Source organism: Massilia sp. Bi118, assembly GCF_918697865.1.
Taxonomy (GTDB): Bacteria; Pseudomonadota; Gammaproteobacteria; order Burkholderiales; family Burkholderiaceae_D; genus Telluria.
This window is the reverse complement of the sequence record NZ_CAKKMV010000013.1, coordinates 1-113,792: the sequence shown is the minus strand read 5'-3', so window position 1 is coordinate 113,792 and position 113,792 is coordinate 1. Positions and strand designations below refer to the sequence as shown.

Sequence of the window (113,792 nt, the reverse complement as noted above, 5' to 3'; positions counted from 1 at the left end):
GTGGTTCATGGACCCGATCTTCAAGCGCCGCTATCCGGAGCTGGCTCTCACCCACCACGGCGCCGACGCGCCGGAGGTCCATGAGGGCGACTTCGACATCATCGCCCAGCCGCTCGATTTCCTGGGCGTGAACTACTACCGCCGCGAGGTCATGAGCGCCGAAGTCCCGCCGCGCAAACCGGAAGGCGGCCAGGGCTTTACCGACATGGGCTGGGAGATCTACCCGCAAGGCCTGACCGAGCTGCTGCTGCAGCTGAAGGCCGAGTACGGGCTGCCGCCCATCTACATCACCGAAAACGGCATGGCATCGAGCGACCATGTCGAGGCCGGCGAAGTGCAGGACCCGGTGCGCCTGGAGTACATCCGCAGCCACCTGACGGCCCTGAAGGCGGCGATGGACCAGGGCGTGGACGTGCGCGGCTACTTCCTCTGGAGCCTGCTCGACAACTTCGAGTGGAACTCGGGCTACACCAAGCGCTTCGGCATCGTCTACGTGGATTACGCGACCCAGGCCCGCATCCCCAAGGCCAGCGCGCTGTGGTACCGCGACTTCCTCGCTGGCCAGCGTCGTTCGCGGCACGCCGCCTGAACACCATGGAACGCGACGACTACCCTGACGGCCCGCGCCTGCTGGCCGACATCGGCGGCACCAACGCCCGCTTCGCCCTGGAGCGGGCGCCCGGCCACATCACCGACGGCGCGACCCTGGCCTGCGACGGCCACCCGCGCTTCATCGATGCGGTGCGCGCCTACCTGCGCCGGCATCGCCGCGTACGCGTCAGACACGCGGTGGTGGCGATCGCCAATCCGGTCGAGGGCGACTTCATCCGGATGACGAACCACCACTGGCAGTTCTCGATCGAGGAGGCGCGCGAAGACCTCGGCCTGGACACGCTGCTGGTGGTGAACGATTTCGCGGCGCTGGCGATGGCGGTGCCGGACCTGGCGGCCGCCGACCTGGTGCAGGTGGGCGGCGGCGCGACGCGTGCCGGCGCCGTGATCGGCGTGCTGGGCGCCGGCACGGGTCTGGGCGTGGCCGGCCTGGTGCCGGCCTGCCACGATCCGGTTGGCTGGACGGTGCTGCAGAGCGAAGGCGGCCATGTCGCTTTTTCGCCGGCCGACGAGCGCGAGCAGCGTATCCTGTCCTTCTGCTGGCAGCGCTATCCGCATCTCTCGGCCGAGCGCCTGATCTCCGGACCGGGCCTCAGCCTGATCCACGAAGCCCTCGGGTGCCGGCGCGGGGCGGCGCAGCAGGCCGTGAATCCTGCGCTGGTGGTCGAACGCGGCCTGGCCGGCGACCCGCTGTGCCGCGAGACCCTGGAGGTCTTCTGCGGCATGCTGGGCACCATGGCCGCCAACCTCGCGGTCACTCTGAGCGCGCGCGGCGGCATCTACATCGGCGGCGGCGTGGTGCCCCGCCTGGGCGCCTGGTTCGCGGACTCGCCCTTCCGTGCCCGTTTCGAGCACAAGGGCCGCTTCTCCAGCTTCACGGCGCAGATCCCCTGCTTCGTAATCCATGCGCCCACGCCTGCCTTGTCGGGCGCGGCCACCATGCTGGCCAAACAGCTAGGGGCGCGTCCCGCCCGCATGGAAGGAGGCCACCATGCCTACGCGTGAACCGGCAGGCGCGCGCCGCTCGCCCCTGCTGTGGGTCCCGACCGGCTACTTCACGATGGCGCTCGGCTACACCATGCTGTGCAGCGTCACCGCCATCATGTTCAAGAATCTGGGCATGGACAACGGCCGCGCCGCGGCCTACTCGAGCATGCTGATCCTGGCCTACACGATCAAGCCGCTGTTCGCGCCCATCGTCGAGATGTACCGGACCAAGAAGTTCTTCGTGCTGTGCGCGCAGCTGCTGATCGGCCTGGGCTTCGCCGGCGCCGGCCTGGCCATGGGCCTGCCCGACTACATGACAGTCCTGCTGCCCTTGTTCTGGCTGATGTCCTTCATCGGCGCCACCCAGGACATCGCCAGCGACGGCGTCTACGTGACCTCGCTCGACAGCCGTGCGCAATCGCTGTACTGCGGGGTGCAGAGTCTTTCATGGAACATCGGCCCCATCGTCGCTTCCGGCTTCCTGGTCTACCTGAGCGGGCGGCTTCACGCGGACGTGTTCCACCACGACCCGCGCGTGTTCGGCCAGGCCTGGATGGACGCCTGGCGCGTGATCTTCTTCATCGTGGCCGGCATCACCCTGGCGATGGCGCTGTGGCATACGCGCTTCATGCCCGAGGGCGCGCGCGCCGCGCACACGCCAGCCGACATGCAAGGCGCATGGCGCATCCTGCGCGATTCATTCGTCACCTTCTTCCGGAAGCCGGGCGTGTGGAAGATGGTGGCCTTCGCCTTCCTGTTCCGGCTCAGCATCGGCTTCCTCGAAAAGATCGGGCCCTTCTTCATGGTCGATGCGGCGGCGCGCGGCGGGCTCGGGCTGTCGAACGAGCAGTTGGGCATCGTCTACGGCACCTATGGGCTGGCGGCGGTGCTGGTGGGCTCCCTGCTGGGTGGCTGGTTCGTCGCGCGCCGCGGCTTGAAGCGCACGCTGTTCCTGCTGTGCTGCGCGGTGAACATCCCGAACGTGACCTTCCTGGCGATGAGCATGGTCCTGCCTTCCAGCCTGCTGGCCATCACGGCCGGCGTCGTGATCGAGAAGTTCTTCTTCGGCTTCGGCTCGGTGGGCTTCATGATCTACCTGATGCAGCAGCTGGCCCCCGGCCCCTACGCCACCACCCATTACGCCTTCGGCACCGGCCTGATGGGCCTGTGCGGCATGGTGACGGGCGTGCTGAGCGGCCACCTTCAGGAGATGATGGGCTATGTTTCCTATTTCGTGTTCGTGATGGTGGCGACCATCCCTTCTTTCCTGGCCTGCTGGTTCGCGCCCTTCCACCTCGACGACGGTTTCAACGGCAAGCAGGACGAGCTCAGATCGGATCCGTCGCCAGCTTCGAGCGCCGCACCGGCGCCTTGAGTCCGTAGCGCTGCGCCGACTGCCGCACCAGCTGCTCGAACCAGGGCGGCGCGTCCGGCGCGATCACGATGCTGCGCAGCAGGCGCGTGGCATCGATGGGAATCACGATTCCGGAGTGAACACCCTCCGGAATCGGACCGTGTCCGGTACGGTCGATGATCACGCGGACTTCCTTCTCGTACTCGTAGGCCTTGGTCTTGTAGGCGAAGATGCGCGCGTAGTCGGGCGAAACGTCCAGCTTGGGATCGCTCCAGTGCTTGACGTATTCGACCCGCGCGATCGTGATGTCGTGATCCGTCTCCACGCCTTTCAGGGTGCCGGCCAGCTGGCCCACGGTGGTCGTCAGCGCCACCGCGCACTCCGACTTGCCGTACAGCGCCCACATGGCGGCGCTGTCGTCCTGGCTGCGATGCCAGCAATTGATGAAAACGGACTCGCGCATGCGCCGCTTGAACTGTTCGTAGGTGTAGTCGATCTCACCCTTGGCATAGGCGTCGCTGATCTGTTGCCGCAGCGAGGGCGTGAACGCGCCTTCGAACTTGTCACTGAAGTGGTCGGCTCGGCAGAAGAACAGGGTCGAATTTTCGAAGAAATCGAAGAGCTTGGCTGCGTCCAGGTAGCGCCACAGAACGGTGTCCTGCCTCAACTGCTCGTTGATTTTTGGCTCAATGAAATTTCTTGCTTCGAGCTTGTCCATTTGTGCGATTGTAGTGCCGATGTCCCCGCCTCCGCATGCCGGGTGGCCCCCATGCGTGCGCTTGTAGGACCATGCCTTAAGAAGGGATAGGGATTGATGGCGCCACCCGCCGTATAGATGCCGTAATGCAGGTGCGGCGGCGTGGTCGCGGCGTTGCCGGTGTTGCCGACATAGCCGACGATCTTGCCGGCATCGATGCGCATGCCGGCGTGCACGTCGCCGTAGCTGTCGAGATGGGCGTAGTAGTGGCGCTGCCCGCCCGGACCCAGCACCCACACCACCTGGCCGCCCAGCCGGTTGGTGCCGACGCGCATCACGATGCCTTCGGTGGCCGCCAGCACCGGCGTGCCGCGTCTGGCGAAGATGTCGATGCCTTCGTGCTTGCGGCCCCCGCTGCGCGCCCCGCCCCAGGTGTCGGCCAGGAGCGAGGGCGTGACGCCGGCAACCGGCACCGGCAGCGCGAGCGGGGCCGGCATCGCGCCCAGCCGGATCGCGTAGACGAGGTTTTCCACCCACGGCCGCAGCAGGCCTTCGAGGGCAATCAGGGCGACGGCAAGCGCCAGGCAACGCAGCAAGGTTCGCATGCGCCGCAGATGGGGACATCTGTGCCAGAATCAAAGCATGGAAACCGTCGCCACCATCGGCCATTCGAACCGCAGCATCGAGGAATTCATTGCTCTGCTGAAGCAGAACGGGATCGCCTGCGTGCTCGATATCCGCACCGTGCCCAAGTCGCGCCACAATCCGCAGTTCGGCCAGGACCAGTTGCCCGCTTCGCTGAAGGCGGCCGGCATCGAGTACCGCTACCTGGCCGGCCTGGGCGGCCTGCGGCGTCCGCGCCCGGACTCGCCCAACGCCGGCTGGCGCAATACCTCTTTCCGCGGCTACGCCGACTACATGCAGACCGAGGAATTCGCGCAGAACGTCGACACCGTCGTCGAGCTGGCGGAGCACACCCGCTGCGCCCTGATGTGCGCCGAAGCCGTGCCCTGGCGCTGCCACCGCTCGCTGGTGGCGGACGCCCTGCTGGTGCGCGGCATCCCGGTCGAGGAAATCATCGGCCCGCAAAAGCCGAAGCCGCACAAGCTCACCAACTTCGCGCAGGTCGACGGCACCCGCATCACCTACCCGTCCGACACCCAGCGCCAGCAGGAGATGCAGGGCAGCCTGGGGTTTTGACGCTTGGAGCGCGCTCTCAGTCGGGCATGGCCTGCAGGTTGGCGCGCACCCGGGCCAGCAGGTCCAGCAGCGCGCCCTGCTCCTGTGCCGTGAAGCCCTGCAGGGCCGCTTCCTTCAGCCTGCCGTCATTGCTGTGCAGGGCGGCGTGCACGGCCCGTCCCTGTTCCGACAGGTACAGGTGCGCGCTGCGGCGGTCGGCCTCGTCGGCCCGGGCTTCGAGCAGGCCACGCTCGCGCAGGGCGCGGATCTGGCGCGCCACCTGCGCCTTGTCGCGGCCGGAGTGCGCCACCAGTTCGCTCTGCGTGGCGCCCGGATGGCGGGCGAAGAAGCCCAGCGCCTTGACTTCCATGTGGGCCAGGTCGTTGGGGCCGTCGCGCAGGCTGCGGTGCTGGGCCGAACGGTAGAGATGCATGATGGCATGCATGGTCTCGAGCACGTCGTCGACGGGCTTTTGGTTGACTTGATCAACTTGTTTCGGCATAATGGGTGATATTATCAACTAGTTTGGAGCAATGATGACGCACGAAGTACAAGCTGCCGCCGGCAGCGCCCCGCTGGTCCAGCGCGTCCGCCACGAACTCAAGCTGCGCGACCTCGAAGTGACTGCCGTCGACAGCCTCTCCCCCGGTTTCGTCGCCATCACCTTCAAGGGCGAGGCGCTGGCCGACTTCACTTCCCTCGGCTTCGACGACCACGTCAAGCTGATGTTCGGCGAGCCCGGCGAAGGACAGGCGCGGCGCGACTATACCCCACGGCGCTTCAGCCGGGAAGCGCGCGAGCTGGTGATCGAGTTTGCGCTGCATGGCACAGGCGCGGCGTCCGACTGGGCGCGCGCGGCGAAACCTGGCGACCGACTGCTGGTCGGCGGTCCGCGTGGATCGATGATCGTCCCTTTGGAACTGGGCTGGCATCTGCTGGTGGGCGATGACACTGCCTTGCCGGCGATTTCGCGCAGGCTGGAAGAGCTGCCGGCGGGGAGCCGGGCTTTCGTGCTGGTGCTGGCCGGCGAAGCGGACCGCCGCAGGTTTGCGGGGGCTGCGCAGGCGGAGCTGCGGTGGATGTCGTCCAATGACGAGTTATTGGCCGCGCTGCGGGCTTTGTCCTTGCCCGCAGCCGAAACAGGTTTCGCCTGGGGCGGCGGCGAGGCTGGCCTGATGGCGCAGGTGCGGCAGGTGCTGCTTGAAAAGGGGGTGCCGAAGCAGCATATGCGGGTATCGGCTTACTGGAAGCGGGGGGTCGCCGACCATCACGAGGATTTGTAAACGTCATTCTCGCGAAAGCGGGAACGACGGCTTGTAAGCAGCCCATCCCGATCCAGCTCGAAACGATCAAAATCCCGCGCCAAGAACAGCTCGCCTCCATACACCTCCCGCGCTTCCTCTTCGACCTCGCGAATCGACGGCGAACCCTCCCCGTCCTGGTAACGCGGACTGAAATGCGTCAGCACCAGGTTCGGCACCCCGGCCGCCGCCGCAGCCGATGCCGTCATGCGCGCGGAGCTGTGCTGCGGCCCCGGTCCCACTTTCTGCAGCACGGCCTCCGTGTAGGTCGCCTCGTGGATCAGCACTTCGGCGTCGCGCGCTTCCTCGATCAGCAGATCCGGGCGGTCGTTGTCGCCGCCGACGATCAGCTTCCTCGGCTTGCGCCCCGGGAGCAGCCAGTCCTGCGGCCGCAGCACGCGGCCGTCGGCCAGCACAACTTCGCGGCCGTGCTGCAATGCGCCCCAGGCTTCGCCGCGCGCCACGCCGCCCGCCTCCAGCCTGGCCGTATCGAGCTTGCGTTCCACCTGGCGCTCCGTAAAGCTGTAGGCCCAGCAAGGCATGCGGTGCGACAGCGCGGTCGCGCGCACGACCAGGTCCGGCAGCACCTCCACTCCCTCGAGCTCCGTTACGTTGACGAACTCGATGGGAAAAGGCAGACCCAGCTCCGTGGTCGCCATCACACCCTCGATGAAAGGCCGCAGCGGCGCCGGTCCGACCAGAGTCAGGGACGCAGTGCGGTTCATCATGCCGGCGCTGGCCAGCAGGCCGGGCAAGCCGTAGCAGTGGTCGCCGTGCATATGGGTGATGAAGATGGCGGCCAGGTCGTTCAGCGACCAGGGCGTGCGCAGGATGCGGTGCTGGGTGCCCTCGCCGCAATCGACCAGCGACCAGTGGCGCGCCGCACGCGAGGCGCCCAGCGAGCGCAGCGCCAGCGCCAGCGCCGTCACGTTGCGGGACCTGCTCGGGGTGCCGGATGAGGTGCCGAGGAACTGGAATTCCATGCTGGTGGTTCTCCTGCGCAGAAGTGGCGACGGCCTCATTATCCCGCATGCGCGGCCCGCGCCGGTTCCGGTTCGCGCCTTCGACGGCCGGTTTCGCGCCCTTCCAGCCCGGCTTCGTCGCATCCCGTCTTGCCGCCGGACGCGCGGCTGGGCACAATGCCCGCATGACAAGCCTCATCGATACCATGCCGCCGCGCCCGGCCCTGCCGCAGCGCCTGCACCGCTTCCTCAGGGACCTGCGCCTGGCCGCCTTCTACAGCGCGCTGACCGGGGTCCTGATCACGCTGGTCGAAGGCAACCCGCAGATCCTGTCCAGCCAGATGATCTACTCGACCTGCATCGGCAGCATCGCCGCCGTCATCGTCGACGGCGCCCGGCTGGCGTTATGGGACGATCCCTCGCGCCGCCGCCACATGTGGCCGCCCTTCATCGCCATCATCGTGCTGGCGGCGCCGGTGGCGCATTACTGCGGCATCGTGCTGGGTGCCCTGCTGCAGGGCGACACGCCGCCCAGCCTGGCCAACTACCCGAACCCGCGCCAGATCAGCATGATCCTGTTCTCGATGCTGTGCATCGCCGCCTTCTCGCTGGTGATCGTCAGCCGCGAGCGGCTCGAGCGCATCAAGCTGGAGCGCGGCGAAGCCCTGCTGCGCGCCGAAGCCGTCGAACGCCAGGCGCTGCAGGCCCAGCTGCGCCTGCTGCAGGCCCAGATCGAGCCGCACATGCTGTTCAATACCCTCGCCAACCTGCAGGGCCTGATCGCCATCGACCCGCAGCAGGCCAGCCGCATGCTGGACCAGTTGATTCAATACCTGCGCGCCACCCTGAGCGTCTCGCGCATGGAAACCACCACGCTGGACCACGAATTCGCCGCTCTGGAGGCGTATCTCGGCCTGATGGCGGTGCGCATGGGTGCGCGCCTGTCGTATCGCTGCAGCCTGCCGGAGGCCTTGCGCGGCGCACGCCTGCCGACCATGCTGCTGCAGCCGCTGGTCGAAAACGCCATCGTCCACGGGCTCGAGCCGAAGATCGACGGCGGCATGGTCAGGATCGAAGCCGCGCAACATGACGACAAGCTCGAAATCACGGTCTGCGACACCGGGCTCGGCCTGACAGGCGCCGGCGCGCGCGAGGGCGGCGGCGTCGGCCTGTCCACCACCCGCGAACGCCTGCAAGTGCTGTACGGCGAGCGTGCCGGCATCGACCTGCAGCCCTCCCCGCCGCAAGGCACCCTGGCCCGGCTCACCCTTCCCCTGGAGTTCGCATGAACGCTTCCCGCCCCATCCGCGCCTTGATCGCCGAGGACGAACCCATCCTCGCCGCCATCCTCGCCCAGTCGCTGCAGCGCCTGTGGCCCGGGCTCGAGATCGCCGCCACCGCGCCGAACGGCCTGGCCGCGGTCGAGCAGGCGCTGGCCCTGCGCCCCGAGGTCCTCTTCCTCGACATCAAGATGCCCGGCCAGAGCGGGCTGGAAGCGGCCGAGGAGCTGGCCGAGCGCTGGGACGGACCGCAGCCTTTTCCGGAAATCGTGTTCGTGACCGCCTACGACGACTATGCGCTGAAGGCCTTCGAGCAGGCCGCCGCCGACTACGTGCTGAAGCCGGTCAGCGACGAACGCCTGCGCCGCACCGTAGAGCGCCTGCAGCTGCGCCTCGATGTGCGCCAGGATGGCGGCGGGCTGGCCCGACTGGTCGAGCAGATGCGCGCCCTGCTGCCGCAGGCATCCGCGCCGGAACGCCTGAGCACGATCCGCGCGGCCGTCGGCAATGTGGTACGCGTGATCCCGGTGCAGGACGTGGTCTATTTCCAGGCGCTCGACAAATACGTCAACGTCGCCACCGCCGACAGCGACGCCCTGATCCGCCTGCCGCTGAAGGAACTGATGGCCCAGCTGGACCCGCTCCAGTTCTGCCAGGTCAGCCGCAGCAGCATCGTCAACATGCGGCAGGTGGCCAGCGCCAGCCGCGACGAGACCGGCAAGCTGAGCCTGGCGCTGCGCGGGCGTAGCGACCGGCTGAAGGTCAGCCCGCTGTTTGCGCATTTGTTCAAGCAGATGTAAAAATACTTAATACAAAGGCTATTGGTTTTGTTATCATTCCGCGCTTCACCCGCAATACTCTCGGTCGCGCATGAAGCTCCTCGTCAAAATCAATCTGGGCCTGGTCGCCGTCTTCGGCGTCGGCTTTCTCGCCACCGGCTTCTTCACCCGCCAGGTCCTGCAAAAGAACGCGGAAGAAGAAGTCATCGGCAGCGCGCGGCTGATGATGGAATCGGCGATGGCGGCGCGCAGCTATACCACCGGCGAGATCAAGCCCCTGCTCACGCCGCAGCTGCTGAAGACCTTCCTGCCCCAGACCGTACCTTCCTACGCGGCTACCCAGAGCTTCGCAGCCCTGCACAAGTCGAATCCCGACTACTCGTACAAGGAAGCGACCCTGAACCCGACCAACCCGCGCGACCGCGTGGTGGACTGGGAAGCGGACGTGGTGCAGCGCCTGCGCGACCATCCTGACACCAAGGAATTCATCGGCCAGCGCAACAGCGAATCCGGCCCCTCGCTCTACCTGGCGCGCCCGATCCGCATCAACGACGCGCAGTGCCTGAGCTGCCACAGCACACCGGCCGCAGCGCCGGCCAGCATGGTGGCCCTGTACGGCTCGAACAATGGCTTCGGCTGGAAGCTGGGCGAAGTGATCGGCAGCCAGATCGTCTCGGTGCCGCTGGACGTGGCGATGCGCAAGGCCGACCGCACGGTGAACATGATCATGACCGGCTTCGCCCTGTCCTTCGGCGCCCTGCTGCTGTTCGTGAACGCGGTGATGTACTGGCTAGTGCTGCGGCCGATGCGGCGCATCGCCCGCATCGCGGACGCGGTGAGCGAAGGCCGCCTTGACGTCGAACCCTTCCCGAAAGGCGGCAGCGACGAGCTGGCGGTGCTCAGTACCGCCTTCACGCGCATGCGCCGCAGCATGGAAAAAGCCCTCGCCCTTCTGGATTGAACACTGCTGGATTGAACCATGGCCTACGACGTCTTCCTCAGCCACTCCCATGTCGACAAGAGCCACGCCGACGCGATCTGCCACTGCCTCGAACGCGCCGGTGTGCGCTGCTGGGTGGCGCCGCGCGACATCCGGCCCAGCGAGGACTGGGCCGAAGCGATCATCAACGGCATGGACCAGTGCCGCATCCTGCTGCTGATCTTCTCGTCCAGCTCCAACAACTCGCCGCAGGTGCGCCGCGAAGTCGAGCGGGCGGTGAACAAGGGCCTGACCATCTTGCCCTTCCGCATCGAAGCGGTGGCGCCGTCCAAGAGCCTCGAATACTTCATCAGCACCCAGCACTGGCTGGACGCCTTCGGCCGCGACCTCGACGCCAGCCTGGCGGAGCTCAGGCATTCCGTGACCGCCGTGCTGGGCGCGCCCACGCGCGATGAGGCGGCGCCGGCGCCGTCCGCCCCCATCGTGGTGCCGGCCGCTGCCGCCCCGATCCACATCGCCGCGCGTTCGCTGCAGCCGGCCGAGCAGGAACCGGTGGCCCTCGAACTGGCCCGCATCCTCGGCCCGATCGCGCGCCAGCTGGTCAAGCGCGCGGCCCTGCCCGGCCGCAACCGCCAGGACGTGATCGCCGCGGTGGCGCTGGAGATCGACGACGCGGCCGAGCGCAAGCAGTTCCTGACCCGCTGCAGCGCTCAGTCCAATTAAGAACCTCACCCGCAGTCCATCCATGTCCGACACCGCCATCCGCTGCCGCAGCGCCGGCCGCATCCGCAATTTCTTCCGCAAACGCGTCCTGCTGGCCGGCTGGCAGGCGCACGAGCTGCCGGCCGCGCCGTCCCAGGACGCCAGCCAGGCGCTGCTCGGGCGCCTGATCGGACCGGGCCTGCTGCAGCGCCTGACCGGCGCCCTGATCGAGTCCGACACGCTGGCGCAGCGCATCGGCGGCTGCGCACGCGACGCCTACACCGTGCTGTACGGCTGCGCGGCGCTGGCGGTGCTGCTGGCGGCATGGGGTGTCGCTACCGAATCCGAAACCCTGCGCCTGCTAGTATCGGTGGCGGAACTGGGCACGCTGGTGGTGCTTTTCCTCACCTTCCGCAACGCCCACCGCGTCAACTGGCACGAGCACTGGCTGGGCCTGCGCTTTCATGCGGAATTCCTGCGCTGCCTGCCGGTGCTGGTGGCGCTCGACCAGGAACGCGCGCCGCTCTGGCTGCACGGCCGCGCCCAGCAGGCGCTCGATGCGGAGGATAAAGCCCTGCCGCCCCACCTGGCGGCCCTGTCCGGCCACCAGCACGCCAGCGTCGACGCGCGCGCCGCCGCGCACGAGCGCGAACGGCACCAGGTCCGCGCCGCCCTGCTGGCGCAGCTGGACCGCGTCTGCCGCGACGACGAGTGGACCTACACCACGACCGCGCTGGAATATGCGCGCCAGCTCGCGCGCCAGCAGCTGCGCTACCACTGCCGCCGCGCGCAGGAGGAGCAGGCGATCGTGCACCGCGTCCACAGGATTTCGCTGACCGGCTTCGCGGCCACCATCGCGGCGGTGATGGGCCATCTGGTGTGGCATGCGCCGGCGCTGACCATGATCTCGACCGGCGTGCCGGCCTTCGCCGCCTCGCTGCAGGGCTTCACGGCGCAGGAAGAATCGGAGCGCCTGAGCACGTCCTACGGCGCGATGGCGCACCGCCTGGACGCCTGGCTGAACATGCCGCTCGAGCGCGACGCCGGCATCGCCGAGGTGCAGGAACACCTCGCCGGCCTGATGGAACTGCTGATGTCCGAAGTCCATGAATGGCACCGCCTGTTCGGCGAAAAAGGCATGTACCACCTGGGCTGAACATGGCATCCCTGACACCATCGCCGCTCGTGATCGCGGTCAGCGGCCACCGCGCGCTGCACGCGGACGACTGCGCGCGGCTGCGCGCGCAGCTCTCAAGCGCGCTGGCCGAACTCGCGCAGGCGGCGCCGCTGGATTGCCTGTCGCCGCTGGCGGCCGGCGCCGACCAGCTGTTCGCGGAGCAGGTGCTGGACTTGCAGGCGCGGCTCGGCGCCGGACGCGTGCGGCTGCTGGCCCCGCTGCCGATGCCGGAAGCGGCGTATATCGCGAGCCAGGAACAGCCCGGGTCCACAAGCTTCCGGGACAGCTACCTCGCGCTGAGCGGCCGCGCGCAGGCGGTGTTCGAGCTGCCCGCGGATGGCGGCGCGCTCGAGGGCGCCGCCCCCTATGTGCGGCTCGGGGACTACCTCGCCGCGCAGGCGGACCTGCTGGTGGCCGTGTGGGACGGCGACACGAACGCCGGCAGGCAGCCCGGCGGCACCTTCGATGTGCTGATGCGTTACCTGGCGGCGCCCGGACGGACCGTGCTGCATCTGCCGGCACGCCGCGCGGACAGCCTGGTTGCCGCTGCGCGGGCCATGCCGGCCATGCTGGCGCTCGATGCCGCTGGCCGTCTGCAACGCGACGAGGATCCGGGCGCCCTGGCCCGCTGGTTGTCCCGGCCTGCGGCTAGTTGAAGCGCCCGTTACGGCCGCCAAGACTGTAGCGGCCCGCGCCAAGCAGCGCCACCGCCAGCGCACCCGCCAGGTACATGCCCTGCAGCTCGAGCGCCCAGCCGCCCTGCTCGTTCAGGGTGAAGAACTGCTTCGTGTGCACCAGCAGCAGGGCCACGATCATGTTGATCGCCACCACCAGCGCCGCGGGCCGCGTGAACAGGCCGGCCAGGATCAGGAGCGGCGCGACGACTTCGCCGATGTAGACCCCATAGCCGAAAATGCCCGGCAGGCCGGCCTTTTCCAGCATGCCGGTGATGAAGCCGATGCCGCCCGCGAGTTTCGAAAAGCCGTGGAACAGCAGCATGATGGCGAGGACGGCACGCAGCAGCAGCTTGCCGTAGTCCTCCGCCGCTTGCAGGATCGCCTGGGTTTCTTGGGTCGTTTGCATGACAACTCCTTGTGCTTGTTCGGGTTGATCGTCCGGATGGGTGCGTGGCCGTCGACGTTCTCGCGGTAGCTGAACGGTACACCCAGATTCTCGAGGACGGCACGCGGCTGCTGGATGGGCGCTGCATGGGATCGAAGGGCGCCGGTGGCGCCGGCGGATCGATAAGCGGCTTTATCTGAACATATCGCCGTAAGCCCGCGCCCTGGCTTCGGCGACGATATGGTCGACGAAGACCCTCAGCTTGGCGGGCAGGAGCTTGCGGCTCGAATAATAGATCGATAGCGGACGCGTTTCGGCATACCAGGCCGGCAGCACGCGCACGATCTCTCCGCTCCGCAGCAGGGGCAGCGCATGCGGCAGCGGCAGCATGGCGATACCCAGCCCGCAGGCCACGCCCCTGGCGAGCGCCTCGGGATCGTCCATCACGGCCACCGGCTTCGCGTTCGCGATGACCTCGCCGCCCTCCCCGTTCTTGAGTATCCACGGCACCAGCCGTCCGTCCGCGAGCGAACGCCGCAGCAGTCCGCGATGGCGCGCCAGGTCCGCCGGCTCGGCCGGCGCGCCATGCCTGGCCAGGTAGGCGGGCGCCGCGGCCAGCACGATCCTCACCTGCGCCAGCTCGCGCGCCACCAGCCCCTCGGTCAGCTCGATGCCGCCGCCGATGGCGACGTCGTAGCCTTCGGCGATCAGGTCCACCTGGCGGTTATCGAAATGCAGATCCGGCACGATGTCCGGATAGCGCTCCATGAAGCTTTCCAGCATCGGCACGAAATAGGTCCTGCCCACGGCCGGCGCCATCGCCACCTTCAGCGTACCGGCCGGCTTGCCAGCGCCCTGCTGCAATTCCGCCAGCGCGTCGCCGATCTCGATCCACGGCGTGCGCACCTGGCGGTACAGGCGCTCGCCCTCGGCCGTCAGGCTCAGGCTGCGCGTGCTGCGCTGGAACAGCCGCACGCCCAGGCCGGCTTCCAGCCGCGCGACGCTCTTGCTGACGGCGGGCGGCGTGATCCCCAGTCGTCGGGCGGCGGCCGAAAAGCTGCCCTCGTCGGCCGCGGCGACGAAAGCATCGAGGTGGGTGCTGAGCTCGTTCTGCATGCGCTCATTTTAAACCAATGGTTATAGCTGTAGTTGCCGACTGATGACTACCGCAACAATCTGCCGCGACAGATACTTCCCTTACCGATTCTTGGCCAACGAAAGGGAATACACCATGAACACCACTACCACTCTCAAGGGCAAAGTCGCCTTCATCAACGGCGGTTCGCGCGGCATCGGCGCCGCCACCGCGCGCCGCCTGGCGAGCGAAGGCGCGACCGTTGCCATCGGCTACGGCGCCTCGGCCATCGCCGCCGAAGCGCTGGTCGCGGAAATCGAAGCGCGCGGCGGCAAGGCCATCGCCCTCAAGGCCGATGCATCGGACGCGGCGGCGCTGACCCGCGCCATCGACAGCGTGGCCGGGCGTTTCGGCCGCCTCGACATCCTGGTCAACAGCGCCGGCGTGCTGCTGATGGGTCCCGTCGACCAGTTCTCGCTCGAGGACTTCGACAAGACCGTGGCCGTGAACGTGCGCGGCGTGTTCGTCGCAGCGCAGGCGGCAGCCGCGCACATGACTGAAGGCGGCCGCATCATCAACATCGGCAGCACCAATGCCCAACGCATGCCCTTTGCCGGCGGCGCCGTGTACGCGATGAGCAAATCGGCGCTGACCGGCCTGGTGAAGGGCCTGGCGCGCGACCTGGGCGGCCGCGGCATTACCGTCAACAACGTCAGCCCGGGGCCGGTGGACACCGACATGAATCCGGCGCAGGGGGATTTTGCTGCGTCCCTGCATGGCTTGATGGCGCTGCCGCGGCATGGCAAGGCCGAGGAAGTGGCGGGGATGGTGGCTTACCTGGCGAGTGCGGAAGCGGCTTTTGTGACCGGGGCCGACCTGCTGATCGACGGGGGCTTCGCGGCCTGATGGCAGGCGGCCCTGCTCGGCGAGCTCACGAATGCGGCGTGCAAGACTAGGCCGAGCCACGTAGCGTGCGGGTCCGCCTACTCATCTGGGCCTTGCGAAATACTTCGCCGGCGTCGCACCGAAGGTAGCCTTGAACATGGCGACGAAACTGCTCGGATTTTCGTAACCGACGGCAGAGGCGACCAGGCCGACGGGCTCGCCGTTGGCCAGGCGTTCGAGCGCAAGCAGCAGCCGCAGATTGCGGCGCCACGCGCCGAAGCCGACCCCGGCTTCCGCGGCGAACAGCCGGTCCAGTGTACGGTCGCTGGCGCCGACCCGGCGTGCGATGTCCTGCAAGGACAGCAGGTGGCCGGGATCGCCGCGTGCGATCGATGCCGCTTTCATGGCCCTGGCGTCGCGCGGTTCCGGCAAATAGAAGCTGTCCTCTTTCAGGAGGGTCAACTGGTCCAGCAAGACGCGCGCAAGGCGCTCCGCATGGCTGTGCCGTGCGTAATCCCAGGGCGCACAAACCACTGCCAGTATCAGTTCCCGGACCAGCGCCGAGACGTGCAACACCGTGCAACTGCGCCATGGCGGCATGGCGTCGACGTCTTCACGCACGTACACGGTCCGCAGCGAGACCGGCCGCGAATGCGAAAAGCTGTGCGGAATGCCTGGCGGGATCCACAATGCGCGCTGAGGTGGCAATACCCAGCAGCCGTGCGCCGAGCTGACCGTCATCGCACCGCGCACCGCATACATGATCTGTCCAAACCTCTCATGCACATGGACCGCTTCCGAACCTGGCGGATATTCGTGTGACAGGCCAATCACCGGCGCCGTGGCGGCTTCCAGCCTTTTCGGTTCCGACATCGGCATCCCCTGAAATCGCCAGTGTATCCCGACCCGGCCAATCAGGCGCCGGTGGTCTGGAAGTTGGCGGTATTTCGCTAATGAATGTCGAAAAAGCCTTATTCGGCTTCTGCGGATGGCGGCAATAATCGCCTTATCCAACAAGAACATGAATGCCATGGAATCTTCACGTATACAGATGGTCACGATCCTCGGCTCGACGGGATCGGTAGGAACGAGCACACTGCGGGTATTGCGCGAGCATACTGGGCGGTTCAAGGTTTTTGCGTTGACCGGCAACGCAAACATGGAGCGCATGATCGCCCAATGCGCCGAGTTCAGGCCGCGCTTTGCCGCAATGGCGGATAGCCGGGCTGCCGGTGAGGTGCGCGCCGCGCTGGCCGCGATGGGACTGGACACGGCTGTATGTGCCGGCAATGCTGTGATCGCGGAACTGGCGGCATGCGGGGAAGCCGATTTCGTCGTCGCCGGCATCGCCGGCGCCAGCGGCCTGCTGCCGACGGTCGCCGCTCTCAGGGCCGGCAAGCGGATCCTGCTCGCGAATAAGGAATCGCTGGTGATGTGCGGACAGCTGTTCATGGACGAGGCGCGCGCGCACCGCAGCAGGGTCATCCCGATCGACAGCGAACTGAGCGCGATCTTCCAGTGTGTGTCGCCCAGGCTGCAACGGGCGATGGGCCGCAGCGCATGGGACAGGCATGGCTTGACCGGCATCGTCCTGACCGGCTCCGGCGGTCCGCTCAGGACGATGCCACTGGCGGAGCTCGCGCAGGTCACGCCGGCGCAGGCTTGCGCCCATCCGGTATGGCCGATGGGACGAAAGATATCCGTGGACTCGGCCACCATGATGAACAAGGGGCTCGAGTATATCGAGGCGCGCTGGCTGTTCGATGCGCCTGCCGGCCGTATCGAGGTCATGATCCATCCTCAGGCCGTCGTGCATTCGATGGTCAGATTCGTCGATGGCAGCGTCATCTCGCAGATGGGCCTGCCCGACATGTGTTCGCCGATCGCATTCGGGCTCGCCTATCCGGAGCGAATCTCCGCCGGCGTGCCGCCACTGGACTTCGATGGACTGCGTCTGAGTTTTGCGCGGCCCGACCTCGTGCGCTATCCCTGCCTCGGCCTTGCGATCGACGCCTGCGCGACGGGACAGGCCGCAACGACCGCCCTCAATGGCGCCAACGAGACCGCGGTTGCCGCCTTCCTGCGCTCCGCGATCCGCTTCACATCGATCGCCGACGTCAACCGCCAGGTGCTGGACGAGCTCGCAGTGGGCGAGCCTCGCAGCTTCGATGACGTCATCGAAATCGACCTGCATGCGCAAAGGCTCGCATCGCGTGCGATTGCCCGCCTGACGGCATGAGCGATTCCAGCTATCGTATCAGCGCCCAGCCGCGCCGCCTTGGCGGTGGATGGAAGCTGGTCTTGTACGAGCAAGGCGCGGAGATCGGCGGCGCGGCGTTTACGGCGCCGCCGGTATCAACAGCCGAAGCGGGCGCGTGGTGGGAAGGCCTCGGCGAACGACAGCGCCAGGCCTTCATCTCGCGCTACGGTCCCGACCCGCGCATTCCCTACCGGATGCATCTGGAAATCCGCGCCTACCTCGCCGGCATCCAGTCGGCCGGGCTATGGCTGAACAGCGAGCGGGACCGCTCCTACGACATCCTGCCGCTGCCGGAGGCGGATGGAGAAGGCTGGCTGCTCCTGCTGCTCGAAGATGGGGCGGAGATCGACTGCCTTCGCTTTTGCAGCCAGCCAGGCGACCCTTCGGAGATCGACGCCTGGTGGACCGCACTGACGGCAGCGGAGCAGCTGCATTGGCTTGCGATCGCAGGCACGAAAGACCGCGCCGACGCGCACGCCATGTGCATGCTGACCAAAGCCTTCGCCAATGCGGGCGAAGCAGGCGCGGAATGGATCGAAAGGCGGACCTGAGGAAGGGAGCCGCCAGCGGTGCATTGGCTATCCATTGCCCGCTTGCTGCGCAGGGCTGCTCAGAAAAGCCATGATCGCGCCGCCCACGGCCGTTTCGATCTCCTTCGCGCCGAATGCGGCCGGCTTGTCGAGCACCGCGGCATGCACCAGCGCTTCGGTCATGCGCATCACCATCCACGCAGCGAGTTCGAGATTGGCTTGTGCGACTTCGCGCCTGTACTTGGTCAGCAAGGCCAGGACATGGCGATGCACGTCCTTTCCTACCAGTTCGCTGCTTTCCACAAAAAACGGCAGTTCCTTTTCGAGCACGCGATGCAGCGCCGGATCGAGTTCATGCGCGGCGACGGCTGCGCGCACGAATCTCGCAACCGCCGACGCCAGGCCGCCCGTGTCGGATTCAGCCAGCAGCGAACCGAGCGCGCCACTCATGTCCTGTGCATGGCGGGTCTGCAAGGCCACCAGCAATGCTTCCTTGCTCGGAAAGTACTGATAGAGCGAACCGATGCTGATGCCTGCGCGCTGCGCCACCGCATTGGTATTCAGGCCGGCATAGCCGCGCTCGACCAGAATGCGAGCACTGGCGTCCAGAATCGCGTCGACCATCGCGATTGCACGCTTCTGTACAGGGCGCTTGCGGGGCTTGAGGGTGCTGGATTCGTTCATGGGGAAAAGCGAGTTTTCGATGCGAGTAATAGCTCGCATTATACCTTCATCCGCTTGCAGCCAGAGCGCTACGGCGGAAGTGACGCAGACATCGCTTTGTCTTCCGACTGATTCCAACCAAGGATTTTTCATGAAGCACATTCTCATCATCGGCGCCGGGTTCGCCGGCTTGTGGAGCGCAATCGCAGCCGCCCGCCGCCTGCAGGAAACCGGGACCCGGGCGCAGATCACCGTCCTCAACCGCGATGCCTACCACGGCATCCGGGTCCGGTACTACGAGGAGGACCTCGGCAATACGCGCGTTCCGCTGCGCCAGGTATTGGACCCGGTGGGCGTGAAACTCGTCGTCGGCGAGGTAACCGGCATCGACCCCGGCAAGCGGCGGGTCGACGCCCTGGTAGAGGGGAGTCCGCGGGCGCTGTTCTACGACAAACTGGTGATTGCCAGCGGCAGCGCGCTCGCCTTGCCGGCCATTCCAGGACTCGCCGAACACGCATTCGACATCGACACCCACGCCTCCGCGATGCGCCTGCAAGCCCATGTCCGGCAGCTCGCCCATGCCGTGCGGCGGCCCGGCTGGCTGACGGCGGTGGTGGTGGGCGCCGGCGCCACCGGCGTCGAACTCGCCTGTGAACTGCCGGCCCGTCTGCGCGCGGCGGCGCAAGCCAGCGGCATTCCCGACGCCGAGGCGGAGGTGCGGGTGATCCTGGCCGATCGCGAAGCCACCGCATGCGCGCAGCTGGGAGGCGCGCGCCCTGTCATCGAGCGCGCTTGCGCGGAACTGGGCGTCGAGCTGCTTTCCAGCGTCGCAGTCAAAGCGATCTCGCCGGATGGCGTCACTTTCGACAATGGCAGCATCCTGCCTTCTTCCACGGTGGTCTGGTGTGCGGGCATGCGCGCCAGCCCTTTGAACGGCCAGGTATCGGCCAAGCTGGATGCCTCCTGGCGCCTGTATGTGGACGCGTGCCTGAAAGTGAAAGGATTCGACGATGTATTCGCGGCCGGCGACGCCGCCCACATGCTCATCGATGGCAAGATGCCGTCGGTGATGTCTTGCCAGCATGCCCGTCCGATGGGGCGCTTCGCGGGCCAGAACGTCGTCAACGACCTGATCGGCCCGCCGCTCGAACCCCTGCATATCGACTGGTACACGAACATCATCGACCTCGGTCCTTGGGGCGCCGTCTACGCCGAAGGCTGGGATCGCGCGGTGCGCTCCGAAGGCGAGATCGCAAAGCAAACAAAGACCGTCATCAATCGCGAAAGGATTTATCCGCCGCTGACGGGCGATAAAGCGGCGATTCTCGCGGCATCCGTTTTGCATATCCAGCGTCCGCCTTCGATTGGCCGCTGAGTTTCCCAGCCGGGGGAATCGTCACGTGCCCTTGGTGCAGTTCGGTGCCGGCCCGCATGCCGTGTTTATCGAGCAGCCGGTACATCGTGGTACGCGATACCCCCAGTTCACGGGCGGCGCGGCTGACGTTCTGGCCGTTGCGGTCCAGGCAATCGCGCAGCGCGCTGCGCTTTATGCCAGGGCATGGTTTGCGGCGTGATGAGGACAGCGAACTCGTTCTACAGCCAATTCGCCAATACAGCTGGCATTGAAACTATTCGACCCGTCCTTCCGGGTCTGGGTCATGTGAGTCGTGGATTTACTAACAATCGGATCGGCCTGGGTACAGCAAACGCGACAAGAAATCCGGAAAAGCGTGTTGGTCGCTATACTGCGAAGCTATGCAAATCCGCACGCGTCTGCTGCTTCTGTCTCTCTCCATTCTGGTTCCAGCCTGGCTGGCCGCTGTTTATTCCGTACATTTCATTTACTCGGAAGAGAAGCTGGACTACAACCGAAGCATGCTCGAATCGGCTCGATCACTTGCTTTACTGGTCGACAATGAGGTGCAGACGAAAGAAGCCGTATTACTCGCGTTGTCGAAGTCCCCAGCGCTCCGTAAGGGCGACCTGGAAACCTTCAGGAACTATGCGCGCGAGGTCGTACCGGAATCCGCGAAAGCCATCGTGCTGACATCGCTCGAAGGACAACAGCTGGTCAATACACGGGCAACGCCAGGCCGCCAACTGCCGGCGGTAAATCGCGACCTGCTGGCGCTGACACGCGCTACCCCTGGGCAGACAGTGGTGTCGAACCTGTTTGTTGGCGGCATCGCCAAACGCAAGGATGTCGCGGTCGACGTCCCGGTGTTCATCAAGGGCGAACTTCGCTATCGCCTGGCCATGGCTGTCGAGGCAGCCTCGTTCGAAAAATTGTTGCAGGCGCGGCGGAGCACAAGCTGGCTGATGACAGTCGTCGACAGGAACGGCATTGTCGTCGCGCGCAGTGTCGACTCGACGAATTTCGCAGGACGCCGCGCGACGGACAGCCTGTTTCGTCGTGTCGCCGCGCATGAGGAATCCGGTGCCCAGGAGGGTATAACGCTTGAGGGCATTCCTGTTACGACATTCCTGCATCGCGCACCAAAATCATCCTGGACCGTTTCCATTTCGGTGCCGACCGAAGAAATCCAGGAGCCGGCCAGGCGCGCGGCACTCGTGTTGACCGGAATGATCGTTGCCCTGCTAGGGATAGGCATCGCCGTGGCGAATTCCTATGGCAGGAAGACGGCCGGTACGATCGAGTCGCTTCGTTCAGCGGCCGAGCGTCTCGGCAGCGGGCAGCGCATCCAGGTGCCTGCCACCGGATTGAAAGAGGTCGATGTCGTGGGCGCAGCGCTCACCGAAGCCAGTGGGCAGGTACAGCGGCATCAGTCCGAGCTGGAACGGCGCGTAAGGGAGGCTGTCGCGGCTACCGAGCGAAGCCAGCGCTCGTTATTGCAGACCCAGAAGCTGGAAGCGCTGGGACGCCTTACAGGCGGCATCGCACACGACTTCAATAACATCTTGCAAACCCTTACCTCGGCACTCCAGCTGATTAACAGGAGCACCGATCTCTCGACCATCAAAAGACTGAGCGAAACCAGTCAGCGGGCAGTAGGTAAAGCCACTGCGCTTACCGCCCAGCTGAGGGCATTTGGCCGGGTACAGGATGTCCGGCTCGAGACTGTCAGCGTGCCGTACGTGCTGGCGACAGTGATGCCATTACTGAAGAACGCTCTTCCAGCAAACGTTGTTCTCAAATCGGATAGCTCAGAAGACGGATTACCGGTCACGATCGACCTTCTTCAGTTTGAGCTTGCCCTGCTTAATATCGTCATCAATGCAAGGGATGCCATGCCATCCGGCGGCGAAATTCGCTTGTCGGTCACTAGCGCCTTATTGGACTTACCGCCGTCAGGATTGAAACCCGGACCTTACATCGCCATCAAGATCAGCGACAACGGCAGCGGCATGTCGCCTGATGTGCTCAGCCATGCAATCGACCCCTTCTTTACGACCAAGGGCCTTGAAACGGGAAGCGGTCTCGGTCTTGCGCAAGCTTACGGATTTGCGACGCAGGCTGGCGGAACTCTTTTGCTGGACAGCGAGCTCGGCAAAGGGACACGTGTACTGATTTATCTCCCGGCAGCGCAAGATGCCTTTACGACGACCGGCGAACCGGTGGCCCCCGCAGAAATCAGCCATGGGTCGGGCACGGTCTTATTTGTCGAAGACGACCAGCTGATACGGGCGGCGGTCGCGCCGGGATTGGCGGAAGCGGGCTTTCGTGTCGTGGAAGCCGCGGACGCCGACGAGGCGCTGCGAACGGTCGCGTCCGGCCTGCAATTCGACGTGCTGTTTTCGGACGTAGTCATGCCCGGGCAAATCAACGGCGTGGAATTGGCGAGACTGATCCGGGCGCGTATCCCCCACATGCCGGTCGTACTCGCCAGCGGCCATACCGAGCTCAGGATCGATCTGCCCAAGGTGCGGCTGGTAGGCAAGCCCTACGACATCGACGAGGTGACCAGGTTCCTGAACGAAGAGATCGCCCAGGCCCGTAGCCTTAGTTGAGGAAAGCGCGGCCAACCTGCTTCAAAAGGTCACACACTCCCATCGGTGCAGTCGAAAGAGCGTATTGGCTGCCAGGCGCTGAACGCGAAGGAAACAGCAAGACCACGCAAGTGCCGATGAAGGGGCAAGTATAAAAGCCAATAATGGAACTCACAGGGTGCCAAGCAAGGGCTTGGCGATCGCTATTGAACCAGTGCGATGTTTCACAAGTTCGAGCGGAGTCCTGATAAAAACCACGGTGGACACGAATGCCGCGGTCGAAAGGATTGTTCCCGACGCCGCTCGAGGTTAAAGTCCAGGGTTCGATGCGCGGTATCAAACCGTTGGCGCCTCGCTTTGCGCTTACCGGGACCGCCCCAGTCCTTGAAGTATCGTGTCGATATCCCCAACCTGCACCGGTTTCGTAAGATGACAATCGAAACCCGCTTCCTTCGACTGGCTACGGTCGTCATCGGCGCCCCAACCGGTGAGGGCAATCAGGCGGGTATTTTTCAGCTCAGGAATCTGGCGGATGGCGCGCGCCGTCTCGAAACCATTCATGCGCGGCATGCCAATGTCGAGGAAGACCAGCTGTGGCGTGAAGCTCCGGAGTAGCTCCAAGGCGTCAACGCCGTCGTGCGCCATCCGCACCACATGCCCGTTGAGCTCGAGGAGCATCGCCAGCGTACTGGCTGCGTCGACGTTATCGTCGACGACGAGAATATCTATGCCTGCGGGCGTTGCCGGCGCCGCATCGACAGCGCCATCGGCGACAGGCGCCAGCGTTTCAGGTTCCAGCGGCAATAGCGGCAGGCGCAGGGTGAAGATACTGCCTGCGCCAGCGCCTTCGCTGGCCGCGGTAACGCTGCCGCCATGCATCTCGATCAGACGCCGCACCAGCGATAGTCCAATCCCGAGGCCGCCCTGGGACCGGTCCAGGTTCCGTCCCACCTGGCTGAACATGTCAAACACGCTCTCCAGAGCGTCAGCGGGTATGCCGACGCCATTGTCGCTCACCGAGACAAGCGCAGTGTCATCTTCGCGTCGCATGGCAAGCGAAATCGTGCCGCCTGGCGGCGTATATTTGGCCGCATTGTTGAGCAGGTTCGCCACGACCTGCGCTAGGCGCGTCGTGTCCACCTCCGCCAGGAGGGCTTCCCCAGGCAGATCGACCTGCAAGCGGTGCCTGCCGCTATCGATGATCGGCAGGCTGGTTTCCACTGCGCCTGACAGCACCTCTCTCAAATCCACTTGCGTTTTCTTGAGTTCCAGCTTGCCGCCGCTGATCCGCGCGACGTCGAGCAAGTCGTCGATCAGGTGCACCATATAGCCGACCTGGCGCTCCATCACGCCCCGCACCTTCGCTACCGCAGCCCTGTCGTCGCTGCCAAGCCGCATCACACTCAGGCCATTGCGTATCGGCGCCAGCGGATTGCGCAGCTCATGGGCAAGCGTGGCAAGGAACTCGGTCTTGCGGCGGTCTGCCTCCGAAAGATCGGCAGCCAGCTTCCGAAGCTGTTCGTCTGCCTGCTTGCGCGACGTGATATCCGAGAACAGCAGCGCCACGCGCAGGCTTCCAGGCTCGCCCACGCGAGTTGCATACACGTCGAACCAGCGCCCCATTGCCGCTGCCTCGCTTTCGAAGCGGGTCGCCACGCCCGTCAGGGCGACGTCGCCGTAGGTGTCGATCCAGAAACGGTCGAGTCCCGGCACGAGTTCGAGCGCCGTCTTGCCAACCGCATTGGACAAACCCGTGTTTCGCTCGAACATCGGGTTCATTTCAACGAAGCGGTAATCGGCCGGCGCCCCCGCGTCGTCAAGCAGCATTTCGACGATGCAGAAGCCCTGGTCCATCGAGTCGAACAGGGTCCTGTAGCGCTCCTCGCTGGCGCGCAGTTCGGCGGCGGCATGCTTGCTCTCCGTCGTATCGAGAACAATGGCGACGGCGCCATGGAATTCACCAGCCGGGCCCCGCAGCGCATTCAGGCTGCTGGTTGCCGGCATGATCGAGCCGTCCTGGCGCAGGTAATGCTTGTCGAGACTGGCCTCGATGCCGTCGACCATCAGCCTGCCCACGGTGTCCAGCGTCTTTTGCAGCGAATCGGGCGCGGTGACGTCGGCTACGCTCTTGCCCAACAGCTGTTCCGGCGTGTACCCCAGCATATCGCCGTACTTGCGATTGGCGAAGGTAATGCGCCCGCTGGTGTCCATCTCGACCACACCGGTTGCGGCCTGATTCACGATCTTCTGGAAGCGCTCCCGGCTATCATAGAGTTCGATCTCGGCCAGCTTGCGTTCCGTTTGATCGACACCATGCACCAGCAGGCCGGAAATCCTGCCGTCGGCATCGCGCAGGGCCATATAGACCAGGTCGACAAAGCGCCCTTCGAGCGGCATGCCCGGGCTGTGCTGCAACATGACCTTCAGGTCGCTGCCGTGGAAAGTCTCGCCGGTCCGGTACACATGATCGAGAAGTTCAAAATAACCCTGGCCTGCCACTTCCGGTACCGCGTCGCGGATCGACTGGCCGACCACATCCCGGTTGCCGACCAGCTGGAGATAGCGCTCGTTCACGAGCTCGATGACATGATCCGGACCGCCGAGGACGCACATGAATGCCGGCGCCTGCCGGAAGATGTCGTTCATGCGCTGGTTGCCGGCCTGGACTTCACGAAGCAGGCGTTCGCGTTCGGCTGCCACCGTGACCTCGTTGGTGATATCGCGCGATATCGCCAGGACGCTGCCGTTGACGCTGCCCGGAACGGCAGAGACCACGACATCCCACCATTTGGGCGCGCCTTTGGCAGTCGGACAACTTGCGCGAAAACTGCTCGTGCCGCCAGTCCGGACGGCGGCCAGGGCGCGGTCGATGTCGGCGTGGCTCTCGACAGGCCAGAACGATTTCCAGGGCAAGCCAGCGACCTTTGCAAAGTCGTCGACCTCCATGACGCACTGGCCGTTCTTGTTCATCGACACGAGGCGCCCGTCGGCGCTCAGCAGCTTCACACAGTCCAGGCTTAGCTCAAGAAGCTGCCAGCCGGGTGGCTGGGGCGCTTGGCAGGATGGCGTTTCCTGTTCAGGCAACATAGTTACTCAATTTCGTTAAATATTTTCGCGGAAGAGCGATAGAAGCCGTAAACATATGACGATTTTACCGCAAGCCAGGTATCGTTAGTCCGAAACCTGGAAGAGCTGTCTCCTTTCCGGCCAGGCGCAGTGCCCGGGCCGGTGCGGCGGCTGGCCCTACCGCCCTCCCGCCTGGGTGTTATACAGCGACATCGTGCGAGCGTAACAATACACAGCTATACTCCACGATTGCTTTTCTCTATGGCAAGATGACTATCCGTTCCCGCCTCGTGCTGCTCGTTCTTTCCGTGCTGCTGCCGGCCCTGATCGCGGGCGGCATCGCGGTCGCGTTCGTGTTCGACGAAGAACGCGACGCCCAGGAACGCGCCTTGTCGGAAGCGGCGCGCGTGCTGTCCCAGCTCGTCGACAGCGAACTGGCGAATAGCGAAACCTTCCTGCATGCGCTGTCGGCGTCCCCAGACCTCCTTGCAGGAAACCTGGAGCGTTTTTATTCCCAGGCCAAGGTCCTCTCGAACAATGGCAAGAACACGATCATCCTGAGCGGGCTCGACGGCATGCAGGTGATGAATACGCGCCTGCCATGGGGCGCGTCTCCACGCACGATCAACCCGCGCCTGCTGGCGCTGCGCCGCGCCGGCGATGCCGACGGTGCGATCGTCTCGGATCTGTTTTTTTCCCCACTCGGCCAGCGCTACGATTTCGCGGTCCAGGTCCCGGTGCGAATCGATGGCGAGCTCCGCTATTACATGTCGCGCGGTATGGAAGCCGCGGAGATTCAGGGCTTGATCAGCCGGCAGGGTTTTCCGGAGAACTGGATCGCCTCGGTGGTCGACCGCGATGGCCTGGTTATCGCTCGCAGCAGGAATTTCAAGGAAAACGTCGGCAAGAGCGCAAGCGGTGCGCTTCTCAAGGCGATTCGGGCTGGTGTCACGAGCGGCATCAACGACGGCAAGACGCTCGACGGCATGCGCGTCAAGGCGTTCTACCACCGCGCGCCAAAATCGCAATGGTCGGTCATCCTGAGCGTGCCTTCAGCCGAGCTGGAAGCTCCCGCAAGGCGCGTGTCGCTGCTGTTGACGGTGCTGATCGCTTTAATTCTCGTCAGTGCACTCATCCTCACACGCCGCTACCTCAGGCGCATCCTGGCGCCCGTATGGCGCTTGCGGGACGATGCCCAGCGTCTGGGACGCGGTGATCCCGTCGCCGGTTTTTCGTCCGGCCTCGCGGAGCTCGACACCGTGAGTGCGACCCTGGTCCAGGCCAGCGCGCAACTGCGCGGTGCCCAGGCCGACATGGAACGCCGGGTCGCGGAAGCGATCGAGGCCACCGAACGTGCGCAGCGAGCCCTGTTGAGGTCACAGAAGCTGGAAGCACTGGGACGCCTGACCGGCGGTGTGGCGCACGACTTCAACAACGTCCTCCAGACCCTCACCGCCGCATTGCAGCTGGTTGGCCTGGAGGCGAATCCGGAAAAGCTCCCGAGCCGGCTTGCCGTCTGCAAGCGGGCAATCGACCGTGCCACGGCGCTGGTGGCGCGGCTGCGGGCCTTTGGACAGACCCAGGATGCGTATTTCGAGGATACGCCCCTCGCGGAGGCGATCGCGGCTGTCCTGCCCATGCTCGAGAACGGATTGCCGGCGGACGTACGCCTTGAAACGGAGATTGCGCCTGCGCTCGGGCGTGTCCGGATCGACCTGACCCAGTTCGAGCTCGCCCTGCTGAACCTGGTGATGAATGCCCGCGACGCGCTGGCGGACAAGGGCACGATCATGCTGCGCGTCTTCCTGCAGGCCGACAGTGCGCAAGTCGCTTCCCTGCCCGCCGGGACCTACGTGCGCATCGACGTCGTCGATACCGGCGTCGGCATGACGCCGGAGGTCATGGCCAAAGCAACCGACCCCTTCTTCACGACCAAGGCCCAGGACAAAGGCACCGGGCTGGGGCTGCCGCAGGCCTATGGCTTTGCGATCCAGTCGCGCGGAACCTTGTTCCTGGCAAGCGAGCCGGGACAAGGAACGACGGTCAGCCTGCTGCTGCCGCAGCTCGCGCACCAAGCCGTCGACGTAGTGCCGGGGCCTGCCGCGAGCGTAGCCCCGACCGGCGCCCCACCTCAGCTGCGAGCCACTGTCCTGTTCGTCGAGGACGACCCCCTCGTGCGCGAGAGCGTCGTGCCGATCCTGGAACGCCATGGAGCGACCGTCCTGAGTGCGGAAAACGCGCAGGAGGCACTGCGCCTGCTGGAAGACGGAACCGACATCGACATCCTGTTCTCGGATGTCGTCATGCCTGGCGAGATGAATGGCGTCGCGTTGGCGCAGCTGGTCCGGCAACGCTATCCGGCGATCGCCATCGTCTTGGCAACCGGCTATTTCAACGAAACAATCGATCTGCCGGGGGTCAAGGTGCTGACCAAGCCTTACCTCACGAACGACGCCTTGAAAGCCCTGGCGGGCGCGTGTGCGTGAGCGCTAGCGATTGCGGGCTGAACGCTGCGCATGTACGTCATCATGCCGTCCCCACGAGAGCCGCCGAGCGTCGATGCGCGACGCTTGTCTTGCGCCACTCTTCCTTGAAGACAGGTATCTTTAGACAACAAAAAACATTTTCACAAATGTTTTAGTGATTTGCGTTTCGCTATCGTCTTTTTGGAGAGAACATGGAGTCGAGAGACAGCATCGCCGACATCTGGGGCGAACGCACGCCCTACGAGGGCGAGGACAAATGGCCGGTGCGCGTCGACCAGCGCACCAGCGCCGACCCGGACCACTGGGTGCAGTCGGCCTGCGTCCTGTGTTCGAACGGCTGTGGCTGCGATATCGGCGTGAAGGACGGCCGCATCGTCGGCGTGCGCGGACGCGCGCAGGACGTCGTCAACCGCGGCCGCCTCGGCCCCAAGGGCCTGCATGGCTGGGAAGCCAACAACAGCCCGGACCGGCTTACCCATCCCCTGGTACGCCGCAACGGCCGGCTCGAACGGGCCAGCTGGGACGAGGCGATGCTGCTGATCGTCGACAATGCCCAGAGGATCCGGCGCGCGTATTCGGCCGGCGGCATCGGTTTCTACACCAGCGGCCAGCTCTTCCTGGAGGAGTACTATACCCTGGGGGTGATCGGCAAGGCCGGCCTGGGTACGCCCCATATGGACGGCAACACCCGCCTGTGTACGGCCACATCCGCCGCGGCGCTGAAGGAAACCTTCGGCAGCGACGGCCAGCCCGGTTCCTACTTCGACGTCGACACCACCGACTGCGTCATGATGGTCGGGCACAACATGTCGAACACCGGCACCGTGCTGTGGATGCGCGTGCTGGACCGGCGCCGCCACGCGAATCCCCCCAAGCTGATCGTGATCGACCCGCGCAGCACGATGACGGCGCGCGAGGCCGACTTGCACCTGGCGCCAAAGATCGGCACCAACGTCGCGGTGTTGAACGGACTGCTGCACCTGCTGATCGAAGGCGGCTACGTGGATCATGCGTTCGTGGAGGACCGCACGGTCGGCTTCGAAGATCTGAAAAAACTGGTCGCCGAATATCCCCCCGAGCGCGTCGAGCAGATCTCGCGCGTGCCGGCAGCCGACCTGCGCCGCGCCGCCGACATGATCGGCACATCGAAGATGCTGCTGTCCAGCTGCCTGCAGGGCGTCTACCAGTCGAATCAGGCCACAGCCGCGGCCGTGCAGGTCAACAACGTCAACCTGATCCTGGGCCGGATCGGGCGCCCCGGCTGCGGCATCCTGCAAATGAATGGCCAGCCGACCGCGCAGAACACCCGGGAATGCGGCGCCGACGGCGACCTGCCAGCCTTCCGCAACTGGAACAACTTCGAGCACATCAAGGATCTGGCGCGGGTCTGGAACGTCGATCCGGCCATCATCCCGCACTGGACCCCGCCAACGCACGCGATGCAGATCTTCCGCTATTGCGAAACGGGTTCCATCCATCTGCTGTGGATCCAGGCCACCAACCCCGCGGTCTCGCTGCCGAACCTTCAGCGCATCCGCGACATCCTGCAAAAGCCGGACCTGTTCGTCGTGGTGCAGGACGCCTTCCTTACCGAGACCGCGCAATTCGCCGACGTGGTCCTGCCGGCTGCGCTATGGGGCGAAAAGACCGGCTGCTTCACCAACGTCGACCGCACCGTCAACATCAGCCACAAGGCGGTCGAGCCGCCGGGCGAGGCTCGTTCGGACCTCGACATCTTCGTCGATTTCGCCCGCCGCATGGATTTCAGGGACAAGGACGGCGCGCCGCTGATCAAGTGGAGCACGCCGGAAGGCGCCTTCAAAGCCTGGCAGGAATGCACGCGTGGCCAGTTCTGCGACTACACCGGCTTGTCCTACGAAAAGCTGAGCCAGGGCTCGGGCATCCCGTGGCCCTGCAATGCAGCGTATCCGGAAGGCGAGCACCGGCTGTACAAGGACCACGTGTTCCGTACCGATGCAGACGAATGCGAGAGCTTCGGCCACGACATCGTCACCGGTGCGCCGGTGCCGGCGGTCAAATACAAGGCCGCCAATCCTGCCGGCCGCGCCATCCTCAAGGGCGCCGAATACATGCCGCCGTTCGAGGAGCCCGACGATGCCTACCCCTACTTCCTCACCACCGGCCGCCTGGTCTACCATTTTCACACCCGCACCAAGACCGGCCGCGCGCCGGCGCTGGCGGCGGCGGCCCCCGACGACCATGTGCAGCTGGCACCGGAAGACGCGGCGCAGCTCGGCATCGCCGACGGCGACTGGGTCCGGGTGACTTCCCGCCGCGGCAGCATCGAGGCCAAGGCGCAAGTGGGCGGGATCGGCGCCGGCGAGGTATTCGTCTCCTTCCACTTCGGTTACTGGGACGAGCCGGAGCGCGCACGTGCGGCCAACGAGCTGACGATCTACGAATGGGACCCCGTCAGCAAGCAGCCCCATTACAAGTATTCGGCCGTGCGTCTGGAGAAAGTGGCGGTGCCGAGCTTGCGCCAGCCCGAACGGATGGACCCGGCTGCGCCTGGCGAGCCCGGCATCGAAGCGAAGGGAGGCATCGCCCACTCCATAAAACACGCCTTCGTCGAGGGCATGCAGCAGGCCAAGCCGAAGCGCGCCCACGTGGCCGACTACCTTGGCCTGCTGCAGGAAAGCTCGCGCCGCCTCGCCAAGGGCTTCGAGCAGCTGCGCAGCACCCATCCTGACGAACCCGACATCGGCCCGCTATCCCATGTGCAGGCCGAGTGGTCGCGCGCTTCGGCCGACGCGCTCGAGCCCTTCGTGCAGAAATACGGCGAGCGCAAGGAAGGCGAGCCCGAGCGGCTGGACGAGGCACTGCTGGTCAAGCGCAAACAGGGCGGCTTCGACATGCTGCGCGACCTGCACGACCTGTGGCTGGCGGTCAACGAAAGCATGATCTCGCTCGACGTCCTGGAACAGGGCGCGCGCTCGCTGCACGACAAGGCATTCGAAGCGGCGATCACGCAAATCCGCCATCAGAACACGCGCCAGCTGGAATGGCTGCATGGCCGCATACGGCAGGCCGCGCCGCAGACCCTGGTGGTGCCATCCTGAGAGGCCGCAGGCGGTGGAATCGCCACGTATTCCTTAGTGCAGTTCGGTGCCGGCCCGCATGCCGTGTTTATCGAGCAGCCGGTACATCGTGGTACGCGATACCCCCAGCTCACGGGCGGCGCGGCTGACATTCTGGCCGCTGCGGTCCAGGCAATCGCGCAGCGCGCTGCGCTCCGAACGCATGCGCGTGTCGTCCAGCGCCGCGGGCGGCTGGATCGCAATGCTATGCGCGAGCCCCATGTCTTCCGGGGCGATCAGGCGCCCGTCGGCCATCACCATTGCGCGCCGGACGCGGTTGATCAGCTCACGGACGTTGCCGGGCCAGTCGTGCTCGAGGATGGCGGCGAAAGCACGGTCCGAGAACCCGCGCAAGCCCGGCGCCTTCTCGGCCGCATACACGTCGAAGAAATGCTCGGCCAGCGCAATCAGGTCGTCGCGGCGTTCCCGCAGCGACGGCACGGTGAGGGGCAGGACCGCCAGGCGGTAATACAGATCTTCGCGGAACGTCCCCGTCACAACGGCATCCTGCAGCTGTACGTGCGAGGCAGCCACCACGCGCACGTCGACCCGGATCTGGCGCGTACTGCCCAGCCGGCAAATGGTCTGCTCCTGCAGGAAGCGCAGCAGGTTGGCTTGCAATTCCTTCGGCAGGTCGCCGATCTCGTCGAGGAACAGGGTGCCGCCGTCGGCGGACTCGATCAAGCCCGCCTTGCCCTGGGTAGCGCCGGTGAAGGCGCCGCGCTCGTAACCAAACAATTCCGAATGAATCAGCGTCGGCGAGATCGCGCCGCAGTTGACCGCCACGAACGGCCCCCCGCCACGCGGCGACCTGGTGTGGATGGATTGCGCCGTCAGTTCCTTGCCGCTGCCGCTCTCGCCCCAGATCAGCACCGGCGCCGGGACTTTCGAAACACGCTCGATCTGCGCATGCAGGCGCTGCATCGCCTCGCAACTCCCGACCAGCGGCGTCTCTGTATCGCCATCGCGCGCCGCGTGCTGGCGCTGTTGCAACAGCGCCCAACCGTGAGCATGGCCCAGGGCGTGCGAGAGGCGACCGGGATCGGCTGGCGCGGTGTGGTAATCATAAAAATGTTCGACGATCAGCTCGCGGCAGACGTCGCGCTCGAGGTCGCGCGCCTCGAAAATACCGAGCCATTGCAGGCCACTGTGATGGCGCAGGAATGCGCGAAGTTCCTCGATGTCGTGCTCCTGCCGGCGGTATTCCAGTAGACCCACAATATATTCGCGATGACGCAACTCACGAGCCGCATCCGCCAGGCTTCTTACAGGGCTGACATCCCACTCCGGCAAACAAGCAGCGGGATTGGTCGCCATACGCGCCAAATCAGGTGATATTACCAACAGCCTTTTTTGCGGCATCGTCATCCCGGTGTCAAAGCAATTAATTGCAAGCATAACGATTGTTTTTGAACACGGCTGCCCGTTACGTGCCGGAAAATATTCGGTGCGCGAATGCGTTATCGGCGATTCCAACTCTCTCGTTCCAGCCGCCACCATTGTTTGTCTGACCTGATCGTCCGGACAAAACCTGCTGCATCGGCCAGACGCGCAACAGCCGCGTTGTCGAGGGCCGTGTCGACCACGATTGCGGAGAGCCGAAACTGCGTGAACGCCCAATCGATCAGGGCGTTTCCAAGCTCTTCCGCATAGCGGTACCTTCCCCAATAGGAATGGGCAAGTTCGATACCGAACTCCGCCTCCCCTTCCTGGCAGCCATGCATGCGGACGCCGCCACTGCCGATGATCTTTTCTATCGCATCCGTTTTGGTAATCGCGAACTGATAGTTTCGGCGCGGCGCTTCTTCTTGCCACCCAATGAACATCTCGAATACCTTGGCCGCCTGGTCGGCGCCAAGTTCATCCGGGTGATGAAATACGGTAAACGCGGGGTCGGTTTGGTAATCGATGAATTGCTGTTTGTCGTCCGGCGTATATTCACGCAGCACGAACCGATTGGTGGACAACACGACTTTGCGCCCTGGGTGCCAACTCATGTGCAAGTTCCTGGTTCAAAACACACAAACGTCCATCGGTCCGCTGCCGTTCAGAAGTCAGGCATGGGATGGACTGGCTGCGTGTGCTTTCCTGAAATGGTCGGGCGAGCACAAGACTCTCAGAGCGACGGGACGCGGCACGCCGGCCTGTTCCATGAAAAGCAATGCAGGATGCACGCCCTGGCGGCCACACAGCTTCAAGCCTTGTTCGACAAAATACGCCGTCGTGCGGTCGGTTCGTGCATCATCATGGATCTGCTCAGCCATGCCTTCCTCCCAATGAGCGAAAGATGCTATCAAAGCCGGGCCAGCCCTTAAAGTGATTTCTCAGGTTTGCGATCCAAGTCACTGTTTTTGTGTTTTATTTGCAAATTTGCAAATCTGACATTGCAGCAATTTGTCGGATCGTGTTCGTAAATCGCCATGCCAAGCGTCATGCATCCTTGTCTCAAGAGCAACAGCGGTCACGCATGTGCTTCGGTATCGGCACCTGCATTCGCCCGGCTGACGGCGTTGGAAACACGATACCTCTCACGACGGTCGCCCATCAGGAAGCGCAGGTCACGAATGCTCAGCTCGGTCACCTCGTGCATGCGGATCAGGACAGACGCGCTTACAGGCAAGCGCTGGTGACGGATCTTGCTGATGATCGGCGGTGCCAACTCGAGAATACGCGAGAGCGCGGCATCGTTCTTCAAGCGCATGTTCTGCAGCAGTGTGTCCAGCAGACGGTTCGGGTTATATGCTTCGTCCGTATTAATGTCTATCATGTGCGCCTCCGAGGAAAGATAACTTATTGACAGCAATTTCCGGACCAGAACATTAAGTCCTTGATTTGGAAGCTCGCCAAAATTTCATGCCATTCGTTGCGGCCTTCTGTGTAAAACATGTCGACATGCTCGTGTGAGATTCAGCCCGGCCCCAAAGTCCGCCACATTTGTTTTATTTCGTTAACGAACATTGCATTTCTACACGGTAGTTCTGCTAGAATCTCTGCAGTGCAATAAATTTATCGAATTCACCGATTTGCACGTCTCCCAGTTCGACCGGAAGCCCGTCGAGCTGTCGTCGGCCCAAAACCTGCCGGCAGCCCTTCCCACTTTCGTCACTTACTGGAGCCCACCCATGCGCACCAAGCGTATCCTGCTGTCCTGTTCTGTTGCCGTGACTTTCGGCGCCAGCTTCGCCAATGCCGTCCCGCTGATCGCCAACGGCACGTTCGAACTGAGCACCAACGGCACCAACCGGCAGCTGTCATCGAGCCCGATCGAGGCCGACAACCGCAGCACCCTGAGCGGCTGGACCAGCAGCAACGGCAATGATGGCGGCTACAACTTCGTGCTCGATACCAGCATCATCACGACCAGCGCATCGGCGATCGGGCTGAAAGCCTACACGGCAACAGCCGACCACGGCCAGGTGTTTGCGTCCGACGCCTTGTACTATCCGGGCGTGCTGTCGCAGACGGTAAATGGCCTGACGCCCGGCGCCAGCTACCTGCTCAGCTTCGACTATGCGATGGGCCAGCAGGCCGGCTTCAACGGCAAGAACCTCGACAATTACTGGCAGGTCGGCTTTGGCAACGCCAGCCTGAAATCGGGCAAGCTGAGCCTCGAGGATGGCGGGTTCACCGGCTGGCAGAGCGCCACCATGCAGTTCACGTCGACCAGCGCCAGCCAGGTGCTGTCCTTCCTGGCCGTCGGCAGCTCGCCGGGCGCGCCGCCGTTCATGCTGCTGGATAACGTGGCGATGGAGAGCGCCGTACCGGAACCATCGACCCTGAGCCTGCTCGGCGGCGCCGTGCTGGCGGGCCTGCTGGCACGCCGCCGCAGCCGTTCGAAGGCTTGAGCGGCCACATGCGCCACCCGCCCCGACCATGACCTCTTCCGTGCACGAGGCCGCCGTCCTCGCCATGCGCCTGTGCGCCTGGCTGGCGCTGCTGAGCGCGATTTTCGTTCCGCTCGAGCACTGGTGCGGCATCCATGGCCAGGGGGCCAGACCGGGTGAAGTGCGCCGCGACCTCGCCTATTACTTCCTCAGCAGCCTGGCGCCGGGCATCTTGCTGGCTGCGCCAACGGCACTGCTTGCCATTGCGGGGCGCCACATGATGCCGGAAGCCTGGCTCGCGGCGATGCGCGGTCTTCCTGGCGCGGCGCGGATGGGGCTTGCCTTCCTGGTCGCCGAAACGGGTTTCTACTGGGGCCACCGGCTCAGCCACATGCTGCCGTGGCTGTGGCGCTTCCATTCGCTGCACCATAGCAGCGAACGCATGCAGTTCCTGGCCAACACCCGCACGCATCCGGTCGACATGCTCGTCACGCGGCTGTTCGGCCTGGCGCCGCTGTATGTACTCGGTCTGGCCGGACCGACGGCGGCCGGCAGCAGCGCACCCGCCCTGCTCCTGGTGCTCGGCACGTTCTGGGGCTTCTTCATCCACGCCAACCTGCGCTGGCGCCTGGGACCGCTGGAGTGGCTGGTGACGACGCCAGCCTTCCACCATTGGCATCACAGCCGGCACGAGCACATCAACCGCAACTACGCGGCCAACCTGCCCTTCCTGGACCGTGTGTTCGGTACGCACTACCTGCCCCGCCACTGGCCAGGCGACTATGGTACCGATACGCCGCATGCGGACACACTGGCGGGCCAGTTGCTGGACCCGCTTGGGCCGAAACCCGGACGCCCTGATGAAGCGCACTCATGAAGCGCATTCGATTTTCCTGGACCGCCCCCGGCAGGGACAAGCGCGCCGTTGCGCTTTGTCCACGGAAGCCTTGCCAGCGGGCAATTTCCCGCTTTTCTACAGTAGAATTGCCGGTGCAGTATTGACGATTGCCACCCTGGCCATGCGTCCTCGGCCATAACGGCGCGTCCCTCTCTTTTCTCCTTCACTTCCATGTTCGACGTTCAACTACCAGATTCTTGTCCTGCGTTGCAGGAGCTTGTCGACTGCTGCGAATCGCTCATCTGGATGGACGACGAAGCGGGCCGCTGCATCTACTTGAACCCTGCCCTTGAACGGGGCCTGTCGACGGTACTGGAGACCTGGGCCGCGCGTATTCACGCGGAAGATTGGCCGATTGTCAGCAGCCAGGTCGACACCGCCAGGACCAGGCGCCAGGAATACCGGGTCGAATACCGGCTCATGAAGTTCGACGGCGGCACCCGATGGATACTCGAAAGCGCTGCCCCGCGCTTCGACGCGGAGGGCCAGTTCACCGGCTTCGTCGGCAGCATGGTCGACATCGATGCGCACAAGCACGCGATCACGTCCCTTGCCCGCAGCGAAGCCCAATACCAGCTGCTGGCGCAAAATGGCAGCGACCTGGTCGCCCATCTGGATGCCGAGGCGCGCTATCGCTACGCCTCTCCTTCATACGCGACAGTGCTCGGACATTCGCCGGCACAGCTGCAGGGCGCGCATGCCTACGACTTCGTGCATCCCGCAGACGTCGCTATCATCCATGCGGAGGCCGCGGCACAGATCCAGCAAGGCGCGGCCCCGCGCACGCTCAAGATCCGCAAGCGCAAGGCCGACGGAAGCTACGAATGGTTCTCGGTGAAGGTCAAGGTCATGCTGGACACGGACACCGGCGGCAAGCTTGGATCGGTGATCGTCTGCACCAGCATCCAGGCGCAGCAATCGGCGGAGGACGCCCTGCAGGCGCACATGCGGCGCCTGCAAAGCTGGGCGCAGGTCTCGACCGACCTGATCTGGGAAGTCGATCTCTTGACCGGGATGGTCTGGCGCAGCGGCAAGGCGCAAAGCGTCTACGGGCTGGCATCCGACGTGGCGCTGGCCGAGGACAGCAGTTGGGAAGACCGTATCCACCCCGCGGATAGCGCCTGGGTCGTCCCAGGCTTCAGGCGGATCCTCGACGGCGAATTGGATCGATGGGACGCCGAATATCGGCTGAGGCTGCCTGATGGAAGCTATACCCATGTGTTCGACAAGGGAACCGCGATTCGCGACGAAAGCGGCCGGATGGTCTCGATCGTCGGCAGCTTCATCGATCTCGCTGCGCAGAAGAAGACCGAGATCCAGCTGTCGCAGCAGAATCGCGCACTGAACCTGCGCAGTGCCTGCAGCCAGTTGCTGGTAAGGGTGACGGACAGCGACGCGCTCCTGAATGGTATCTGCCGGCTTGCGCGCGAGATCGGCGGATACGGGAACGCCTGGGTCGCCTTCGCCGACGACGGCCCCGACCAGCGCCTGCGTGTCGTCGCTACCGCCGCCGACGAAGCGCACAAGGCAGTCCTGCTTGGCATGCCCCTGAGCTGGGACGCCGATGCGCCGGGCGGCATCGGGCGCGGTCCCGCCGGCGAGGCGGTGCGGTCAGGTCGCGTCCAGGTCGTGGCCAACATCGAGCAGACGCCGGCATTCGCGCCATGGCGCAACATCGCCGCGCGCTTCGGCGCCGCTGCGGCGATCTACCTGCCGCTGCGCCACGAAGGCAGGACGACCGGCGTCCTGGCCCTGTACGCGCGCGCGCCGATCACGCCGTCGGACGACGAGCTCCAGCTCCTGCAGTCGCTGGCGGACGAGCTGAGTTTCGGGATTTCGCACTTGCAGGTCCAGGCCGAGCGAAGCCGCATGCGGTCCGCCGTGGCGAGCGTGGCGGCCGGGGTGTCGTCCAGCACCGAGCACCTCTTTTTCGAACAGATCGCGCTGCACATGGCGCAAGCCGTCCATGCGGACGCGGCCTTCATCTCCCTGTTTTCCAGACCCAGCGAGCGCGGCCGGATCCTCGCCGCCGCGGTACGGGGCCAACTCATCGAGCCCTTTCAATATGGCCTCGACGACACGCCTTGCGCGGCGATCTTTTCCGAGCCGCTGTATATCGTCGAAGACGGCCTGGCCGAGCGCTTTCCGAAAGCGGGCTTGCCGGGCCTGGACGGCATGCGCGCCTGCGTCGGTGCGCGGCTCGAAGATGGCGCCGGCGCCGTCATCGGCTCCGTGTTCGTCCTGTATGGAAGGAAAATAGCGGACATCGACCTGATCGGCTCGAGCATGCGCATTTTCAGCGCGCGCGTCGCCTCCGAACTCGAGCGCATGAAGCACGTGGCGACGATCCGTGAACAGGCTTCGCTGCTCGACAAGGCGAAGGACGCGATCATCGTGCATGCGCTCGACGGCAACATCGTTTTCTGGAACAAGGGAGCGGAGCGGCTGTACGGCTGGTCGGCGCAGGAGGCGGTCGGCGGCAACCTCTCCCTGCTGCGGCCAAAAGACGATGAACTGGCGGCCGCGCGCGCCATGCTCGACGCCCATGGGGAATGGAGCGGCGATCTGGAGCAGTCGACGAAGGACGGCCGGCTGCTGGCGATCCACAGCGAGTGGACCCTGATGCGGGATGCCAACGGCGCGCCGCAGTCGATCTTCTCGATCAGTACCGACGTTACCCAGACCAAGGCCGACCAGAGGAAAATCGCGTCGCTGGCCTATCACGACCAGCTGACCGGGCTGCCGAACCGGCAGGCCCTGCTCGACCGCCTCGCGGACGAGATCGGCAAGAGCAAGCGTGCGCCGGGCGCCCTGCTGTTCATCGACCTGGACAATTTTAAATCCCTCAACGATACACGCGGCCACCACGTGGGCGACAAGCTGCTCCAGCAAGTCGCCGCGCGCCTGCTCGAGAGCGTCCGGCAGGCCGACATGGTGGCGCGCCTGGGCGGCGACGAATTCGTCGTGCTGCAGACCGGCCTCGGGGCCGCCGTCGACGGCAGAATCAAATCCGTGCATTTCCTGGCCGAGAAGATCCGCATGCGCCTGAGCGAACCCTACCGCATCGGGACGCACGAGCACCACACGACGCCCAGCATCGGCATCGCCATGTACGCGGACGACGAGCTCGGCGTCAGCGAACTGCTCAAGCGCGCGGACATGGCGATGTACCGCGCCAAGGGTGCCGGGAAGGACCGCATCTGCCTGTTCGATCCTGCCATGCAGACCGAGATGAACGAGCGCGCCGACTTCGAGGCCGAGTTCAGGCAAGCCATCAAAGAGGAGCAATTCGTCCTCGAATACCAGCCGCAGGTGCACGCGGACCACGGCATCCGCGGACTCGAAGCGCTGGTCAGGTGGAAGCATCCTGTGCAGGGCATGGTGCCGCCGGTGAAATTCATCGGCTTCGCCGAGGAGTCCGGCCTGATCGTTCCACTCGGCCGATGGATCCTCGAGGCGGCCTGCCGGCAGATCGCACGATGGGAAGGGGACCCACGCCTCGGCAGTGTCCCGGTGGCGGTCAACATCTCGGCCCGGCAAATGCGCGACCCGGGGTTTGTCGAGGACGTGCTCGCCATCCTCGAACGCACTGGCGCGCCCGCGCGCCGGCTCAAGCTCGAGCTGACCGAGAGCATGCTCATCGAGAACATCGACGACACGATCGGCAAGATGCAAATGCTGTGCGCAGCCGGCATTGCCTTCGCTTTGGACGACTTCGGTACCGGCTTTTCTTCGCTGGCCTACCTCAAGCAGCTGCCGATCGACACCCTGAAGATCGACCGCTCATTCGTCGCCGACATCCTCACCGACAGCAACGACGCGGCGATCGCCCGTACCGTCGTCGCCCTGGCGCAGAGCCTGAACCTGAGCGTGATTGCCGAAGGCGTGGAGACTGCGGGTGCGCGCGACATGCTCGTGAGTTTTGGCTGCGACTGCCATCAGGGCTACCTGTACAGCAAGCCGGTCTCGGCGCAGGAGTTGTCTGCCTGGGCAGTTTGTGGACGATAAGCTGGCGGGGTGCACGGACCAGCTGCAACGGCAGCGAATAGTGGCACGATTGCAGTATCACTATTTCGCAATTCCCATACTGCATAAGTTGATAAGGTCGGGCGCCAAATAAGAATGACATTCCAAATTCCCTAACGTATATTTACATAAATTCATCATTGCCTAAGGAAGCGCGCTCTGCCGCCCCAACGTCACTATGTTGCACGAGTTGAACGAGGTAATCCTGGGCATCTACCGCATCGCTCAGGACACGCCAACGGAGGAGTTCCAAGCGTCTGCGCTCGAGCTGGTCAATACTGTGTTGCCTTTCGATTCGTGCCGGTGGGGTATGGCATTGAGGTACGACGGACAGCGTCTGGCTTTCGAGAGCGCCTATCAGCACAATGAGATGTCCGGCGTCCTGGACGCCTACCTCGAGGTGCTCGACCAGGATCTGGTGGGACTGGCAGCAGCCACGCATGCGGGCACGACGATCAACGTCAATGCTCGTCAGCTGTGCGGGGACAGCCCTGGGCAGGCAGCCTACCTCGACTACTTGTGCCGCTTCCGCCACGAGAACATGCTCGTGACGGGGCTGGTCTCCCCGTCGAACTCGGCCAAGTCGCTCTCGTATTATCGCTGGGGCAAGGACGATTCCTTCACCGAACGCGAACGGCAGCTCTGCCAATCACTGTTTCCACACATGATGGAAGCGTTGATGATTAACTTGCGTTTCGGGCTGGCGCAACTGCGCAGCATGGGGGGCGCCGTGAAATGGCCACTGGCGGTGTGCGACGATAACGGCGTCATCCTGTACGCCGAGCCCGATTTTCTCGATCTGCTGTCTGCGCAATGGCCGGCAAGGAAGGCATCGCATCTGCCGGCAGCGCTGGTCGATGCCCTGATCATCAGGCGCCGGCTTGAACATGCGGCGGACCAGGTAGTCGTGTGCGTCGGGCTGCGCCAGGATAGAACCATCTACCTCAAGGCGCGCGCGGCGCATGCCATCGATACGCTCACTCCGCGCGAATTGCAGGTAGCGAGGCTCGTGGCGAAAGGGATGAACCACAAGGAGATCGCCATTGTCCTGCGGCTGTCGCCGGCGACGGTACGCAACCACCTTCAGCGCATCCACGACCGGATCGGCGTAGGCTCCAACGCCGAGCTGTCCTCACAGCTCACGATGGTGCTGCCCTGACGACATAGCGTCACCCCCGACGCGTCGCCGGCCACCAATCCTCGGGATCGCATTCGAGCTGAATCATGTGGCCCGAACGCACGGTCCGGCTGCTTACATGTTTAAAAGCGCCCTGCCACATCGGTAGCGTCGCCGCGGCATCGACCAAGCCGTCCGCGTCGCCATAAACAACGTCGACCGGGCCTTCGAAAGGACTAGGGGCCGGTGGCCCGAGCTCGTTCCAGGCATCTTCCGCGATTGCAAAGAATGCGCCCGGGTCGAATACCGGCTGGGTTTGCATCAAGCCTGCATACGACGCCTGTTTGACCTTGGCCCATGGACTCCAGTAGGCATCCAGGAAAGCCGGCGTCGAGAAGATGATATCCAGCATATCGCGCGCGGCGCCAAAGTCGCGGCGGTCCGCCTTCAGGCGAGCGCTGGCCAAGGTCAGCGGCGCGGGATCTTCCACGAACCTCGTCACGAGACCCGCCAGGCGGATGAACACATCCGCCAGATCGGGCGCGGGCGCAAGCAGTGTCAACGACGCGATCCGCTCCGGCATGCACAGCGATAGTCGATAGGCCAGCACGGCGCCAAACGAATGCGCTACCAGATGCACCTGACCACCAGCCGCCACAGCGAGCGCCTGCTCTCTTGCAGCCTCTACCAGTGCGTGAAAGGGACGATGCGCCGCCGTGATCGACCGCGGCTGGTCCCACCACGAAATCGGCACGTCCCTGCCATAGGCAAGGCGCTCTGCGATCGCCGACAGCCCGGGGCCGCCATGCAGGAATAAACCACGAATATTTGATGACATTAAGTATTTAAAATTAATTAATAAAAATTTCTAATAGTCAATGATGCATTTGCATCATGGTCGGATTTACTCAGCAATAGTTACACTTGTAACCGATTGTGAACGGCGCTGGTCTGCATTATCGCCGCCGATCGCAAATGTAGCAAAAGGTCAATTAGACGCTTTTGGAATCTTGATCCTGAATTTCCGCCAGTATGGCCTTTACCAATCGACCAATTTTAAGTTGGCATTTCTGTCCATTTCATAACTAGAGAAAATAAATGAAAAAAATCGCTGCTATCACCCTGGCGCTCCTGCTGAGCGCCTGCGCCTCCGCACCACGCATGGCCGCGCCGACTGCGCTGCGCGCCCCGACCCCGATCATGGGCACGACCGGCAAGTTCATGTCCCCGTACACTGAGGATGGCACCGTCGCCGCCTGGGTCGAGAAAGGCCGCTCGGCAAGCGCCGGCGCCGGCATCGGCGGTTTCGTCGGCGCACAAGCCGGCCAGAAGCTCGCCTCGAACATCCCGTTCGTCGGCGGCATGCTCGGCCAGGCTGTCGGTGAAAGTGCCGGCCGCGCAGTCGCATTGAAGATGGTCGGCGGCGAAGAATTCATTCGCGCCAACTCGGACATGTCCTTCAATAACATCGACGACCTGGCCGTGTACATGTACGTGAAGAACTCGTCGCACAAGGATTTCGCCGAAGCCCTGAAGCTGACCCAGGACATCTACCCTGAGCTGAAGACCCGTTACGCACAAGCCATCATCACGGCTTCGAGCGGTGTCAACTAAGGAGCGGGGCATGAGTATTAAAAGCATAGCCGCCCTCGGCGCCTTGCTGGGTCTGGCTGCTTGCAGCACGCCGAACCTGGACAACAGCGCCGGCCGCCGCACCGTCTACCAGGACGTGGGCACCGTCTCCGCCAACGTTGCCGGCGTCGGGATGGAATCGCAGGACATCGTGTCGATGACCGACCGCATGGTGCGCGACATCCTCTCGAATCCGGCCATCGCCGGGCGCGCCACGCCGCCGCGCATTGTCATCGATGCCGAGTACTTCGCCAACGAAAGCTCTTCGCGCATCAACAAGAACCAGATCACCGATCGCCTTCGCGTCGAACTGACCCGCGCCGCCCAGGGCCGCCTTGTCTTCCCGGCGCGCCACTACGGAGACATGGTCTCGCGCGAGCGCGATGCCAAGCGCAACGGCGAATACGACGGCGGCACGATCCGCAGCACCAAGGCCAAGGCCGGGGCCGACTTCCGTCTGGGTGGCCGCATCACCTCGGCGGACGCGATGTCGAAGTCGTCCGGCGTCGTCAACCGCTCGCACCAGATCGTCTTCGAACTGGTGGACCAGGAGTTGGAGACGATCGTATGGAGCGGCATGTACGAGTTCCGGAAAGAAGCACAGGATGACATCCTGTACCGTTGACCGGCGCCGTCACCGCGCGCTGGCGATGCCTGCGTGCGCGCTTGCGCTGGCGCTGCTGGCGCCGGCGGCGCACGCCGATCTGGCGGCCGAGCTAACCAAGGCGCGCTCGGCGCCGGCCCAGGATGTGCCCCGGTACACCCTGCAGGCCGGCCTGGCGGCGCTCGCGGAAGGCCGCACCGACCATGCGGTCGAGCTGTTCGACCGTGCGCTGACCGGCATCGAGTCCATGTATGCGAACACCGAGAGCGCCGCGCGCGCGCGTTCGCTCTGGTATGAGGAGGGCGCCAAGGAATTCAAGGGCGAACCCTACGAGCGCGCCATGGCGTATTACTACCGCGGCCTGCTGTACCTGGGCGCGGGCGACTACGAGAATGCGCGCGCTTCCTTCCGCAGCGGTCAGCTGCAGGACGCTTTCGCCGAAGAAGACCAGAACCGCTCCGACTTCGCGGTACTGATGCTGCTCGAAGGCTGGGCCAGCCAGCTGAATGGCGACACCGGCATGGCGCGCGATGCCTACGCCGAGCTCGCCGTCTTCAGGCCGAAGCTGCAGGCCCCGGGCGCGGGCGCCAACGTGCTGGTCGTGGCCGAGCTGGCCGGCAGCCCGCGCAAGGTCGCCGACGGCATCGATAACAGCGAGATCGTCTACCGTCGTCCAAAACGCACGCCCGAACGCCATGCCAGCCTGAACATCGCCGGCAAGCCGCTGGCGCTGGACCTGGTGGAGGACGTGTACTATCAGGCCGCCACCCGCGGGGGCCGGCCGATCGATGCGGTCATCCGCGGCAAGGCCCGTTTCGCGGCGAACACCGGCGACATCGGTGCGGTGCTGGCCAACGTCGCTTCGGAAGGCAGCCTGTTGGCGGCCGCCAATGGCGGCGGCGGCGGGCGCGCATTGGGCGCGGTGGCCGCGGCCGGCGCGGTTCTCTCGATCTTCTCCGCCAACGTCAAGCCGCGCGCCGATGTGCGCTACTGGGCCAACCTGCCCGAAACCCTCCATGTGTCCACGCTGCGCTACGACGGCAACCTGAACGCCGTCCAGATCAACCTGACCGATGACCAGGGCCAGCCGGTTGCCTCGGACAGTCTGCGCATCCAGACCTTCCGCGATGCGCGCGGCAATGGGCTCATCTGGATCAAGAGCCGCAATTAATTCCTGAAAGGACAAGAACAATGAAAAAACTCATCCTCGCCGCACTGGCGCTGCCGCTGGCCGCCTGCCAGGCGCCGCCGTCGCAAGAGGGCGCCCAGCTTGGCGTCCGTGTCGACGACGCCCGTGCGCCAACCGCGCGCGTGATGTACGACCAGGTGGTCATCCTCGACAAATCGCTGCAATCGGCCACGGCCGGCAAGATCGCCATCGAGAACCAGGGTACGCGCCGCACCGCGACCGGCACCCTGAACGTGATCGTCCAGGTTCGCAATCGCACCGATTTTCCACAGACGATCGAGGCGCGGGCCAGCTACTTCGACGCTGGCTTCGCACCGACCGAGAAACCATCGGCCTGGAACCGCCTGTACCTCCCTCCGAACGCCGTCGCCACCTACCAGGAAAGCTCGATGGGCGCCGCCAACGTGGCCCATTACTACGTCGAGATCCGGGAGGCACGCTGATGGCCCGCGCCAGGATCCTAAGCACGTCACTTGCCCTGCTGCTGGTGCTCGCCGCTTCGTCGCAGGCCCAGCAGCTGAGCGCGCCGAAAGCGCTCGGCAACGCCGCCGCCGCGCCGGCCGGCGCACTGGACGCGCGTGAAGCGCCAATGCTCGCCATGCCTTCCAGCGAAGGCAGCTTCCAGGCCTGGTATGCCACCAACCGTCGTCCGGCGCTGGTGGTCTATTTCGACCGCAGGCTGGAAGAGCTGCCCGCTGGCTGGCACGGCAGCTCGCGTCTCGTCATCGACGACAACAAGGTGGCAGGCGGAAAGGAGGAAAACCGCCGCATTACTGTCGGCGTTCAGCATGCCGATGCCGGTCCCGGGCCCAAGAGCCAGTTCGCGACCCTGTTCGAACAATCTATCCGCCAGGAAATGAAGCGTCAAAAGCTGACCCTGCTGGACGCCAGTGTGCTGCAGCGCCGCGAATCGGCCCGCGCCAACGGGCCGGCCGACATCGAATACGCGGCCTTGCGTGGTTCGGCACGCTTCGTGTTCGAGGTGGCGCTGGTCGCGATGAACGGGGAGTGGGAACTGGTCGGCGAACTCAAAGACGTGGTCAACGGCGAGCTGACCGCGACCGTGCGCCAGCGCATTGATGGACCGCTTGCAAGGCCAGCCGACCTTGACCGCGCCAGCCGTGCGCTGGTACAGCAACTGCTGCGCTATCGAGTGTCTTGACAAGCCAGGAGCGGCTGGCATGCGCCCGGCGGTTTTGGCTCGGGCGCTGCCTGCCAGATTCGTTCGTGGCTTTTCAGGCCTACGAATGCGCCTTCAATAGATTTCGGCGGCTGCCGCCCGCACCGCGCGCAGCAGCATGTCGGCGCCCGGCGACAGCAAGTGATCGCGCTGGCGGATGATGCCGAAGGCGTCCATCTTGCAGGGCAGCTCGATCGGCAGGACGCGCATCACGTTCAGCGAAGCGTAATACTGCGCCACCTCGAGCGGCATCACGTGCAGCGAATCGGTCTGCTGCAGCAGCGCCGTGATCATCAGCATGGCGGTGGTGTCGACCACATTCGCCGGCGGCTCCAGCCCCGCGCGGCGGAACATCATGTCGAAGCGGTAGCGCAGGATGCTGCCGTGCGGCGGCAGGATCCAGGGCAGCGGCGCGATGTCCTTCAACGCCAGCGCGCGGTTTTCCTGCAGCAGCGGATGGCCGGGGCGCACGACCGCACAGGCGGGCTCCTCGGTCAGCTCTTCGTAGATCAGGCCGCTGGTGTCGATGGTGTCGAAGATGCGGCCGATCATGAAGTCCAGTGTGCCGCGCTGGAGTTTGTCGAGCAGGACGTTGCTCGCCTCGACCTGCACGCCGATACGCAGCAAGGGCGCTTCTTCCTTCACCCTGGCGATGGCGCGCGGCAGCAGGGCCATGGCCGGCGTCATGATCACGCCGACCTCGACCTGGCCCGTGAGGCCGGCTTTCAGGGTGACGATGTCGTCGTGCGCCAGCGCCAGGCTGGTGAGGGCCATGCGCGCGTGGCGGATCATGGTCTCGCCGTAGATGGTCGGCTCCATGCCGCGCGGCAGGCGCTCGAACAGCTTCACGTCCAGCATCTCTTCCAGGTCCTTGATCTGCTTGGACGCGGCAGGCTGGGTCATGTGCAGCTCGTCCGCTGCACGGTGGATGTTGCGATAATCGTCGAGGGCGATCAGCAGCAGGAGCTGGCGCGTCTTCAAGCGCGCCTTGAGGAACCAGTTGGGGTTGGGCGTATCCATCAAGACATCATAACATTCTGGATAGCATCACTTGCACGACGGCGAAGGGTTCGCCGAAGGTCCCTGCGCCGTCTGCGCGACCGGCAGGATTTTCCCATCCGGGCCATAGTGCAGCTCCTCGACGGCGACCGAACGGCGGAACTCGCCCCCGCCCGGCAGCTTGCCGTTATGGTAGAAAATGTAGGATTTGCCGTTGAAGTCGACGATGGCCTGGTGGATCGTCTTGACGTTCGAATTCTGCTCCATGATCACGCCGCCGAAGGACCAGGGACCGGTGGCGCTCGGGCCGGTCATGTACACCGTCTCTTCCGGGAATTTGCGCGAATACGAAAGGTAGTACTTGCCCGCATGCTTGTGCAGGTAGGACGCCTCGGTAAAGGCTTCCAGGCCCACCGTGTGGACAGGGCCATCCAGCTCGATCATGTTCGGTTTCAGCTTCGCGTACTTCATCACCGTATTCCCCCAGTACAGGTAAGCCTGGCCGTCATCGTCGATGAAGACGGCGGGGTCGATATCGTCCCAGGCGATCGGCGTCTCGTGGGTCATGTCGTTGGTGACCAGGGCCGAGCCGCGCGCATCGGCGAAGGGGCCGGTCGGGCTGTTCGAGACCGCCACGCCGATTGCCTTGCCGGGGATGGTCTTGTGGTCGACCGTGGTGTAGAGGTAGTACTTGCCGTTGCGCGTGGCGATATCGCTGGCCCAGGCGTCGCGGCCTGCCCATTTGAAGATCGTGTACGAGACCGGGTCCGGATGCGCCGTCCAGTGCTGCATGTCGCAGCTCGAGTAAACGCGCCACTCGTTCATCAGGTAGTCCTTGCCGCCGGCCGCCGCTTCGTCGTGGCCGACGTACAGGTAGACGCGGCCCTTGTCGACCAGGGCCGCCGGGTCGGCGGTGTAGATCTTGCTGGTGATGGGATTCGCGGCCTGGGCGAGCGCGGACGCAGCCATCAGGATGGCCGGCAGGGCATGTTTCAGCATGGGGTCTCCGATTGAGTGATTATTTGACGCGTCCGCCCACCAGCCTCTGCACCACGCAGAAGACGAACAGCAGCGTTCCGATGACGATTCTGGTCCACCACGAGCTGAGCGTACCGTCGAAAGCAATCAAGGTCTGGATCGCTCCAAGTACCAGCACGCCCGACAGCGCCCCGGCGATATAGCCGTAGCCGCCGGTCAGCAGCGTGCCGCCGATGACCACCGCCGCAATCGCATCCAGTTCGATGCCCTGCCCGTGCAGGCCATAACCGGACAGCATGTAGAAGGAGAACAGCAGGCCGCCCAAAGCCGCGCACAAACCGCTCAGCGCATACACCGCCACGCGGGTAGCGCCCACGTTCAGCCCCATCATGGCCGCCGATTGCTCGTTGCCGCCGACCGCATACACGCTCCTGCCGAAGGCGGTGAAATGGGCCAGCCAGCTGGCCGCCAGCAGCACCACCAGCGCGATGATGGCGCCCGGCGACAGGAAGCCTCCCAGGATCGGAATCTGGGTTTGCGACAGCGCCACGAAGAATGGTTGGTCGATGGTGATCGACTCGATGCTGATCAGGTAGCACAGCCCGCGCGCCAGGAACATGCCGGCCAGGGTCACGATGAAAGGCTGCAGCTTGAACAGGTGGATCACCAGGCCCTGCGCCGCGCCGAAACAGGCCCCCATCAGCAGCACGGCGGCAATCGCCAGGGCCGGGTGCCAGTGCGCGGTCTGCAGCAGCCAGGCCGCCACCATGGTCGACAGGGCCAGCACCGAGCCCACCGACAGGTCGATCCCGCCGGACAGGATCACGAAGCCCATGCCGATCGCCAGCACCAGCAGGAAGGCATTATCGATCAGCAGGTTGAAGATCACCTGCAGCGACAGGAAACCCGGATAGGCCGCACCGCCGGCGCCCAGCATCGCTGCCAGCAGGACCACCGTCACCATCGACGTGAACCAGGGTGCGTTCGAGATGCCGCGGGCACCAGTTACCAATGTACTCATGCGCCCCTCCGCTTGGATAGTTTACCGGTGAGCTGCTTGAACTCGCCCGACTGCGAGATGCACACCACAAACACGACGATCGCTTTGACGACCATGTTTATCTCGGGCGGCACGCCCAGCGAATAGATCGTGTAGGTGAGCGTCTGGATGATCAGCGCGCCGATCAGGCTGCCCACCAGGCTGAACCTGCCCCCCAGCAGCGAGGTGCCGCCCAGGGTGACGGCCAGGATCGCGTCCAGTTCCAGCAGCAGGCCGGCATTGTTGGCGTCCGCGCTCTTGATGTTCGACGTGATCAGCAAGCCCGCCAGCCCCGCGCAGGCGCTGCAGAACACGTACACGAAGATGGTCAGGCTGGTCGTGCGCAGGCCGGCCAGGCGCGCCGCTACCGGATTGATGCCGACCGCCTGGATGAACAGGCCGAGCGCGGTCTTCTTCATCAGCAGCATCGTCACCGCGAACACGGCGGCCACCACGAACAGCGAGAACGGCAGGCCTGCCAGGTAACCGCTGCCCAGGAAGAAAAAGGGTTTGTAGTAAACCGTGACGATCTGGCCGTCGGTCAGCAGCTGGGCCAGGCCGCGGCCCGCCACCATCAGGATCAGCGTCGCGACGATCGGCTGCAGCTTGATGCCGGCCACCAGCATGCCATTCCACAGACCGCACAGCAGGGCCACGCCCAGGCCCGCCGCCAGCGCCATGCCCATCGGCACCTCATGGGTGGCGCCGCCGATCAGCATCGCCGTGACGGTGCCGGACAGCGCGACCACGGCGCCCACCGAGATGTCGATGCCGCGGGTGGCGATCACCAGCGTCATGCCGAGCGCCGCCAGCATCAGCGGCGCGGCACGGTTCAGGATATCGACCAGGGCGCCGTACAGGTGGCCGTCCTTGAGTTCGAGACGGAAGAAGCCCGGCACCAAAGCTGCGTCGAGGACCAGCAGCACCAGCAGCGCGGCGATGGGGCGCAGCAGCGGATGCTGCAGCATGGTCTTCAGCGATGCCGCAGGCGCCGCCGGCCTGGTCAGGCCTGGATCCACGCGTGCGTTCATTGGGCCTCCCCTGCGATCACGCGCAGTACGGATTGCTCGTCGAGCTCTCCGCGCCGGTACTCGCCGCAGGCCTTGCGGTCGCGCATGACGACCATGCGGTCCGACACGCGCAGCACTTCCGGCAGTTCGGACGAGATGAAGAGAATGGACATGCCCTTGCGGCACAACTTGCTGACGTAATCCATGATTTCCTGTTTGGCGCGCACATCGATGCCGCGTGTCGGCTCGTCGAGAATGAGGAGTCCCGGCTCGGTGGCCAGCCAGCGCGCCAGCAGCACCTTCTGCTGGTTGCCGCCGGAGAGCGATCCGATCGGGGTCTCGATGCTGGCAGTCTTGATGCCCAGCCATTTGACATAGTCGGTGGCCAGCTGCTGCTGGCGCTTCATCGGAATCGCGCGCCAGATCCCCTGGCGCGCCTGCAGCGCGAGAATCAGGTTTTCGCGCACCGACAGCGGCAGGATCGCGCCCTCGTGCTTGCGGTCTTCCGAACAGAAGCCGATGCCCTGCGCAATCGCGTCGCGCGGGTTGGAGAAGCCTGCCGGCTTGCCATCGACTTCGATGCCGCCAGCGTCGAGCCGGTCGGCGCCGAACAGCAGGCGTGCGGTTTCGGTGCGGCCCGATCCCAGCAGACCGGCAAGGCCCAGCAGTTCGCCACGGTGCAGGTCCAGGTCAACCGGCGCCAGCACGCCCTTGCGCGCGATCGCGCGGGCGCGCAGGAAGACCTCGCCACGCACCGCTTCTTCGTCTTGCGCCTCCGCGACTGCTTCCCTGGCTTCGGCCGGCGCACCGATCATCTTGTTCACCAGCGCGAGCCGCGACAGTTCGGCGCAGGCGTATTCACCCTCGCGCTCGCCGTTGCGCATCACCGTGATGCGATCCGAAATCGCGTAAGTCTGGTCCAGGAAGTGCGTGACGAACAGGATCGCCATCCCCTCTTCGCGCAGGCGGCGCAGCACACCGAACAGAGTCTGCACTTCGGCCTCGTCAAGGCTGGAGGTCGGCTCGTCGAGGATCAGCACCTGCGGCTTGCCGAGCAGGGCGCGTGCGATCGCGACCATCTGCTGGATCGCCAGCGGGTAGTCGGCCAGCGGCTTGCTCACGTCGACATCGATTTGCAGGCGCTTCAGCAGCTCGGCGGCCTGGCGGCGCATGCCGCGCCAATCGACCATGCCGTAGCGGCGCGGATAGCGCCCGATGAAGATGTTCTCCGCAACCGACAGGTTGGGACACAGGTTCACTTCCTGGTAGACCGTGCTGATGCCCAGATCCTGCGCCTCCTGGGTGGAGCGCGGACGGATCGCCTGCCCGTTCAGCAGGATGCTGCCGGCGTCCGGCTGGTAGACGCCGGTAAGCACCTTGATCAGGGTGGACTTGCCCGCGCCGTTCTGACCCATCAGCGTGTGGACTTCGCCGGGATACAGGCGCAGGCCGGCGTCAAGCAGCGCCTTCACCCCGGGGAACTGCTTGTGGATGCCGGTGACTTCGAGCACCGGCCTTTGAGCGTCGACCATGGCCGGCTCAGTACTTCCGGGTCGGGAATACCTTGGCCGCGACTTCGGCCGGGAACACGCCCTCCTCGACGGTGATGCGTTTCGGGACCGGCTTGCCGGCCACCACGTTCTGCGCGGTCTGCATCAGGGTCGGACCCAGCAGCGGGTTACATTCGACGGTCACGTTGAGCTTGCCCTGCTTCATGGCCTCGAAGGCGCCGCGCACACCGTCGATCGACACGATGACGATATCCTTGCCCGGCTTCAGGCCCGCTTCTTCAATGGCCTGGATGGCGCCGATCGCCATGTCGTCGTTGTGCGCGAACAGTACATTGATCTTCTTGCCCTCGGACTTGAGGAAGGCTTCCATGACTTCCTTGCCCTTGGCCCGGGTGAAGTCGCCGGTCTGCGAGCGGATGATCTTCAGCTTCGGATTGGCGGCGATGGCTTCGGCAAAACCGGTCTTGCGGTCGGTAGCCGGCGCCGAACCGACCGTGCCCTGCAGCTCGACGATATTCAGCGGCCTGTCGCCGTTCTTCTTTGCGTAATCCATCAACCAGCGCCCCGCGCGGCGGCCTTCTTCCACGAAATCGGAGCCAATGAAGCTGACGTACAGCGAGGGATCGCTGACCTTGACCGAGCGGTCGGTCAGGATCACCGGAATTTTGGCGTTCTTCGCCTCGCGCAGCACGGTCTCCCAGCCGGTTTCCACCACCGGCGAAAACGCGATCACATCGACGCGCTGGGCGATGAAGGAGCGGATGGCCTTCACCTGGTTCTGCTGCTGCTGCTGGGCGTCGGCGAATTTCAGGTTGACGCCGGCCTGCTTGGCGGCCTCCTTGATCGAGGCGGTGTTCGCGGTGCGCCATTCGCTTTCGGCGCCGACCTGGGAAAAGCCGATGGTCAGGGGCCTGGCGGCGAAGGCCGGGATGGCGGCGGCGCATGCGGCGGCTGCGACCGCAGCCAGGAAAGTCCTGCGGATTGGGAGGGTCATGCTTGTCTCCGGTATTGTTGTGTGTTTATAGTATGCCGGATGAGGGATGCTCATCCAATCATTTTTTTGGCATTATCGATACCATAATGTGTATCACCCGCCGTTTTAGCGCAGCAGCTTCAGGCCATACAGTCCGCCGGCCAAGGATCCCTCTTTCGCGAGAAACTTGACTTCCAGCGCGCCCCTTTCCTGTTGCAGCGAGGCGGCCGGCAGCGCAAAATCGCGCGTGTAGAACGCCTCTGTCGCGTCACCGGCCAGCTCGACCTCGGCAATCCGCTCTCCATTCACCAGGATATCGAAACGCCTTCCAGCGTCCGCGCGCGCAAAGCCCAGCCTGAGCACCCTTGCCTCCCCCTTCGGATCGTTCAAGCGGTAGCTGAACCACTTCGTCGCATGGCGCCAGTGGCGTCCGGTATTGACGCCCGCCTCCGCCCCTTCGCCCTGGAAAAAGTGATCCGACTCCGGCTGCTGCTCTCCCGGCGCAACCTGATCGATAGTCCGCGCATCCAGCGCCAGCCGCTCGGCCTCCTTCGCCGCGTTCTCGGCACGCATGCGCGCGAAATCGCCCGGCGTCGACTGCTGCCAGTACACCATGTAGCGCGAATCGTGCAGCCGGAAGAAGGGAATGAACTCGGTCGATGACCCCGCCCCGCCCTGCACCAGTCCCGGCGCCGTGAACGTCAAGGGCTTGCCCTTCACCGGCCGGAATCGGCGCATGAAATCCTTCCGATCGGAGACGAAGGTCGGCGCCGACTCCAGCGGGCAGACCTGGCCCGAAGCGATATGCCCCATGCGCGAATCGTCGGCCAGGAAGTTCAGGTGCTCGGTCGGAAAGGGATTGGTCTTTGCTGCCAGCACGATGGGGCCGTGCATGACCGCGTAGTAGTTCGACTTGTCCGGCATCTGCTCGAGGCGCGTCGTCATCGGCAGGCTCACGTCGATGCGGTCGCCGGTGCGCCAGGCGCGGTCGATGCTGACGTACTCACCCGGCTTGCCCGTCACCTTCACCAGGCGTCCGTTCACACGCACGGCCAGTTTGCCGGGCGCCACCCAGGCCGGATAGCGGATCTTCATCGTGAAGCGCGCATCGCCTTCCACCCTGATGCGCGTGCCAGCCTGGTCCGGGAAGCGGTTGGCCTGCACGATCTGCACGCCCTTCTCGCGCCACCGCAGCGTGGACGGAATGAACAGGTTCACGAACAGTGCATCGCCATCGTGGGCATAAATGAATTCGCCGTACTTGGCGTGGCTTTCGATGCCCGAGCCGACGCAACACCACATCGCCTGGTCCACCTGCGAGTACACGCGGTACTGGTTCGGGCGCATCGGCGTAAAGTAGACGAAGCCGCCCGTGCCCGGTCGCTGGGAGCCGAGGATGTGGTTGTAAAGCGCGCGCTCGTAGTAGTCCGCATACTGCGCCTTTTCGCTCGACGCGAACAGCATCTCGCTCAGCTTCAGCATGTTGTAGGTGTTGCAGGTCTCCGGCCCCTCGACCTCCTCGATCATCGGGCTGAAATCTTTATCGTCGTGGAAGTGCTCCTTGACGCTGTTGCCGCCGATGGCGACCGTGCGGTGCTCGACCACGGTCTGCCAGAAGAACGCGGCGGCGCGTTCCATGTCCCTGTCGCCGGACAGGTCGGCGATACGCTTGAAGCCGATCACCTTCGGGATTTGCGTATTGGCGTGCAGGCCGGTGAGCCTGTCCTCGCCCTTCTCCAGCGGCTGCAGGATGGCCTGGTGCGAAAACTTCAGCGCCAGGTCCAGGTACTTGCGCTGGCCCGTCATCTGGTAGACGTCGGCCAGCACCTCGTTCATGCCGCCATGCTCGCTTTTCAGCATGGACTGCATCTGCGCGTCGGTCAGATGGCTGGTCAGGCGCAGCGCCCAGTCGGACAGCCCGATCAGCATCGCGCGCGCGTCTTCGCTGCCGCCGTAGCGCCAGGCGTCGCGCAGCCCGGCGTAGATCTTGTGCAGGTTGTACCAGGGGACCCACTTGCCGTTGACCGAGAAATTATCGGCGTGGAGCTTGCCGGCGGCGACCTCGCGCCAGGCGGCGCGGCCGCCAGGGATGCCGCCGAGGTAGCCGTCGCCATTGGCTTGCTGTGCGCGTTTCAGCTCGGCGACGAAGTAATCGAGGCGCTCCTTGACGCCGGCGTCGCCGGTCGACGCGTACATCAGGGCCAGCGCGGACAGATAATGGCCGCCCATGTGGCCGTCCAGGCCCGTCGACTCCCAGTTGCCGTAGCTGGGCCGCTTCGGTTCCAGGCCGGCTTCGCGCAGGAAGGGCGCGAGCAGGCGGTCCGGCTCCATCGCCATCAGGTAGTGCAGGTCCGTCGCCTGCGCGTCGAGGAAGGGACTGGGGCCCAGGCGCACGTCGCGCAGCGGGAACAGCTCGGCGGCCTGCGCGGACGCAGCGCCGAATGCCAGCAGCAGCGCTGCGATCCGTTTCAGTGTCATGGAAGTTGTCTGCTCACATAGCGGTTCAGGTCCGCAGGATCGACGACCGGCCAGCCGTCCTTGTCCCATTTCATTTCCAGCACCTTCAGCTTCTGCTTGTACTTGTCCGCCGTCTCGTAGGCGTGCAGCACCAGCCAGTCCTTGCCGTCGAAGCTGTAGGCGCTGTTGTGGCCCAGCGCATGCCAAGCCTTGTCGCCTTCGATGAGGAGCGAGCCGCCGCCCATTGCCATGTCCTTGCCCTGGCGGTCGAGGTAGGGGCCGGCGATGCCCTTGGCACGCCCGACCACAACCTTGTAGGTGCTCTTCGGTCCCTGGCAGCACAGGCCCCAGGACGCGAACAGGTAATACCAGTCGTTCTTCCTGAAGATGAAGGGGCCTTCGATCTGGGCCGCGCCAGGCTCTTCGTCCGGGGTGAAGGCCGGGCGCTCACGGCGGGCGATGGTGTGCCATTCCTGGGGTTCGGCCAGCTTCGTCCAGCTTGGGTCCAGCTTGACCAGCTTGATGCCGGTCCAGAAGGAGCCGAAGGACATCCAGCCGTTGCCCTTCTCGTCTTCAGCGACATTCGAGTCGATCGCGTTCCACAGGTCGCGGCCCGGCACCGATTGCAGGATCATGCCCTGGTCTTCCCAGCGGTAGTTGGGCGCGCGCGGGTCCAGCGTGGCATTGCTGGTCACACCGATGCCGGAGGTGTTCTTGCCGAAGCCGGACACCGAGTAGTACAGCAGGTACTTACCGTTGTGGTACTGGATGTCCGGCGCCCAGATATGGTCATTGAAGGTGGGCGCCGCCTTCTTCGCCCACGCCGGCTGGCCGGGGAAGATGCGGCCCTCCGGCTTCCAGTTCAGCATGTCGGTTGAGCTGTAGAAAGTGATGCCGGGGCCGGTGCTGAAGAGGTAGTATTTGTTGGCCTCTTTTGCCATGACGGGGTCGTGGACGCTGACCTGGGCGGCTTGGGCCGTTGCGCATAGTGCGATAGCGGCCAGACAGAAGCCACGTATCGCCGCGTGGGCACGTAATTCAGGCCCCCGGCCTGAATTACCCCACCCTACCGGTGGTACATCGGTGTCGTCCGCCGGGGCGGTAGAGTGGGTAGGCAGCCGCATCGATCAGCTCTCCACTGCAAAGACCATCACGGCTTTGGCCGGCACTTTCACCGTCAGTTTGCCGCCCGCGGCCTGCGCGCTGAACGGCGCCGGTTTGATGGCCTGGGGCTTGTCGAAGGTGTTGTGGGCGTCCATCGCTTCGGCCGTCAGGACCTGGCCGCGGACGGTACCGACGGTCTGGCCCGGCACGTCCAGCGTGACGTCGGTTGCGTCGTGCGGGTTGGTGTTGACCAGCGCGACATACACCTTGCCATCCTTCGCGCGGGCGGCCGAGGCGCTGATGCCGGGCACGCCCTTGCCGTTCGCGCCGTAGGTCGTGTTGTTGGCCAGGGTGACCGGCAGCGATGTCGCGTCCTGGAAGGGCACGTACATCTTGTAGGCGTAGTAGGTCGGCGTCAGCAGCATCCTGTCCTTGTCGGTGATGATCATCGCCTGCAGCACGTTGACCATCTGCGCGATGTTCGTCATGCGGACGCGGTCCGCGTGCGCGTGGAAGATGTTGAAGTTGAGCGCGGCGACCACGGCGTCGCGCAGGGTGTTACGCTGGAACAGGAAGCCCGGGTTGGTGCCCTGCTCGACGTCGTACCAGGTGCCCCATTCGTCGACATAGAAGCCGATCTTCTTCTGCGGGTCGTTCTTGTCGAGGATCGCGACGTTGCGCTTGATGTGCTCGTCGATGCGCAGGGTGTTCGACATGGTCGAGAACCATTCGCTTTCCGGGAAGCCCGTGGCAGCGCCCTTCTTCTCCCACTTGTCGGTCGGCAGCGTGTAGTAGTGGAAGCTGATGCCGTCGGTGCCATGGGCGGCTTCGCGGCTCAGTGTCTCGGTCCAGCTGCTGTCGTTGTCGTTGCCGCCGCTGGCGATGAATTTCGGGAGCACGTTCGGCGGCGCCTTCAGGAAGGTCTTGTACTGCTTGTACAGGCTGGCGTAGTACTCCGGCTTCATGTTACCGCCGCAGCCCCAGGCTTCGTTACCGATGGCGAAATAGGCGACCTTGAAGGGCTGCGGATGGCCGTTCTTCGCGCGCAGTTCGGCCAGGCTGGATTTGCCTTCCGAGGTCATGTACTCGACCCACTCGGCCATTTCCTGCGGCGTGCCGGTGCCGAGGTTGCCGTTGACGTAGGCGTCGGCGCCCAGCAAATCGACCAGGTCGAAGAACTCATGGGTGCCGACCGCATTGTTCTCGGGGACCCCGCCCCAGTTGGTGTTCACCTTCACCGGGCGCTTGGCGCGCGGGCCGATGCCGTCCTTCCAGTGGTACTCGTCGGCGAAGCAGCCGCCCGGCCAGCGCACCAGCGGCACGTGCAAATCCTTCAGCGCGCCGACCACGTCCTTGCGCCAGCCCCTGGTATTCGGGATCTTCGATTCCGGGCCGACCCACAGGCCCTCGTAGATGCCGGTGCCGAGGTGCTCGGCAAACTGGCCGTAGACGTTCTTGTTGATGACAGCGCCGGGCCGGGAGGTGTCGACGGTCAGGCTCACCTGCGCAAGGGCGGGAATGGCGGCGAGGACGCCGAGCGCGAGGATAGTGAGTTTGAAGCGGTTCATGCGGGTCTCCATTTTTATTGATCGATTATTTGAATACGGCGACGAAACCGCCGTGCGCCTTGATCGTGAGCTGCTGCCGGCCGCCGCTGAGCGCGGCCTGCGTGAATTCGCGTTCGCCGGCGCCGTCCGTGATGAGCTGCCCTTCCCTGCCGGCCAGGAAGCCGAGGTCGAGGTCAAGCTTCAGGTCAGTGTCATCGGCGTTGATGCCGGCCACGTACCAGGCATCGCCGCTCTTCCGGGCGATGACGGCATGGCGGCCCGGATAGCCGGCCACGAACCTGACTTCGTCCCAGCTGCGCGGCAGCGTCTGCAGGAAGGTTTTGACATAGACGGGCGCGCCGGCCATCCCTTCCGGCGTCTCGGCGAAGTGCTGGATCCCGGACAGGAACAGCACAGCCTCCGCCAGCTCGAAGCCGTTGCGGGTGGCGCGGCGGATCTTCGGGATCTCGCCGAACACCATCGGCGTGAAGTCCATCGGGTCGAACAGGTTGCGCGCGAAAGGCAGCATGGCCGCATGGCGCACCACGGCGTCCTGGTCTTGCTGGGTGAAGGTCGTGTACTCGAGGCCGCGCAACGCCTCGGCGGTCATCAGGTTCGGATACGTGCGCGCCCAGCCGCGCGGCAGGGTCGCGCCGTGGAAGTTGACCAGCAGGCCGGCAGCCGCGGCATCCTGCAGGATCGCCGTGTAATAGGCGATCATCGACTTGCCGTCACCGGCGAAGAAGTCGATCTTTACGCCTTTGATGCCCATCTTCGCCAGGCGATCGAATTCCGCGGCGCGTTGGGCATGGTTCAGCAGCTTGCCCTTCGGGGAGTACTCGGTTTTGTTCCAGGCGCCGGAAGAGTTGTACCAGGCCAGCAGGCCGACGCCTTTCGACGCCGCATAGGCCGCCAGCTCGCGCATCTTGCCGTAGCCGATCTTGCGGTCCCAGTCGGCGTCGACGAGGGTGTAGTCCCAGCGCATGTCGACGGCGTAGTCGATGAAGGTCTTCTGCACCTCGAAGACGGTGGCGTCATCCTTCAGCAGCGCCCAGCTCCAGGATGCGTGCCCGGGCGCGACCTTCGCCTTGTCGAAGGCGATGGCCGGCGCGGCAAGGTCGGTGCCGAGCGTCGATTCGCTCACGGCCGCCAGGCTGCCCAGCGCGATCACGCGCCAGGGCGAGGTCAGCTGGCCGCTGCTTTCGGCCAGCAGGGCGCCGCCGGTGAAGACTTCGGGCGCCATCGGCGTGCCGAGCCGGTACTCGCCGCCGGCGGAATCGGCTTGCAGGCGCGAGGCATGCCAGCTGCCGTCCATGTTCGCTTCGGTCAACGCCACCCAGTTGTCGCCGGTTTTGAACAGCGCCGGGAAGACCCAGCCGGCGGCGGTCGGGGCCTTGGTTCCGACCGCGATCTCGCGCTGGTAATGTTCTTCGTAGGAGGGGTTGGTGTTCATCCAGCCGGTCTGGGCGACCGACATCGGCTGCAGCCAGGCCTTCGCCGCCTTGTCGAAGCGGTAGCTGGTGGCCTCGTTCAGGAACTGCAGGCGGCCCGGCGCGCGCACCATGTAGCGGAAAGCGACGCCGTCGTTCGAGACGCGGAAGGCGACGTCCATTGCCTGCCCTTTCGCGTTGCGGACGGTGTAGACCTGTTCGTTGGCGCGGTAGCGGATGTGGCGCTTCTTGCCTGTGGCGAGTTCGTAGTCTTCGGCTATGGGCTTGACGGCCGAGGTGGCGGCCAGTGCCAGCTTGTTCGCCAGGTCGGCGCCGGCGAGCTGCAGGCCCAGGCGCGACGGCAGGATGACGGGCTGGCCGTCGCGCTGGATGGTGTATTCCAGCGTTTGTTCTGGGGTGATGCGGAGCTCGACTGCGATGTGGCGGTCGGGGCTCTGGAGGGGAGCTGCGAATGCGGAATGGACCGCAAGGGCAAGGGCAGCTGGAATCAGTTTGGTCATGAGCGGCGATCTGGCTGAAAGTTAGCGAAGCTCCGGCGCCCGTACCCCGTCATTCCCGCGCAGGCGGGAATCCAATTTTGCGTGCCTGCAAACGAACTTGGATTCCCGCCTGCGCGGGAATGACGGTCTTAAGGCATCAGGTGGGAATCCCGATAACGCCCCTCAAGTCCACCCGGCATCCACCACAAAATCCTGCGCCGTGCACATCCTGCTGTCGTCCGCCGCCAGGAACAGCACCATGGCCGCGATATCCTCGGACATCAGCTTGCCCGGCAGGCACTGCGCGCGGCGGATTTCGGCTTCGCCGTTCTCGTCCAGCCACAGCTCGATCTGGCGCTGGGTCATCACCCAGCCCGGCGTCACGGTGTTCACACGAATGTTGAACTGGCCGAGGTCGCGCGCCAGGCAGCGGGTCAGGCCGGTCACCGCGGCCTTGGTGGCGGCGTAGATCGGGTAGCCCGGGTTCTTGGCGTGGAAGGACATGGAGCTGAAGTTGATGACCGAGCCGCCGCCGCGGCGCTTCATGCCCTCCAGCGCAGCCTGCACCGTGAAGAACATCGGGCGCTGGTTGATGGCGATGCGTTCGTCGTAATAGCCGACGCTGACGTCGCCGATCTGGTGGCGCTGGTCGTTGGCGGCGTTGTTGACGATGACGTCGAAGTCGCCCAGCAAGGACGCCAGCTCGGCCATGGTCTGCTGCAGCGCCGGGATGTCGGTGATGTCGCAGTAGCGGAACACCGGCGCCGTCCGGCCCGGCTGCAGCGCGGCGGACAGGCGGGCCACCAGGGCTTCGCTCGGATCGCGCACGATGTCCACGAAGGCCACCGCCGCGCCCTGCTCCACGAAGGCGGTCACGATCGCCTCGCCGATGCCGCTGCCGCCGCCCGTCACGAATACACGCTTGCCTACCAGGCTGCCGTACTTGGCCAACTTGCTCATATCCTCTCCATGCCTTTACCGAGCGCACCGTCGATACGGCGCCAGATCTCACGCGGATTATCGTCCCGCAGCACCGCCGGCAGCAAGGACTGCGGCAGGTTCTGGTAGCACACCGGGCGCAGGAAGCGGTAGATCGCGGCGGTGCCGACCGAAGTGCTGCGGCCGTCGGCGGTGGCCGGGAAAGGGCCGCCATGGACCATCGCGTGCGCCACTTCGACGCCGGTGCCGAAGCCGTTGGCCAGGATGCGGCCGGCCTTGCGTTCCAGCGTCGGCAGCAGCGTGCGCGCAGCCTCGACGTCGCCGCTGCCGTCGGCCATGTGCAGGGCCGCGGTGAGCTGGCCTTCCAGGCGCTCGGCCACGGCGTACATGTCCTCGACGTCGCGGCACACGACCAGCAGCGAAGCCGGACCGAAGATCTCTTCATGCAGTTCCTGGCGCGCCAGGAAGTCGCTGCTCGGAACACGGAACAGCGCCGCGTGGCCCTGGTGCTCTTCGTGTTCCAGGCGCAGCAGCGTCGTCACCGAAGTGTGCGTGCCGAGCGCCTCGACGCCGCGGCGGTAGCTCGACGCGATGCCGGCCGAGAGCATGGTCGCCGGCTGGGTCTCGTTGAGCGCCGCGGTGGCGGCGGCGCAGAACTGCTCGAGGCCCTCGCCTTCGATCGCCAGCACCAGGCCGGGGTTGGTGCAGAACTGGCCCACGCCCAGCACCAGCGAGGCGGCGAAGTCCTTGCCGATCTGTTCGGCGCGCGAGGCCAGCGCCTGCGGCAACAGGAAGACCGGATTGATGCTGCTCATTTCGGCATACACCGGGATCGGCTGCGGACGCTGCCCCGCCACCGCCATCAGCGCGGTGCCGCCCGAACGCGAACCGGTAAAGCCGACCGCCTGGATGGCCGAGTGCGCGACCAGGGCCTGGCCGATGCCGTTGCCGGTGCCGGTCAGCAGCGCGAACACACCGGCCGGCAGGCCGCATTGCGCGACCGCCCTGACGACGGCGCGCGCCACCAGTTCCGAGGTGCCGGGATGGGCCGAGTGGGCCTTCAGCACCACCGGGCAGCCGGCTGCGAACGCGGAAGCGGTGTCGCCGCCGGCCACCGAAAAGGCCAGCGGGAAGTTCGAGGCCGCGAACACGGCCACCGGGCCGACGCCGATCAGGCGGCTGCGCAGGTCGGCGCGCGGGGGCGTGCGCTGCGGCAGCGCCGGGTCGATGCGCGGATCCTGCCACGAGCCTTCACGCAGCAGGGAGGCGAACAGGCGCAGCTGGCCGACGGTACGTCCGCGCTCGCCCTCGATGCGGCCGCGCGGCAGGCCGGTCTCCTGCATCGCACGCTCGACCAGTTCGTCGCCCAGCGCCAGGATCTGCTCCGCCACCGCGTCGAGGAAGCCGGCGCGCTGCTCGTCGGAGGTCGCGCGGAAGGTGTCGAAGGCAGCGCCGGCGAGGCTGCAGGCGCGGTCGATCTGATCACGGTCGACCATGTGGAAGGCCGGTTCGAGATGCTCGCGCAGGGATGGGTTCCAGGCCTTGAAGGAGCCGCCGGCGCCGAGTTCGGGCTGGCCGCCGATCAGGGCGTGTCCGGTGATGGTGCTCGCGCTGGTGCTCGTCATGGTGCTGCTCATAAGGTCTTCACTTTCGCAAACTGGGTGTCGTGGACGGCGAGCGTGTTGCGCAGCGCCGGGCCGAACTGCGGCGAGGCGATCTCGAAGGTCTCGCCGGCGCGCACCTGCACGCTGTCGGCGAAGCTCAGGGTCGCGGTGCCGAAGAAGTGGATGTGGACGTCGCCCGGGCGCTTGAACAGCCCGTACTTGAAGTGGTGGTGTTCGAGGTTGGCGATGGTGTGCGACATGTTGCGCTCACCGGAGACGAATGCCTTCTCCCAGCGCACCTGGCCGTCCGCGCCGATGATGCGCGAGACGCCGGCGACGTGCTCCGGCAGCTCGCCGACCAGCAGCGCCGGGCCGAGGCCGCAGTTGCGCAGCTTCGAATGCGCCAGGTAGAGGTAGTTCTGGCGCTCGGTCACGTGGTCCGAGAACTCGTTCCCCAGCGCGAAGCCGGCGCGCCAGGGCTGGCCGTCTTCGCCGATCACGTAGAGGCCGGCGATCTCCGGCTCTTCGCCGCCGTCCAGCGAAAAGTCCGGCATTTCCAGGGCCTGGCCGCCGGCGCGCACGATAGTCCCGTCGCCCTTGTAGAACCATTCCGGCTGCACGCCCGCGCTGCCCGCTTCCGGCTTGCCGCCTTCGACCCCCATGCGGAACATCTTCATGCTGTCCGACAGGGATTCGACGTCGCCGCCGATCTTCTTGTGCATGGCGTCGCGGGTGTCGGCGCTGCCCAGGTGGGTCAGGCCGGTGCCGGTCACATAGCAGTGGGCGGCGTCCGGGTGGTCGATCGGCGCCAGCAGGCGGCCTTCGGCGACGATGGCTTCGTAGGAGTCGGCATCGCCGCCGGCGGAGGCGTCCGCCAGCGCCGCCAGGCCGTGGCCGCGGGCGATGGCCGCCCTGGCCAATTCCAAGGTCGAGGCGAAGCCCTGGATCGGGGTGACGGTGTCGTCGTTCAGGATGCCGACGCGGCGTGCGCTGGCGGTGGTGGTGTATTGGATCAGTAGCATGTTGTCTCCGTGTCGCCGGAATTAATGCGAATGTTTTGGCACCGCGGAGCCGCGGCAGCCGACCAGGAAGTCGAAGTCGCAACCCTCGTCCGCCTGCAGCACGTGATCGAGGTAGAGACCTTGATACCCGGTGCGCAGCGGCGGCTTGTGGCTCTCGGCGCGGTCCGCCAGGCGGGCCGCGATTTCCGCGTCCGGCACGTCCAGGTGCAGGCGGCCGTTGGCGCAATCGAGCTCGATGAAGTCGCCGTCCTTGACGATGCCCAGCGGGCCGCCGGCCATCGCTTCGGGCGCCACATGCAGCACGACGGTGCCGTAGGCGGTGCCGCTCATGCGGGCGTCGGAGATGCGCACCATGTCGGTGATGCCGCGCGCCAGCAGCTTGGGCGGCAGGCCCATATTGCCGACTTCCGCCATGCCCGGATAACCTTTCGGGCCACAGTTCTTCATCAGCAGGATCGAGTTCTCGTCCACGTCCAGGTCGGGGTCATTGACACGCTGCTTGTAGTGGTCGAAATCCTCGAACACGACGGCGCGGCCGCGGTGCTGCATCAGGTGCGGCGATGCGGCCGATGGCTTGAGCACGGCGCCGCGCGGCGCCAGGTTGCCGCGCAGGATGCAGATCCCGCCGTCCTCGATCAGCGGCGTGTCGAGCTTGCGGATCACCTCGTCGTTGTAGATCGGCGCGTCGATGCAGTTCTCCCACAGCGACTTGCCGTTGACGGTGAGCGCATCCGGGTGGGGCAGCAGCTTGCCCTCGCCCAGGCGGCGGATCGCGCCCGGCAGGCCGCCGGCGTAATAGAACTCTTCCATCAGGTAGCGGCCCGAAGGCAGCAGGTCGACGATGGTCGGGGTGCCCTTTCCGATCGCGGTCCAGTCTTCCAGCTCGAGCGGCACGCCGACGCGGCCGGCGATGGCCTTCAGGTGGATCACCGCGTTGGTCGAACCGCCGATCGCGGCGTTCACCCGGATCGCGTTCTCGAAATTCTCGCGCGTCAGGATCTTCGACAGCTTCAGGTCTTCATTGACCATCTCGACGATGCGGATGCCGGACATGTGGGCCAGCACGTAGCGGCGCGCGTCGACCGCTGGAATCGCGGCATTGTGCGGCAGCGAGGTGCCCAGCGCTTCGGCCATGCAGGCCATGGTCGACGCGGTGCCCATGGTGTTGCAGGTGCCGGCCGAGCGCGAGTGACCGGCTTCGGCGGCGAGGAAGTCGTGCATCGTGATCTGGCCGCCCTTGGCCTGCTCGTGCAGCTGCCAGACGGCGGTGCCGGAGCCGATGTCCTTGCCGTTCAGCTTACCGTTCAACATCGGGCCGCCGGTGACGACGATGGTCGGGAGGTCGACGCTGGCTGCGCCCATCAGCAGCGCCGGGGTGGTCTTGTCGCAGCCGACCAGCAGCACCACGGCGTCCATCGGATTGCCGCGGATGGATTCTTCGACGTCCATGCTGGCCAGGTTACGGGTCAGCATGGCGGTCGGGCGCAGGTTCGATTCGCCGTTCGAGAAGACCGGGAATTCGACCGGGAAGCCACCGGCTTCCAGGATGCCGCGCTTGACGTGTTCGGCCAGCTTGCGGAAATGGGCATTGCAGGGGGTGAGCTCGGACCAGGTATTGCAGATGCCGATGATCGGCTTGCCCTGGAATTCGTGGTCGGGGATACCCTGGTTCTTCATCCAGCTCCGGTACATGAAGCCGTTCTTGTCCTGGGTACCGAACCACGCCGCGGAACGCAGCGTGGGCTTCTTTTTCGTATCGGACATCTGGTCTCTCCTCCGTCGTTTTGTTCTTGCTCAGCGATGGAAGAAAGTCTAAGGTGCCACCAGATAACTTTCCAATCAATTTTAAGCGCTTATCGATATCATTTTAGATATCGATATCGCTCAACCGAAGCGCTGCTCCGGCAGGCCGCGCACGTCCATCGCATGCGCGAACACACCGCCCGACGCAGGCGCCGCCGCCAGCGCGTCCGCCGGCATGTCCTGCGTGGCGGAGCTCACGTAAAGAACGTCCAGGCCGGGTCCGCCGAAGGCCGGGCAAGTCGGCTGCGGCGCCGGCAGCGCCAGCATCCGGTCGACACGGCCGTCGGGCGCGAAACGCACCACCTGGCTCCCGCCCCAGCGCGCATTCCACAGATAGCCCTCGGCGTCGATGGTCGAACCGTCCGGATCGCCCGGCGCGGCGTCGCCGGCGGCGAATACGCGCAAATTGGCGACGCCGCCGCCATCGCCGGGGTCGTAGTCGCAGCAGCGAATCTCGCCCGTGCCCGAATCGCAGTAATACATGGTGCGACCATCGAGGCTGAAGCAGATGCTGTTGGCGATGGCGACGCCGCCCAGCGGCAGGCGCTCCAGCGTGAGGTCGCGGTTCAGGCGATAGAAGCCGCCGATCGGGTGCTTTGGATCGTTCGCCTGGTTGAAGGCGCCGAACACGAAGCGGCCCTGGCGGTCCACGCGGCCGTCGTTCAGGCGGGTGGTGGGCAGGTGCGCCTCGACCTCGCAGATGCGCGACAGCTCGCCGGTGCGCAGGTCGAAGAAGGCCAGGCCGGAGGCCAGCGCCAGCAGCAGGCGCCCGTCATCCTGCGTCAGCGCCATCGAACACAGGCGCTCGGGCAGCGGCCAGCGTTCCAGCGCGCCGCCCGCCGGATCGTGCGACCACAGCTCGCTGCTTTCGATGTCGGTCCACAGGAGCCTTCCCGTGCGCTCGTTCCAGATGATTCCCTCGCCCAGCACGTGCCGGCCGTCCACCGCCAATTCCATCATCGTTCCTGTTTTTCCACTGAAAATTTGAAGCGCGACTCGGTCGCGTAAATCTCGCCCGGCCGCAGGATCGTATCCGGATAGGCCGGCTGGTTGGGCGAGTCCGGCAAGTGCTGCGGTTCGATGCAGAAGCCGCTGCGGAAGGCGTAGGGGCGGCCGCCCTTCCCCGTCAGCGAGCCGTCGAGGAAGTTCCCGCTGTAGAACTGCACGCCCGGCTCCTGCGTGATCAGCTCCAGCACGCGTCCGCTCTCCGGCTCGCGCACCCGCACCGCGCGCCGCCCTTCGCCTTCTTCGACACCGCCCGCGTTCAGCACCCAGCAGTGATCATAACCGCTGCCATGCCGCAGCTGCTTGTCCGGCTGGCCGATGCGCTCGCCGATCGGGCGTGGCTGGCGGAAGTCGAAAGGGGTGCCGGTAACGGGTACCAGGGGGCCGAGCGGAATCGAACCGGCATCGATGGGCACGAAGCGATCGGCGTCGATGCGCATCTCGTGCTGCAGGATGTCGCCCTCTTCCTGGCCGGCGCCGCGCAGGTTGAAATAGCTGTGCTGGGTCAGGTTGACCGGGGTCGGCTGGTCCGTGACGGCGTGGAAGCGCATCAGGATCTCGTTGTCGTCGTTCAGGCTGTAGCTGACGGTGGCATCTAGCTTGCCGGGGTAGCCCTGCTCGCCGTCCGGGCTGCGGTAGCGCAGCACCAGCGCATTGCCTTCGATGGCGGCGCTCCACAGCACTTTATCGAAACCGGGGGCGCCGCCGTGCAGGTGATTGTCGCCGTCGTTCACCGTCAGCTGGTAAGCCTTGCCGTCGATGGCGAAGCGGCCCTTGGCTATGCGGTTGCCGTAGCGGCCGATCAGGGCGCCGAAGTATGGGCTGTCCCGCAGATAGGGTTCGAGGGTGTCGAAGCCGAGCACCACGTCCGCGAACCGGCCGTCGCGGTCGGGCGCCTGGATTTCGCGGATGATGCCGCCGAAGTCCAGGATCTTCACGACCATGCCGCGGCTGTTCGCGAGCGTGAATTCGCTGACCTGCGCGCCGTCCGGCAGCGTGCCGAAGGGCGCCTGTGTGATAGGGGTGGACACGTCCGGTCCTGCTTCAGGCGATGGAAGGACGGCCGAACACCGGCATGCCGCTTTCGTCCCAGCGCAGGCGCTTGACGAAGGTATGGCGGTCCGGATTCCACAGCGGATCGCCGACGATCTCGGTGTAGGTGCGCGCGTGGTAAACCAGCATGACGGTGTCGCCGTCTTCGGCATAGGTAAAACTGTTGTGGCCCGGGCCGTAGATGCCGTGCTCGTAGCAGGTCTGGAATACCGGCTCCCTGGTCTTGGTCCAGGATGCCGGGTCGAGCAGGTCGGCGTTTTCATCCGCGTACAGCAGGCCCATGGCGTAGTTCTCGTCGGTGGCGCTGGCCGAGTAGGAAATGAAGATCCTGCCGTTCCGCCGCAGCACCGAGGGGCCTTCGTTGACCCAGAAGCCGCGGATCTCCCAGTCGAACTCCGGCTTCGACAGCAGCACCGGCCGGCCCTCGATCTGCCACGGCGTCTTCATCTTCGCGATGTAGAGGTTCGAATTGCCCTCGATCGCCCTGTCCTTCTGCGCCCACAGGTAATACAGCTCGCCCTTGTGGGTGAAGGTGGTCGCGTCGAGACAGAAGCTGTCGATGCCGGTATCGACCTGGCCCATGAACTCCCACTTGCCTTCCAGCGGGTTCGCATTGGTGTTGCGGATCGCGTACATGCGGTGCTGGAACAGCTTGTCCTTGATCTCGCGGCTCGGCGCGGCCGCGAAGTAGACGTACCAGGCGCCCATGTTGAAGTGCAGCTCGGGGGCCCAGATCAATTCGCTGTACGGGCCGGTGTCCGGCTTGGTCCAGGCGTCGACAGTCGGCGCCGTGGCCAGGCCTTCGATGGTGGTGGCGCGGCGCAGCTCGATGCGATCGTATTGCGGGACCGAGGCGGTGAAATAGTAAAAGCCGTCCGTGTGCTTGTAGATGTAGGGGTCGGCGCGTTGTTCGATCAGGGGTTTCAGTACGGTTGCCATGTTCACTTTCAAAAATCATCCGGCTGCGACGCCGCCGGCGCGCAGGTCTTCCTTGACGCTGTCGTAGTAAGCGTCGCTGATGCGGTACTTGAACATCAGCGCCCCCATCAGGAAGTGGAAGAAGCCCGGGATCACCGACAGCATCAGCGCAATGCCCTGCAGCGCAAGCTGGCTCTGTTCCTGGTTCGGCTGGTAATCGAAGTAGCTGAGCAGCACACCGACCATGCCGCCGGCGACGGCCATACCGGCCTTCTGGCACACCGAGATGCCGCCGAAGGCGAAACCGGAGACCCGTTTTCCGGTCTTGAGCTGGCCATAGTCGATGGTCTCGGCAATCGCCGACCAGAACACCGGCGCGTGCAGGTCGACGATCAGGGACAGCACGAAGTACAGCACGAAGGCGAGCAGCGTATCGCCGGGCTTGACGAGGAAGTAGATCATCACCGAGATCACGGCCACGACCAGCTGAGTGTAGCGGAACAGCTTGACCTTGCAATAGACCTTGGTGACCCAGGTCGAGATGACCATCGCGATGATCGCCGCCGCCACCCCGGTCGACATGAAGGCCGAGACGACAGCCGTGTCGCCATGCAGGTAGTACTTGGCGTAGTAGACGGCCACCGAGCCGCGGATGACGTAGCCGATCGTGCCCGTCACGCAGGCCCCGGCCAGGTACAGCCACTGGTCGTTCTTCAGCAGCACGGCGACCTGCTCGCCCAGGGGCTGGCGCGCGACCTTGTACACCACGCGCTCCCGGGTCGTGAAGAAGCAGAACAGGAACAGGACCGCGCCCAGCACGGCCATCAGCGCCATCGCCGCCTGGTAGCCGGCGGCCGGGTTGCCGTTGCCCCAGCGTTGCGACAGGATCGGCACCACGATGGTTACCATGAAAGCCCCGACCTTGGCCAGGAACAGGCGGTAGCCGTTGGCCGACAGGCGCTCCTGCGGATCGGCGGTCAGGGCGCTGGGCAGCGAGATATAGGCCACGCCCACGCCCGAGGTCATCAGGGTCATCAGGATGTAGGTCGAATACGCCCAGACCAGCTTGGCGTCGTAGTTCCAGCCAGGGGTGGAAAACACCATGAACACCGACACGCCATAGGGCACGGCGAGCAGCAGCAGCCAGGGACGGTAGCGTCCCCAGCGCGTCAGGAAACTGTCGGTCATCTGGCCGACGACCAGGTCGGAAAACCCGCCGATCACCTTGACGATCACGAACAGCAGCGCCAGGTCGGTCGTCTTCAGCCCATAGATATCGGTGTAGAAGAAGGTGATGATCAGCATCATCGACGAGATCACCACGTTGAGCGCCATGTCGCCGGCGCCGAAGCCCACTTTTTCGAGGGTCGAGAGCTTCTGGGTTGGGGTTTGCATGCGGTCCATGCGTCTCCTGAGTCTTTGTTATGGTTTTACCGGCATGGCTGTATTCGCCTGCACAACTGCATCTTAAGAGATCAACTGAGACTACTCCAATCACAATTCTTGCGACTCCGATACCGTTTTTTGTATGGGTAGCCAGCCTTACCGCATCGTATCGGAGACCGGAACGCCGAAGTCGGGGCTGCCGTCCTGGCGCCAGGAGATCGCCTGGGCGCGGGTATGGCGGTTGGGATCGAACAAGGGGTCGCCCACGATGTCCCGGTAGTTGCGGGCGTGGTAGACCAGGATATCGGTCTTGCCATCGGCGGAGGTCGTGAAGGAATTGTGGCCGGGGCCATACTGGCCGTTTGCGGCGCTGCTGGCAAATACCGGTACGGCCGACTTGGTCCAGGAGGCGGCATCGAGCAAGTTGGCGCCGGCTTGCGCGGTGAGCATGCCCAAGGCGTAGTTGGCATCGGTCGCGCTGGCGGAATACGTCATGAACACACGGCCATTCTTCATCAGGACAGCCGGGGCTTCGTTGACGTCGAACTTCACCTTCTCCCACGCATATTCCGGCGTCGTGAGCAGGACCGCCGGGCCGGAAATCGATACCGGCGTGTCCATCCTGGCGATGTAAATCGCCGTCATATGTTTTCCCGCGGAGGGCGGGCGTTGCGCCCATGCCAGGTAGCGTTGCCCTTTCAGCGCAAAGCTCGTCGCGTCCAGCGCAAACGATTCCCAGCCGGTCTTCAACTGCCCGCGCTCGATCCATTCACCATCGAGCGGATTGGCGGCCGCATTCTCGAGCACGTAGAGCCGGACGTCGAAAGGTGCGTCGGCACGCCCCGCAGTAAAGTAAAGAAACCATTTCCCGTCGATCCGGTGCAGTTCGGGCGCCCAGATGTTTGCGCTCATCGGCCCCGAAACATGCCTGCGCCAAACGACTTTCGCGGGCGCAGCGCCAAGCTCGTTCAACTCGTGCGCGCGGCGCAGTTCGATGCGATCGTACTCCGGCACCGTGGCCGTAAAGTAGTAATAGCCGTCTGCGGCCAGCGTGACCCGGGGATCGGCGCGTTGTTTTACGAGAGGATTGGCGATTTCCGGCGAGGCCATGACGGGCGCGATCACGACGAACAGCAGGGAAAGCGTCACGCGCAGGAATCGAATCATGGTCATCGCCGACAGAGTTGTTCAGGAAATCGCCATGGTAAGAAACCACGCCTGATTCAACCAATAACTTTTTTTGACCAAGCGATACCGTTTTCGCACGGCTCTCACAGCATCTTCCAGCCCGAACGCAGCGTTTCGAATCCGCTCCCCCCTTTTCCTCCGCGGAACGGGCTTTCGCCCCAGCCTGATATCGAAACCGATATTGCAAATCCAGAAAAAATCATTGGTCTGATTATCGCAGGATCTCTACCATGCTTTATGAGCAATACAGATTTGAGAAGAAAATTCCCATAACTAGAAACACAGGAGACGTATGAAATCGCAAGTATCTGCACGTCCTTTGGCCTTGAAGCTGACCGTAACCGCACTGATGGGCGCCGGCCTGCTCACCAGCGCCTCGGTGTGGGCGCAAGCGGCCGCCGACACGGCGGAGCCGGCCGACATTTCGACCGTGGTCGTCACGGGCGTCAAGGCTTCCCTCATCAAGAGCCTGGCGATCAAGCGCACCAGCGACCAGGTCGTCGAATCCGTCGTCGCTGAAGACATCGGCAAGCTGCCCGATAACAACGTCGTCGAAGCGCTCCAGCGCGTGACGGGTATCCAGGTTACCAACCGCGCCGGCGGCGAAGTCGGCACCCTGTCCATCCGTGGCCTGCCCGACGTCCAGACCACCTGGAACGGCCGCAGTATCTTTACCGCGTCCGGCACGCAGGTCGCGCTGCAGGACATTCCCTCGACCCTGGTGCGCCAGATCGACGTCTACAAGACGCGCGACGCCAGCCAGCTGGACACGGGAATTGCAGGCCAGATCGACGTCAAGTCGCTGCGGCCCTTCGATTTCAAGGGGTCGAAAGTGTCGCTTTCGGCCCGTGAAACCTATCTCGATCCTGCGAAAAAGGCCAACCCGCAGCTCAGCGGCCTGCTGAGCAACCGCTGGGACACCGGCGCCGGCGAATTCGGCGCCCTGGTCAATCTGTCGGCCACCAAAACGAAATACCGCAATGAAAGCGTGACGCCGGGCGCCATGGTGCCGTTCGCCAGCCCGAATGCCGCCGAAGATCCGGCAGGTTACACGCCCTTGCAGCGCATCTTCGACAACAACATCTGGACGGCTGGCACCCATACCGGCTTGCCGATGGCGGCAGGGTCGACGCTGAATTTCGACGGCAAAGCCTATCCGTATTACCTGGCGCGCGACGCCGTCTTCCAGAGCGATGTCGAGGGGGAGCGAAAGCGTCCCGCCGCGAATATCGCCTTGCAGTGGAAACCGAACAGCGATGCGGTCTACACCTTCGAATCGATGTACAACGGTTATCGCGACAAGTCCTTCAACCGCTTGCTGTTCAGCTTCGTCGACTGGTGGGGGGACCTCGGCAGCAACCCTGCGGGAACGATCACGACCTTCCCGGGAACGAACGTCATCCAGAGCCGTACCGTCAATAACGTCTATGGCTTCAACAGCGGCGACTACACCACTTCGGCAACCGATTCCTACGTTTATGCGCTGAACGGCAAGTGGAATGTGGGCGACCGCCTGAAGCTGGACGGCGACCTGTCCTACCAGACCAGTACCTATCACTCGGAATTCACGGCCACCCGGATCGATCGCGTTGCGCCGTCCATCAACGTCAACTTCAATGACGGCGGCAATAACACGTCCTTCCATTTCAATGACGATGCCGACCTGGCCAACCCGGCCAAGTGGAATGTCGCGCAGTTCTACGACAACGCCAACCGCAACAAGGGCAGCGCCGCGACGGCCAACCTGTCGGGCGTGTTCGATGCCGGCTGGGGTGTGCTGGACACGATCCAGTTCGGCGTGCGCTTCGACGACCGCAAGGCCTCGGAGGCCAACCGGACGCAATCGGGCACCTTGAACCGCAACCTCGCCTCACTGGGTGCGGAATACGCCTCCACCAACGCGAACTTCGGCACGGCCATCTCGGACGTTCCGCGCTCATGGGTGGAGCCGAATGCCTACTATATCCGCGACAATATCGACGACTGGCGCAAGCTCCTTGCCTCGGCCGATCCGAACTTCCTGACGACGGACAAACTGAGCCTGCAGAAGACCTTCGAGATCGATGAAAAGACGACCAACCTCTTCCTGATGGGGAATACCCAGAACGAGCTGTTCGGCCATCGACTGCGCGGCAATTTCGGCGTGCGCTACGTCAAGGTCAAAACCGACATGACCTTCTACAAGGTCGATGCCACCACCAAGGCCGTCACGCCGTCCAGCGCCAGCAAGTCGACGAGCAAGTTCCTGCCCAGCATGACCCTGATCTACGACCCGTCCAGGGACGTAGTGCTGCGCTTCAACTATGGCGAAACCCTGCGCCGCCCGAACTTCGGTGACCTGAACCCGGTCCTGCAACTCGGCGACGACGTTTCGAGGGTGGGGTACGGCTCGGGCAGCGGCGGCAACCCGGACCTGAAACCGACGCACTCCAAGAACTTCGACCTGACAGCCGAGTGGTACTTCCAGAAGGACAGCGCGCTCTACGGCACGCTGTTCAAACGCAAGATCGACGGCCTGGTCGTGGGCTTGCGCCATCGGGTGCACGTCGATCCGGCGAACGACCCGTTCCGCAACTCGACCTCGGGCGGCGACCATACGAACGGCTATGACTACGTCATCAACTCGCCGGTGAACGCCTCCAACGGCACGATCAAGGGCGCCGAGCTCGGCTTCATCTACTTCCCGAAGTGGCTGCCGAGCGTGCTGGACGGCCTGGGCTTCCAGGGCAGCTATACGCGACTCACGTCGTCGCAGAACGTGCCCGACGCGAATGATGCCGGCGTCATCGTCTCTCAGCTCGAGACGCCGTTCTTCGGCGTGTCCAACAGTTCCTACAACGCCACCCTGGCCTACGAAAAGGGCCCGGTCAGCGTGCGCTTGTCCCAGGTCTGGCGTTCCGGCTTCCTGGCCGCCAACGAAGCCGCCCTGTTTGCGAATCCGATCGGCATCTGGCGTCATCCGGAAAAGAGCGTGGACATGCAGGTCTCTTACAAAATCAACGACAACATGTCGGTCGATATCAGTGGCGTCAACCTGACCAACGAAATGCAGCGGCAGTACTACCACTTCGGCGATGCGGGTAATGCGCAAGTGAGCAATTTCGGTACGGTCCAGATCGGACGTTCGGTCTCGGCTGCCTTGCACTGGAAGATGTAAGCCCCGACGGTCGAGAAGACCCACCAGCCAGACAGGGCGTTGTTCGGATCAAACCGCAACGCCCTTTTTCATTGCAGATCGCTGTCGCCTATAAAACCAACGAGGAGATTTTCCAGTGAAACGACTTCACTCTTTTGCGGGAATGGGAGCGCTATGCGCATCCTGTTTCATCATGGCCGACGCCGGCGCCCAGGCCGGCTTTACGCTGCCCGCCTTCCAGAACGCTTCGGTGCACGATCCGGCGGAAATCAAGGTCGGCAATACCTATTACGTATTCGGCTCGCACCTGGCGTCCGCAAAATCGACGGACTTGCTGAAGTGGACGCAGATGACGGATGGCGTCACCGCCACCAATTCCCTGTTCCTGAATGGTTCCAAAAACGTGTTCACGGAGCTGGCGGAAGCATTTTCCTGGGCGAACACGAGGGACTTGTGGGCGCCGGACGTGCGCCAGCTGGCCGATGGCAAGTACTACATGTACTACGACGCCTGCCAGGGCGATGCGCCGCGTTCCGCACTTGGCGTCGCCGTCGCGGACAAGGTCGAGGGACCGTACGTCAACAAGGGCCTGATCCTGAAGTCCGGCATGTGGGGACTGGCAAGCCCGGACGGCACCGTGTACGACGCATATAAACACCCGAACGCGGTCGACCCCAATGTCTTCTACGACAATGCCGGCAAGCTCTGGATGGTCTACGGCTCCTACTCGGGCGGCATCTTCATCATGCAGCTGAATCCCGCCACAGGCATGCCCTACCCGAACCAGGGCTATGGCAAGCGCCTGATGGGCGGCAACCATGCGCGGATCGAGGGGGCGTACATCATGTACAGCCCGGCCACGGCCTACTATTACCTGTTCACGTCCTTCGGCGGCCTGGATTCAACCGGCGGCTACAACATGCGCGTCGCGCGTTCCACGAACCCGGACGGTCCGTATGTCGATGCGCAGGGCTACGACATGGCGAACGTGAAGGCGGACGCCAGCAAGCCCTTGTTCGACGACGCCTCGATCGCCCCCTACGGCGTCAAGCTGATGGGGAATTTCCTGTTCCAGCGCCTTCTGGGCGAAGCAGGCACCGGTATCGGCACCGGCTATGTCTCGGCAGGCCACAATTCCGCCTTCTACGATCCGGCGACAGGCAAGCACTTCCTCGTGTTCCACACGCGCTTCCCGGAACGGGGCGAACAGCATGAGGTGCGCGTGCACCAGATGTTCATGAATGCGGAAGGCTGGCCCGTCGTCGCGCCCTATCGCTACGCCAACGAAACGCTCGCCTCGGTTCGCAGCGAGTTCGTGGTGGGCGACTACATGGTCGTCAACCACGGCAAGGACATCACGGCCGCGATCAAGAAGTCGCAGATCGTCACGCTGAACAGCAATGGCAGCATCACGGGCGCCGTGTCCGGCACCTGGCGCATTCTAGGGGGCAACCAGGTCGAGATCAGCCTGCCCGGCGCGTCGACCTACAAGGGCTATCTGCTGAGCCAATGGGACGAGACCTCGAAAAGCTATGTGATGACCTTCACCGCGTCCTCGCGCGAAGGCATCGCGATCTTCGGCAGCCGCCTGCTCCCGCGCACCGATGCGGCAATCGTGACGGCGATCTACAAGGAGCTGAGCCTGGGCGCCACGACGGCCGTCACCGGTAACCTGACGCTGCCCACGGTCGCCGCACGTGGCGCGACGATCAGCTGGACCTCGTCGAACCCCGCCGTCGTCAGCAACACCGGTACCGTGACAACGCCAGGCCTGGGGGCTGTCAACGTCTCGCTGACGGCGCGCATCGCCAAGGGCACGGCGGTGCTGACGAAGACCTTCACGGTCACGGTGACGAAGTTGGGCGGCCTGGTCGCCCATTACGCATTCGATGGCAACCTGCTTGACTCGAACGGCGGCTTCGCTGCCGGCGCCGTCATCGGCAACAAGATCGACGTCGCCGGGGGCAGCCTGTCCTACGAGACCGGCGTGCGCGGCAACGCGGCCGTGTTCAACGGCGCGACCGGCGTGCGCCTGCCGAACGGTCTGATTTCCTCGAACAACTACACGGTCTCCATGTGGCTGAAGCCTGCCCAGTTGACGGCCTACACACCCACTTTCTTCGGCGCGCGCACGGCAGATTCCTGGGTCAGCCTGCTGCCGATGGGGCACGGTTTTGTCAATGGCGCGACCATGCTGTGGTCCGGTTCCGCCTGGTATGACGCGGGCCTCGGCATGAACATCCCCGTCAACCAGTGGTCGCACCTGGCCTTCACGGTCAGCAACGGCGCCGTGAACGTCTACGTCAACGGCGTCAGGCGCTTCGCGGGCACGGGCTTCCCGAACGTGTTCACGAGCACGACGGCCGCCTTCGCGCTGGGCGTGAACTACTGGGACACGCCGTACAAGGGCTCGATGGACGAGCTTCGCATCTATAACACGGCCTTGACCGACGCCCAGGTGGCCGGCCTGGCGCATTGAAGGCTTGAGAGGATCCAACATGAACAAATATTTCATTGCCCTGCTCGCGGCATTCGCTTGCACCACGGCCTCGGCCGGCGTCATCAACTTCGACGATTTGCCGGGCGACCCGACGCAAGCCCTGGACAGCGGCTACGCCGGCTTCAACTGGACGAATATGGGCGCCATCCGCAGCGACGCTGCGCCTGGAACCGGTTTCGAGACTGGCGTGGTGTCGCCTGCCAACGCCGCGTATAACTGGTTTGGCTTGACGGCCGCGATTTCAACGGCCGACGGCAAGGCGTTCACCTTTGCCGGCGCCGACTTCACGTCCGCCTACGTGGACCAGGAAATCTCCTTCGAGGCTTACCGGAATGGCGCGCTGGTGCACTCCAGCGGCGCGTACACGCTGGGCACGCTGACGCCTCAGTGGATCGTCTTGAACTGGACCGGCATCGACACGCTCGTCATCTACAACAGCAGCGGCACGCAGTGGGTGATGGACGATTTCACGGTGCCGGAACCGGCGACGCTGGCCTTGTTCGGCAGCTCGCTGATGGGATTGTTCGCCAGCCGCCGCCTACGCCGCCGGGGCTAGTTGTCCAGCGGCCGAAAACAAAAAAGCGACCTTGCGGTCGCTTTTTCGTTTGAATCTCTGGCGGAGGCGGTGGGATTCGAACCCACGATACAGGTTTAAGCCCGTATGCTTCCTTAGCAGGGAAGTGCCTTCGGCCACTCGGCCACGCCTCCAGTCAGCTCTTAACAGTGTTGCTCGTCGCTGAGTGCAAGCATCTTAATGGCCACACCCCATTTCGTCAAGGAAGCGCAGCCAAAAATATGCGATAAAGTTAAGCTTTCTCCAGGTCAAACGCCTTATGCAGGGCGCGTACGGCCAGCTCCATGTATTTCTCATCGATCAGGACCGAAATCTTGATCTCCGAGGTCGAGATCATCATGATGTTGATGCCCTCTTCCGCCAGGGTGCGGAACATCTGCGAAGCCACGCCGACGTGGCTGCGCATGCCGACGCCGACCGCCGAGACCTTCGACACCTTGGCGTCGCCGACCAGGCGGGTGAAGCCCAGCTCTTCCTTCTGCGATTCCAGCACGGACATTGCGCGCTGGTAGTCGTTGCGCGAGACGGTGAAGGTGAAGTCGGTTTTACCGTCCACCGACACATTCTGTATGATCATGTCGACCTCGATGTTCGCATCCGAGACCGGGCCCAGGATGTGATAGGCGACGCCCGGCTTGTCCGGCACGCCGAGGACGGTGATTTTGGCTTCATCGCGGTGGAAGGCGATGCCCGAGATGACGGCTTGTTCCATGTTGTTCTCTTCCTCAAACGAAATCAGGGTGCCCGAGCTGGCTTCTTCCTCGAGCGGCATCAGGGGGTCGGTCAGCGACGACAGCACGCGGGTCGGGACGCGGTAGTTGCCGGCGAATTCGACCGAGCGGGTCTGCAGGACCTTCGAGCCGAGCGAGGCCAGCTCCAGCATCTCCTCGAAAGTGATCTTCTGCAGGCGGCGCGCTTCGTCGACCACGCGCGGGTCGGTCGTGTAGACGCCGTCGACGTCGGTGTAGATCAGGCATTCGTCGGCCTTCATCGCGGCCGCGATCGCCACTGCCGAGGTGTCCGAGCCGCCGCGGCCCAGGGTCGAAATATTGCCTTCGTCGTCCATGCCCTGGAAGCCGGTGATGATCACGATGCGGCCGGCGTCGAGGTCGGCGCGCACGCGGGTATCGTCGATCGACTGGATGCGGGCCTTGGTGAAGGCCGAGTCGGTGCGGATGCCCACCTGCCAGCCGGTGTAGGACACGGCGTCCTTGCCGCGCGCCAGCAGCGCCATGGCCAGCAGGCCGACGGAAACCTGTTCACCGGTCGAAGCGATCATGTCCAGTTCGCGCGGGTCGGGCTGGGCCATGATCTCTTTGGCGAGGCCGATCAGACGGTTGGTTTCACCCGACATCGCCGAGGGGACGACGACGATCTGGTGACCGGCATCGTGCCATTTGGCGACGCGCGCCGCGACGTTCTTGATGCGGTCCGTCGATCCCATCGACGTACCGCCGTATTTGTGGACTATTAATGCCATGACTTGGGGGTTTCCGCTTGTAAAAATAGAAGGGGTCTTTAACTCTACATGCTGCGCTGCAGAATAACAATACGTGGTATTGCGAAACCTATACCTAATTGGAATAAGGTAATGCAGAAAGAGCATAATACTCTTTCCAGTCCCCTTCTACACGGACTCCCAGCGCAGGGCGATGCGCCCTTCCCCTTCGGCCACATGGCGGCAGTCCATCCCCAGCCCGGCTGCGAACAGCAGCTCGAAGCCGCTGTTGACGATGGGCAGGCGGCCGCGTTCCCAGACCGGCACGCCCTGGGCCTGGAACAGCTGCTTCAGGCCGCGGGTCGGCCGGTTGGGCGCCAGCTTGAGGCGCTCGCCGCCCTTGCGGAAGTCGATCTCCAGCGCCTGGGCGCGCAGCCAGGCGGCATCGAGTCCGGTGTTTGACATATCGAAATGCAGCACGCCGCCGTAGTCCGGGAAAGGCAGGCTGGCTTCGCCGTTCCACTTGAAAGCCTGGGCATGCTTGACGATGATGCCTTCGTCTTCCGGGTCGCGCAGGCCGGCCAGGTCGCGTTGCTTGGGCACCAGCAGCAGGCGCTCGCGGTAGCGGCGCACGTCGACGTCCGGGTGGGCGACCAGCGGCTGCGCATCCTCGCGGGCGCTGGTGAGCTGGGCCACCATCTGCTCCAGCCAGGCGGTCGAGGGCATGCCCAGGTTTTGCTTCGAGAACCAGTGGCGCAGCAGGTTGTTGATGCGGTCTTCGCTCAGCAGGCGCAGGCGCGGCAGGGCTATGCCATCGCCGTCCTGGCAGACCGCCAGGTCCTGCTCGGCCAGCTCGTCCAGCAGGCGCTGGGCGGACTGAGCGTGGGCGCTGCTGCGCGCGATGCGGGCCTGGAAGCCGGGGAAAGCCTGGGCCAGCACCGACATCACCTGGTGGCGCAGGGCGTTGCGGGCGTAGCGCGGGTCAAGGTTCGATTCGTCCTCGACCCAGGCGATCTGCTGCTCTGCGGCATAGGCCTCCAGCCCGGCGCGCCCCACGGCCAGCAGCGGCCGCGCCATCACCAGTTGCTCGTCGCCGAGCAGCGAAGGCGCCCGGTTGGCCGCGTCCATGCCGGACAGGCCGGCCGGGCCGGAGCCGCGCAGCAACTGCAGCAGCACGGTCTCCGCCTGGTCGTCGAGGTGGTGGGCGGTCAGCAGCAGATCGACGCCGTGCGCGCGGCACATTTCGCCGAGCGCCGCATAGCGCTGCTTGCGCGCCGCCGCTTCGACCCCGCTCCTGCCCTTCTCGACCGTCACATCGCGATGGTCGAACGCGACGCCGAGCGCGGCCGCGCTGGAGGCGCAATGCGCGCGCCAGGCATCGGCGTTCGGGCTCAGTCCGTGATGAACATGGAAGGCGAACAGCGGCAGGCCGGCCGATTGGGCAGCCTCATGCGCCAGGTGCAATAGCACCATGGAATCGAGGCCGCCGCTGAGGGCGACCGCAACACGGGATGGGGCGTATTCAGTGCGCAGGCTCGAGAAAGCCTGCATGAAACCTGCCGCCACGGAGGCGGCCGGACCGGCGCTCATGCCCGGTCCGTTCTTGCTTTGGCTCACTCGTCGCGCGGGGTGGTTTCCTTGAATTTGCCGTAGGCCATCAGCTTTGCGTGACGGGCTTCGAGCAGATCCTTGGTTTTCATGCCCTGGAACTGGCGCAGGGTGTCGGCCAGCGCGCGCTTCAGGCCCTGGGCCATGGCGGCCGGGTCGCGGTGGGCGCCGCCCAACGGCTCGCTGATGATCTTGTCGACCAGGCCGATGGCCTTCAGGCGGTGGGCGGTCAGGCCCAGGGCGTCGGCGGCTTCGGCCGCGCGCTCCGAAGTCTTCCACAGGATCGAGGCGCAGCCTTCCGGCGAGATCACCGAGTAGGTCGCGTACTGCAGCATCAGCACGGCGTCGCCGACGGCGATCGCCAGCGCGCCGCCCGAACCGCCTTCGCCGATGATGGTGGCGATCAGCGGCACTTTCAGCTCGGCCATGACGTACAGGTTATGGCCGATCGCTTCGGACTGGCCGCGCTCTTCGGCGTCGATGCCCGGGAAGGCGCCCGGCGTATCCACAAAGGTGAAGATCGGCAGGTTGAACTTCTCGGCCAGCTTCATCAGGCGCATGGCCTTGCGATAGCCTTCGGGCTTGGGCATGCCGAAGTTGCGCATCGCGCGTTCCTTGGTGTCGCGGCCCTTCTGGTGGCCGATCACCATGCAGGACTGGCCGTTGAAACGGGCCAGGCCGCCGATGATGGACTGGTCGTCGGCGAAGGTGCGGTCGCCGTGCAGTTCGTGGAAGTCGGTGAAGATCGCGTTCACGTAGTCCATCGTGTACGGACGCTGCGGGTGGCGCGCGATCTGGGAAACCTGCCAGGGGGTCAGCTTGGCATAGATGTCTTTCGTCAGTTCCTGGCTCTTCTTGGCCAGGCGGTCGATCTCTTCCGAGATGTCGACTGCCGAATCGTCCTGCACGAAGCGAAGCTCTTCAATTTTCGAATCGAGCTCGGCGATCGGCTGCTCAAAACTGAGGAAAGTTGTTTTACTCATTATCACTCCAATTATTCTTACCGCGATTGTTCATCACGCGGCCATAAAGGGCCTTACCAAACCGTAGCGAGCGGCCGCAGTTTCGATCGAGAAGCGCAGCTGTACAGGCGTACAGCGAGCATCGCAGATCGAAAATGCAACGCGCAGTAGGTTTGGGAAGGCCCCTTCCACAAAGGCGCATTTTAACCGGAAATCGGGTCCAAACTACGCCATAAATACCATGTGGCAACCGTCCGCCAGGGTTCCCAGTTGGCGGCGACCTCGCGCGCATCGCTGCGCGAGACGGGTTCGCCCGAGAAATAGTTCTGGCTGATGCCCTGGATCAGGCCGGCGTCGTCGAGCGGCAGCACGTTCGGCCTGAGTAGATTAAATATCAAAAACATCTCTGCTGTCCAGCGCGTGATGCCGCGGATCCGGACCAGCTCGGCGATCACGGCCTCGTCGTCCATTTCCGACCAGAGGTCGGCATGGACGCGCTTTGCCTTGAAGTGGTCGGCCAGGTCGAGGATGTATTCGGTCTTGCGTTTCGAGAGACCGCAGGCGGCCAGCTCTTCCGCGCCGGCCTTGATCACCTGGGATGGCAGCATCTTCGGGCACAGTTCGCGCAGCTTGCTCCAGGCGCCCTCTGCCGCCTTGACCGTGACCTGCTGGCCGACGATGGAACGGGCCAGGGTCGTGAACGGGTCCGGATGGCCGCGCAGGTGCATGTCCCCGAATTGCGGGATCAGCTTGTTCATGATGCGGTCCCGCCGCATGAGCTCGGCCTTGGCCTCCGCCCAGTACGGGGGGAGGTCAGGCAATGCCGGGGCCGCGCCCATGGGTTCCTTCGTCACGCGCGGCGCCAGTTGGTCGTGCCGTCGGGCTTGTCTTCGAGCACGATACCGGCCGCGGTGAGTTCCGCGCGGATGGCATCGGCTTCGGCGAAGTTGCGTGCCTTCTTGGCGGCGGCGCGGCGGGCGATCGCATCGTTGATGCCTGCTTCGTCCATGCCGCCCCCGCCGGGCGTACCGGCCTGCAGGAATTGCTGCGGCGAGCGCTCGAGCAGACCCAGCACGCCGGCCAGGGCCTTCAGCTGGCGCGCATCCTTCAGCGATTTGCTCTTGTTGACGTCGGAAGCCAGGTCGAACAGCTCGGCCACCGCCAGCGGGGTATTGAAATCGTCGTCCATCGCTTCGCGGAAGCGGACAGCGTGGGCTTCGTCCCAGTCCACCGCCACCTGCTCACTGCCGAGGTCGACATCGGCCAGCGCCGTGTACAGGCGGGTCAGCGCGCCCTTGGCATCGTCGATGTGGGCGTCCGAGTAGTTCAGCGGGCTGCGGTAGTGGGCACGCAGGATGAAGAAGCGCACCACTTCGGCATCGTATTGTTTCAGCACGTCGCGGATTGTGAAGAAATTGCCCAGCGATTTGGACATCTTCTCGTTATCGACGCGCACGAAGCCGTTGTGGATCCAGAAGTTCGCCATCGGCGGGCCGAAAGCGCCTTCCGACTGGGCGATCTCGTTCTCGTGGTGCGGGAATTGCAGGTCGGCGCCGCCGCCGTGGATGTCGAAGTGCTCGCCCAGCAGCGCGCAGGACATGGCCGAGCATTCGATGTGCCAGCCCGGGCGGCCGATGCCCCATTTCGAATCCCATTTGGCTTCCGCCGGTTCCGATTCCTTGCCGGCCTTCCACAGCACGAAGTCGAGCGGGTCGCGCTTGCCGGTGTTGACGTCGACGCGCTCGCCGGCGCGCAGGTCGTCCAGCGATTTGCCGGACAGCTTGCCGTAGCCCTCGAATTCGCGCACGGCGTAGTTCACGTCGCCGTCCTCACCTTGGTAGGCCAGGCCTTTCTGCTCCAGCTTCTCGATAATCGAGAGCATGTGCGGGACGTGATCGGTGGCGCGCGGCGCAAAGTCCGGCGGCAGGATGCCCAGCGCGGCCGTGTCCTCGTCCATCGCCTTGATGAAGCGGGTGGTCAGCTGGGACATGGTCTCGCCATTCTCGACGGCGCGCTTGATGATCTTGTCGTCGATGTCGGTGATGTTGCGGACGTACTTGACCTCGTAGCCCGAGGCCTTGAACCAGCGGTAGATGACGTCGAATGCCATCATCATCCTTGCGTGACCGACGTGGCAGTAATCGTAAACCGTCATCCCGCACACGTACATGTTGATCTTGCCGGGCTGGAGGGGAACGAATGGCTGCTTGTCACGCGCGAGCGTGTTGTAGATCTTTAGTTGGCTCATCGGATGGTGTTCTGGATGGTTGGAGCTTGACGCTCGGACGCAGCGCTGCAAGGCAGCGTGCCGGGGTGTGGCACCCGTCGCGACCGTCAGGACTATGTAGAATACCAAACATGTAACTTTGATAAAATCAACAGTCCGTCGCAAAGTATAGCATTGATAAAATCCTGACTGGCCGCATATGCCACAGGTTTATTTTTCTGCAAAAGTCTTGACATCACTTTGCGTTTGCCCACAGAGAGGAAGCCACGATGCACACCATGAAACCGTCCCCCACCCGCCTGCTGACCCGTGCATTGACCACTGCGGCAGCCGCCGCCGGCGCCTTGCTCCTGAGCACGGCGGCTTGGGCAGCCGACCCGCAGGTCTCGCTGAAAACCTCGATGGGCGAGATTGTGCTCGAACTGGACCAGGAAAAAGCGCCCATCAGCGTCGCCAACTTCCTGCAGTATGTGAAATCGGGCTTTTATAAAGGCACGGTCTTCCACCGCGTGATCGACGGCTTCATGATCCAGGGTGGCGGCATGGACGCGCAGTTGAAAGGCCGCAAGACCCGGCCGCCGATCAAGAACGAAGGGAACAACGGCTTGTCCAACGCCGCGTATACCGTCGCGATGGCGCGCGAAGACAACCCCGATTCGGCCACTTCGCAGTTCTTCATCAACGTGGTCGACAATTTCGGCCTGGACGCCATCAACCGCATGGATGCCGGCTACACCGTGTTCGGCAAGGTCGTGAAAGGCAAGGAAGTCGTCGACAAGATCAAGGGCGTGCTGGTGGACGACGTCAAGGGCATGCAGAACGTGCCGGTGACGCCTGTCGTGATCCAGTCCGCGACCATCGTCAAAGCGAAGTAAAATACCGAACTCTTAACAATAAGCGACAGGACAAAACCATGACCACCGTACTCTTGACCACCAACAAGGGCAACATCAAGATCGAACTCGACGACGCCAAAGCGCCGAAGACCGTTGCCAACTTCGTGGAATACGTCAACTCGGGTCACTTCAGCAATACGATCTTCCACCGCGTGATCAAGGACTTCATGATCCAGGGCGGCGGTTTCGAGCCGAACATGTCGCAGAAGCCGACCGAGAAGACCGTCGAGAACGAAGCCAAGAACGGCCTGAAGAACGACAAGTACACCATCGCGATGGCCCGCACCATGGCCCCGCACTCGGCATCGGCCCAGTTCTTCATCAACACCAAGAACAACGACTTCCTGAACTACCCGGGCCAGGATGGCTGGGGCTATGCCGTGTTCGGCAAGGTCGTTGAAGGCCAGGACGTGGTCGACCAGATCAACACCGTCAAGACCGGCCGCTCGGGCATGCACTCGGACGTGCCGACCGAGGCCGTGATCATCGAGAAAGCCGAAATCGTCTAATTAAGTCGTACTCAAGCAAGGCGCGTGGGACCCGTCCACCGTTAAACCGATGAACAGTTCCGCGCGCACGCTTGCGCTCTTCATTTCCGACCTGCACCTGCAGGAATCGCATCCGCGCACGGCCGAGGCTTTCTTCGCCTTCCTGGCCGAACGCGCGTCGACAGCCGAGGCGCTCTACCTGCTCGGCGACATTTTCGAATACTGGGCCGGCGACGACGACCTCGCCATGCCCTTCCACCAGCGCATCGTCGACGCCCTGCGCACGCTGTCCGATAAGGGCGTCGCCGTGTACTGGATGGCCGGCAACCGCGACTTCCTGGTCGGCCAGGCCTTTGCCGATGCCGCCGGCCTGCGCCTGCTGCCCGATCCTTTTGTAACGACCATCGGCGGCCAGCAGATCGCCCTGGTGCATGGCGACGCCCAGTGCACCGACGATCTCAAATACATGGCCTTCCGCGCCCAGGTGCGCGACCCGGCCTGGCAGCAGCATTTCCTGGCCATGCCGCTGGCCCAGCGCAAGGCCATCATCGCCGGCCTGCGCGAAGGCAGCCGCCAGGCGCATGGCGAAAAGTCCTATGAAATCATGGACGTGACGCCCGCCGCGGTGGCCGCCCTGCACGAGGCCACGCAGGCCCCCACCATCATCCACGGCCACACCCACCGCCCTGCCCTGCATCTCGACCAGGCCACCGGACGCCGCCGCTACGTGCTGCCCGACTGGGAACTGGATGCCGAGCCGGTGCGCGGCGGCTGGATCGCCATTACCGAAGACGGCGCCATCGCCCGCCACGGCCTCGACGGCCAGCCGCTCTAAGACAACCCTGACAAAATTCCCAGCTTGCATGACGGGCAACAGTATCTTTACACTGTGCCTTCCAGAATTGCTGAGCTGATGCCGCATTCTCGACTTTGAATACATACGTTCAAAATCTGTTGACTGCCTCCGAACTGGTGTTATACTTCACTACAACACCACTTCAATACTACGCTGAAGTAGTGCCCCATCAACGAGGAGGCAGGCATGATTCAAACGGGCCGCACCGCAACGCAGAGGAGCCGGCAATGAGTATCGGCTGGAACGACAACGCGCCGATTTATCGGCAATTGAAGGACAGAGTGATCGGCATGATGCTCGACGGCGCCCTGAAGGCCGGCGATGCGCTGCCCTCGGTACGCCAGATCGCGGCCGAGTACCAGCTGAATCCGATCACGGTCTCGAAGGCTTACCAGGAACTGGTCGACGAACAATTAGTAGAAAAACGAAGGGGGATCGGCATGTACGTCACTGAAGGCGCCAGCGAAAAACTGCTGGCAAGCGAAAGGGAGCGCTTCCTGCGCGAAGAATGGCCGGCGATGCTGGAACGCATCCGTCTGCTGGGTCTGAACGTGGACCAGTTGCTGGCCAGCGAACACGGAGGCCAGGCATGAGCACCGTCCTTTCGGCCAAAGGCCTGTCCAAGCGCTACGGCAAGCGCGTCGCCGTCGACGGCATCGACTTCGAAGTGCCGGCCGGCCGCATCGTCGGCCTGATCGGCCCGAACGGCTCGGGCAAGACCACCACCCTGAAGGCCGCCCTCGGCCTGATCCCCTTCGACGGCCAGCTGAAAGTGCTGGGCTTCGACCCGCGCACCCAGCGCGACGACCTGATGCAGGACGTCTGCTTCATCGCCGACGTCGCCATCCTGCCGCGCTGGATGAAGGTAAAGGACGCGATCGACTTCGTGCAGGGCGTGCACCCGCGCTTCAATCGCGAGAAGGCCGAGCGCTACATCGCGAATACCAAGCTGAAGCCGAACATGAAGGTCAAGGAAATGTCGAAGGGCATGATCGTCCAGCTGCACCTGGCGCTGGTGATGGCCATCGACGCCAAGCTGCTGGTGCTGGACGAGCCGACCCTGGGGCTCGACATCCTCTACCGCAAGCAGTTCTATCAGAACCTGCTGGAAGACTATTTTGACGAGCACAAGACCATCGTCATCACCACCCACCAGGTCGAGGAAGTGGAGCACATCCTGACCGACCTGATGTTCATCCGCGAAGGCAGGATCGTGCTGGCTGCCTCGATGGAGGAAATCGGCGAGCGCTATGTGGAAGTGATGGTCTCGCACGACAAGATCAGCGCCGCCAACGCGCTCTCGCCGATCGACCGCCGCACCGTGTTCGGCAAGGCCGTGATGCTGTTCGATTCGGCCGCGCCGGGCAGCGCCTCGCGCCAGCAGCTCGCCGCGCTCGGTGAAACCCGCAATCCCAGCGTCGCCGACCTGTTCGTCGCGACCATGAAAGGAAGCTACGCATGAACTCCATGACCATGAAATGGCTGCTCCGCCGCGAATTCTGGGAGCACAAGGGATCGATGTTCTGGGCTCAGCTGATCGTGGCGGCGGCGCTGGTGCTGTTCGTCGGCGGTTCGCTGGTGTATGCGGTACTCGTGCACGGCGCCCCCACCCGCGTAATGATCAACGGCCACGTCGTCAGCCAGGGCGCCATGGCCGCCGCGTTCCCGATGGAAGCGCGTTCGGAAATAGCCGGCATCGCCAGCGGCATGTATCTGGCCGCCGGTATCCCGCTGTTCATCCTGATGACGGCCACCCTGTTCTTCTACTGCCTGGGCGCGCTGTACGACGAGCGCCGCGACCGCAGCATCCTGTTCTGGAAATCGCTGCCGGTCTCGGACGGCACCACCGTGCTGTCGAAGGTCGTCACCGCCCTGTGCGTGGCGCCGCTGATCACGATGGGTTTCGCCATCGTGGCCTCGCTGGCCCTGCTGCTGATCGGCGCCGCCGTGATGGCCTCCGCCGGCATCAACCTGTTCGGCATGCTGCTGTCGCAGCCCGACCTCTACCTGCAGCCGGTGCGCCTGCTCGGCATGCTGCCCGTCTATATGGTGTGGGCGCTGCCGACCATCGGCTGGCTGATGCTGGTGTCGAGCTGGGCCAAGACCAAGCCCTTCCTGTGGGCAGTCGGCGTGCCGCTGATGGTCCTGCTGCTGGCCAAGTGGATCAGCATGGCCCTGGGCGGCTTCCAGCAGGATGCGCTGGACGTGGAGTGGTTCGCCAGCGAAGTGGTGGCGCGCGGCATTGGCGGCCTGCTGCCGGGCATCTGGTTCGGCTTCAGCGGCGGCGTGCCGGCCGAAGTCCACCGCGCCGGCGGCGGCGTCGACACCCAGGCCCTGTTCACGGCCTCGTGGATGACCCTGGCCACTGCCCGCGCCTGGATCGGCGCCCTGATCGGCGGCGCCATGATCTTCGGTGCGATCCGCCTGCGCCGCTATCGCGACGAGGGCTGAGTGCGCAGCCTGCACGCAGCCCTGCTGCTGGCGCTGCTGTCCCTGGGCGGCGGCGCCGCGGCCCGGGACAGCGACGCCGGCACGGTCCAGGTCAAGGGCATCAAAAACCCGGAGACGCACAGCTACCGCGCCATCGCCGCCGGCCTGGACATCTTCGAAAGCCGGCACGCGCTGGCGCCCGGCGTGCCGCAGCTGCTGTTCCAGGCCCGCACCCGCAATGGCAAGCTGCTCGACGCTGCCCTGCTGAATGGCGCGGCGGACGGCGAACCGCTGGGCGCCGTGCTGGCCGGCGACGAGGGTTACGCGCTGCGCCTGGCGCTCGACGAGGCCGGCCGCTTCCAGGTGCCGCGCAGCCAGCCGGCGCTGGACGCCGACGCCGAACTGCGCCTCAGCAAAAAGCGCAGCGACGTGCGGGTCTGGCCCTACGTGCGCTCGCCCGGCCTTCCCGCCAACCAGCGCCGCCTGGGCGACATCCGCCTCGAATGCCAGGTCTTCGTCGCCATCGCCAAGAAGGAAGCGCCGCTGCACATCGTCCTGCTCGGGAATACCGTCATGCTGGGCAGCGACTGGTGCGCCTTCATGAAAGACGCGGACAGGGCCTGGGACGTCGCCATGAACGACCTGCCGGCCGCCGCGGTCCTGCGGGAAGGCGAGCGCAGCACGCCGCTGCGCGTCAAGGGACACAAGGTCGAAGTCCCGATCGGCGATACCAGCTGGGGCAACGAGGCCATCGTCGAAACCACATCCACATCGAAAGCCGCCGCACCGTGAAATTCACTGCCACCCTTCTGCTGGCCTGCGCCGCCGGTTCCGCCTTCGCCGCGGAGCCGGACAAGGACGACGCCACCGTCCACATCAACGCCGTCAAGAATCCCGACCTGCACAGCTACCGCGCCGTCGTGGCGGGGCTGGACAAGTTCGACGAGCTGCATGCGCTGGCGCCCGCCGTGCCGCAGCTGCGCTTCCAGATCGAGGGGCAGCGCGACAATGCGCTGATTGGGGAGCCGCTGGCGGTGCGCATCGCCGCCGACGACTTCTCGATCCCGCTCGCGATCGACCAGGAGCGGCGCTTTTCGATCCCGCGCAGCCAGGCGGCCTGGGACGCCAGGGCCGAGGTGCTCCTGAACCGCAAGAAGCGCGATGCCCGCTTCGAGACCTATATACGCAGCCCGGGCCTGGACGACAGGCAGTACCGGATGGGCGACGTCCGCCTCGATTGCCAGGTGAAGGTTGCGATCGGCAAGGAAGAGATTCCGTTCTGGGCGAATGCGATGGTCAACAGCCTGATGCTGACCGCCGACTGGTGCTCGTGGTTCAAGGGCGCGACGCCGAAGGGCGGCGACCGGACCTGGCCGCGCAAGGCCAATGCGCGACTGAGCGCGGCCACCCTGCGCGAGGGCGAGCGCAGCCTGGCGCTGAAGGTCGAGGGCAAGAGCTTCCGCCTGCCGATCGGCGATACCAGCTGGAGCAATGACGCGATCGTCGAGGTGGAATATGCGTTCCAGCCGGCGCCGCCGCCGGCGCCGGGCGATCCGGTCACCTCGCCGGAGATCTTAAAGGGGGACGCGCCTTGAGGCCCGCCGCCCTGCTCCTGCTGGCGGCGCTGGCCGCCGGCGCGCACGCGGCCGAGACGCCTGCGCCCGCGCCGCATTCGGTCGAGGTCAACAGCATCCGGAACCCGGAGATGCGCTCCTACCGCAGCATCTGGGCCGGCCTGGATGCCTTCGATGAATATCGCAAGATGGCGCCGGCGGCGCCGCTGCGCTTCCGCGTGCTGGGCGCCGACGGCAAGCCGGTGGCGACGGCCGATGGCCTGGCGCTGCGCCTGGCCAGCGACGACGGCTCGACGCCGGTGGCGATCGATGCCGCCGGCCTGGTCGACATCGCGCGCAGCCAGGCTGCCTACGATGCCGACGCCTATTTCATCCTGAACCAGAAGCGCGGCCGCTTCAGCGCGCGGCCCGAGATCCGTACGCCGGGCCTGCCGGACAATGTGCGCCGGCTGGGCGATCTGCGCCTCGAATGCCGGGTCAGCGTGGCCATCGCCAAGGACCAGATTCCATTCCTGGCTCGGGCCGCGATCAACACGATGATGCTCAGCACCGACTGGTGCGGCAAGAAGGACATGAACGCGTCCTTTCCCGCCGGGCGCGAGCTCGAGGGCGCCGTCATCAGCCACGGCGGCCGCTCGGCCGAGCTCGAGCTGGAGTCGCACAGGGACAGCTACATGGCGCCGCTCGGCAATCCGGCCTGGCCGGACGATGCGCTGATCACCCTGAAGTACGCTGCGCCCGCGCCGTAAAAGCGCTTATTCGAACTGCTGGCGGAAGGCCGCGAACTGGGCCTTCAGTTCGTCGACTTCCGCACGCAGCGCCGCCACTTCCTGCTCCAGCTGGGCCGTGCGCCCACCGCCGGCAGAGCCACCCGAAGGCGCCGCATCCATGCGCGCCACGTCGATCTCCCCACCCAGCAGCTGGCCGTAGCGCGGCTCCTTGGTGCCGGGCGCGCGCTCCAGGCGCACCACCAGCGGCGGATACTTATCGATCAGGAACTGCAGCGCGCTCTCCGCCTCGGCCACCGACTTGAACTCGTGCAGGCGCCCGCTGCGGGTGCGGATCTCGCCGGCGGTCTGCAGGCCGCGCAGCATCAGCACGGCCAGCACCGCCACCTTGTCCTGCTCCAGCGACCACTTGATGCGCATACGGTGCTCGTACTTGATCACGCGCGCGCCGGCCTGCGACATGCTGCCCACCAGCTTGCGCTGCATGAGGCGCTGCAGGGTGTCGTGGACCACGTCCTCGGACAGCTGCATGACCGGATCGCGGCTCGACAGCTGGTTGCAGCCGTTCATGACCGCGTTCAGCGACATCGGGTAATTGTCGGCCGTGAGCGCTTCTTTTTCGGCCAGCACGGCCAGCACGCGGATTTCATTGGGATCCAGGTCGGATGCTGGGTCGAAGCTGCCGGGAATGTCGTTATCGCTCATCTGCTCATTCGAGTAATTAAAATGCTCATTCGACCAGGCGGTTCAGTTGCGCCTGATCGAGCTTGTCGTTGTCGGCCAGGCCATTGCAGGAGATGCCGGCCCCCTTCATGGTCGAGCACATGCGCTCGATCTGCTCGTCCTGCCGGGCCACGTGGTCGATCAGGTTGCGCAGCGCCTTCGACAGCGGATCGTCGCCGTTGGGCGTGACGCCGTAGGCCGCGAACATCTGTGCGTGCCGAGCCTGGTCTTCCTTGCGCACGATGTGGGCCGGATTGCCGACCGCGGTGGCGCCGGACGGCACCGGCTTGACCACCACCGCATTCGAGCCGATCTTGGCGTATTCGCCCACCGTGAAAGCGCCCAGCACCTGGGCGCCGGCGCCGACGATCACGCCGCGCTCCAGCGTCGGATGGCGCTTGGTGCCGGCCACCAGGGTGGTGCCGCCCAAGGTCACGCCCTGGTAGATGGTGCAGTCGTCGCCGACCACGGCGGTCTCGCCGATCACCACGCCGAAGCCATGGTCGATGAAGACCCGGCGGCCGATGGTGGCGCCCGGGTGGATCTCGATACCGGTGATGATGCGGGCAATGTAGGAAATGAAGCGCCCCGGCCACTTCAGGCCGATGCGCCAGCAGGCATGCGCCCAGCCGTGCATGACGACCGCATGCAGGCCGGGGTAGCAGGTGAGCACCTCCCAGCCGTTGCGGGCGGCCGGGTCACGTTCGATGATGCTCTGGATATCTTCGCGTAGCTTGGTAAACAACATAGCCCGAATGGTAGCTTATCCGGGCGGTGTTTGCTTAGGGCGCCGATGCTTGGCCAACTGCATGACTTGGATTCCCGCCTGCGCGGGAACGACGTTATTTGGGCTCCAGGGCCAGGCGCTGGCGGCGCGCCTCGTACAGGCAGACGCCCGAAGCCACCGACACGTTCAGGCTCTCGACCGAGCCGAACATCGGGATGTTGACCAGCACGTCGCAGGTTTCGCGGGTCAGGCGGCGCATGCCCTCGCCTTCCGAACCCATCACCAGCGCGGTCGGGCCGGTGAAGTCGCCTTCGTACAGGCCCTTGTCGGCGTCGTCGGAGGTGCCGATCAGCCAGATGCCGCGTTCCTTCAGGTCGCGCATGGTGCGCGCCAGGTTGGTCACGGTGATGTAGGGCACGGTTTCGGCGGCGCCGCTGGCAACCTTGGCCGCGGTGGCGTTCAGGCCGACCGAGCGGTCCTTCGGGGCGATCACGGCATGCGCGCCGACGCCGTCGGCCACGCGCAGGCAGGCGCCCAGGTTGTGCGGGTCGGTGATGCCGTCCAGGATCAGCAGCAGGGGCGGGCCGTCCACCGCATCCAGCAGCTCATCCAGGTTGCGCGCCAGCGACAGCTGGCTGGCGAAGGCGATCACGCCCTGGTGGCGGCGGGTGCCGACGATCTTGTCGAGGCGCTCGGCCTCGACCGGCATCACGCGCACGCCGTGCTGCTTGGCGTGGGCGATGAGGTCCGTCATGCGGCGGTCGTTGCGGCCGGCGTCGACGAAGATCTCTTCCACCGATTGGGCCTCGTGGCGCAGCCGCGAGGTCACCGCATGGAAGCCGAAAATCATTTTATTTTTCATTCAATTACTTCTTTTTACTGGTTTTGGAGGCGGCCCTGGGGGCCTTTGCGGCGCTCTTGCGCGGAGCGCTCTGTTTTGCTGCGGTTTTCTTCGCTGCCGTTTTCTTTGCGGCCGGCTTGGCGTTGCCGCTGCCATTGCCATTGCCACCGCCGGCCTTGCGGCTGCGGCGGGTCGGCGGCACGAAGACGATGTCGTCCTCGCTCTCGTCGCTGGCGCTGAAATCGGGCGGCACCGGCGGCTCGCCCTTCATGCCGTGCACCTGCTGCGGCGAGGCCGGCACCGCGGCGACGCGGCCGTTGGCGGCTTCCTTGGCCTTGCGGCGGCGCGGCGGCTTCGATCCCATGGCGTCGGCGGCGGCGGCGCGGGCGCGTTCCAGCGGCGCCGGAATGCCCTTCTGCTCGGGCTCGGCCAGCACCAGGTCGATCTTGCGCGCTTCCAGATCCACGCGCGCGACCTGCACGGTCACCTGGCCGGTCAGCGCATACACCTGGCCGCTGTTCTTGCCGCGCAGTTCGTGGCGCGCTTCGTCGTACTCGAAATAGTCCTGTCCGAGGCCGGTCACGTGCACCAGGCCCTCGACGAACAGCTCGTCCAGCTGCACGAAGATGCCAAACGGCGTCACGCCCGAGATCACGCCGGTGAAGGATTCGCCCAGGCGGTCCTTCATGTAGTAGCACTTGAGCCAGTTCTCGACGTCGCGCGAGGCTTCGTCGGCGCGGCGCTCGTTGGCCGAGCAGTGCACGCCCAGCGCATCCCAGACCGTCAGGTCCTTCGGATCCTTTTGCGTGCCGGCGGCCTTGTCCTTGGCCTGTTGCTTGCGGGTCGCGTTCGACACCGTGCTGTTCAGCTTGGACAGGTCGATCCCGGTCGGCTCGTATTTTTTACCCAGCAGGACCGCCTTGATGGCGCGGTGGGTCAGCAGGTCCGGATAGCGGCGGATCGGGCTGGTGAAGTGGGCGTAGTGTTCGTAGGCGAGGCCGAAGTGGCCGACGTTGTCCGGGCTGTAGACCGCCTGCTGCATCGAACGCAGCAGCATGGTCTGCAGCAGGGTCGCGTCCGGGCGCTCCTTGATCTGCTGCATCAGCTCGGCGTAGTCGCGCGCCTCCGGCTTCATGCCGCCGCCCAGGTTCAGGCCGACCTGCTTCAGGAAGGTGCGCAGCTGGTTCAGCTTTTCTTCTGTCGGCACCGCGTGGATGCGGAAGGTGCTCGGCTGGTCGTGGCGGATCAGGAAATCGGCCGCGCAGACGTTCGCCGCCAGCATGCATTCCTCGATCAGGCGGTGCGCATCGTTGCGGGTGCGCGGGATGATCTTCTCGATCTTGCCCATCGCATTGCAGACGATGTAGGTCTCGGTGGTCTCGAAATCGATCGCGCCGCGCGCCTGGCGTTGCTGCAGCAGCGCGCGGAACACTTCGTTCAGGTTCAGCAGGTGCGGCACGATGCCGGGACGGCGCCCCGCTTCAGGACCCTTGGTGTTGCCGAGGATGGCGGCGACCTCGTTATAGGTCAGGCGCGCCGCCGAGTGCATCACGGCCGGGTAGAACTGGTAAGCCGTGACCTCCCCTGCCGCGGTGACGACCATGTCGCACACCAGGCACAGGCGGTCGACCGCCGGGTTCAGCGAGCACAGGCCGTTCGACAGCTTCTCCGGCAGCATGGGGATCACGCGGCGCGGGAAGTAGACCGAAGTCGAGCGCTCGATCGCATCGTTGTCCAGGCCATCGCCCGGCTTCACGTAGTGGCTGACGTCGGCGATCGCCACCAGCAGGCGGTAGCCGCGGGTGCGGCCGATCTTGACGGGTTCGCAGTAGACCGCATCGTCGAAGTCGCGCGCGTCTTCGCCGTCGATGGTCACCAGCGGCACGTCGCGCAGGTCGACGCGGTTGCCCAGGTCGGCGTCGCGGACTTCGTTCGGCAGCTTGTTGGCCTGCTTGATCGCGGCGGGCGAGAACACGTGCGGCACGCCGAATTTGCGGACCGCGATCTCGATCTCCATGCCCGGGTCGTCCAGCTCGCCCAGCACCTCGACGATGCGGCCGATCGGCTGGCGGAAGCGCGAGGGCTGCTCGACCAGCTCGACGCTGACCACCTGCCCCGACTTCGCCTTGCCCGGCGAGCCGTCGACCAGGATGTCCTGGGCGATGCGCTTGTCTTCCGGCGCCACGATCCATACGCCGTTTTCCTGCAGCAGGCGGCCGATGATGTGGGTGTTGGCGCGCTCGGTGACTTCGACGATCGTGCCCTCGGGACGGCCGCGGCGATCGGTACCGACGACGCGGGCCAGGACCTTGTCGCCGTGCAGGACCTTCTGCATCTCCTTATCGGGCAGGAACAGGTCGTCGCCCGGTTCGTCCGGGATCACGAAGCCGTAGCCGTCGCGGTGCGCGCTGACGCGGCCGGAGACGAAGCTCGAGTGGTCGGTCAATGCATACTGGCCGGCGGGATTCGCGCGGAGCTGGCCGTCGCGTTCCATCGCATTCAAGCGGCGCGTGAGGACGCCTTCCGCTTCCGGATCCACCTGCAGGGCGCGTACCAGTGCGCCGCTATCGAGCGGCCCCTTGGCATCGCGGAAAACGCCGAGAATCTCCTCGCGGCTTGGAATGGTATGAGTTGGGTGCTTCAAATCGTGTTTTCTATTCTTGTTAAGCCAGTGACGCGCCAGTCGCGAATGCTTGCTTGCACTTGCTGGCGGCGCAATGTTGGTTGGATTGACACCTTGACAGGCGTAGTGTAACGGAGACACGGGGTATTCGCCTAACATGCGCCGTGCAAGCGTGCTGCGGGCATCCTTCCGTTGGGCCTTTGACATTTGCCATTCATCCGCTATACTTTCGGTCTCTTCGCAAACGGCCCAGCCGGATGCGGGGATTGCTGCGAAGGTGCAGCCGGCGAAAAAGCAGATCGAAAGTTGGTCTAGCGCAAATCGGCAAAGCCTGATATCGTAGCGGAATTCGACGGCGACGTCGAGCGATGATTGCAAGACCCGGCCCACGTGGCGGAATTGGTAGACGCGCATGGTTCAGGTCCATGTGCCGCGAGGTGTGGGGGTTCGAGTCCCTCCGTGGGCACCAAAGCCGGTCTTGTTCTTGTCAAAAGTAGTTTGCATGCCCACGTGGCGGAATTGGTAGACGCGCATGGTTCAGGTCCATGTGCCGCGAGGTGTGGGGGTTCGAGTCCCTCCGTGGGCACCAAAAGCTACCTTGTTGTTGCAGTACTAGTTGTTTGTAATGCCCACGTGGCGGAATTGGTAGACGCGCATGGTTCAGGTCCATGTGCCGCGAGGTGTGGGGGTTCGAGTCCCTCCGTGGGCACCAAATGCTACCGTAGTTTGCAGTACCTGTTGTTTGTCATGCCCACGTGGCGGAATTGGTAGACGCGCATGGTTCAGGTCCATGTGCCGCGAGGTGTGGGGGTTCGAGTCCCTCCGTGGGCACCAAATGCTACCGTAGTTTTCCAGAAGTCTCTGGCGCAAAACGCCGCAATCTTTGCAAAAGGATTGCGGCGTTTTGCGTTTCTGCAGCTGCTTTAGTCAGTGCGTCGCCAGGTCGTCGAGGATCGGACAGTCCGAACGCTGGTCGCCGTGGCAGGAATGGGCCAGCTGCTCGAGCGTGCGCTTCATCGCCTGCAGTTCCGCGATCTTGCGGTTCAGTTCCGCGATGTGCTGTTCGGCCAGCTGGCGCACCTCAAAGCTGGCGCGATTCTGGTCCTGCCACAGCGCCAGCAGATCCGCAATCTTCTCGAGCGGGAAACCGAGCGCGCGGCCGCGGTGGATGAACTGCAGCAGGCGCACGTCCTGCTCGCCGTACACACGGTAGCCGGAGGCCGTCCGCCGCACCGCCGGCAGCAGCCCGATCGATTCGTAATGGCGGATCATCTTGGCCGACACGCCCGAGGCCTGGGCCGCTTCGCCGATATTCAACATGTTCATCGCTCCTATTGTTCCAGCGAGGATACACCTTCCCATCGTGGGAAGGTCAAACGGGTCCGTTCGCTTGACTTGCGGGCCGTGGACCGTCAAGCTCGGCCACATGAAGAACACGCTCGCCATCCTGCTGGGCCTGGCCATGGCCTGCCCCGCCGTCCTGAACGCCGAACCCGCGCCCTGGTACCAGTGGCGCAGCAAGTCCACCGGGGATATGGCCTGTTCGCAGACCCCGCTCGGCGCCGGCTGGGAAAAATTCTCCGGGCCCTACCGCGATGCACGTTGCGAAATCCGCAAGACCGGGAAATAATGTAAAAAGTTAAACATTGAGCAGGCCCCAGGAAAACCAACCGAGGAGACAAGCAATGTTCACCAACCCCGAGCAATTCGCCAACGCCACCAAGACCCTGTTCGAACTGCAGATGGAAACCTTCAATGCCCTGGCCAGCAAGGCCGTGCAGGGCGTCGAGCAGGTGGTGGCGCTGAACATGGCCACCGCAAAGAATTCGATGGAAGGCGCGATGGCCACCAGCCGCCAGATGAGCCAGGCGAGCGACCCGAAAGCGGCGATCGACACCCTGCAATCGCGCCTGCAGCCGGGCGTGCAGAACGCTCAGGCCTACGGCGAAGAACTGCGCCGCATCGTCGCCGACATCCAGAAGGACTTCCAGCAGGCCGCCGATACCCACCTGGTGGAAGCCAAGAACACGCTGTCGGCCCTGATCTACGACGTCACCCAGAACGTCAAGCCGGGCCAGGAAAACGCGGTCGAGATCATCAAGGCCGCAATCGACAATGCCTTCAAGGGCTACGAGCAGGTGACCCAGTCGACCCGCGACGCCATGCGCCGCGTCGAAGAGCAGGTGACGCGCGCGACCTCGCAGCTGGCCGAGGCGGCCGGCCAGGCGCCGAAAGCCTGACCCTTCCTTCCCGCCGCTCGCGCCGCCTCAGCTTCCTGATGGCGGCGCGACGCCCAGCATCTCCTCGATGTGAGCGAACGAGGCGTCATCCTTCACCACCGAACGCAGCCACACGTGCAGGGGCTGTTCGCCCCAGTGGGCGGCCTTTTCCGCCAGGTAGGCGACGGGGCTGTGCGGCTCGGTGCGGCGGAAGAACTCGGCGACTTCGCGCAGCTGGGCCAGGGCCTGGGTGCGAGATTGCGGCGGACCGCCGGCCATGCCGCCTGGTGGTTCGGCCGGCGCCGCCCGCTGCACGGCCGGCTGCGCGGAAGACGCCGGCGCATGTTCCGCCGGCCGGTTGACAAGCTTCGCGCCGCCCTCCTTCACCATCGGCTTCACGAACAGCAGCACGCTTTGCAGGCCGGACTTGGCCGCGGTGAAGCTGGGGCCATCGGTGCCCAGGCGCGCGTCGACGCTGTGCTCGATGCGTTCGAGGGCGCCGGCGCAGTGCTCGCAGTCGCGCAGCAGGGCTTCGAAAAAGGCAGGCGATGTGCGCGCCTTGGCCGTCTCCAGCTTCGTCAACTCCTCGCCGCCATGCATGCGGGCGACGTCGAAGTCGCGCAGCGCGTAGCCGTGCTGCCCCTCGGTCAGCGGAATCTCGCGCAGCAGCGGCGCGATACGCGCGGCCATCCAGGACAGGTTGCCGATGCGCCGCTCGTGGCCGTCCTCGTCGGGCAGCGGATACAGGCCGTCCCAGTATCGGTCGCATAACGCGGCAATCAATACCAGGCTGTCGGCCAGGCCGCCAAGGCCGCTGGTGCGGGCCTCGGCCTCGGCCAGCCAGACCGCCAGCTGCAAGTCCTTGCTGCGCTTTTCGATCAGCTGGGCGCTTTGCCTGGCCACGAACTTCCAGTCGGCTTCCTTCAGCTCGGTGACCCAGGCGCCCTGTTCGATCGAAGGATCGTCCGCCTGGCGCGCACGCACGATGTCGTCGATCTCGCGCGAAAAGGCCAGGTCCTCGCCGCAGGGCCGGCCTTCGCTCACCGGCGCCAGCAGCTTTTCCATGTTCAGCATGCCGCCCTCCTCACGCCGGCTCGACGGCGTACTTGATCTTGCCGGCCCTGGTTGCGCTCACCTTGATCTGCCGGATGCCGCCGCCGGAGGCCATGGCCGCCAGCACGTTGTCCGCGATCTCGGGCAGCAGGGTGCCGTTCAGGATGGTGTCGACATTGCGCGCGCCCGAATCGACCTCGGTGCAGCGCGCCAGCACGGCGCTCACCAGCGCATCGTCGTACAGGAACTGGGCATCGTGGTTGGCCGCCACGCGCGCCTTGATGCGTTCCAGCTTCAGACGGATGATGTTGGCCAGCACCTCGTCGTCGATCGGATAGAAAGGCACCACGGTCAGGCGCCCGAGGAAGGCCGGCTTGAAGTGCTTCATCAGGCTGGGCCGGATCATCTGCGCCAGTTCATCGGGAGACGGCCGTTCGGACGACGGCTTGTTCAGGCAGGCCTGCATGATCTGCGGAGACGCCGCGTTCGAGGTCAGGATGATGATGGTGTTGCGGAAGTCGATCTGGCGGCCTTCGGCATCGTCCAGCACGCCCTTGTCGAAGACCTGGAAGAACAGCTCCAGCACGTCGCTGTGCGCCTTTTCGACTTCATCCAGCAGCACCACGCTGTAGGGATTGCGCCGCACGGCTTCCGTCAGCACGCCGCCCTCGCCGTAGCCGACGTAGCCCGGGGGCGAGCCCTTCAGGCCGGACACGCTGTGCGCCTCCTGGTATTCGCTCATGTTGATGGTGACCAGCTTGCGTTCGCCGCCGTACAGCATGTCGGCCAGGGCCAGCGCGGTCTCGGTCTTGCCGACGCCCGAGCTGCCGACGAACAGGAACACGCCCTTCGGCTTGTTCGGGTCTTCCAGGCTGGCGCGCGCCGTGCGCACGCGCTGGGCCACGATGCCGCTGGCGTGGTTCTGGCCGAGGATCCGTTCGTCCAGCATACCCTGCAGATTCATCACAGTGCGGATCTCGTCCTTCACCATGCGGCCCAGCGGAATGCCGGTCCAGCTGGCGACGATGCCGGCCACCGTGTGGCCGTCGACCTGCAGCGGCACCAGCGGGGTCTCGCCCTGCAGTGCGCGCAGTTCGTCGACCAGAGCCTGCAGCGCCGCGCCCTTGCCGTCGCCGGCTTCGAGCCGCGCGCGCATCGCGTGGATCTCGGCGGACAGGGCCTGCTCGCGGTCCCACTGGCTGCGCAGGCGCTCCTGTTCCTTCAGGCCGGCCTCGCGTTCGCCTCTCAATATGGCCAGCGTGGCGGCGTGATCGGCGCCGCCGCTCTCCTCGCGCACCAGGGCGCTGATGCGTGCATCGAGCCGCTCCACGCCGCGGGTCGCTTCTTCCAGCGCCGCCGGCGTCGCCTTCTGGCCGAGGGCCACCTTCGCGCAGGCGGTATCGAGCACGCTGATCGCCTTGTCCGGCAGCTGGCGCCCGCTGATGTAGCGGTGCGACAGCCGCACGGCCTCGCGGATCGCCTCGTCGAAGATGCGCACGCCGAAATGCTTTTCCATCAGCGGCGCCATCGCGCGCAGCATGGCGCAGGCGGTGTCTTCGTCCGGCTCCTCGACCTTCACCACCTGGAAGCGGCGCGCCAGCGCGGCGTCCTTCTCGAAATACTTCTTGTACTCGCCCCAGGTAGTGGCGGCCACGGTGCGGAGCTCGCCGCGCGCCAGCGCAGGCTTCAGCAGGTTGGCGGCGTCGTTCTGGCCGGCCGCGCCGCCCGCGCCTATCATGGTGTGGGCCTCGTCGATGAACAGGATGATAGGGTGCAGGCTCTTGCTGACCTCTTCGATCACGTTCTTCAGGCGGTTCTCGAACTCGCCCTTGACGCTGGCGCCGGCCTGCAGCAGGCCCATGTCGAGGGTGTGGATCTCGACCCCGCGCAGAACGTCCGGCACGTCGCCCTCGGCGATGCGCAGCGCCAGGCCTTCGACCACGGCGGTCTTGCCGACCCCTGCCTCGCCGGTCAGGATCGGGTTGTTCTGGCGCCGCCGCATCAGGATGTCGATCACCTGGCGGATCTCGGCGTCGCGCCCGATCACGGGGTCGACCTTGCCTTCGCGCGCGCGCGCCGTCAGGCAGGTGGTGTACTGGTCGAGCGCGGGCGTCCGGCCCGGCGCGCCGGCGCGCAGTTCGCCGACCGGATCGCCGCCCGCCTGCGTGGCCTGCATCGGCGCGGCGCTTTGCACCGCCGGCGCTTCGCTGGAACCGCGCGTGAGCCTGTCGAAATCGTGTTTCAGGCGGTCGACCGGAAAATCCACGAAGCAGCTGGAGGCGCGCTGGGCCAGCTGGGCCAGGCCGGGCTCGGCCAGCAGCGCCAGCAGCAGGTGGCCGCTGCGGATGCGCTGTTCCTGCCCCGGCGCCGGCTGGCCAAGGGAGGCGATCAGCCAGGCGTGCTCGAACAGCACCGGCAGGTGGCGCGAGAACACCGGGGTGCGGCCGCTGCCGCCGGGCAGGCGCTCGACTTCCTTGCGCAGGTCGGTTTCCAGGGCCGTCAGGCTGATGCCGGCGCCGCGCGCGGCCACCACGAAGTCGCTGGACGGCTGCTCCAGCAAGGCCAGGAACAGGTGTTCGATGTCGACCTCGTACTGGCCGAAGCCGACGCAAATACTCGCCGCGCGCGTCGCCGCCGTCCGGCTGGTGTCGTTCAGCTTGCCGATCAGGGTCTTCAGGTTGATGTCCATCGTCTCTTCCTTTCGTTTGCGATCGCGTAGTGCAGGTTCGAGGGCTGGAGCACGGCGTTGAAGTTCACGGGCTCGAGGCCGTCGCCGATGTCGAGGGTGGCGTGGATCACGAAGTGGAGCCGATTGACGCTGCCGGCCTCCATTTCCAGAGCGGCGCTGACGTTCCTGAGGCGCGGCTCATGGCGTTCGATCGCGTCCTTCAGGCTGGCGCAGATGGCGGCGCGGTCTTCGCTGCTGGACAGGCAAAAGCCGGCGAAGTCTGCCAGGCCGTAGTTCAGGACCGAGGAGCGCGCCTCGGGGCTGGCGTCGAAGCGTCCCGGCGGAAAGCCCAGGCGCGTGTTCAGCAGGGCTTCGAGCTCGCGCGCCAGGCTGTCCTTGAGCTGATCGGCAGCGCCGCGGGCGGCGCCGCTTGCGCTCTCGCCCATCAGACGGTCCAGCAGGCCGGGGACGTAAGCGGTCATGACTGCTCCAAAAAAGACCGCGGCACTGGGCCGCGGCAAGCGCGCTGGCAACAAGCGCAGGGGAACACGGTTGAATCGAGGCGCCTCAGGCCACCTTGTTCGAAGACAGGTCCCAGCCGCCCGAGGTATTGCCACCGGAGCCGCCGCCGATCTTCTGCTGGGTGTACTTCCACTTCACCTTCGAGAACTTCAGGCCGACCTTCTCATGCATGAAGTCGCCCTCCTTCACGGCCGGCGTGATCGAGCCGATCAGCACGTTCTCGAGTTCGATCTCGAAATACTTGATGCGCTCGCCCTGGCCGTCTGCGCGCATGAACTCGAACTTCGCTTTGGGGATGGTCTTGCCGGACGAGCAGGTCTGCAGCAGCACCGGCGAAGCCAGGTCGGCCAGCTTGAGCAGCTCGATCTCCTTGTGCTCGCAGCGCTCGGCAGTGTGGCCGCCGCCGGTCGAGGAAGTCGCCGATTTCGGCTGGATCACGCCCCAGTCCACCGATTTGCACTCGATCCAGTCCTTGTGCTTGTCGTCCGCCGATTCGCCCTTGATGCCGTCGATTTGCAGGTACACGTCTATCGCCATTTGATACTCCAGTCTTGGTTGGTGAAAAAATCAGCCTTTGGTCGATTGCGGCAACTCCGCGACCAGTCGGAGCGATACGGACAGCTCGTCGAGCTGGAAGTGCGGGCGCAGGAAGGACACCGCACGGTAGACGCCCGGACGGCCCGGCACCTCGGCCACCTGCACGCTGGCTTCGCGCAGCGGGAACTGGGCTTTCTGCTCCTGGCTGGCGTTATCGTCCAGCAGCACGTACTGGGTCAGCCAGCGGTTCAGGTAATCCTCGACGTTCGAGGCGGCGGCGAAGCTGCCGATCTTGTCCCGCATCATGGCCTTCATGTAGTGGGCGATGCGCGAGACCGCGAAGATGTACTGCAGCTGCGAGGACAGCAGTGCGTTGGCGTTGGCGGCATCGTTGGCGTACTTGCGCGCCTTCTGCGCCGACTGCGCGCCGAAGAAGGCCGCATACGAGGTGTTCTTGCAGTGAACCAGGGAGATGAAGCCGAGGTCCGACAGCTCCTTCTCGCGGCGGTCGGTGATCGCCAGTTCGGTCGGGCACTTCAGCGCCACCTCGCCCTCGTCGGTCTTGAAGGTGTGGGTCGGCAGGTTCTCGACCAGGCCGCCGCCTTCGACGCCGCGGATCGCCGCGCACCAGCCGTAGTCCTCGAAGGCCTTGGTCAGCTTCGAGGCGAAGGCGTAGGCGGCGTTACACCACAGGTATTTCTGGTGGTCGCTGCCGTCGACGTCCTCGACGAAGTTGAAGCCTTCGGTGGCCATGCCGTCCATCGGGTTGTAAGGCAGGCGTCCCAGGAAGCGCGGCAGGGTCAGGCCGACGTAGCGCGCATCCTCGGACTCGCGGAAGGCCTTCCACTTCGCGTATTCGACGGTGTCGAAGACCTTGGCCAGGTCGCGCGGCTTGCCCAGGTCGCCGAAGCTCTCGATGCCGAACAGTTCCGGTGCGCTCGAGGTGATGAAGGGCGCGTGGCTGGCCGCGGCCACGTGCGACATCTGCTCCAGGAAGTAGATGTCCTCGGGCTGGCGGCTGATCTCGAAATCGCCGATCAGGGCGCCGTAGGGCGCGCCGCCGAAGGTGCCGAATTCCTCTTCGTAGATCTTCTTGAACAGGCTGCTCTGGTCGAACTCCAGCGCCGACTGGAAGTCCTTCACCAGCTCGCGCTTGGTGGCGTTGAGCATGCGGATCTGGAGGTTGGTCGAGGTCGAGGTGTTCCGCACCAGGTAATTCAGGCCGGTCCAGCTGCGCTCGAGCTTCTGGAATTCGGGCGCGTGCATGATGCTCGACAGCTGGCTCGAGATCATGCGGTCCAGCTCCGCCAGGCGCGCATCGATGGTCGCCGACAGGTTGCTGGAGATGACCATGGTGCCTTCCATCACCTGGGTCACCAGTTCGGAGATGATGTCGCGCGCGCGTTCGTGCTCGCTGCTGGACTTCGCCACCCTGCTCTGCTCGACGATCTGGTCGAGCAGGCTGGTGTCCAGTTCGAGCGCGCCAAGGTCGGGACTTACTGCCGCATCGAGGATCGCCGCCATTATTTGTCCTCCTTCGCCTTGCGCAGGCTGTCCAGCTTTTCGGTGTTGGTCAGCACGTCGTTGAGGATGTCTTCGAGCTTGTCGTTCCCGGCCAGCTTGTTGCGCAGGTCGGCCAGCTTGCTGCGCGCATCCAGCAGGCCCCTCAAAGGCGCCACCTGCTGCACCACCGACTCCGGCCGGAAGTCGGCCATCTCGCGGAACTGCAGGCTAACTGCGAATTCGCCGCCTTCGCCCGAGAGGTGGTTCTCGACGCGGAAGTTGGCGACCGGGGCGACCGCGTTCAGCACTTCGTCGAAGTTATCGGCGTCGACGTTGACGAAGTTGCGGTCCTTCAGGCGCTTCCTGGCGGCGTCCGGATCGCTGCCGAAATCCCCCAGCACGCCGAGCACGAAGGGCAGCTCCTTGTTTTCGATGGCGTCGCCGATCTCGACGTCGTAGGTCATCTGCACGCGCGGGGCGCGCACTTTCTGCAGGCGTTTCTGCACGCTTTCGTTCTTGGGCATGTCGGCTCCAGGCTGGGTGGAAGGATTTACTTGAGCGCGCCGAAGGGGTCGTTGCTCGCCGGACGTGCGGTCGAAGAATTCGAGATTGCCTTTTTCCCGCCCGTGTCCCTGGGCCGCACCACCGGCGGGCGTCCACCGTTCGACACCAGCACCTCTTCGTTCAGGCTGGTGCGCAGCAGCTTGGCCAGCTCCACGGCCTCGGTGCGCACGTTGCCGCTCAAGTTGTTCTTCTGGCTCAGGTCGGCCAGCGCCTTGCTGGTCACGCGCAGGCCGCTGACGGCCACGATGCTGTTGGCCAGGGTATCGTCCGGGTCGCGCTCCAGCGCTTCGAGGGCGCTGACGATGGCTTCGCCGTAATCGGTGCTGTCGAAGCGCATCTGGGCCATCCTGACCCAGGGCGTCTTGTCGACCGGGAAGGTGGCGCCGGCGCTCCTCAAGAGGGTGTAGGCCTTGTCGGTCTGGCCGGCCAGCACGGCGGCATCGACTTCGGCCATGGCGGCGGCCATGGTGGGCGCCGGCTTGGCGGTGGCGGCTACCTGGCCGCCGGTGCCGGCGCAGGCCGACAGGATCGCAACGCAGACTAGACTCGGCATCAGGCGGTGGAACTTCATCTGGCTCTCCCTAGTTGAAATCAAGCGCCATTATTGGCGCACGATTTCTGGTGGGAATTGCGTCGGGTCAACTTAGGTTTTCCCGGCAATTGAGCTCTGTCGAAACGGTCGTTGCGCGGGCTCAGCGTGTGCGGATGGCGATGGCATTAAATGTCGCTGTTGATCCATTTACTCAAGGCAATCACGGCCATGGCTTCTACTCGCATTTACTCTTGTTTGCTCTCGTCTCTGCTGTTGGTTAGTTGCGCAAGTGGCGCCGGGCCCTCGCCCGCCGGCCTGCTGGAGGCGGCCGGCCTGCGCAAGCCGCCGCCGCTGCCGGAAGCCCAGCAGGGTCCGCGCAGCGTGACGATGCGCCTGCATGCGTCCAAGCGCCTGAACGTCGATGCGCGCGGCCAGCCGCTGGCCCTGCTGGTGCGGGTCTACAAGCTGCGCCAGCGCACCGCCTTCGAGCAGGCGCCGTATGCCGCCTTCCTGTCGCCGCAGACCGAGCGCGAGGCGCTGGGCGCCGACCTGCTCGAAGTGCGTGAGCTGACCCTGGTGCCCGGCCAGCAGCTGGAGCTCAACGAAAAGCTGGCGCGCGAGGCCGGCTTTATCGGTGTGGTCGCGCTGTTTTACTCACCACCCGCGCAGGGCTGGCGCCTGGCCTTTGCCGCTCCCGAGGCGGAAAAGACCGGCGTGACGATCGGCCTGCACGCCTGCGCCATGAGCAGTGGCAGCAACGCTGGCGCCGGGCCTGCCGCCGCCAAGCCCCTGGCGCTTGTCCGATGTCAATGAAGGCCGTGCGGTTTCCTCCAAGCTAGAGATTTATGACACTTCGCAGGAGGCATGCGTGAAACCACCAGCCAAGGTCTTGTGGGGCGAGGGCCTGTTCCTGCGCCCCCAGCATTTCCAGCAGCAGGACCGCTACCACGAAGCGCGCCTGAACGACACCGCCGCCGCCCTCCACCCCTACTGCTGGGGCGTGCGCAAGCTCGAGATCGACCTCGATGCGCTCAAGGCCGACACTTTGCGCATCACCGGCCTGTCGCTGATCTTCGCCGACGGCGAAATCCTGCACGCGCCCGAGCGCGACGCCCTGCCGCCCCAGGTGCGCCTCGGCGAACTGGCCTCGACGGTGCAGTCGCTGACCTTCCACGCCGCCCTGCCCGCGCTCAAGGACCATGGCGAGAACTGCGCGGCGCGCGGCGAATCGCGCCTGGACACCCGCTTCGGCCAGATTGACCACGACACCTTCGACCTCTACACCGACGCCGCCAGCGCGCCGGTCGCCTACCTGAACCGCAGCCTGCGCCTGGTGTCGGAGCTGGAGCCGCTCGAACCCTACGAGACCATCCCGCTGGTGCGCCTGCGCCGCCTGCCGACCGGCGGCTTCGAGGTGGACCACGCCTTCGTCCCGCCCAGCCTCTCGGTCGAAGGCGCGCCCGGCCTGCACGGCATGCTGACGCGCCTGATGGAAAAGCTGCTGGCCAAGGTGCACGCGCTGTACGGCCATTACCGCGAGCCGAGCAAGAACGTGGTCGAGCTGCGCGGCGGCGACGTCGCCTCCTTCTGGCTGCTGCACACGGTCAGCAGCGGCTATGCGGCGCTGACCCACTTCCTGGCGCACCGCGAGCTGCATCCCGAGCGCCTGTTCCAGGAGCTGCTGGGCCTTGCGGGCGGCTTGATGACCTTCTCGCGCAGCAGCAAGCTGGAGGACCTGCCGGCCTATGTGCACCAGGATCCGGGGCCGGCCTTCACGCGCCTGGACGCCATCCTGCGCGAGCTGCTCGATACCGTGATCTCGTCGAAGTACTTCGCGATCGCGCTGAGCAACGAGCGGCCGTCCTACCACCTGGGCGCGCTGGACTCGGGCAAGATCAACGGCCAGACCACGCTCTACCTGGGCGTAGCGGCCGACATGCCGGCCCTGCAGCTGGTCGAAATCGTGCCGCTGCGCTTCAAGATCGGCGCGCCGGAAGACGTCGACAAGCTGGTGCTGTCGGCCATGCCCGGCGTGCGCCTGGTGCATGCGCCGCAGGTGCCGAGCGCGGTGCCGGTGCGGCCCGACACCTATTACTTTGTGCTGGAAAACCGCGGCGTGCTGTACGAAAGCATGCTGAAAGCCCAGGCGATCTCGATCTACGTGCCGAACGGGATCCGCGACCTCAAACTCGAACTCATCGGAATCGCAGCATGAGCCAACACGTCGAACGGCGCGCCGCGCCTTTGCAGTCGGGCAGCCGCAACGCTTCCGGCAGTACGCCGACCTCACTGGTCGACATCATGTACGAGGGCTTCTACGCCCTGTTCCTGCTGAAGAACGGCAACGGCCCGCAGGACAAGACCGCCTTCGCCGACCACATGACGCGCTTCCTCGGCGACGTCGACCGCAACGCCAAGGCGCTGGGCGTGCCGGCCGACGACGTCACCGCCGCCAAGTATGCCTTCTGCGCCGCAGTGGACGAGATCATCCTGCGCTCCGACTACGAGATCCGCGAAGCCTGGGAGACCCGCCCGCTGCAGCTGCGCCTGTTCGGCGACCAGCTCGCCGGCGAGCACTTCTTCCAGCGCCTCGAAGACCTGCGCGCCAAGGGCGCCGTGCACCTGCAGGCGCTGGAGGTCTTCCACGTCTGCCTGCTGCTCGGCTTCGAAGGGCGCTTCGCGCTGGACGGCAAGGACAAGCTGGCCTACCTGACCGCCCGCCTCGGCGACGAGATCGCCCGCATGCGCGGCAAGAACCGCGGCTTCGCCCCGCACGCCGGGCGCCCCGACCAGATCGTGCACAAGTTAGGGAGTGACTTGTCGCTGTGGGCCCTGTCGATGGTGTTCGCGGTGGCGGCCCTCGGCGGCTACCTGGGCTTCCGCACGGCCCTGGCCCACGAGACCGGCCAGGCGCTGGCCGGCTACAACGACCTGGTGAAGCTGCCGCCGCGGTCGGCCAACGTGACGATCACCCTGCCCTGAAATTCGGGGTCAGGAAATTCGGGGTCAGAGCACTTTTTTGAACAATTGATCTGATAGCAGATTCGACGCCAGCCAGCTAGGAAGCCCCGGGCAAAGCGCCAAAATCTTGCGGAAGGGTCATTTCCCAAAAAAGTGCTCTGACCCCGAATTACTGACCCCGAATTAGCTTATTGGACGACTTTGAACTCGATGCGCCGGTTGCGGGCGCGGCCTTCCGGTGTGCGGTTGTCGGCCACCGGCCGGTCGGGGCCTTCGCCGGAGACCGCGACCATCTCAGCCTTCACGCCGCGCCCCACCACATAGTCCTTCACCGCCTCCGCGCGGGCCTGGCTGAGCGAGAGGTTGCCGGCGCGCGAGCCGGCGTTGTCGGTGTGGCCGATCACCTCCACCCTCTTGTCCTTCAGGCGCAGCAGGACATTGCTCATCTGGTCGAGGATGGCCTTGCCGGAATCGGCCAGCGTGGCCTTGCCCGACTCGAATTCGATGATGCGGTTAGCCAGCGCCGCATCCAGCATGCCCTGCTCGGACACCGCCACCCGCAGGCCGTTGTTGACGGTGTAGCTGGTGTCCAGGTTCATCGCCAGCTCACCGGCGATCTGCTGCTTCTGCGCTTCGCTGGCGACGTCGCCGCGCAGGCTGACGCTGGTGCCGTCGATTTGCAGCTGGCCGCGCGTGACCAGTTTCAGGTTCGGGCCGATCAGGCGGGCGACGTGCTCGTTCCAGTTCGGCGGTGCCGCCACCCGGCCCACTGCCAGCTGGTCGACCACGCGATCAAAGCCGTAGACGGTGCGCAGGCGCGCCAGCAGCGCCGCCTTGCTGGCGTCGTCGGGGACGGTGCCGGAGACCACGATCGGCGCAGCAGCCGGCGTGGCGGTCGCCGGGTTGTCGGCCAGTACCGGCGCCGGCGCAAAGAAAGCGGCGGCAAGCAAGGATGTCGAAAGACGCTTCACGTGTCGGCTCCGATGAAAGTCTTGAGGAACAGTTCGCGGGCCAGGCGCAGCGGCAGCATCGGCTGCTCGAGATAGCTGGCCAGCGCGCGCACGTCGATGTCGATGCCCAGCTGTTCGTCGATCCAGCCGTTGTCGCTCAGCTGCACCTGCTGCTCGCGGCCGGCCAGTGGATCGACGATGCCGTGCAGGGTCTCGGCTGCGGCGCCGCCGAAGCCGATCACCAGCGCCGGCCGCTCGGCGACCGTGGTCAAAAACAGCACCAGGTCGAACGCGGTGCGGCGGATGAAGGGCGTGACCAGCTCCAGCCAGAAGGCCGCCACCTGGCAGCGCAGCGACGAATCCAGCGGCAGCGGCAGCACCAGGCTTTTGTGCAGCGCCGCCGGACGGCTGTGCATGACGGGCTGCAGTAGCAGCCCGAGGCCGAGGATCAGCCGGTTCGCCTCCAGGTCCAGAGCGTCGGACAGCGAACTGACCGTGGCCGCGGCCAGGAAGTCGTCGAGCGGAGCCTCGTACTCGCCGAGGACGACCGCCGCATCGGCGATCGCATGCAGGTGCGGCCCGGGTTCGTCGGCCCCGAGCACCTGCGGCGCCATCGTTTCCAGATAATCCCACAGCGGCCCGAAGGCCAGCGGGCAGCGCGACACGAAGGCCGCCGGATCGGGAACGTCGACGGTGCGCATCATCAGGAAGGGAAAGCGGCGCCCGGACTGGTCGTGGCTGGCCACCAGATGGCCGGCGATGGCATGGCGGCGGCTCGGCCCGACGAAGGCGAAGCTGACCGGTGGCGAGGCGTCGTAGTACAGCTTCCAGCGCGCGTCGTTGGGCAGGCGGGTCATGACCTGGGCCAGCCAGTCGTCCAGCATGCCGAGCACGGTCTGGTCGTCGGCGACCTTGACGAAGTCGCTGCGCGCCGGGATCTTGCCGAAGCAGCCGATCCGGGGCGAGGCGGCGGCGCGCGTCATTGGGCCGCTCCCGCCAGTTGCGGGCTGTTGACGCCGGCGCCGGCTGCGCCCCGGCCTACCACGCTGTCGGGCAGGCGCAGGCCGCTGAAGCCGCGGCTGGCCTGACCGTCGGCACCTGTACTGGCGCTACTGACCTTTTTAAGCGTCACCGCCACCGTTACGTTGCCGCTGCTCCAGCGCAGCTCGTACAGGCCGCCCTCCAGTTTCTTCTGCACGGCGGTTTGGAATAGCTTCGTTAAACCATATTCCCCCGGCTCATTGAACAGCTCCACGGTCCGCCCATCGAAGGTCACCGCACTAACCTTTGCCCCGCTGGCAGTCCCCTGCGGCCCCGGATGCACCATATTCACCCAGGCCGGCGGCGTATTCCGGTAACGCAGCTGCTGTCCGTCGATCTCGATCGTATATTCGGTCACGCCCGGCGCCGTCATCGGCAGCAGCTGGAACACGGTCTGCGGGCCGCCGCCTGAGGCCACGCCATTCGCCGACAGCGGCGCAATCCACCCAGGGAAGCCGCTCACCACTTGGGGCGCGAGGGTCACGCCGATGTCGGCCCAGGTCCGGCTGGACAGCACGTCGCCGCGCCGCACCACCAGCGGGCCCATGGTCGTGGACACGAACTTGGCCACCGCGCCGTCGGGCCCGAACACCTGGCCGATCTCTGCCGCCCCCGCCTGCAGCTGCGCACCGGGCGCAAACGGGGATTTGCCGGCCAGGTTCTTCTGGAAGGGTTCGACCACCTGCGCCTGCCAGGTCTTGTTGATCTCAGACTCGGATGGCAGCACGATCATGGCGAAGGTCTGCACCAGCGGCCGCACCAGCAGCGGACGCAGCATCTGCTTCTGGGCGTCCGTCATCCCGGTCAGCATCTGCTCGTCGACATACTTCAGGGCGTCGGCCAGTTCGGAGCCGTTGCCTTCCAGCGTCTGCTGCATCAACTGCTTGGCGCCGGGACCGGGATCGCCCTGGTTCTTCAGCTGGTTCAGGCGCGAGCGCAGCTTGGACAGCGCGTCGAGGTAGCCGGTCATCAGCGATGCGTCCTTTTCCTTGATGCCGACCAGACGCGCGACGCCGGCGAACTCCCGGCCCACCGGGCCCGCAGCAGCCGCGCCAGGAACGACGGCCGGCAGCGGCCCGACAGCGTCCGCTAGTTGGCGCGCATCGCTCGGCGCCTGACGCAGCACGACTTCGCGGAACCAGGCCATCACGCCGCGCTTCAGCTTCGCCTGGTTGACGCGCGCCTGGCCGGGATCGTCCCAGGAAGTCTCGTCGTAGACGGTCTTCAGCACCTTGGCCAGCGGCGAAGTCTGTGGGTCGCCCAGCCGGTTCATGGCCTGCACGCTGGCCTCGAAGCCATTCAGGTCGGCGATCGTCACGCCCTGCACGAACCTGGTCCACTCCTTCGCATAGTCGGCTTTATACAGGTCGATCAGGGTTTTCTGGATCTGCTCCGGGCTGCCTTCCAGGGTCAGGTCGTCCTTGGCCACGGTCTTGAGCACCCAGTCGGTGCTTTGCAGCTCGCGGTTCGAGGCTTCGCGGATCGCGCCCAGCACGAACTTCTCCCAGGCGTCGCGGGTAAAGGCGCCGGGCACCGCGTGGCTGCCGACCACCAGCCCCTGGTCCTGCTCGCCGACGATGCGCGCCACCGTCACCGCCGGGAAGCGGGTGCCGGCGCGGGTGCGGATGTCGGCGTAGACGCGTTCGCGCGCCGGCGTGCCGCGCACCACGCGGCGCAGGTTTTCGCGCGCGGTGTCGAGCAGGCTGAGTTTGGGCGTGATCTGCGGCCAGGCCGGATCCGCAATATGTGATAAGTGGAACGTCATCAGGCGCTCCGCGCTGCGGATCATCTGCTCCTTTGGCATGCCCGCGCGGTTCGCCTGCAGCCACACGCGCCAGTAGCGGGTCAGCTGGTCGTTCAGGTGGCCGGACTCGGCATGGCTTTTATCGGCCAGCATCAGGTAGGTCTTCAGGGCGTTGTAGGCGTCGCCGACATTGGTAGCCGAGACGTCCTGGTAGGGCTGGCCCGGCTTGGCGCTGGGCGCGGCCTGCGCGTTCGGATCCAGCTGCGAGGCGTTGGCGTTCATTTCCGCCAGCAGCGCTTCCAGCGCGCCGGCTACCGGCTGCACCATCACCTCGCGCACGCCGGCGAAGTATTCGTCGCGCAGCTTGCGTTCCAGCGCCTCGCCCTGGTACAGGCCGAAGGACAGCGTCCAGGGCCGCTCGTCGCGGTATTTTTCCAGTTGCTCGATGCGGTCCTGCAGGATGTCCAACGCTTCGAGGCGCGACTGCAGGCCGCCGGTCCGGGCCTGCATCTTCATGACCTTGTCGAGGTCCGCCTGGACGTTGGCGACCAGCTGGCGGTTGCCCATATAGGACCAGCTCCAGCCGCCCAGCGCGCAGCCGAGCAGCACGGTGGCGGCGAAGAAGGCCGCGTACTTCAGGCGCGTGGCGGCCGGGCTGGTGTAGCGCTTGACCAGCTCCTTGTCCGCGAAGATCACCTTGCGGAACAGATCGAGCAGGAAGAAGCCGGACTGCTCTTCATGCTGCTCGCCCTTCTGCTCGCCGGCCTTGAGCTGGAGGTCGAAGCGGCTGGCGACGCGGCGCGAGGAGAGGTTCTCGACGAAGCCTTCTTGCAGCGCGCTGGTGAAGTAGAAGCCGCGCAGGACCGGCTTGAACTGCCAGGTGTTCTCCTCGAACAGGGTGGCCAGGAAGGCGCGCAGCTGCGGCTTGAGGGATGCGAATTCGAGCGGGAAGGTGAAAACGCCGGGGCGCATCGCCGCGCTGCGGTTGCCGGCCATGTTGGCCAGGCTCATCTCTTTCAGGCCGTCGTACAGCTCGTCGAAGTGGACATCGAAAAAGGCCAGCACATCCTGCGGCGTGCTGCGGCGGTTGTAGCGCTGGGTCGCGCCCCAGACGCGCTCGCGCTCGGCGCGGTCGCTGTCGTGGAAGAAGTCGGAAAAGCCGGCGATCAGGTCGGCCTTGGTGAACACCACGTAGACCGGCGCGTGCACGCCCAGGCGCTCGGTCAGTTCCTGCACCCGCGTGCGCAGGCTTTTCGCCAGCTCGATCGAGGCTTCCGGCGATCCGCCCGCCAGCTCGGCCACGCTCACCGCGATGATGATGCCGTTGATCGGCGCGCGCCGGCGGTGGCGGCGCAGCAGGTCGAGGAAGCTGAACCACTCGGCGCGGTCGGCTTCATACACCGAATAGCGGCCGGCGGTGTCGAGCAGGATGCCGTCGGTGGTGAAGAACCAGTCGCAGTTGCGGGTCCCGCCCACGCCCTGCACCGCCTTGCTGCCGGGGATCGGGAAGGTCAGCCCCGAGTGCTTGATAGCGCTGCTCTTGCCCGCCGCCGGGTTCCCGATGATCATGTACCAGGGCAGTTCGTACAGGGCCTGGGCGCCGCGCGTCAGCCCCAGCTTGGAGGTCTTGATGGTGTTGATCGCCTCCAGCATGCCCTTGCGCAGCACTGGCGCATCGTCGCGCTTCGGATTGTCGGCCTGGGCGACGATGGCCTCGCTCAGGCGGGCGGCGGCGCGCTTGCGCCACCAGCTGCGCGCCAGCCACCAGGCGCCCCAGGCGGCCAGCAGGATCAGGCCGGCCAGCACGGCCCAGATGGCCGCCACTTCGAGCGATTCGGCGCCGAGAAACAGGAGCCCTGCGAGCGCCGCGATGCCGATCACGGCCATTACGCGGCGGTTGGTGAGAAACTGCCAGAGTCGGGCCATAGTGGGTTCGGTTCAGAGAGGTGAATGGAAAGCCACAGGCAATGTTGGCACCATTTCCCAGCTGAATCTTGAGTTCAAACAATTGCTCAGACCGCGAAGCCTCAGCGCCGCATCACTCCACGCAGGCGCAGTTCGGTATGGCCGAGGTCCATCATGGTCCAGCGCCCGCCCCAGGTCAGGCCCAGCGATTCCGCGACCTCGCCGTAGAGCTGGTAGCCGCGCATCGCCCATGGGTCTTTTTCGGAAATCACCAGCTTGCCGTCGCGCCAGAACGCGCAGTCGGCCGCCAGCCCGTACTGGTGCCAGCTCTGGAAGGCCTTGGCGTTCGTCACCGCCGATCCCATTTTTGCCAATAAATCCTGCCGCGCCGGGCTGCGGTAACCCTCCAGCAGCGCCATCTCGTAGCCATATTTTTCCTTCATGATGCGGAAGGCCAGCAGCAGGCGCTGGCTGAAATCCGGATGCAGCAGGCCCCAGTTGCGGCTGGCGTCGACCAGCATCGGCCGCACCAGTTCGACCTCGCGCGTGGTGAAGGCGACCGGCGGCAGCGAGGCCGGCGGCACCAGCTGCTCGCCCTTCAGCAGGGCCGCGACCTGGGCGTCGACCACCGTGTCGCTGGGCTCGTAGCCGGGCAGCATGTCGGGACGGCGCAACAGCAGCGCGACCAGGGGCGGGATCAGCACCAGCGGCAGGCCGACGGCGACGAAGGGGCGGTGGCTCCGGATCCACCCGCGTGCATCCCGCCAGCGCCAGCGCAGCGCCGGGCCGGCATCGCGCAGGGCCGAACCGCCCGACGCCCGCCAGCCGCCGGCCCGCGTATGGAAACGCCGCTGCAGCCCACCCAGGAAATGCAGGACCGAGGCCCGTCCGCCGGGAAAGCAGGCTAGCCAGATGAGGCTGCAGGCAAGACAAAAGTACAAAAGGGCGAGGAAGATCAGCATCCGCTTCTCCGGTTTGTTTCTAATTGGCATTGGTGTCCAATCTTAGGAGGACCACAGTGCGCCCTACAGATGAAGATCAATCCGGATCGCGGCGTCCGAACCTGATGTCCTCGACGCGCCGGACGGCGAACGAGACGAATATCCTCGCCATGCTCGACCGCCATGAATCGGGCGGGCGCCTGCGGCGGCTGCTGCGCGGACGGGGCGGCTTGCCGGCCATGGCCTGGTACGGGACCGCCGGCCTGCTGGTCGCCGGGCTGGTGGGCTCGCTGGCCTGGCTGGTGCTCGACAACGGTGCGACGCCTGCAAGCGATACCGCGC

At 65.0% G+C, this 113,792-nt stretch carries 100 protein-coding genes, 5 tRNA genes and 1 pseudogene (1 of these 106 running past the window's edge); 49 read left to right on the top strand and 57 right to left on the bottom strand.

What is annotated here, in order from left to right; translation table 11 throughout:
- The 3 genes in view from LQV39_RS19280 to LQV39_RS19270 are tightly spaced (at most 5 nt apart) and all read left to right on the top strand, a layout consistent with a single transcriptional unit that may run on beyond the window.
- A protein-coding gene (locus LQV39_RS19280) for a GH1 family beta-glucosidase (protein WP_374199445.1) crosses the window boundary here: on the top strand, positions 1 to 589 show its 3' portion. Its footprint begins 746 nt before the window's first position; 589 of the gene's 1,335 nt are visible here — the last part of the coding sequence; the start codon falls outside the window, past its left edge; the stop codon is at positions 587 to 589.
- A gap of 5 nt (positions 590 to 594) precedes the next feature.
- Positions 595 to 1,617: a glucokinase gene (locus tag LQV39_RS19275; RefSeq protein WP_230027756.1), complete on the top strand. Its 1,023-nt coding sequence runs from the start codon at positions 595 to 597 to the stop codon at positions 1,615 to 1,617.
- Positions 1,604 to 2,974 (top strand): MFS transporter, encoded by a 1,371-nt coding sequence (locus LQV39_RS19270; RefSeq protein ID WP_230027755.1) that lies wholly within the window; start codon positions 1,604 to 1,606, stop codon positions 2,972 to 2,974. Before LQV39_RS19275 ends, LQV39_RS19270 begins: the two co-directional genes overlap by 14 nt.
- Here LQV39_RS19270 and LQV39_RS19265 read toward each other — a convergent pair.
- Positions 2,928 to 3,620, bottom strand: coding sequence for a hypothetical protein (locus LQV39_RS19265; protein ID WP_230027754.1), 693 nt, complete (start codon positions 3,618 to 3,620; stop codon positions 2,928 to 2,930). The two genes, LQV39_RS19270 and LQV39_RS19265, sit on opposite strands and share 47 nt — an antisense overlap.
- Positions 3,617 to 4,255, bottom strand: a complete 639-nt coding sequence (locus LQV39_RS19260) for a M23 family metallopeptidase (RefSeq protein ID WP_230027753.1) — start codon at positions 4,253 to 4,255, stop codon at positions 3,617 to 3,619. Before LQV39_RS19260 ends, LQV39_RS19265 begins: the two co-directional genes overlap by 4 nt.
- Positions 4,256 to 4,292: 37 nt before the next feature.
- Between LQV39_RS19260 and LQV39_RS19255 the strand changes: the two genes are divergently transcribed.
- A complete protein-coding gene (locus tag LQV39_RS19255; protein ID WP_230027752.1) occupies positions 4,293 to 4,850 on the top strand; it encodes a DUF488 family protein in 558 nt (185 codons plus the stop codon).
- Positions 4,851 to 4,866: 16 nt separating this feature from the next.
- On the opposite strand, the gene LQV39_RS19250 is transcribed toward LQV39_RS19255, so the two are convergent.
- On the bottom strand, positions 4,867 to 5,331 hold the full coding sequence (locus LQV39_RS19250; RefSeq protein ID WP_230027751.1) for a MarR family winged helix-turn-helix transcriptional regulator: 465 nt from the start codon (positions 5,329 to 5,331) through the stop codon (positions 4,867 to 4,869).
- Between the two features lie 34 nt (positions 5,332 to 5,365).
- On the opposite strand from LQV39_RS19250, the gene LQV39_RS19245 reads away from it, so the two are divergent.
- On the top strand, positions 5,366 to 6,112 hold the full coding sequence (locus LQV39_RS19245; protein WP_230027750.1) for a siderophore-interacting protein: 747 nt from the start codon (positions 5,366 to 5,368) through the stop codon (positions 6,110 to 6,112).
- Here the strand turns inward: LQV39_RS19245 and LQV39_RS19240 are convergent.
- The gene (locus LQV39_RS19240) at positions 6,097 to 7,113 is read right to left on the bottom strand and encodes a ribonuclease Z (protein WP_230027749.1); all 1,017 of its coding nucleotides are present in this window, start codon (positions 7,111 to 7,113) and stop codon (positions 6,097 to 6,099) included. The two genes, LQV39_RS19245 and LQV39_RS19240, sit on opposite strands and share 16 nt — an antisense overlap.
- A gap of 164 nt (positions 7,114 to 7,277) precedes the next feature.
- On the opposite strand from LQV39_RS19240, the gene LQV39_RS19235 reads away from it, so the two are divergent.
- The 6 genes from LQV39_RS19235 to LQV39_RS19210 all read left to right on the top strand — a co-directional run bounded on the left by LQV39_RS19235 (position 7,278) and on the right by LQV39_RS19210 (position 12,626).
- A complete protein-coding gene (locus tag LQV39_RS19235; protein ID WP_230027748.1) occupies positions 7,278 to 8,381 on the top strand; it encodes a sensor histidine kinase in 1,104 nt (367 codons plus the stop codon).
- A complete protein-coding gene (locus tag LQV39_RS19230; RefSeq protein ID WP_230027747.1) occupies positions 8,378 to 9,172 on the top strand; it encodes a LytTR family DNA-binding domain-containing protein in 795 nt (264 codons plus the stop codon). Before LQV39_RS19235 ends, LQV39_RS19230 begins: the two co-directional genes overlap by 4 nt.
- A gap of 70 nt (positions 9,173 to 9,242) precedes the next feature.
- Positions 9,243 to 10,112 carry a DUF3365 domain-containing protein gene (locus tag LQV39_RS19225; protein ID WP_230027746.1) on the top strand — a complete coding sequence of 290 codons (870 nt, stop codon included), beginning with the start codon at positions 9,243 to 9,245 and terminating at the stop codon, positions 10,110 to 10,112.
- Between the two features lie 18 nt (positions 10,113 to 10,130).
- Entirely contained in the window at positions 10,131 to 10,814 is a 684-nt protein-coding gene (locus tag LQV39_RS19220) for a toll/interleukin-1 receptor domain-containing protein (protein WP_230027745.1), read from the top strand.
- Between the two features lie 22 nt (positions 10,815 to 10,836).
- Positions 10,837 to 11,949: a hypothetical protein gene (locus LQV39_RS19215; RefSeq protein WP_230027744.1), complete on the top strand. Its 1,113-nt coding sequence runs from the start codon at positions 10,837 to 10,839 to the stop codon at positions 11,947 to 11,949.
- Positions 11,950 to 11,951: 2 nt separating this feature from the next.
- A complete protein-coding gene (locus LQV39_RS19210) occupies positions 11,952 to 12,626 on the top strand; it encodes a hypothetical protein (protein WP_230027743.1) in 675 nt (224 codons plus the stop codon).
- Here LQV39_RS19210 and LQV39_RS19205 read toward each other — a convergent pair.
- Entirely contained in the window at positions 12,619 to 13,053 is a 435-nt protein-coding gene (locus tag LQV39_RS19205; protein WP_230027742.1) for a DoxX family protein, read from the bottom strand. The genes LQV39_RS19210 and LQV39_RS19205 overlap by 8 nt on opposite strands.
- 171 nt (positions 13,054 to 13,224) lie before the next feature.
- Positions 13,225 to 14,148, bottom strand: a complete 924-nt coding sequence (locus LQV39_RS19200) for a LysR family transcriptional regulator (protein WP_230027741.1) — start codon at positions 14,146 to 14,148, stop codon at positions 13,225 to 13,227.
- Between the two features lie 115 nt (positions 14,149 to 14,263).
- Here LQV39_RS19200 and LQV39_RS19195 point away from each other — a divergent pair, with 115 nt between their 5' ends.
- Positions 14,264 to 15,013, top strand: a complete 750-nt coding sequence (locus LQV39_RS19195; RefSeq protein ID WP_230027740.1) for an SDR family oxidoreductase — start codon at positions 14,264 to 14,266, stop codon at positions 15,011 to 15,013.
- 81 nt (positions 15,014 to 15,094) lie between these two features.
- On the opposite strand, the gene LQV39_RS19190 is transcribed toward LQV39_RS19195, so the two are convergent.
- Positions 15,095 to 16,024, bottom strand: a complete 930-nt coding sequence (locus LQV39_RS19190) for a helix-turn-helix domain-containing protein (RefSeq protein ID WP_230027739.1) — start codon at positions 16,022 to 16,024, stop codon at positions 15,095 to 15,097.
- Positions 16,025 to 16,037: 13 nt separating this feature from the next.
- Between LQV39_RS19190 and ispC the strand changes: the two genes are divergently transcribed.
- Both ispC and LQV39_RS19180 read left to right on the top strand, forming a co-directional pair.
- Complete coding sequence (gene ispC, locus LQV39_RS19185) at positions 16,038 to 17,231, top strand: 1-deoxy-D-xylulose-5-phosphate reductoisomerase (protein ID WP_374199447.1); 1,194 nt, start codon at positions 16,038 to 16,040, stop codon at positions 17,229 to 17,231.
- Positions 17,228 to 17,803, top strand: coding sequence for a hypothetical protein (locus tag LQV39_RS19180; RefSeq protein WP_230027737.1), 576 nt, complete (start codon positions 17,228 to 17,230; stop codon positions 17,801 to 17,803). The genes ispC and LQV39_RS19180 overlap by 4 nt, the downstream gene beginning before the upstream one ends.
- Before the next feature lie 27 nt (positions 17,804 to 17,830).
- Here LQV39_RS19180 and LQV39_RS19175 read toward each other — a convergent pair whose 3' ends face one another.
- Entirely contained in the window at positions 17,831 to 18,466 is a 636-nt protein-coding gene (locus LQV39_RS19175) for a TetR/AcrR family transcriptional regulator (RefSeq protein WP_230027736.1), read from the bottom strand.
- Positions 18,467 to 18,596: 130 nt separating this feature from the next.
- On the opposite strand from LQV39_RS19175, the gene LQV39_RS19170 reads away from it, so the two are divergent.
- Positions 18,597 to 19,820, top strand: coding sequence for an NAD(P)/FAD-dependent oxidoreductase (locus LQV39_RS19170; protein ID WP_230027735.1), 1,224 nt, complete (start codon positions 18,597 to 18,599; stop codon positions 19,818 to 19,820).
- Here the strand turns inward: LQV39_RS19170 and LQV39_RS26490 are convergent.
- Positions 19,720 to 19,980 carry a helix-turn-helix domain-containing protein gene (locus LQV39_RS26490; RefSeq protein WP_374199446.1) on the bottom strand — a complete coding sequence of 87 codons (261 nt, stop codon included), beginning with the start codon at positions 19,978 to 19,980 and terminating at the stop codon, positions 19,720 to 19,722. The genes LQV39_RS19170 and LQV39_RS26490 overlap by 101 nt on opposite strands.
- A gap of 220 nt (positions 19,981 to 20,200) precedes the next feature.
- Here LQV39_RS26490 and LQV39_RS19165 point away from each other — a divergent pair, with 220 nt between their 5' ends.
- Positions 20,201 to 22,414, top strand: a complete 2,214-nt coding sequence (locus LQV39_RS19165; RefSeq protein ID WP_230027734.1) for an ATP-binding protein — start codon at positions 20,201 to 20,203, stop codon at positions 22,412 to 22,414.
- Positions 22,415 to 22,756: 342 nt separating this feature from the next.
- Here the strand turns inward: LQV39_RS19165 and LQV39_RS19160 are convergent, their stop codons facing one another.
- The gene (locus LQV39_RS19160; RefSeq protein WP_230027733.1) at positions 22,757 to 25,480 is read right to left on the bottom strand and encodes a PAS domain-containing protein; all 2,724 of its coding nucleotides are present in this window, start codon (positions 25,478 to 25,480) and stop codon (positions 22,757 to 22,759) included.
- Positions 25,481 to 25,728: 248 nt separating this feature from the next.
- On the opposite strand from LQV39_RS19160, the gene LQV39_RS19155 reads away from it, so the two are divergent.
- Positions 25,729 to 27,945: an ATP-binding protein gene (locus LQV39_RS19155; protein WP_230027732.1), complete on the top strand. Its 2,217-nt coding sequence runs from the start codon at positions 25,729 to 25,731 to the stop codon at positions 27,943 to 27,945.
- 191 nt (positions 27,946 to 28,136) lie between these two features.
- The gene (locus tag LQV39_RS19150) at positions 28,137 to 31,025 is read left to right on the top strand and encodes a molybdopterin oxidoreductase family protein (protein ID WP_230027731.1); all 2,889 of its coding nucleotides are present in this window, start codon (positions 28,137 to 28,139) and stop codon (positions 31,023 to 31,025) included.
- 33 nt (positions 31,026 to 31,058) lie between these two features.
- On the opposite strand, the gene LQV39_RS19145 is transcribed toward LQV39_RS19150, so the two are convergent.
- From LQV39_RS19145 to LQV39_RS19125, 5 genes and pseudogenes are all read right to left on the bottom strand, one after another.
- Positions 31,059 to 31,967 carry a sigma-54-dependent Fis family transcriptional regulator gene (locus LQV39_RS19145; RefSeq protein ID WP_230027824.1) on the bottom strand — a complete coding sequence of 303 codons (909 nt, stop codon included), beginning with the start codon at positions 31,965 to 31,967 and terminating at the stop codon, positions 31,059 to 31,061.
- Between the two features lie 150 nt (positions 31,968 to 32,117).
- Positions 32,118 to 32,360 (bottom strand): annotated as a pseudogene (locus LQV39_RS19140) (VpsR-related response regulator); the annotation flags it as partial.
- A gap of 143 nt (positions 32,361 to 32,503) precedes the next feature.
- Positions 32,504 to 33,040, bottom strand: a complete 537-nt coding sequence (locus tag LQV39_RS19135) for a GNAT family N-acetyltransferase (protein WP_230027730.1) — start codon at positions 33,038 to 33,040, stop codon at positions 32,504 to 32,506.
- A gap of 57 nt (positions 33,041 to 33,097) precedes the next feature.
- Complete coding sequence (locus tag LQV39_RS19130; RefSeq protein ID WP_230027729.1) at positions 33,098 to 33,307, bottom strand: hypothetical protein; 210 nt, start codon at positions 33,305 to 33,307, stop codon at positions 33,098 to 33,100.
- Between the two features lie 197 nt (positions 33,308 to 33,504).
- Positions 33,505 to 33,810, bottom strand: coding sequence for a hypothetical protein (locus tag LQV39_RS19125; RefSeq protein ID WP_230027728.1), 306 nt, complete (start codon positions 33,808 to 33,810; stop codon positions 33,505 to 33,507).
- Positions 33,811 to 34,165: 355 nt separating this feature from the next.
- Between LQV39_RS19125 and LQV39_RS19120 the strand changes: the two genes are divergently transcribed.
- The 4 genes from LQV39_RS19120 to LQV39_RS19105 all read left to right on the top strand — a co-directional run bounded on the left by LQV39_RS19120 (position 34,166) and on the right by LQV39_RS19105 (position 40,950).
- Entirely contained in the window at positions 34,166 to 34,888 is a 723-nt protein-coding gene (locus LQV39_RS19120) for a PEP-CTERM sorting domain-containing protein (protein WP_230027727.1), read from the top strand.
- A gap of 28 nt (positions 34,889 to 34,916) precedes the next feature.
- Positions 34,917 to 35,744, top strand: a complete 828-nt coding sequence (locus tag LQV39_RS19115; protein ID WP_230027726.1) for a sterol desaturase family protein — start codon at positions 34,917 to 34,919, stop codon at positions 35,742 to 35,744.
- A gap of 267 nt (positions 35,745 to 36,011) precedes the next feature.
- Positions 36,012 to 39,773 carry an EAL domain-containing protein gene (locus LQV39_RS19110; protein WP_230027725.1) on the top strand — a complete coding sequence of 1,254 codons (3,762 nt, stop codon included), beginning with the start codon at positions 36,012 to 36,014 and terminating at the stop codon, positions 39,771 to 39,773.
- 208 nt (positions 39,774 to 39,981) lie between these two features.
- On the top strand, positions 39,982 to 40,950 hold the full coding sequence (locus LQV39_RS19105) for a LuxR C-terminal-related transcriptional regulator (protein WP_230027724.1): 969 nt from the start codon (positions 39,982 to 39,984) through the stop codon (positions 40,948 to 40,950).
- Positions 40,951 to 40,960: 10 nt separating this feature from the next.
- On the opposite strand, the gene LQV39_RS19100 is transcribed toward LQV39_RS19105, so the two are convergent.
- On the bottom strand, positions 40,961 to 41,746 hold the full coding sequence (locus tag LQV39_RS19100) for an alpha/beta fold hydrolase (protein ID WP_230027723.1): 786 nt from the start codon (positions 41,744 to 41,746) through the stop codon (positions 40,961 to 40,963).
- Between the two features lie 260 nt (positions 41,747 to 42,006).
- Here LQV39_RS19100 and LQV39_RS19095 point away from each other — a divergent pair, with 260 nt between their 5' ends.
- The 5 genes from LQV39_RS19095 to LQV39_RS19075 are packed head-to-tail and all read left to right on the top strand — an operon-like array spanning position 42,007 to position 45,495.
- Positions 42,007 to 42,522 (top strand): hypothetical protein, encoded by a 516-nt coding sequence (locus tag LQV39_RS19095; protein WP_230027722.1) that lies wholly within the window; start codon positions 42,007 to 42,009, stop codon positions 42,520 to 42,522.
- 10 nt (positions 42,523 to 42,532) lie between these two features.
- Positions 42,533 to 43,165: a penicillin-binding protein activator LpoB gene (locus LQV39_RS19090; RefSeq protein WP_230027721.1), complete on the top strand. Its 633-nt coding sequence runs from the start codon at positions 42,533 to 42,535 to the stop codon at positions 43,163 to 43,165.
- On the top strand, positions 43,146 to 44,315 hold the full coding sequence (locus tag LQV39_RS19085) for a hypothetical protein (RefSeq protein ID WP_230027720.1): 1,170 nt from the start codon (positions 43,146 to 43,148) through the stop codon (positions 44,313 to 44,315). Before LQV39_RS19090 ends, LQV39_RS19085 begins: the two co-directional genes overlap by 20 nt.
- A gap of 20 nt (positions 44,316 to 44,335) precedes the next feature.
- Complete coding sequence (locus tag LQV39_RS19080) at positions 44,336 to 44,776, top strand: hypothetical protein (protein ID WP_230027719.1); 441 nt, start codon at positions 44,336 to 44,338, stop codon at positions 44,774 to 44,776.
- Positions 44,776 to 45,495, top strand: a complete 720-nt coding sequence (locus tag LQV39_RS19075; RefSeq protein ID WP_230027718.1) for a hypothetical protein — start codon at positions 44,776 to 44,778, stop codon at positions 45,493 to 45,495. The genes LQV39_RS19080 and LQV39_RS19075 overlap by 1 nt, the downstream gene beginning before the upstream one ends.
- 93 nt (positions 45,496 to 45,588) lie before the next feature.
- Here LQV39_RS19075 and LQV39_RS19070 read toward each other — a convergent pair whose 3' ends face one another.
- From LQV39_RS19070 to LQV39_RS18980, 19 genes are all read right to left on the bottom strand, one after another.
- Positions 45,589 to 46,533 (bottom strand): LysR family transcriptional regulator, encoded by a 945-nt coding sequence (locus LQV39_RS19070; protein WP_230027717.1) that lies wholly within the window; start codon positions 46,531 to 46,533, stop codon positions 45,589 to 45,591.
- A 27-nt stretch (positions 46,534 to 46,560) separates the two neighbouring features.
- Complete coding sequence (locus LQV39_RS19065) at positions 46,561 to 47,511, bottom strand: glycoside hydrolase family 43 protein (protein WP_230027716.1); 951 nt, start codon at positions 47,509 to 47,511, stop codon at positions 46,561 to 46,563.
- A gap of 19 nt (positions 47,512 to 47,530) precedes the next feature.
- Positions 47,531 to 48,511 carry a galactofuranose ABC transporter, permease protein YjfF gene (gene yjfF / locus LQV39_RS19060; protein WP_230027715.1) on the bottom strand — a complete coding sequence of 327 codons (981 nt, stop codon included), beginning with the start codon at positions 48,509 to 48,511 and terminating at the stop codon, positions 47,531 to 47,533.
- Positions 48,508 to 49,560 carry an ABC transporter permease gene (locus tag LQV39_RS19055; RefSeq protein WP_230027714.1) on the bottom strand — a complete coding sequence of 351 codons (1,053 nt, stop codon included), beginning with the start codon at positions 49,558 to 49,560 and terminating at the stop codon, positions 48,508 to 48,510. Before LQV39_RS19055 ends, yjfF begins: the two co-directional genes overlap by 4 nt.
- Positions 49,557 to 51,071: a sugar ABC transporter ATP-binding protein gene (locus tag LQV39_RS19050; protein ID WP_230027713.1), complete on the bottom strand. Its 1,515-nt coding sequence runs from the start codon at positions 51,069 to 51,071 to the stop codon at positions 49,557 to 49,559. Before LQV39_RS19050 ends, LQV39_RS19055 begins: the two co-directional genes overlap by 4 nt.
- A 7-nt stretch (positions 51,072 to 51,078) precedes the next feature.
- Positions 51,079 to 52,044, bottom strand: a complete 966-nt coding sequence (locus LQV39_RS19045; protein WP_230027712.1) for an ABC transporter substrate-binding protein — start codon at positions 52,042 to 52,044, stop codon at positions 51,079 to 51,081.
- A 105-nt stretch (positions 52,045 to 52,149) separates the two neighbouring features.
- A complete protein-coding gene (locus LQV39_RS19040) occupies positions 52,150 to 54,501 on the bottom strand; it encodes a glycoside hydrolase family 127 protein (RefSeq protein ID WP_230027711.1) in 2,352 nt (783 codons plus the stop codon).
- Positions 54,498 to 55,475 (bottom strand): arabinan endo-1,5-alpha-L-arabinosidase, encoded by a 978-nt coding sequence (locus LQV39_RS19035; protein WP_290368614.1) that lies wholly within the window; start codon positions 55,473 to 55,475, stop codon positions 54,498 to 54,500. The genes LQV39_RS19040 and LQV39_RS19035 overlap by 4 nt, the downstream gene beginning before the upstream one ends.
- A 132-nt stretch (positions 55,476 to 55,607) precedes the next feature.
- The gene (locus LQV39_RS19030; RefSeq protein ID WP_230027709.1) at positions 55,608 to 57,152 is read right to left on the bottom strand and encodes an alpha-N-arabinofuranosidase; all 1,545 of its coding nucleotides are present in this window, start codon (positions 57,150 to 57,152) and stop codon (positions 55,608 to 55,610) included.
- Between the two features lie 25 nt (positions 57,153 to 57,177).
- Positions 57,178 to 59,082 carry a glycoside hydrolase family 97 protein gene (locus LQV39_RS19025; protein WP_230027708.1) on the bottom strand — a complete coding sequence of 635 codons (1,905 nt, stop codon included), beginning with the start codon at positions 59,080 to 59,082 and terminating at the stop codon, positions 57,178 to 57,180.
- A 162-nt stretch (positions 59,083 to 59,244) separates the two neighbouring features.
- A complete protein-coding gene (locus tag LQV39_RS19020) occupies positions 59,245 to 60,021 on the bottom strand; it encodes an SDR family NAD(P)-dependent oxidoreductase (protein WP_230027707.1) in 777 nt (258 codons plus the stop codon).
- A complete protein-coding gene (locus tag LQV39_RS19015) occupies positions 60,018 to 61,625 on the bottom strand; it encodes an aldehyde dehydrogenase (NADP(+)) (protein WP_230027706.1) in 1,608 nt (535 codons plus the stop codon). The genes LQV39_RS19020 and LQV39_RS19015 overlap by 4 nt, the downstream gene beginning before the upstream one ends.
- An 8-nt stretch (positions 61,626 to 61,633) precedes the next feature.
- Positions 61,634 to 62,626: an AraD1 family protein gene (gene araD1, locus LQV39_RS19010; protein ID WP_230027705.1), complete on the bottom strand. Its 993-nt coding sequence runs from the start codon at positions 62,624 to 62,626 to the stop codon at positions 61,634 to 61,636.
- 21 nt (positions 62,627 to 62,647) lie between these two features.
- A complete protein-coding gene (locus tag LQV39_RS19005) occupies positions 62,648 to 64,390 on the bottom strand; it encodes an IlvD/Edd family dehydratase (protein WP_230027704.1) in 1,743 nt (580 codons plus the stop codon).
- Positions 64,391 to 64,510: 120 nt separating this feature from the next.
- A complete protein-coding gene (locus LQV39_RS19000; RefSeq protein WP_230027703.1) occupies positions 64,511 to 65,389 on the bottom strand; it encodes an SMP-30/gluconolactonase/LRE family protein in 879 nt (292 codons plus the stop codon).
- Positions 65,386 to 66,465 carry an aldose epimerase family protein gene (locus tag LQV39_RS18995; protein ID WP_230027702.1) on the bottom strand — a complete coding sequence of 360 codons (1,080 nt, stop codon included), beginning with the start codon at positions 66,463 to 66,465 and terminating at the stop codon, positions 65,386 to 65,388. Before LQV39_RS18995 ends, LQV39_RS19000 begins: the two co-directional genes overlap by 4 nt.
- A 13-nt stretch (positions 66,466 to 66,478) precedes the next feature.
- A complete protein-coding gene (locus LQV39_RS18990) occupies positions 66,479 to 67,426 on the bottom strand; it encodes a family 43 glycosylhydrolase (RefSeq protein WP_230027701.1) in 948 nt (315 codons plus the stop codon).
- Between the two features lie 15 nt (positions 67,427 to 67,441).
- Positions 67,442 to 68,800: an MFS transporter gene (locus LQV39_RS18985; protein WP_230027700.1), complete on the bottom strand. Its 1,359-nt coding sequence runs from the start codon at positions 68,798 to 68,800 to the stop codon at positions 67,442 to 67,444.
- Between the two features lie 147 nt (positions 68,801 to 68,947).
- Positions 68,948 to 69,958 (bottom strand): glycoside hydrolase family 43 protein, encoded by a 1,011-nt coding sequence (locus tag LQV39_RS18980; protein ID WP_307727859.1) that lies wholly within the window; start codon positions 69,956 to 69,958, stop codon positions 68,948 to 68,950.
- 313 nt (positions 69,959 to 70,271) lie between these two features.
- Between LQV39_RS18980 and LQV39_RS18975 the strand changes: the two genes are divergently transcribed.
- The 3 genes from LQV39_RS18975 (at position 70,272) to LQV39_RS18960 (ending at position 76,171) form a co-directional block, all read left to right on the top strand.
- Entirely contained in the window at positions 70,272 to 73,136 is a 2,865-nt protein-coding gene (locus LQV39_RS18975; RefSeq protein ID WP_230027699.1) for a TonB-dependent receptor, read from the top strand.
- A gap of 115 nt (positions 73,137 to 73,251) precedes the next feature.
- Entirely contained in the window at positions 73,252 to 75,594 is a 2,343-nt protein-coding gene (locus LQV39_RS26425) for a family 43 glycosylhydrolase (protein ID WP_290368610.1), read from the top strand.
- A gap of 19 nt (positions 75,595 to 75,613) precedes the next feature.
- The gene (locus LQV39_RS18960) at positions 75,614 to 76,171 is read left to right on the top strand and encodes a PEP-CTERM sorting domain-containing protein (RefSeq protein WP_230027698.1); all 558 of its coding nucleotides are present in this window, start codon (positions 75,614 to 75,616) and stop codon (positions 76,169 to 76,171) included.
- A 58-nt stretch (positions 76,172 to 76,229) separates the two neighbouring features.
- Here LQV39_RS18960 and LQV39_RS18955 read toward each other — a convergent pair.
- The 6 genes from LQV39_RS18955 to cysS form a co-directional block, all read right to left on the bottom strand.
- A tRNA-Ser gene (locus LQV39_RS18955) sits at positions 76,230 to 76,323 on the bottom strand.
- A gap of 98 nt (positions 76,324 to 76,421) precedes the next feature.
- Positions 76,422 to 77,669 carry an aspartate kinase gene (locus LQV39_RS18950; RefSeq protein WP_230027697.1) on the bottom strand — a complete coding sequence of 416 codons (1,248 nt, stop codon included), beginning with the start codon at positions 77,667 to 77,669 and terminating at the stop codon, positions 76,422 to 76,424.
- A gap of 147 nt (positions 77,670 to 77,816) precedes the next feature.
- Complete coding sequence (tilS, locus tag LQV39_RS18945; RefSeq protein ID WP_230027696.1) at positions 77,817 to 79,217, bottom strand: tRNA lysidine(34) synthetase TilS; 1,401 nt, start codon at positions 79,215 to 79,217, stop codon at positions 77,817 to 77,819.
- 23 nt (positions 79,218 to 79,240) lie between these two features.
- On the bottom strand, positions 79,241 to 80,218 hold the full coding sequence (locus tag LQV39_RS18940) for an acetyl-CoA carboxylase carboxyltransferase subunit alpha (RefSeq protein WP_230027695.1): 978 nt from the start codon (positions 80,216 to 80,218) through the stop codon (positions 79,241 to 79,243).
- Between the two features lie 182 nt (positions 80,219 to 80,400).
- Entirely contained in the window at positions 80,401 to 81,036 is a 636-nt protein-coding gene (locus LQV39_RS18935) for a DNA-3-methyladenine glycosylase (RefSeq protein WP_230027821.1), read from the bottom strand.
- An 11-nt stretch (positions 81,037 to 81,047) separates the two neighbouring features.
- Positions 81,048 to 82,445 carry a cysteine--tRNA ligase gene (gene cysS, locus LQV39_RS18930; protein WP_230027694.1) on the bottom strand — a complete coding sequence of 466 codons (1,398 nt, stop codon included), beginning with the start codon at positions 82,443 to 82,445 and terminating at the stop codon, positions 81,048 to 81,050.
- Between the two features lie 248 nt (positions 82,446 to 82,693).
- Between cysS and LQV39_RS18925 the strand changes: the two genes are divergently transcribed.
- From LQV39_RS18925 to LQV39_RS18885, 9 genes are all read left to right on the top strand, one after another.
- A complete protein-coding gene (locus LQV39_RS18925) occupies positions 82,694 to 83,299 on the top strand; it encodes a peptidylprolyl isomerase (protein ID WP_290368609.1) in 606 nt (201 codons plus the stop codon).
- 38 nt (positions 83,300 to 83,337) lie between these two features.
- A complete protein-coding gene (locus LQV39_RS18920; RefSeq protein WP_230027692.1) occupies positions 83,338 to 83,829 on the top strand; it encodes a peptidylprolyl isomerase in 492 nt (163 codons plus the stop codon).
- A 49-nt stretch (positions 83,830 to 83,878) separates the two neighbouring features.
- Positions 83,879 to 84,643: a UDP-2,3-diacylglucosamine diphosphatase gene (locus LQV39_RS18915; protein WP_230027691.1), complete on the top strand. Its 765-nt coding sequence runs from the start codon at positions 83,879 to 83,881 to the stop codon at positions 84,641 to 84,643.
- 248 nt (positions 84,644 to 84,891) lie between these two features.
- Positions 84,892 to 85,257 (top strand): GntR family transcriptional regulator, encoded by a 366-nt coding sequence (locus tag LQV39_RS18910; protein WP_230027690.1) that lies wholly within the window; start codon positions 84,892 to 84,894, stop codon positions 85,255 to 85,257.
- Positions 85,254 to 86,126: an ABC transporter ATP-binding protein gene (locus tag LQV39_RS18905; protein WP_230027689.1), complete on the top strand. Its 873-nt coding sequence runs from the start codon at positions 85,254 to 85,256 to the stop codon at positions 86,124 to 86,126. The genes LQV39_RS18910 and LQV39_RS18905 overlap by 4 nt, the downstream gene beginning before the upstream one ends.
- On the top strand, positions 86,123 to 87,115 hold the full coding sequence (locus tag LQV39_RS18900) for a hypothetical protein (RefSeq protein WP_230027688.1): 993 nt from the start codon (positions 86,123 to 86,125) through the stop codon (positions 87,113 to 87,115). The genes LQV39_RS18905 and LQV39_RS18900 overlap by 4 nt, the downstream gene beginning before the upstream one ends.
- Complete coding sequence (locus tag LQV39_RS18895; protein WP_230027687.1) at positions 87,116 to 87,886, top strand: hypothetical protein; 771 nt, start codon at positions 87,116 to 87,118, stop codon at positions 87,884 to 87,886. It abuts the gene before it with no gap.
- The gene (locus LQV39_RS18890; protein ID WP_230027686.1) at positions 87,883 to 88,689 is read left to right on the top strand and encodes a hypothetical protein; all 807 of its coding nucleotides are present in this window, start codon (positions 87,883 to 87,885) and stop codon (positions 88,687 to 88,689) included. Before LQV39_RS18895 ends, LQV39_RS18890 begins: the two co-directional genes overlap by 4 nt.
- Positions 88,686 to 89,417, top strand: a complete 732-nt coding sequence (locus tag LQV39_RS18885) for a hypothetical protein (protein WP_230027685.1) — start codon at positions 88,686 to 88,688, stop codon at positions 89,415 to 89,417. Before LQV39_RS18890 ends, LQV39_RS18885 begins: the two co-directional genes overlap by 4 nt.
- A gap of 6 nt (positions 89,418 to 89,423) precedes the next feature.
- On the opposite strand, the gene LQV39_RS18880 is transcribed toward LQV39_RS18885, so the two are convergent.
- The 4 genes from LQV39_RS18880 to rnr form a co-directional block, all read right to left on the bottom strand.
- The gene (locus tag LQV39_RS18880; protein WP_230027684.1) at positions 89,424 to 90,101 is read right to left on the bottom strand and encodes a YceH family protein; all 678 of its coding nucleotides are present in this window, start codon (positions 90,099 to 90,101) and stop codon (positions 89,424 to 89,426) included.
- Positions 90,102 to 90,126: 25 nt separating this feature from the next.
- On the bottom strand, positions 90,127 to 90,864 hold the full coding sequence (gene cysE / locus LQV39_RS18875) for a serine O-acetyltransferase (RefSeq protein WP_230027820.1): 738 nt from the start codon (positions 90,862 to 90,864) through the stop codon (positions 90,127 to 90,129).
- Between the two features lie 97 nt (positions 90,865 to 90,961).
- Positions 90,962 to 91,708, bottom strand: coding sequence for a 23S rRNA (guanosine(2251)-2'-O)-methyltransferase RlmB (gene rlmB, locus LQV39_RS18870; RefSeq protein ID WP_230027683.1), 747 nt, complete (start codon positions 91,706 to 91,708; stop codon positions 90,962 to 90,964).
- Between the two features lie 4 nt (positions 91,709 to 91,712).
- Positions 91,713 to 94,331 carry a ribonuclease R gene (rnr, locus tag LQV39_RS18865; protein WP_230027682.1) on the bottom strand — a complete coding sequence of 873 codons (2,619 nt, stop codon included), beginning with the start codon at positions 94,329 to 94,331 and terminating at the stop codon, positions 91,713 to 91,715.
- Positions 94,332 to 94,694: 363 nt separating this feature from the next.
- Here rnr and LQV39_RS18860 point away from each other — a divergent pair.
- The 4 genes from LQV39_RS18860 (at position 94,695) to LQV39_RS18845 (ending at position 95,144) form a co-directional block, all read left to right on the top strand.
- A tRNA-Leu gene (locus tag LQV39_RS18860) sits at positions 94,695 to 94,779 on the top strand.
- Positions 94,780 to 94,814: 35 nt separating this feature from the next.
- A tRNA-Leu gene (locus tag LQV39_RS18855) sits at positions 94,815 to 94,899 on the top strand.
- Between the two features lie 38 nt (positions 94,900 to 94,937).
- Positions 94,938 to 95,022: transfer RNA gene (locus LQV39_RS18850), tRNA-Leu, on the top strand.
- Positions 95,023 to 95,059: 37 nt separating this feature from the next.
- A tRNA-Leu gene (locus tag LQV39_RS18845) sits at positions 95,060 to 95,144 on the top strand.
- A 93-nt stretch (positions 95,145 to 95,237) separates the two neighbouring features.
- On the opposite strand, the gene cueR is transcribed toward LQV39_RS18845, so the two are convergent.
- Positions 95,238 to 95,630, bottom strand: a complete 393-nt coding sequence (gene cueR / locus LQV39_RS18840; RefSeq protein ID WP_374199444.1) for a Cu(I)-responsive transcriptional regulator — start codon at positions 95,628 to 95,630, stop codon at positions 95,238 to 95,240.
- A 106-nt stretch (positions 95,631 to 95,736) separates the two neighbouring features.
- Here cueR and LQV39_RS18835 point away from each other — a divergent pair, with 106 nt between their 5' ends.
- Complete coding sequence (locus LQV39_RS18835; protein WP_230027680.1) at positions 95,737 to 95,940, top strand: hypothetical protein; 204 nt, start codon at positions 95,737 to 95,739, stop codon at positions 95,938 to 95,940.
- Between the two features lie 55 nt (positions 95,941 to 95,995).
- Positions 95,996 to 96,550 (top strand): phasin family protein, encoded by a 555-nt coding sequence (locus LQV39_RS18830; protein ID WP_230027679.1) that lies wholly within the window; start codon positions 95,996 to 95,998, stop codon positions 96,548 to 96,550.
- A gap of 27 nt (positions 96,551 to 96,577) precedes the next feature.
- On the opposite strand, the gene tssA is transcribed toward LQV39_RS18830, so the two are convergent.
- The 7 genes from tssA to LQV39_RS18795 form a co-directional block, all read right to left on the bottom strand.
- The gene (gene tssA, locus LQV39_RS18825; RefSeq protein WP_230027678.1) at positions 96,578 to 97,603 is read right to left on the bottom strand and encodes a type VI secretion system protein TssA; all 1,026 of its coding nucleotides are present in this window, start codon (positions 97,601 to 97,603) and stop codon (positions 96,578 to 96,580) included.
- Positions 97,604 to 97,613: 10 nt separating this feature from the next.
- Entirely contained in the window at positions 97,614 to 100,271 is a 2,658-nt protein-coding gene (tssH, locus tag LQV39_RS18820) for a type VI secretion system ATPase TssH (protein ID WP_230027677.1), read from the bottom strand.
- On the bottom strand, positions 100,256 to 100,732 hold the full coding sequence (tssE, locus tag LQV39_RS18815) for a type VI secretion system baseplate subunit TssE (RefSeq protein WP_230027676.1): 477 nt from the start codon (positions 100,730 to 100,732) through the stop codon (positions 100,256 to 100,258). The genes tssH and tssE overlap by 16 nt, the downstream gene beginning before the upstream one ends.
- Before the next feature lie 85 nt (positions 100,733 to 100,817).
- Positions 100,818 to 101,309 carry a type VI secretion system tube protein Hcp gene (locus LQV39_RS18810; protein ID WP_230027675.1) on the bottom strand — a complete coding sequence of 164 codons (492 nt, stop codon included), beginning with the start codon at positions 101,307 to 101,309 and terminating at the stop codon, positions 100,818 to 100,820.
- A 30-nt stretch (positions 101,310 to 101,339) separates the two neighbouring features.
- Positions 101,340 to 102,833 (bottom strand): type VI secretion system contractile sheath large subunit, encoded by a 1,494-nt coding sequence (tssC, locus tag LQV39_RS18805; RefSeq protein ID WP_230027674.1) that lies wholly within the window; start codon positions 102,831 to 102,833, stop codon positions 101,340 to 101,342.
- A complete protein-coding gene (gene tssB, locus LQV39_RS18800) occupies positions 102,833 to 103,336 on the bottom strand; it encodes a type VI secretion system contractile sheath small subunit (RefSeq protein ID WP_230027673.1) in 504 nt (167 codons plus the stop codon). Before tssB ends, tssC begins: the two co-directional genes overlap by 1 nt.
- 26 nt (positions 103,337 to 103,362) lie before the next feature.
- Positions 103,363 to 103,947 carry a M48 family metallopeptidase gene (locus LQV39_RS18795; protein ID WP_230027672.1) on the bottom strand — a complete coding sequence of 195 codons (585 nt, stop codon included), beginning with the start codon at positions 103,945 to 103,947 and terminating at the stop codon, positions 103,363 to 103,365.
- A 150-nt stretch (positions 103,948 to 104,097) separates the two neighbouring features.
- On the opposite strand from LQV39_RS18795, the gene tssJ reads away from it, so the two are divergent.
- From tssJ to icmH, 3 genes are read left to right on the top strand one after another with little or no spacing between them, the layout of a single operon-like run.
- Positions 104,098 to 104,721, top strand: coding sequence for a type VI secretion system lipoprotein TssJ (gene tssJ / locus LQV39_RS18790; protein WP_307727858.1), 624 nt, complete (start codon positions 104,098 to 104,100; stop codon positions 104,719 to 104,721).
- A 55-nt stretch (positions 104,722 to 104,776) separates the two neighbouring features.
- Positions 104,777 to 106,123: a type VI secretion system baseplate subunit TssK gene (tssK, locus tag LQV39_RS18785; protein ID WP_230027670.1), complete on the top strand. Its 1,347-nt coding sequence runs from the start codon at positions 104,777 to 104,779 to the stop codon at positions 106,121 to 106,123.
- The gene (gene icmH, locus LQV39_RS18780) at positions 106,120 to 106,890 is read left to right on the top strand and encodes a type IVB secretion system protein IcmH/DotU (RefSeq protein ID WP_230027669.1); all 771 of its coding nucleotides are present in this window, start codon (positions 106,120 to 106,122) and stop codon (positions 106,888 to 106,890) included. The genes tssK and icmH overlap by 4 nt, the downstream gene beginning before the upstream one ends.
- A gap of 167 nt (positions 106,891 to 107,057) precedes the next feature.
- Here the strand turns inward: icmH and LQV39_RS18775 are convergent, their stop codons facing one another.
- From LQV39_RS18775 to LQV39_RS18760, 4 genes are all read right to left on the bottom strand, one after another.
- Positions 107,058 to 107,840: an OmpA family protein gene (locus tag LQV39_RS18775; protein WP_374199443.1), complete on the bottom strand. Its 783-nt coding sequence runs from the start codon at positions 107,838 to 107,840 to the stop codon at positions 107,058 to 107,060.
- Positions 107,837 to 108,802, bottom strand: a complete 966-nt coding sequence (gene tagF / locus LQV39_RS18770; RefSeq protein WP_230027668.1) for a type VI secretion system-associated protein TagF — start codon at positions 108,800 to 108,802, stop codon at positions 107,837 to 107,839. The genes LQV39_RS18775 and tagF overlap by 4 nt, the downstream gene beginning before the upstream one ends.
- Complete coding sequence (tssM, locus tag LQV39_RS18765; RefSeq protein ID WP_230027667.1) at positions 108,799 to 112,530, bottom strand: type VI secretion system membrane subunit TssM; 3,732 nt, start codon at positions 112,528 to 112,530, stop codon at positions 108,799 to 108,801. The genes tagF and tssM overlap by 4 nt, the downstream gene beginning before the upstream one ends.
- 101 nt (positions 112,531 to 112,631) lie before the next feature.
- Positions 112,632 to 113,471, bottom strand: coding sequence for a M15 family metallopeptidase (locus LQV39_RS18760; protein ID WP_230027666.1), 840 nt, complete (start codon positions 113,469 to 113,471; stop codon positions 112,632 to 112,634).
- 56 nt (positions 113,472 to 113,527) lie between these two features.
- Between LQV39_RS18760 and LQV39_RS18755 the strand changes: the two genes are divergently transcribed.
- Positions 113,528 to 113,792, top strand: a 265-nt coding sequence (locus LQV39_RS18755) for a hypothetical protein (protein WP_230027665.1), incomplete at its 3' end; no start/stop codon positions are given.

Excerpts from the sequence above, each read along its gene's own strand:
- LQV39_RS18925 (WP_290368609.1), top strand. The coding sequence starts at position 82,694 with ATGCACACCATGAAACCGTCCCCCACCCGCCTGCTGACCCGTGCATTG.
- LQV39_RS19275 (WP_230027756.1), top strand. The coding sequence starts at position 595 with ATGGAACGCGACGACTACCCTGACGGCCCGCGCCTGCTGGCCGACATC.
- LQV39_RS18950 (WP_230027697.1), bottom strand. The coding sequence starts at position 77,669 with ATGGCATTAATAGTCCACAAATACGGCGGTACGTCGATGGGATCGACG.
- LQV39_RS19235 (WP_230027748.1), top strand. The coding sequence starts at position 7,278 with ATGACAAGCCTCATCGATACCATGCCGCCGCGCCCGGCCCTGCCGCAG.
- LQV39_RS18915 (WP_230027691.1), top strand. The coding sequence starts at position 83,879 with ATGAACAGTTCCGCGCGCACGCTTGCGCTCTTCATTTCCGACCTGCAC.
- LQV39_RS18910 (WP_230027690.1), top strand. The coding sequence starts at position 84,892 with ATGAGTATCGGCTGGAACGACAACGCGCCGATTTATCGGCAATTGAAG.
- tssH (WP_230027677.1), bottom strand. The coding sequence starts at position 100,271 with ATGGACATCAACCTGAAGACCCTGATCGGCAAGCTGAACGACACCAGC.
- LQV39_RS18900 (WP_230027688.1), top strand. The coding sequence starts at position 86,123 with ATGAACTCCATGACCATGAAATGGCTGCTCCGCCGCGAATTCTGGGAG.
- LQV39_RS18760 (WP_230027666.1), bottom strand. The coding sequence starts at position 113,471 with ATGCTGATCTTCCTCGCCCTTTTGTACTTTTGTCTTGCCTGCAGCCTC.
- LQV39_RS19045 (WP_230027712.1), bottom strand. The coding sequence starts at position 52,044 with ATGACCCTCCCAATCCGCAGGACTTTCCTGGCTGCGGTCGCAGCCGCC.
- tssA (WP_230027678.1), bottom strand. The coding sequence starts at position 97,603 with ATGCTGAACATGGAAAAGCTGCTGGCGCCGGTGAGCGAAGGCCGGCCC.
- LQV39_RS19025 (WP_230027708.1), bottom strand. The coding sequence starts at position 59,082 with ATGACCAAACTGATTCCAGCTGCCCTTGCCCTTGCGGTCCATTCCGCA.
- LQV39_RS19205 (WP_230027742.1), bottom strand. The coding sequence starts at position 13,053 with ATGCAAACGACCCAAGAAACCCAGGCGATCCTGCAAGCGGCGGAGGAC.
- LQV39_RS19080 (WP_230027719.1), top strand. The coding sequence starts at position 44,336 with ATGAAAAAACTCATCCTCGCCGCACTGGCGCTGCCGCTGGCCGCCTGC.
- LQV39_RS18985 (WP_230027700.1), bottom strand. The coding sequence starts at position 68,800 with ATGCAAACCCCAACCCAGAAGCTCTCGACCCTCGAAAAAGTGGGCTTC.
- yjfF (WP_230027715.1), bottom strand. The coding sequence starts at position 48,511 with ATGAGTACATTGGTAACTGGTGCCCGCGGCATCTCGAACGCACCCTGG.
- araD1 (WP_230027705.1), bottom strand. The coding sequence starts at position 62,626 with ATGCTACTGATCCAATACACCACCACCGCCAGCGCACGCCGCGTCGGC.
- LQV39_RS19075 (WP_230027718.1), top strand. The coding sequence starts at position 44,776 with ATGGCCCGCGCCAGGATCCTAAGCACGTCACTTGCCCTGCTGCTGGTG.
- LQV39_RS18935 (WP_230027821.1), bottom strand. The coding sequence starts at position 81,036 with ATGGGCGCGGCCCCGGCATTGCCTGACCTCCCCCCGTACTGGGCGGAG.
- cueR (WP_374199444.1), bottom strand. The coding sequence starts at position 95,630 with ATGTTGAATATCGGCGAAGCGGCCCAGGCCTCGGGCGTGTCGGCCAAG.
- tilS (WP_230027696.1), bottom strand. The coding sequence starts at position 79,217 with ATGAGCGCCGGTCCGGCCGCCTCCGTGGCGGCAGGTTTCATGCAGGCT.
- LQV39_RS18880 (WP_230027684.1), bottom strand. The coding sequence starts at position 90,101 with ATGAGCGATAACGACATTCCCGGCAGCTTCGACCCAGCATCCGACCTG.
- tssM (WP_230027667.1), bottom strand. The coding sequence starts at position 112,530 with ATGGCCCGACTCTGGCAGTTTCTCACCAACCGCCGCGTAATGGCCGTG.
- LQV39_RS19065 (WP_230027716.1), bottom strand. The coding sequence starts at position 47,511 with ATGCTGAAACATGCCCTGCCGGCCATCCTGATGGCTGCGTCCGCGCTC.
- LQV39_RS19000 (WP_230027703.1), bottom strand. The coding sequence starts at position 65,389 with ATGATGGAATTGGCGGTGGACGGCCGGCACGTGCTGGGCGAGGGAATC.
- LQV39_RS18975 (WP_230027699.1), top strand. The coding sequence starts at position 70,272 with ATGAAATCGCAAGTATCTGCACGTCCTTTGGCCTTGAAGCTGACCGTA.
- LQV39_RS19255 (WP_230027752.1), top strand. The coding sequence starts at position 4,293 with ATGGAAACCGTCGCCACCATCGGCCATTCGAACCGCAGCATCGAGGAA.
- LQV39_RS18960 (WP_230027698.1), top strand. The coding sequence starts at position 75,614 with ATGAACAAATATTTCATTGCCCTGCTCGCGGCATTCGCTTGCACCACG.
- LQV39_RS18905 (WP_230027689.1), top strand. The coding sequence starts at position 85,254 with ATGAGCACCGTCCTTTCGGCCAAAGGCCTGTCCAAGCGCTACGGCAAG.
- LQV39_RS19120 (WP_230027727.1), top strand. The coding sequence starts at position 34,166 with ATGCGCACCAAGCGTATCCTGCTGTCCTGTTCTGTTGCCGTGACTTTC.
- LQV39_RS19085 (WP_230027720.1), top strand. The coding sequence starts at position 43,146 with ATGACATCCTGTACCGTTGACCGGCGCCGTCACCGCGCGCTGGCGATG.
- LQV39_RS19110 (WP_230027725.1), top strand. The coding sequence starts at position 36,012 with ATGGACGACGAAGCGGGCCGCTGCATCTACTTGAACCCTGCCCTTGAA.
- LQV39_RS19175 (WP_230027736.1), bottom strand. The coding sequence starts at position 18,466 with ATGAACGAATCCAGCACCCTCAAGCCCCGCAAGCGCCCTGTACAGAAG.
- LQV39_RS19215 (WP_230027744.1), top strand. The coding sequence starts at position 10,837 with ATGTCCGACACCGCCATCCGCTGCCGCAGCGCCGGCCGCATCCGCAAT.
- LQV39_RS19210 (WP_230027743.1), top strand. The coding sequence starts at position 11,952 with ATGGCATCCCTGACACCATCGCCGCTCGTGATCGCGGTCAGCGGCCAC.
- LQV39_RS19040 (WP_230027711.1), bottom strand. The coding sequence starts at position 54,501 with ATGACACTGAAACGGATCGCAGCGCTGCTGCTGGCATTCGGCGCTGCG.
- cysS (WP_230027694.1), bottom strand. The coding sequence starts at position 82,445 with ATGAGCCAACTAAAGATCTACAACACGCTCGCGCGTGACAAGCAGCCA.
- LQV39_RS19250 (WP_230027751.1), bottom strand. The coding sequence starts at position 5,331 with ATGCCGAAACAAGTTGATCAAGTCAACCAAAAGCCCGTCGACGACGTG.
- LQV39_RS19115 (WP_230027726.1), top strand. The coding sequence starts at position 34,917 with ATGACCTCTTCCGTGCACGAGGCCGCCGTCCTCGCCATGCGCCTGTGC.
- LQV39_RS19055 (WP_230027714.1), bottom strand. The coding sequence starts at position 49,560 with ATGAACGCACGCGTGGATCCAGGCCTGACCAGGCCGGCGGCGCCTGCG.
- tssB (WP_230027673.1), bottom strand. The coding sequence starts at position 103,336 with ATGCCCAAGAACGAAAGCGTGCAGAAACGCCTGCAGAAAGTGCGCGCC.
- LQV39_RS18980 (WP_307727859.1), bottom strand. The coding sequence starts at position 69,958 with ATGATTCGATTCCTGCGCGTGACGCTTTCCCTGCTGTTCGTCGTGATC.
- LQV39_RS19005 (WP_230027704.1), bottom strand. The coding sequence starts at position 64,390 with ATGTCCGATACGAAAAAGAAGCCCACGCTGCGTTCCGCGGCGTGGTTC.
- LQV39_RS19095 (WP_230027722.1), top strand. The coding sequence starts at position 42,007 with ATGAAAAAAATCGCTGCTATCACCCTGGCGCTCCTGCTGAGCGCCTGC.
- LQV39_RS19225 (WP_230027746.1), top strand. The coding sequence starts at position 9,243 with ATGAAGCTCCTCGTCAAAATCAATCTGGGCCTGGTCGCCGTCTTCGGC.
- rlmB (WP_230027683.1), bottom strand. The coding sequence starts at position 91,708 with ATGAAAAATAAAATGATTTTCGGCTTCCATGCGGTGACCTCGCGGCTG.
- LQV39_RS18835 (WP_230027680.1), top strand. The coding sequence starts at position 95,737 with ATGAAGAACACGCTCGCCATCCTGCTGGGCCTGGCCATGGCCTGCCCC.
- LQV39_RS19070 (WP_230027717.1), bottom strand. The coding sequence starts at position 46,533 with ATGGATACGCCCAACCCCAACTGGTTCCTCAAGGCGCGCTTGAAGACG.
- LQV39_RS19145 (WP_230027824.1), bottom strand. The coding sequence starts at position 31,967 with ATGCAGCGCCTGCATGCGCAGATCGAGCGTGTTTCGAAAGTCCCGGCG.
- LQV39_RS19165 (WP_230027734.1), top strand. The coding sequence starts at position 20,201 with ATGCAAATCCGCACGCGTCTGCTGCTTCTGTCTCTCTCCATTCTGGTT.
- tagF (WP_230027668.1), bottom strand. The coding sequence starts at position 108,802 with ATGACGCGCGCCGCCGCCTCGCCCCGGATCGGCTGCTTCGGCAAGATC.
- LQV39_RS19130 (WP_230027729.1), bottom strand. The coding sequence starts at position 33,307 with ATGGCTGAGCAGATCCATGATGATGCACGAACCGACCGCACGACGGCG.
- LQV39_RS18795 (WP_230027672.1), bottom strand. The coding sequence starts at position 103,947 with ATGAAGTTCCACCGCCTGATGCCGAGTCTAGTCTGCGTTGCGATCCTG.
- LQV39_RS18940 (WP_230027695.1), bottom strand. The coding sequence starts at position 80,218 with ATGAGTAAAACAACTTTCCTCAGTTTTGAGCAGCCGATCGCCGAGCTC.
- LQV39_RS18920 (WP_230027692.1), top strand. The coding sequence starts at position 83,338 with ATGACCACCGTACTCTTGACCACCAACAAGGGCAACATCAAGATCGAA.
- LQV39_RS19090 (WP_230027721.1), top strand. The coding sequence starts at position 42,533 with ATGAGTATTAAAAGCATAGCCGCCCTCGGCGCCTTGCTGGGTCTGGCT.
- LQV39_RS19160 (WP_230027733.1), bottom strand. The coding sequence starts at position 25,480 with ATGTTGCCTGAACAGGAAACGCCATCCTGCCAAGCGCCCCAGCCACCC.
- LQV39_RS19100 (WP_230027723.1), bottom strand. The coding sequence starts at position 41,746 with ATGTCATCAAATATTCGTGGTTTATTCCTGCATGGCGGCCCCGGGCTG.
- LQV39_RS19245 (WP_230027750.1), top strand. The coding sequence starts at position 5,366 with ATGACGCACGAAGTACAAGCTGCCGCCGGCAGCGCCCCGCTGGTCCAG.
- LQV39_RS19240 (WP_230027749.1), bottom strand. The coding sequence starts at position 7,113 with ATGGAATTCCAGTTCCTCGGCACCTCATCCGGCACCCCGAGCAGGTCC.
- LQV39_RS19195 (WP_230027740.1), top strand. The coding sequence starts at position 14,264 with ATGAACACCACTACCACTCTCAAGGGCAAAGTCGCCTTCATCAACGGC.
- LQV39_RS19270 (WP_230027755.1), top strand. The coding sequence starts at position 1,604 with ATGCCTACGCGTGAACCGGCAGGCGCGCGCCGCTCGCCCCTGCTGTGG.
- LQV39_RS19125 (WP_230027728.1), bottom strand. The coding sequence starts at position 33,810 with ATGATAGACATTAATACGGACGAAGCATATAACCCGAACCGTCTGCTG.
- LQV39_RS19180 (WP_230027737.1), top strand. The coding sequence starts at position 17,228 with ATGAGCGATTCCAGCTATCGTATCAGCGCCCAGCCGCGCCGCCTTGGC.
- LQV39_RS18830 (WP_230027679.1), top strand. The coding sequence starts at position 95,996 with ATGTTCACCAACCCCGAGCAATTCGCCAACGCCACCAAGACCCTGTTC.
- LQV39_RS19030 (WP_230027709.1), bottom strand. The coding sequence starts at position 57,152 with ATGAACCGCTTCAAACTCACTATCCTCGCGCTCGGCGTCCTCGCCGCC.
- LQV39_RS19020 (WP_230027707.1), bottom strand. The coding sequence starts at position 60,021 with ATGAGCAAGTTGGCCAAGTACGGCAGCCTGGTAGGCAAGCGTGTATTC.
- LQV39_RS19155 (WP_230027732.1), top strand. The coding sequence starts at position 25,729 with ATGACTATCCGTTCCCGCCTCGTGCTGCTCGTTCTTTCCGTGCTGCTG.
- LQV39_RS19190 (WP_230027739.1), bottom strand. The coding sequence starts at position 16,024 with ATGGCATTCATGTTCTTGTTGGATAAGGCGATTATTGCCGCCATCCGC.
- LQV39_RS19170 (WP_230027735.1), top strand. The coding sequence starts at position 18,597 with ATGAAGCACATTCTCATCATCGGCGCCGGGTTCGCCGGCTTGTGGAGC.
- LQV39_RS19135 (WP_230027730.1), bottom strand. The coding sequence starts at position 33,040 with ATGAGTTGGCACCCAGGGCGCAAAGTCGTGTTGTCCACCAATCGGTTC.
- LQV39_RS19200 (WP_230027741.1), bottom strand. The coding sequence starts at position 14,148 with ATGCAGAACGAGCTCAGCACCCACCTCGATGCTTTCGTCGCCGCGGCC.
- LQV39_RS19260 (WP_230027753.1), bottom strand. The coding sequence starts at position 4,255 with ATGCGAACCTTGCTGCGTTGCCTGGCGCTTGCCGTCGCCCTGATTGCC.
- LQV39_RS19150 (WP_230027731.1), top strand. The coding sequence starts at position 28,137 with ATGGAGTCGAGAGACAGCATCGCCGACATCTGGGGCGAACGCACGCCC.
- LQV39_RS19220 (WP_230027745.1), top strand. The coding sequence starts at position 10,131 with ATGGCCTACGACGTCTTCCTCAGCCACTCCCATGTCGACAAGAGCCAC.
- icmH (WP_230027669.1), top strand. The coding sequence starts at position 106,120 with ATGAGCCAACACGTCGAACGGCGCGCCGCGCCTTTGCAGTCGGGCAGC.
- LQV39_RS18990 (WP_230027701.1), bottom strand. The coding sequence starts at position 67,426 with ATGGCAACCGTACTGAAACCCCTGATCGAACAACGCGCCGACCCCTAC.
- tssJ (WP_307727858.1), top strand. The coding sequence starts at position 104,098 with ATGTCGCTGTTGATCCATTTACTCAAGGCAATCACGGCCATGGCTTCT.
- LQV39_RS19230 (WP_230027747.1), top strand. The coding sequence starts at position 8,378 with ATGAACGCTTCCCGCCCCATCCGCGCCTTGATCGCCGAGGACGAACCC.
- LQV39_RS18810 (WP_230027675.1), bottom strand. The coding sequence starts at position 101,309 with ATGGCGATAGACGTGTACCTGCAAATCGACGGCATCAAGGGCGAATCG.
- tssC (WP_230027674.1), bottom strand. The coding sequence starts at position 102,833 with ATGGCGGCGATCCTCGATGCGGCAGTAAGTCCCGACCTTGGCGCGCTC.
- tssE (WP_230027676.1), bottom strand. The coding sequence starts at position 100,732 with ATGACCGCTTACGTCCCCGGCCTGCTGGACCGTCTGATGGGCGAGAGC.
- LQV39_RS19050 (WP_230027713.1), bottom strand. The coding sequence starts at position 51,071 with ATGGTCGACGCTCAAAGGCCGGTGCTCGAAGTCACCGGCATCCACAAG.
- LQV39_RS19015 (WP_230027706.1), bottom strand. The coding sequence starts at position 61,625 with ATGACGAGCACCAGCGCGAGCACCATCACCGGACACGCCCTGATCGGC.